We start from the raw sequence: 109971 nt of genomic DNA, 5'->3' as shown, positions 1-109971 counted from the left end.
GTGATGCCTGTCATGGTGTCGGCGGCGCGGGTGAAGACCTCCGAGCCGTGCAGCGCCACCGACGAGGCTTTCACGGCCAGCTGGTTCGCATGTTCGGCGCCGTCGGTGTTCTGCCGGATGGTGGCACCCAGCTCTTCCATGGAGGCGGCGGTTTGCTCCAGTGCCGAGGCTTGTTCCTCAGTGCGCGAGCTCAGGTCGTGGTTGCCGGCGGCGATCTCCTGGCTGGCGCTGGACACGCTTTCGGCGCTGGAGCGCACGTTGGCGACCACAGTGGACAGGCTGGTTTGCATGCTGTGCAGCGCGTTCAGCAGATCGGCCAGCTCGTCTTTGCCCGCCACGGCCTGGGCGGCGGTCAGGTCGCCGCGGGCCACTGACTGCGACACCCCCAGCGCATGGCCGAGCCGGGTGGTAATGGTGCGGCTGAAGCGCCAGCTGGCCAGCATCACGGCAATGCAGGCCAGCAGCATGATGGCCAGGCTGATTGTGGTGGCGCGCTGGCCCTTGCTGGCGGCCTGGTCGGCGATGGCGCGGCTGTCGGTGCCTATGGCTTTTTCGGCCTCGTCCAGCAGCTTGCTGGGCTCGCGGTCCAAGCCTTGGACGGCTTTATCGCCCACCGCCGGATCGAAATCGGCGCCCTTGAAGGCCTCAAAGCCCTTGCGGTAGGCCGCACCCATGGTCTGGTGGGCTTGTGCAAAGCGTTCGACCTGGCTGCGCGCTTCGCCGGCGGGCAAAGCCTGCTGCAGGGCGTTGGTGGCTTGGGCGATTTCGCTCTCTTTGGTCTGGAATGCCTTCCAGTAGCGGTCCAGCTGCTCCGGGTTTTTGCCGCGCAGCAAGACGTTCTTCCATTCCTGCACCTGGACCTTGAAGTCGTTGAGCAGCTTGGCAATGGCGCGCTCGTTGCCGTAGCTGGTCTGTACTGTGGTCTGGTAGGTGTTCAGGGACTGGTTCAGCTGGTAGATGCCGAACAGCGCGGCACACAGGACCAAGACCAACGCAGCGGCAAACGCCAGCGGAAGTTTCAGGCTTAGTTTCATGGGGTATCGCTGGGGGCAGCGCCTGTATAGCCAATGACGCTTACATATTGGCACAGAACCCCGGGGCACGCCATCGCCTGGTTTGCTATGAAATTAAGAGCTTCTTGCGTTGTATCCATAAGCGCTAGAGCCCTGAAAGTCCTGGATTTCAGGCGAAAAAATCTTCCACCAGCCGTGCCAACTGCTGGGGCTGGTCGTGGTGCAGCATGTGGCCGGCATCCTGTACTACGGCCACGCGGACATTGGGCACCGACTGCAGGCGCTGGTGGAATTCTTCCCGCGTGTAGCGGCCCTGGCTCCACTGCGCCAGGCTGTCGTCGGAGGCCTCGATGGACAGCGTGGGCGCGGTGATGCGCTGGTACAGGGCCAGCGTCTCGTCCACCCGGTAAAGCTGGGCGCTGCGCAGTTTGTGCGCCGCCTCGCCCAGGATCTGCCAGGCGCTGCTGCCGTCGGGCTGGGTGGTGGGCTGGGCCCAGTGCTGGGCCAGCCAGTCGGCCTGGTCCTGCTGCAGGCGGCGGTTGGTCTTCATCAGGCGCTGGGCCACGCCGCCCAGGTCGGCATAGGTTTTCAACTGCACATCCCCGCGGTGTAGACCCTTCAGGTCGTCGATCCAGCGGGCGAACTGGCCCGGGGCCTGGGCCGCGCGGGTGGCCGGCATGCCAAAGCCCTCCAGATTCACCAGGCGGCGGATACGTTCGGGCCGCACGCCGGCGTACATCATGGCGATGTTGCCGCCCATGCTGTGGCCCACTAGGTCCACCGCCTGGCCGGGGGCGTAGTGGTCCAGCAGCAGCTCCAGGTCGGCCAGGTAGTCGGGAAACCAGAAGCTGTCGGCGCCGCCGCTGTCGGTCTGGCCAAAACCGCGCCAGTCGGGGGCGATGGTGTGGCGGTCCTCGACACAAGCGTCCAGCATGAACTGAAAGCTGGCGGCTACGTCCATCCAGCCGTGCAGCAGCACCAGCGGCGGCTGGTCGGGCACGGGCTGGCCCCATTCGCGCACGTGGTAGCGCAGGGTGCGGATAGGTAGCCAGTGGCTGCGGGAAATGCGTTGCGGGGCGTACATGGTCTCATGGTAGCGGCAGCACGTGTTCTGGCGCCTTGCGGTAGGATGCCAAAACAAGCGGTGCCTCCTGCATTTGAGGGGCGCACCGCCATTTTTTTGGGGATTTTGGGAACCCGCAACCATGAAAAAAGTACAACTGGGTCAGAGTGACCTGCAAGTGACCCCCATCTGCCTGGGCACCATGACCTTTGGAGAGCAGGTGGCCGAGGCCGATGCCCACGCCATCCTGGACCGTGCGCTGGAGCACGGCATCAACTTTATCGACACGGCCGAGATGTATTCGGTGCCGGCCCGTGCCGAAACCTATGGCGCTACCGAGACCATCATCGGCCACTGGTTTGCCCAGCACCCCGGTCTGCGCCAGAAGGTGGTGCTGGCCACCAAGGTGGCCGGCCCCTCGCGCGGCATGCCCTGGGTGCGTAACGGCAGCGCCGACCTGACGCGTGGTGAGATCATCGACGCCTGCCACGGCAGTCTGCACCGCCTGCGCACCGATGTGATCGACCTGTACCAGATCCACTGGCCGGCGCGCCATGTGCCGGCCTTTGGCGGCGTGTACTTTGACCCCGAAAAAGACCTGCCGGTGGCTTCCATCCAAGAGCAGTTGGAGGCTTTGGCCACCCTGGTCAAGCAGGGCAAGGTGCGTGCAGTGGGCCTGTCCAATGAAACCCCGTACGGCGTGCACGAGTTTGCCCGCCTGGCCGACCTGCACGGCCTGCCGCGCGTGGCCACGGTGCAGAACCCGTATTGCCTGATCAACCGTACGGTGGAGAACGGCCTGGACGAGACCATGTACCGCCTGGGTGTGTCCCTGTTGGCCTATTCGCCGCTGGGCTTTGGCCTGCTGACCGGCAAGTACGACGCGTCCGGTACCACCGGGCCGGGTGCACCCGAGGGCCGCATGGCCAAGTTTGAATCGATGCGCAAGCAGCGTTGGGGCCGCGCCGAGTCGCTGGCCGCTGCGCGCCGCTATAACGCCCTGGCCCGCGCCCATGGCCTGACGCCTACGCAGCTGGCCCTGGCTTTCTGCTACACCAAGTGGCAGGTGGCCAGCACCATCATCGGCGTGACCTCGCTGGCGCAGCTGGACGAATGCGTGGCTGCCTGGGGTACCAAGCTGACGCCCGAAGTGCTGGCCGAGGTGGACAAGATCCGCTGGGAGTTGCGCGACCCTGCGCAATAGGCTCACCCCCAGGCTCCACGCTGCGCGTTTCCGCCAACCCCCCTTGCAGGGGGCGAACCCAGCGGGCCGGCGGAGCCGGTCCCGCGGGTTCCTTGGAAGGGGCAGGGGCGTCAATCGGCATTTGGGGTGGCTCTTTGCTTGCTATGTTTTAAATAGCTGCTTGCGCAGGTATCTTCTGCGCTAGGGGCTTATTTCTTATAAATTTCTGGCCATGGCCAAACACGAGCATATTTCCGAAACACCGGCAACGCAGCTGCTGCGGGCGCACAAGGTGGCGTTTACCGAGCATCCATACGAATACCTGGAGCATGGCGGAGCGCAGCACAGTGCCGAGGTGCTGGGGCTGGACCCGTTCAGCGTGGTCAAGACCCTGGTGATGGAGGACGAGCGGGCCAAGCCGCTGATCGTGCTGATGCACGGCAACCGTGCGGTGTCCACCAAGAACCTGGCGCGGCAGATTGGCTGCAAGTCGGTGGCGCCGTGCAAGCCCGAGGTGGCGAACCGGCACAGCGGCTACCTGGTGGGCGGTACCTCGCCGTTCGCCACGCGCAAAGCCATGCCCGTATACATCGAGGCGGCGATCCTGGAGCTGCCGCGCATCGCCATCAACGGCGGGCGGCGCGGCTACCTGATCGGGCTGGACCCGCAGGTCTGCGTGCAGCTGCTGGACGCGAAACCGGTGAACTGCGCAATCCCTTTATAGACGGCTGGCAAAATGCGTCCAAGTTTGGAGACCCCTCTTGGAAAAGTTTTACCCCCTTCTCGCCACCCTGGCCGCATATCTGCTGGGTTCTTTGTCGTTCGCGGTCATCGTCAGCCGCGCCATGGGTTTGAGCGATCCGCGCACCTTTGGCAGCAAAAACCCCGGTGCCACCAACGTGCTGCGTTCGGGCAGTAAAAAGGCCGCCATCGCCACCCTGTTGCTGGACGGCGTGAAGGGCTGGTTGCCGGTCGCCCTGGTCACCTGGTACGGCCCGCGTTGGGGGCTGGAGGACGGCAGCATCGCGCTGGTGGGGCTGGCGGCGTTTCTGGGCCACTTGTTCCCGGTGTTCTTCCGCTTTGTGGGCGGCAAGGGCGTTGCGACGGCGCTGGGTGTATTGCTGGGCGTGCACTGGGCGCTGGGGCTGGCGGCCATGCTGACCTGGGTGTTTATGGCATATGCGTTCCGCTTCTCGTCCCTGGCCTCGTTGACGGCAGCCTTGTTGGCACCGGTGTTCTACGTGCTGGGCAGTGGTGGCTTCTGGTACACCGAGGCCAGCATTCTGGTGTCGCTATGCGTGATGGCGGCGCTGCTGGTGCTGCGCCACCGCGAGAACATAGTTCGCTTGCTGCAGGGCAAGGAATCGCGCCTGGGTCAGGGCAAGAAGAAGCCGGCTAAGTTGGGCTAATCCAGCTGGGGGCCACCACGGTCCGCCTGAATGCCCTGGCGCAGCAGGCGCTGGTGGTTGATGCGAGTCTTCACGGTATTGGCCGGCAGTGCGGATTGCACCTTGGGCGCACTGGTGGACGTGCGGTGCAGGCGCGGTGGTATGAAGGGCTGGTTTTTTGCGTTGAGCAGCGTGGCCACCAGGGGCTGGTTGGCTGTGGCGCTGCGGCGCAGGACCAGGGCCGTATCGCCGTTGTCCATGGCCACAAAGGTGCCGGGCGGGCACTGGCCTATGGCCCGGATCAGGGCTGCACCCACCGGGTCGTTGCGGACCTGCACATTGGCCAGCATGGAGCGCACGGTTTCCGCCATGCTGCGGCCTGTCCGTGATTTGCGCGGGCTGACCATGGCCGCATAGCGGTCCACTACGCCCAGGATATGGGTCAGCCGGTAGACGGGTTCCAGCTGCTGGAATTCGGCCTTGCTGGTGGCCGGGCCGTGGTGGTTGATCACAATGTCCAGCCACAGGTAGTCGCTCACGCCCATGGCGCGCAGCAGGGTGGCGCTGGCGCTGGCGTGGCCGCGTATCAGTGCTTGCTGGGCGTCGCTGGGCTTGTTGGTCTGCAGGGCCAGGGTGTCTTGCAGCGTGGTCATGCCGATGTTCATGGTCATGGCTGCGCGCACCAGGCTGTCGCGTTCAACGGGCTTCAGCTTGAGCTCTTCGGCTGTGACATGGCACAGCACAGCGCACACCAGGGCGTGCAGGGCGCTGTAGCCGACGGCCGAATTGGTGGCCAGCTGGAACAGCAGGTACAGGCCGGTGTCGGTGTCCTGCCGCAGCAGGTTCTGCATCCACAGGTCGTACTGGCGGATTTTGCGTGCCAGGTCGGCGGTATGGCGCGGCTGGGCCAGCACCATGGACAGGCCGGCCTGCAGGTCGGCCCACAGACTCAGCAGGTCTTCGTAGTCCGCCTCCTGGGGATGGGGCACGTCGGTAGAGGGCGGTGGCATGGAGGTCACAAACAAGAGGCCAGGAGAAGACCGGTAGCGTGGGTTCAGTAGCGTCTTTCCAGCACCAGCTGGTCGTTGGTACGGGTCATCTGGAAGCGGGTTAGAAAGCTGTTGCCTAGCAATATATAGGGCATGGAGGCGGATGTCACTACGGCTTCTACCTCGGTCAGCTCTACATCGCCCACACGCACGGAGGCCAGGCGGATGCTCCAGCCCGGTACCTGGCCGTTGGCGGTGTTCATGCGGATCTGCTGGCCGTTCTTGTAATTGACACCCATGCGCTCGGCGTCGGACACGCCCATGCTGACTACAGTGGCACCGGTGTCCACCAGGTATTGCATGGCCTGGCCGTTGATCTTGCCTGCGCCTATGAAGTGGCCCTGGCTGTCGGCGGTCAGCATGATCTTCTTGCCGCCGCGCTCGCCCACGCTTACCGGTGACTCGCCCATGCGCAGATGGGCGCGCTTGCCAGCGATGTCCACCACGGCCTCTTCGGAAGAAACGGTCACCACTTTCACGCCCATGTAGGTGTCGCCAGGGGCCACGCTTTTGGGGGGCTTGCCGTCCACCATCAGCAGCGCCTTACCGCCCAGCATGCCGCCCAGGGCCACGCTTTGGGCCTGCGCTGCGCTGCTGGCGCCCAAGGCCAGGCCGGCGGATACCGCGACCAGGCACAGGCGCGAGCGGGTAGACATCAGTCGCGCTGGTTGTTGAAGCTCAGCGGCAGGTCGGTGATCTCTTTGCGGATCAGCGCCATGGCGGCCTGCAGGTCGTCGCGCTTGGCGCCGGTGATGCGCACCGCGTCGCCCTGGATGGCGGCGGTGACCTTGAGCTTGCTGTCCTTGATGGCGCGGGTGATCTTCTTGGCGACTTCGGTCTCGATACCGTTGCGCACCTTGATGACCTGCTTGACCTTGTCGCCGCCCATCTTCTGCACGTCGCCCTTGTCCAGGAACTTCACGTCCACGCCTTGCTTGGTCATCTTGTTGGTCAGCACGTCCATGATCTGGTCGAGCTGGAATTCGGCGTCACCGATGATGGTGATTTCCTTGTCCTTCAGCTCGATGCTGGCAGACGTGCCCTTGAAGTCGAAGCGGGTGGTGATTTCCTTGGCGGAGTTGTCTACCGAGTTGCGCACTTTGGGCAAGTCGGGTTCACAAACGGTGTCGAATGAAGGCATGGTTTTTTCTCTAAATCGGGTGTGCGGCCACGGCAAAGCAGGTCGCGGTGGGACAATCCAGCCATGTTAATCGAGAAAAATGTCCCCCTGCGCAGCTATAACAGCTTTGGCATTGTGGCCCGCGCCCACACCCTGGTGCGCGTGGCCAGTGAAGCCGATCTGCAGGCGCTGCGGGCCGATGCCGCCCTGGCCGCGCAACCTAAATTCGTGCTGGGCGGCGGCAGCAATATCGTGCTGACCGGCGACGTCAAGCCGGTGGTGTTGAAGGTGGAGGTACGCGGCAAGCGCCTGCTGGCCGAGAGCGACAAGGCCTGGGTGGTCGAGGCAGGCGCCGGCGAGGCCTGGCACGACTTCGTGGCCTGGACGCTGGACCAGGGCTACCCAGGTCTGGAAAATCTGGCGCTCATCCCCGGCACCGTGGGTGCGTCCCCGGTGCAGAACATCGGCGCCTACGGCGTGGAACTGCAAGACCGTTTTGATTCGCTGGATGCGGTGGATCTGGCCACCGGCGCCAGCTTCAGCCTGAACGCCGCGCAGTGTGCGTTCGGCTACCGCGACTCCGTCTTCAAGCACCAGGGCGGCCTGGGTCTGGAGGGCCGGGCGCTGATCACCCGCGTGCGTTTCCATCTGCCCAAGAACTGGAAGCCAGTGCTGGGCTACCTGGATCTGGAAAAGAAAATGGCCGCCACCGGCGTCCAGCAGCCCGCGGCGCGCCAGATATTCGACTGGATCTGCGAGATCCGCCGTGCCAAGCTGCCCGACCCGCAGGTCATAGGCAATGCCGGTAGCTTCTTCAAGAACCCTACCGTCAGCGCCGAGCAATGCGCCGACATCATCGCCCGCGACCCGCGCGTGGTGTACTACCAGCTGGCCAACGGCACGATGAAGCTGGCTGCCGGCTGGCTGATAGACGCCTGCGGCTGGAAGGGCAAGACCGTGGGCAACGCCGGTGTGTTTGAGAAACAGGCCCTGGTACTGGTGAACCGCGGCGGCACCGACAACCCTGTCACCGGCGGCGAGGTGATGACCCTGGCCAAGGCTATACAAACCAGCGTCTACGAACGCTTCGGTATCCGACTGGAGCCCGAGCCGGTTGTGGTCTAGCTATACCTTAGGCAAGCATAGCGAAGCCCCTTCCAGAAACACCGCAGAACTGGCTTAGCCAGGCTGCAGGTGTTGCCCCCTGCGTGTCACATCTGTTTTTCAAACCGATGTGAGTGGGGTTGGCGCAAGACGCGCAGCGCTGTAGCCTGGGGGGGGTCAACCAAAATGGCAGATGTAGTGGTAGGGGGCGGTTACGCGGATCTGGAACGAGCTGTTGCCGGGCACGCTGAACTTTTCGCCCGCACCCGACTTCAGCCATTCCGTGGCGCCGGTCAGCAGGTATTCGCATTCGCCGCCCACGCCTTCCATGATTTCGGGAGCGCCGGTGTTGAAGGTCAGGGTGGCTGGCAGGATCACGCCCACGCTTTTCTTGGTGCCGTCGGCAAAGGTGATGCCGTGGCTGATGCACTTGCCGTCGAAGTAGACGCTGGCTTGGGTGGTAACGCTGACGTTGTCGATCTTTGCGGTGGTCATGCTTGGTTTCCTGGATTAACTATCAATTTCATAGCTGCTCGCGCAGGTAATACCTGCGCGAGAGGCATATTTGGCTTAAATTTTGGCTGGCACGCCCGTTGATTCTAGGGCGGCCGGGCGCTGCTTTTAGGGGGCTTTGCCGGCCCAGGCGTCGGCGCTGAAGCCCACCGTGGTGCTGTCGCCCCATTCCACCACCGGGCGCTTGATGGTGCTCGCGTGCTCGCGCATCACCGCCTGGGCGCTGGCCGCGTCGACCACCGACGCCTGCAGCGCCGGGTCCAGCTTGCGCCAGGTCGTGCCCTGGCGGTTCAAGACCTTTTCCCAGCCCACGGCCTGGGTCCAGGCGGCCAGTCGGTCGGCCGGCACACCGGCTTTCTTGAAGTCATGGAAGGTGTAGGGCAGGGCGTGGTTGTCGAGCCAGACGCGGGCCTTTTTGACCGTGTCGCAGTTGGGGATGCCGTAGATGGTAATCATGGCCGGATTATTCCAGAGGGTAGAAGCATCGCCGAAAGCTATGTATTCGGTAGCAGCTTGCGCATGCCGTATAAGCGCAAGAGGCTTAAAACACCTATAAGTTGTGCAGAAATACCCCTTCCAGAAACACTGCGGAACTGGCTTTGCCAGGCTGCTGGTGTTGCCCCCTGCAAGGGGGTGGGCGAGAGCGAAGCGCAGCCTGGGGGTGAGACAATCTTCTTATGCAAACCTTGAACGACTGGCTGGCGCACTGCGAACGGCTACACCCCATCACCATTGAGCTCGGCCTGGACCGGGTCCGTACCGTTGCCGAGCGCATGGGCCTGCGTTTTGATTGCCCGGTCATTACCGTGGCGGGTACCAATGGCAAGGGCTCCACCTGCGCCATGCTGGAGGCGATCCTGCTGCAGTCTGGCTACCGCACCGGGGTCTATACCTCGCCACACTTGGTGCACTTTGAAGAACGCTGCCGTATCGGTGGTGAAATTGCAAAAGCTTCTGATTTTGTAGCGCACTTCGCAAGTGTGGAGGGCGCTAGAGGTGATATTTCTCTGACATATTTTGAGTTCACCACCTTGGCCATTTTTGCGTTGATGGCGAGTGCCAAGTTGGACGCGGTGATTCTGGAAGTCGGCCTGGGCGGCCGCCTGGACGCAGTCAACATCATCGATACCGACTGCGCCGTGATCACCAGCGTGGATCTGGACCACATGGAATTCCTGGGCAATGACCGCGAAACCATAGGCCGAGAGAAGGCCGGCATCATGCGCGCCGGCAAGCCGGTGGTGGTCAGCGACCCGGTGCCGCCGCAAAGCGTGGTGGACCACGCCAAGTCCATCGGTGCAGACCTGTGGCGTTTTGGCGAGGATTTCAATTTCTCCGGCGACAAGCAGCAGTGGGGCTGGGCCGGCCGCGGGCGGCGCTACAGCGGCCTGGGCTACCCGGGTCTGCGCGGTGCCAACCAGTTGATGAATGCCTCGGGCGTGCTGGCCGCGCTGACGGCGCTGCGCGAGCGCCTGCCGGTCACGGCCCAGGCGGTGCGCACCGGCTTGTCCATGGTGGAGCTGCCGGGGCGCTTCCAGATCGTGCCGGGCCAGCCCACGCTGGTGCTGGACGTGGCGCATAACCCCCATGCCGTGGCGGCGCTAACCGCCAACCTGGACGCCATGGGCTTCTACCCCACGACCCACGCGGTGTTTGGCGCCATGGCCGACAAGGATTTGCTGCCCATGCTGGCGCGCATTGGCCCGCTGATCGACCGCTGGTATTTCACCGATCTGCCCACCGCCCGAGCCGACTCGGCGCAGCACTTGCAAAGCCAGTGGCAGGCCCAAAATACCCGCCAGGATGCCAGCAGTTCCGTGCATGCTGGCCCGGTGGAGGCGCTGCAGGCTGCCATCGCCGCCGCCGACCCCGCTGATAGAATCGTGGTCTTTGGCTCGTTTTACACGGTCGGTGGCGTCCTTGAGGGCGGTATTCCCCGGCTGCACGCCAAACACATGGGCTCTTGACTCTCCTCCGCATGGCTTTCTTCAAGTTCCGTTCAGGCGGCTCCAAAAACGACGAACCGTCGCCCGGCCCCGCTGAAACCATCGACGGCATGCGCCGCCGCGCCCGCCACCGTTTGATCGGTGCGGCCCTGCTGGTCGGTGTGGGTGTGGTGGGTTTCCCACTGCTGTTCGACACCCAGCCGCGCCCGATTTCGGTAGACATCCCCATCGACATCCCCGACAAGGCCAAGCTCAAACCGCTGGCCATAGACGGGGCCGAGGCCGTGGTCAAGGTTGACAAGCCGGTCGCCACCGAAGAGCCGGTGGTCAAGGAGGCCGTGAAGGAGTCCAAAGAAACCAAGGCCGTGAAAGAGCCCAAGGTCTCTACCGAGTCCAGCCTGGACCCCAAGGAAGAGGTAGTGGCCGCACGGCCAGCGCCCAAGCCGGAAAAGCCGGCTGTGGCCAAACCCGAACCCAAGCCAGAAGCTAAGCCCGAGCCCAAAGTGGTGGAAGCCAAGGCCGAAGCCAAGCCGGCGCACAAGTCGGAAGACGACAGCGCCAAGGCCCGGGCGCTGCTGGAAGGCAAATCCTTGCAGGACGCTGGTGATGGCCGTTTCATTGTGCAGGTGGGCGCGTTCGCCGACGCCGACAAGGCCCGCGAAGCCCGCGTCAAACTGGAACACGCCGGCCTGAAGACCTATACCCAGGTGGTGGACACCAAGGACGGCCCGCGCACCCGGGTGCGCGTCGGCCCCTTCACCAAAAAGACCGAGGCCGACAAAGCCGCAAGCAAGATCAAGGCGCTGGCCCTGCCAGCCTCGATCCTGGCTTTGTAAATGCCGGGCGGTATGGCGACGCTGGACTGGATCGTACTGGCGATTCTGTGCGCATCCCTGTTGCTGGGAGCGGTCCGTGGTCTGGTGTATGAAGTGTTGTCGGTGCTGGGTTGGATTGTGGCCTTTGTGGTGGCGCAGTGGTTTGCTGCCGATGTGGCGCAGCATTTGCCCATGGGCCAGGCGTCTGCCTCGCTGCGATTCGCCGCCGGGTTTGTGCTGGTGTTCGTTGCTGCGGCGTTCGCGGCCGGGTTATTGGCAAGTTTGTTGAAAAGTCTGGTGCAGGCCGTGGGCCTGCGGCCAGTGGACCGTGTACTGGGCGCCATTTTTGGCCTGGTGCGCGGCGTATTGTGGATATTGGTCGCTGCAGTGGTGGTCCATCTGACCGGTTTGCACCGGGGGCTGTGGTGGCAGGAATCACGCAGCGCTGCAATTGCGACCGAGGTGCTGCATACCGCCCGGCCGCTATTGCCAGAAGCTTTCGCTAAATTTTTACCGTGACGCAAGTCATTCGCTAGGGAACAAAACCATGTGTGGAATCGTTGGAGTTGTCAGCAACGCCCCCGTCAACCAGTTGATTTACGACGCTCTGTTGCTGCTGCAGCACCGGGGCCAGGATGCGGCGGGCATCGTGACGCAATTGGATCGCAAGTTCTACATGCACAAGGCCAAGGGCATGGTGCGGGATGTGTTCCGCACCCGCAATATGCGCGCTTTGCCCGGCAATTGCGGTTTGGGCCAAGTGCGTTACCCCACGGCCGGCAATGCCTATAGCGAGGAAGAGGCTCAGCCCTTCTACGTGAATGCGCCTTTCGGCATCGTGCTGGTGCACAACGGCAACCTGACCAATGCCCATGCGCTGAAGGCCGAGCTGTTCAATACCGACCATCGCCATATCAACACCGAGAGCGACTCAGAAGTCCTGCTCAATGTGCTGGCGCATGAAATTGAAAAGTCCACCCGTGGCCTGCCTCTGTCGCCCATGGACGTGTTTGCCGCCGTGCGCAATGTGCACCGCCGCCTGCGCGGCTCCTACGCGGTGATTGCGTCGATTGCCGGCCATGGCGTGCTGGCATTCCGCGATCCGTTTGGCATCCGCCCCATGTGCGTTGGCCGTGCGCCAGGCTCGGTGATGCTGGCCAGCGAATCGGTGGCCCTGGAAGGCACACTGCACACACTGGACCGCAATCTGGCACCCGGTGAAGCCGTGTTTGTCGATCTGGAAGGCAATGTGCAGTACCAGCAGTGCGCCGATGCGCCTACGCTGAATCCTTGCATCTTTGAATATGTGTACCTGGCGCGGCCGGATTCGGTGATGGACGGCATCTCGGTCTACCAGGCGCGTTTGAACCTGGGCGAAACCCTGGCCAAGCGTGTCATCTCCACCGTGCCGCCGCAAGACATCGACGTAGTGATCCCTATCCCCGAGTCCAGCCGTCCCAGCGCCATGCAACTCGCGCAGCTGCTGGGACTGCCGTACCGCGAAGGTTTTGTGAAGAACCGCTATGTGGGTCGCACCTTTATCATGCCCGGCCACGAAGTGCGCAAGAAGTCGGTGCGTCAGAAGCTCAATGCCATCGCCAGCGAGTTCAAGGGCCGCAATGTGCTGCTGGTGGATGACTCCATCGTGCGCGGCACCACGTCCAAGGAAATCGTGCAGATGGCCCGTGATGCGGGCGCCCGCAAGGTCTATATGGCCAGCGCTGCACCGCCGGTGCGCTTCCCCAACGTTTACGGCATCGACATGCCCACCAAGAGTGAGCTGGTGGCCCATGGCCGCACTGTGGAAGAGGTTCGCGAGCTGATTGGCTGTGACGCCCTGATTTACCAGGACGTGGAAGGCATGAAGAGGGCGATCTGGGCGGCCGCCTCGACCAACACTGATACGCTGGACACCAAGATCAGCGGCTTTGATGCCTCTTGCTTTGACGGCGTTTACGTCACAGGCGATATCACCTCGGACGATATCCAGCGCCTGAATGAGGGTCGCCCGGGCGGACAGGACCCGGATGGCGATAACTCCCGCCTGGCTTTACCCAACGCCGAACACGCGTAACCATTGATATCCATGACACAGAAGACCCGTACCCGTTTCGCGCCGTCGCCCACCGGCTTTATCCACCTGGGCAATATCCGTTCGGCCCTGTATCCCTGGGCATTTGCCCGCGCTACCGGCGGCGACTTCGTCCTGCGTATTGAAGATACCGATGTGGAGCGTTCCAGCCAGGTGGCGGTGGACGTCATCATTGAAGGCATGAACTGGCTGGGCCTGGACTATGACGAAGGTCCGTTCTACCAAATGCAGCGCATGGACCGCTACAAGGCGGTATTGGCGGATTTGGTGGCGGCCGGCCATGTCTATCCCTGCTACATGTCTGTCGCCGAACTGGATGCCTTGCGCGAGGCGCAAATGGCGGCCAAGGAAAAGCCCCGCTATGACGGCACCTGGCGGCCCGAGCCGGGCAAGACTTTGCCCGCAATCCCCGCCGGCGTGCAGCCCGTGCTGCGTTTCAAGAACCCGCAGGGCGGGGCGGTGGTCTGGGAAGACAAGGTCAAGGGCCGTATTGAAATCAGCAACGATGAGTTGGACGATCTGGTGATTGCTCGCCCCGACGGCACTCCCACCTACAACTTCTGTGTGGTGGTGGACGATCTGGACATGGACATCACCCATGTCATCCGCGGTGACGACCATGTGAACAACACGCCGCGTCAAATCAATATCTTCCGTGCGCTCGGCAAGGAGCCACCGGTGTATGCCCACCTGCCTACCGTGCTAAACGAGCAGGGCGAGAAGATGAGCAAGCGCAACGGCGCCAAGCCGGTAACGCAATATGCGGCCGAAGGTTATTTGCCGGACGCGATGGTGAACTACCTGGCCCGCCTGGGCTGGAGCCATGGCGACGACGAAATCTTTAGCCGTGAACAATTCCTGCAGTGGTTCAACCTGGACCATCTGGGCAAGAGCGCCGCGCAGTTCGACGAAGCCAAATTGCGTTGGGTGAACGCCCAGCATCTGAAGGCCATGGTCGATGATGCACTGGCACCGCTGGTGGCCGCCCATTTGCTGGCACGTGGTATCACGACCGACGAGCGTCTGCCGGCAATTTGTGGCTTGTTCAAAGACCGTTGCGACACCACCGTGGTGTTGGCCGACTGGGCGGCCAAGTTCTATACAGAGGTAGCGCCCCAGGCCGAAGAGCTGGCGCAACATGTGACGCCTGCCATCCAGCCCGCACTGGCGTTGCTACGTGACAAGCTGGCAAGCTGCACCTGGGACAAGCCTTCCATAGCCGCAGCCATCAAAGAAGTGCTGGTTGCGCAGGGCATTAAAATGCCGCAGTTGGCAATGCCAGTGCGCGTATTGGTCATGGGGACGGCGCAGACGCCGTCCTTGGACGCAGTGCTTTTTTTAAGTTCTCGCGAAAATATTTTGCGGTGCTTGCAAAAGTCCTAAATTGCACGCTATAATTTGAGGCTTGGAAGGTTACAACAAAGCAGAGCTTACAAGGCAAAGCAGCGTTGATGGTTACGGGGGTATAGCTCAGCTGGGAGAGCGCTTGCATGGCATGCAAGAGGTCAGCAGTTCGATCCTGCTTACCTCCACCACCAAATCTTTTGAAGAATTTTGAGTGTGGAAGTTATTTTTGATAACGTTGTTCCAAGGTTTTGACCCTATCGTCTAGAGGCCTAGGACACTACCCTTTCACGGTAGGTACCGGGGTTCGAATCCCCGTAGGGTCGCCAAGTTGTAGCGCTTGGGTGTGTTGCTCGTAAGAGCTGTGTACCGAAAGCTATCTACCAGGAGTGGTAGTTCAGTTGGTTAGAATACCGGCCTGTCACGCCGGGGGTCGCGGGTTCGAGTCCCGTCCACTCCGCCAAAATGGAAAAAGCCTTCTAGTTCGTCAGAATTAGAAGGCTTTTTGCTTTGTGATTTTTTATTTTCGCGCCATAGGGACGCAGCATGACCGATCAGACGCAATCCTCACCCCAATATCCTGAAGACAGCCTGCTGGTGGAGTCGCTGGATATCGAGGCCCAGGGCATTGCCCACAAGCCGGACGGCAAAGTGGTATTCATCAAGGGGGCGCTGCCGTTTGAGGTGGTCACTGCGAATATCAACCGCAAGAAAGCGACTTTCGAGCAGGCTACTGTCGGAGCCATACACCGCGCGTCTTCGCAGCGGGTGCAGCCCGGTTGCCCGCATTTTGGTTTGCACGAAGGGGCTTGTGGTGGTTGCAAGATGCAGCATTTGCACGTTGGAGCCCAGGTCGCCATCAAGCAGCGGGTCCTGGAAGACAATCTTTGGCACCTGGGAAAGGTCAAACCCGAGAATATTTTGCGTCCCATTGAGGGGCCATCTTGGGGTTACCGCTACCGCGCGCGCCTGTCGGTGCGTTTTGTGCGCAAAAAAGGCGAAGTACTGGTCGGTTTCCATGAGCGCAAGAGCGGCTATGTGGCCAATATGCGTGAGTGCAAAGTGCTGCCTCCGCATGTGAGCGACTTGTTGCTGCCCTTGCGTGCCTTGATTGGCTCCATGGAAGCGCGGGAAACCCTGCCGCAGATCGAGCTGGCCTGCGGCGACGCCGTGACGGCCCTGGTATTGCGTCATATGGAGGCTTTGAGCCAGGCCGATCTGGCCAAACTGCGAACTTTTGGCGCGGCGCACCAGGTGCAATGGTGGTTGCAACCCAAGGGACCGGACAGCATCCATTTGCTGGAAGAGGGCGGCGAGCAGTTGTCGTATGCCTTGCCCGAGTTCGGCATCACGATGCCGTTCAAGCCCACCGATTTCACCCAGGTGAATCCGCACATCAACCGCGTTCTGGTGGTGCGGGCGCTGCGCTTGCTGGATGTGCAAAAGAACGAACGGGTGATCGACTGGTTCTGCGGCTTGGGTAACTTCACCCTGCCGCTTGCGACCCAGGCGGGCGAGGTACTGGGCATCGAGGGTAGCGAGGCCCTGGTCGCACGTTCGCGTGAAAACTATAAGACAAATAAGACCTCAGCGCAGGCAGGTTCTGCACTAGCTGCTACTAAGTTTGTAGCGCGCAACTTGTTCGAGATGACGCCCGATGTGTTGACCGCTGACGGCAGTGCCGACAAATGGCTGGTCGATCCGCCGCGCGAGGGCGCGTTTGCCCTGGTGCAAGCCCTGGCGGAACTGCACCAGACGCCGGCATTGCGCCGGGGCTGGACGCCGCCGCGCCGTATCGTCTATGTGAGCTGCAACCCAGCTACCCTAGCGCGCGATGCCGATGTGCTGGTGCACCAGGCGGGTTACCGCTGTGTTTCGGCGGGGATGGTGAATATGTTCCCGCATACCGCCCACGTCGAAAGCATGGCGGTCTTCGAGCTGGAAGGCTAAAGTCAAGCGGGGCTAGGAGGCCTTGGCTTTGGTGCCGCGCGCTTCCTTGGCGTCCGAGGTGGGCTTTTCCTTGGTGGTTGCGACGGCCTGGTCCGCTACGGGCTGCTCGCCTTCAGCGGGAATCTTGACCACCGAGGGCGTGCCCTCGATCTTGTTCTCGCGCATATAGGCGTCCATCTCTTTCCAACCTGCGAAAACCAGAGACCGCTGGGCTTTGGGATTGAGTGTGTAGCAATCTTCGATGCCGCGCAGCGCGTGGCGGCAGGCGCCACCCGTGGCCTTGGCATCGGCCTCGCGTTGGACCACCTTGGGGTCTGGATAGATCCCTGGGATCTCGCAGCCGGCTAACAGCAGGACTACGCAACTGGCGAGAAGATGGCGGCTTGGCATGGGGCCTAAATTTCAGAAAAGATACTGTGGTTATCGGCTTTTTGGGTCTGGTATTGAGCGGAAGTTTCCTGAGAGACCAAAGAAAAAGGCCCCGGAGGGCCTTTTGAGGGGGGCTGGCCCGGCGCTCAGTCGCGCTCGCCGCCCATGATGCCCAGCAAAGCCAGCAGGCTTTGGAAGATGTTGAACAGGTCGAGGTACAGGGCCAGTGTGGCGCTGATGTAGTTGGTTTCACCGCCGTCGATGATCTGCTTCAGGTCATACAGCATGTAGGCGCTGAAGATGCCGATGGACGCGACCGACAAGGCCATCATGCCGGCCGTGGAGCCCACAAAGATGTTGATGATGCCGCCCACCAGCAGTACCAGCATGCCGACAAACAGCCATTTGCCCATGCCCGACAGGTCGCGCTTGATGACGGTGGCCACGCTGGCCATCACCAGAAACACACCGGCCGTGCCGCCAAAGGCGGTCATGATCAGGTCAGGCCCGTTCTTGAAGCCCAGCACCATGGCGATCATGCGCGACAGCATCAGACCCATGAAGAAGGTGAAACCCAACAACACGGGTACGCCGGTGGCCGAGTTCTTGGTCTTCTCAATGGCATACATGAAGCCGAAGGCGCCGCCCATGAAGACGATCAGGCCCAGGCCGCCGGTCAGCGCTTGGGTGATGCCCGTGGCCACACCCAGCCAGGCGCCCAGCACGGTGGGTACCAGGCTCAGGGCCAGCAGCCAGTAGGTGTTGCGCATGACGCGGTTGCGTTCCTGTTGCGACACGCCATAGCTGTTGATGGTCTGGCCCACGCCAAAACTCGTAAAACGGTCATTCATAGTGGAAGCTCCTTGAAGGCTGCAATAGCAGATGGGGAAATTCTAGGCCGATTCAAGACTGGGACCGAATTTTGCATGCCCTATTTTGCGTGGGGATACCCCATATGCACTGCCTGGCCCCCTTGGAGGCTGGGGCGCAGCCGTTATGCTTCTACCTTTTATCCACTTTCAGGGACGTAGCCATGAAAACAAAATCCGTACTCGAATTCGCCGATGTCAAAGCCATTGCTGCCGCTGCCGAAGCCGAAGCACTGAAAAACCAATGGGCCGTGACCATCGCCATCGTGGACGAAGGCGGCCACCTGCTGCATCTGCAGCGCCTGGACGGTGCCCCCGCCTTGAGCGCCCACATCGCGCCGGCCAAGGCCCACACGGCTGCCTTGTCGCGCAAGGAATCCAAGGTGTACGAAGACATCATCAACAATGGCCGTACCTCGTTCCTGAGCGCGCCGGATGTCAAGGGCCTGCTGGAAGGCGGCGTACCTATCCTGAAGGACGGCTTCTGCCTGGGCGCGGTGGGTGTCAGCGGCGTGAAATCGTCCGAAGACGCGCAGATTGCCAAGGCCGGCATCGCCGCCATCGGTCTGTAATTTGCTCTCTTTTTAGGAGCTGCTAGCGCAGGTGTTCTCTGCGCCAGCAGCTCTTTTCATTTGTAGAACGGGCTGGCGGCCAAAGCCTGTTCGCATTCCCCCACGATCCACTCTCGGAAGCGCTGCAAGGTTTGCGCGGAGCGGGGCGCCTGGGGTTCCACCAGAAAATACCCGTTGCCGGTACGGCTGGGCGGCTGGCAGGCTGGCACCAGCTGGCCGCTGCGCACAAGGTCGTCCACCAGCGGTACCCAGCCCAGCGCCACGCCTTGGCCGGCGGTGGCGGCCTGGATGACCAGCGGGTAGTTGTTCAGCGTCAGGTCACGGTTTTCACCTGTGCTGGCCAGGCTATGCAGGGCCAGCCAGCTGTCCCAGCCTAGCCAGCGCTGGGGTTCGGTGCTTTCCAGGTGCAGCAAGGGCAGGTGGACCAGTTCTGACGCGCTGCCTTGCAGCTCATATTGCGCCAGAAAGCGCGGGCTGCAGACGGGCAACACAATCTCTGGAAACAGACGCTGTGCCGTGCAGCCCGGCCACTGGCCGGCACCGAAGGCGATGGCAATGTCCACCGGCTCACCCCGGATGTCGAAGGCGTTTTGGGTGGTGACGATGCGCACGTCCAGATTCGGCACCAGGGCCTGCAGCGCAGCCAGCCGGGGCATCAGCCAGTAGGTGGCAAAGCCGAAATCGGTGGCCACGGTCAGCACCTGGCGGCTGCGCCGTGCGCGGATCTTGGCCGCTGCGTCGCCTATGCCGGCTAGGCTTTCGCGCACCGCGCTGAATAGCTGGGCGCCGTCGGCTGTTAGTGACACGCCACGGTGCTCGCGCTTGAACAGCGGCACGCCCAAGTCCTCCTCCAGCAGGCCGATGCGCTGGCTAACTGCGGGCTGGCTGGTACCCAGCTCTTGGGCCGCGGCGGTAAAGCTCAGGTGGCGCACCGCAGCCTCAAAGTAGACCAGGCTGTGCAGCGGCGGCAGGCGTTTCGGGTTTGACATAGCTGTGGCTTATGCGTGCATAAGAAATCTCAGTCTTCACGCGCAGATTCTGCCTGCATAAACTGGATTTTTACATAAATCCATATTATGTTGGGACGAGCCAATGGATGCACCCGCGCACAGCCGCAAGCCGAATATTCTGATACTGATGGCCGACCAGCTCACGCCGTCGGCCTTGGCCGCCTATGGCAACAAGGTCAGCAAGACCCCGCATATCGACGCGCTGGCCAAGGCCGGCGTGGTGTTTGACGCGGCCTATACCAATAGCCCGCTGTGCGCGCCGTCGCGCTATGTGTTCATGGCCGGCAAGCTGCCCTCGGCCATTGGCGCCTACGACAACTCGGCCGAGCTGCCGTCCGAGGTGCTGACCTTTGGCCACTATCTGCGCCATGCAGGCTACCGCACTATCTTGTCGGGCAAGATGCATTTCTGTGGCGCCGACCAACTGCACGGTTTTGAAGAGCGCCTGACCACCGACATCTACCCGGCCGACTTCGGCTGGACGCCCGACTGGGACCAGCCGGAGGTCCGACCCAGCTGGTACCACAACATGGGCTCGGTGCTGGATGCCGGCACCTGCATCCGCAGCAACCAACTGGACTTCGACGAAGAGGTGGTGTTTCTGGCGCAACAGAAGCTGTTCGACATCGTGCGCGACGACGATGCCCGGCCGTTTTGCATGCTGGTGTCGATGACGCACCCGCACGACCCCTACGCCATTCCTAAAGCCTATTGGGACCTGTACCGCGACGAAGATATTGACATGCCGCGCGTGGGGCCTGACGAGGTGCCGCTGGACCCGCACAGCGAGCGCCTGCGCCATGTAAGCGACATGGATAGCACGCCCATCTCTGACCAGCAGACGCGCAATGCGCGCCACGCCTATTACGGCGCGGTGTCGTACGTGGACGAGCAGGTCGGCAAGATTTTGCGCACGCTGGAGCAGACCGGCCAGGCCGACAACACCATCATCCTGCTGTTGTCCGACCATGGCGATATGCTGGGCGAGCGCGGGCTTTGGTACAAGATGAACTTCTTTGAAAACGCCTGCCGCGTGCCGCTGATCGTGCACGCGCCCGCGCGCTTTGCGCCGCACCGGGTGGCGGCGTCGGTGTCGCTGGTGGACATACTGCCGACTCTGGTGGATCTGGCCTGTGCTGGCGAGACCCCAGCCTACCCGGAGGCCATCGATGGGCGCAGCCTGTGGCCGCATCTGCTGGGTCAGGAGGGGCATGACGAGGTGGTGGGTGAATACCTGGGTGAAGGGGCGGTGGCGCCGCTGGTGATGCTGCGCCGGGGCCGCTACAAGTTTGTGTATTCACCCGCTGACCCGGACCAGCTGTACGACCTGGTGGCCGACCCGGACGAGCGGCACAACCTGGCTAACTTGGCCGGTGACCCCACGCACACGGCCCGCCTACAGGCCTTCCGCAGCGAGGTGGTCGCACGCTGGGACATGCCAGGCCTGCGTGCCGCCGTGGTGGCCAGCCAGCGCCGGCGCCGCTTCCACTTCGCAGCCCAGAGCCAGGGCGTGCGCCAGGCCTGGGATCACCAGCCCTACCAGGCTGCCAGCCAACGCTATATGCGCAACCACATCGACCTGGACACGCTGGAAGCACGGGCTCGCTATCCAGTTGTGAAGCCGGTGGTGAAACCCATTGTTAAACCCGATGCCGCTGGCATCCAACTTGTAAGCTAGGAGTGCACCATGGGACGTGAACGTGTTTTGCTGGCGGCAGCCAGTGTGATGGCCGGGGCTTTGCTGATGGGCCACAGTGCCAGCGCAGCCGAGCCCGAGGCTTGCAGGCAGGTACGCATGGCCGACCCCGGCTGGACGGACATCACCGCCACCAACGCCGTGGCGGGCATCTTGCTCAACGCCCTGGGCTATGAGCAGAAGGTGGCATCGCTGTCGGTGCCCATCACCTATGTGGGTGTGAAGAAGGAGCAGATCGACGTCTTCCTCGGCAACTGGATGCCGGCGCAAAAAGGGCTGGTCGAGCCCATCTTGAAAGAGGGTGCGATGGAGGTGCTGCATGCCAATCTGCCCGGCGCCAAGTTCACGCTGGCCGTGCCCGGCTATGTGGCAGATGGCGGTGTGAAAAGCTTTGCCGATCTGGCGAAATACGCCGACAAGTTCGACCACAAGATCTACGGCATCGAGTCGGGTTCGCCTGCTAACCAGAACATCAAGAAGATGATCGAGGCCAAGAGTTATGGCCTGGACGGCTGGACTCTGGTCGAGTCGAGTGAGCAAAGCATGCTCAGCCAGGTGGCGCGCAAGGAAAAGGGCAAAGACTGGATCGTCTTCCTGGCCTGGGAGCCGCACCAGATGAACACCAAGTTCCAGATCAGCTACCTGGACGGCGACAAGGACTACTTTGGCCCCAACTACGGCAGCGCCACGGTCAACACCGTGTCGCGCAAAGGCTATGCAAGCCAGTGCCCGAATGTGGCGCGCTTGTTCAGCCAGCTGGAGTTCACGGTGGACCTGGAGAACAAAGCCATCACCGATGTGCTGGACCAAAAGATCGATGCCAAGGCGGCCGGTATGCGCCAACTCAAAGCCAACCCCAAGATGCTGGAGGCCTGGCTCGCCGGGGTGAAGACCTATGGCGGCGATGATGGCCTGGCGGCGGTCAAGAAGGTGCTGGCTCAGAACTGAGTGTTGGGCTAAGTGCTGTGGCCGTGTGGGAAAAAAAGCATGGCTAGTCGAAAAGTGGCCGGGGCCGCTCTCCGTTGGCTAGCAAAAAACGACCCTTGCAGACTTCGTGCTGAAGCCCTGGGAGTCGCCCCACGATGAAACAAATGCCGCCTCTGCGGGCGCAGGGGCAGCGGTGAAATGACGGGCTTACTTGGTCAGTATCAGCTTGCCTTGCTTGGTGTTGTGCAGGCGGTAGACCGCGCCGTTGTGCATGATCTCCACCGCCTTGTGGCCGCGCAGCAGGTCACGGCTTTCCAGGGCCAGGGTCTTGGTGGCAGCAACCCCGTCCACCAACATGCCTTGGAACGCGCCATTGGCGTTCTCTCCCGATGCGGGATTGAACTGGGGGCGGGCGGCTAGGTTGGCGTACATAGGATGCTCCTGAAAGAATGGTGCTGAACTTGCGATTGGTTAATGATAACCATTCTCAATTAATCCGCAAGTCCCTGTAAAGACTTATTTATCAAGGGGCCTTGGGTTCGGTGATGAAGCCGATCTTCTTGATGCCGCTTTGCTGGGCCGCCGCCATGGCCTGGGCCACGCGTTCGTAGCGCACGTTCTTGTCGCCACGGATATGCAGCTCGGGCTGGGGCTCTTTCACCGCCTCGGCCTGCAGCATGGGTACCAGATCGGTCTCGGCGACCTTGTTTTCATTCCAGTAGTAGTCGCCCTGCGCATCCACGCTCAGGCGGATGGTGGCGGGCTTGGCGTCCTCTACCTGGTTGGTCGCGCGTGGCAGATCCACATTGACCGAATGCTTCATTACCGGAATGGTGATGATGAAGATGATCAACAGCACCAACATCACGTCCACCAGGGGCGTCATGTTGATTTCGTTCATTACCTCATCGGGTTCGTCCTGGGTACCGAAGGCCATGCTCAGTTCCCTTTCTTCATGGGCACGACATTGGCTGCGTTGCCGCTGGCCACACGGGCGCCGGTGACGAAGAAGGCGTGCAGGTCGTGGGCAAAGCTGTTCAGTTTGATCAGGATGGACTTGTTGCCGCGCACCAGGGCGTTGTAGCCCAGCACAGCCGGAATGGCCACGGCCAGGCCCAGGGCGGTCATGATCAGCGCTTCACCAATGGGGCCGGCCACCTTGTCGATGGTCGATTGGCCGGACATGCCGATGCTCAGCAGCGCGTGGTAAATGCCCCAGACCGTGCCGAACAAGCCGATGAATGGCGCGGTGGAACCGACGGACGCCAGGATGGCCAGGCCCGCCTGCAGCTTGGCGGTGAACTCGTCGATGTTGTTGCGCAGGCAGCGCGTGACCCAGTCGCTCACATCCAGGCTGTCATGCAGATGGGCCTTGGTGTTGCGGTGGTGGGCGGTGGCTTCGCGGCCTTCCAGGGCGATTTGCAGAAAGGGGTTGCTCTGGTCATCGCCCAGCTTCTTCAGGCCGGTGGCGAAGTCTTCGCTGTGCCAGAAGTCAGCGGCGCCGCCAGCCAGCTTCTTGAACTTGAAAATGTCCAGGGCCTTGACCAGGATGACGATCCACGAGGTCAGCGACATGGCCAACAAGATGATGGCCACGGTCTTGGTGACAAAGTCGCCCTGGGTCCAGACGTTGGCGATGCCGAATTGCGATTCCATTCAATACTCCAGATAAGAAAAAAACTATTCAAGAACCCAGTTCACGGGCGCGTTGTAGGCCATGGCTGTGGGCACACCGTTGCGCTTGCCCGGCACGTAGCGCCAGGACATCACGGCGGTGTAGGCCGCCTGGTCCAGACGGTCGTAACCGCTGGACTTCAACAAGGTCGCGCTGGTCGGCAAGCCGTCTGCGCCGATCATCACGGTGTAGATGGACGTGCCTTGTTCCCCCAGCCGCTTGCTGATGACGGGATAGCGTGGCTTGGGGTTGTTCAGATAGTTGGCGTCGCTGGACGGCAGCTCCACCTTGGGCGGGGCCGGTGGCGCAGCAGGCGGGGCGGGCGGGGCCACGGCAACCGGCGCCGCGATCGGCGGCGCAGGCGGCTGGGGCGTGGTCACGCCAGTGGGGGCATTGGGGGAGGGTGTGGGGTCGGCAATCGCCAGGGGCTGCGGCGCGGGCGGCAGCACCGGGGCTTTGGTTTTGACCACCGGTTGCTTGACCGGCGTGGGCGGTACCGGTGGTGCGGGCTTGGGCTGGGGCGGCTCGATGAATTCGCTGAGCATTTCCACCGGCACGATGACGTCAACGGCCTTGCGGACCAGGCCGCTTTGCAAGGCCCACAGGGCCACCACGTGGAAAGCCAACACGCTGCTCACGATGACGGCATTGCGGCTGAGGCGCGGGGCGACGGAAGGCAGGGAGGCAGTGCTTTGCATACGTGGGATAGCGCCTGAGAGAGCCTAGGGGGCCAAAGAATGGAAGCGGCGCTGCACGCCGGGGCGGCCCACCAGTTATTTATGAAAGATCCACCAGGCCGAGCCCAGTACCAGGATCAGGCTGCCGCCAAGCGTGCCGAGGAGTTCCATGCCTTGCTCTCCAAAATGGATGTGGCGAGCTGGATGGCTGCGACGGGTTGCGAGGCGCTGCACTGCGCCACGATGTCCCGGGCACAACCTTCGCATTGGCCGCACTGGGTGGCGACACCCAGTTCCAGCTGGATATCGCTAAAGCACATGCCTGCACGCACATGGCGGGCAATATCGCGGTCAGATACTCGTTGGCATACACAGACGATCATGGCGGCAAGCAAATTGGCTGGCGGTGAAAGATGCGTAAGTATAAACACGAATTACTATCATTTGCAACCCATTGATTTTGGCAATCGTTTGGCGAGGGGTGTTTGTGTTCGGTTTATGGGTGGGCCAGGGGACAGACGGGCGATCTGGCTCCATATTCGGGGTACTATTATTTTGATAGCTGCCAGCGTACGTAAATACTGCGATAGAGGCCTGAAAGACCTGTAGGTTGTGTGCTTGGTTTTAAGTGGCACCAGGGTGGATGCGGCACACTGGCATACCCATTGCTTTTTTGAACCATGCCTATCGACATCCCCCCGGCTGCACTGCAGGCCAAAGAACTGGTGGAAAGCTTTCTGCGGACCATCATGGTGCCCGACCCCGAGGGCGCGCGCGCCTTCATTGCGCCCGAGCTGCGCATCCGCTTCACCGGCGGCCGTGCCATGCGCGACCCGGCCGAATGCAGCGCCTTCAACGCCAGCCGTTATGCCTGGGTGAAAAAGAAGTTTGAACAGACCGACGTGGTGGCCGGCGCCACCGAGGCCGAGGCCATCGTCTACAACATCGGCACCCTGTACGGCGCCTGGCCCGACGGCACGGCTTTCGAGGGCAACCGCTATGTAGACCGCTACGTGGTGCGCCGCGGCCTGATCGTGCAGATGGACGTGTGGAACGACAGCGCCGAATGGCTGCTGGTGCGCGCCGGCCTGTGCGAGCCGATATGAGTGCAGACATGAGCACATTCGCCCCTCCCATCCCCGGCAACGGCCGCTTTGCCTACAGCCCCATCATCCGCCGTGCCCGCTACAGCTGGCCGAATGGCGCCAAGCTGGCGGTGTACCTGGGTTTCAACATCGAACACTTTGCGTTTGGCGAAGGCCTGGGCGCCTGCATAGGCCCCAAAACCGCGCAGCCCGATGTGCTGAACTACAGCTGGCGCGAGTACGGAAACCGCGTGGGTGCCTGGCGCTGCCTGGAGCTGTTCGACCAGCTGCAACTGCCCACCGGCGCACTCATCAACACCGCGCTGTACGAGCATTGTCCCGAGCTGGTCCAGGCCTTTGTGGCGCGTGGCGACGAGCTGATCGGCCACGGCTACAGCAATGCCTTCAACCAGGCCAATCTCAGCGAAGAAGACGAGCGCGCACTGCTGGCCGATTGCCGCACGCGCATAGCCAGCCACAGCGGCACGGCGCCCAGCGGCTGGCTGTCGCCCTGGATTGCCGAGAGCCGCAGCACGCCCGATCTGCTGGCCGAGACCGGCTACAGCTACACGCTGAACTGGTGCCATGACGACCAGCCCACCGCCATGGCTACACGCAGTGGCCAGCGCCTGTGGTCCATTCCCTACCCGCAGGAGCTGAACGACATCCCCATGGTCATAGGCCGGCTCATGGACGGCAAGGCCTTTGCCGACATGGTGGTAGACAACTTCGACGAGATGCTGCAGCAGGCCCGCCAGCAACCGCTGGTCATGGGCATTGCGCTGCACCCTTACATCGTCGGCCAACCCTACCGCCTGCGGCACTTGCGCCGCGCGCTGGAGCACATCGCCCGCGCGCGCGATGCCGGCCAGATCTGGATCTGCACACCCGGCCAGATTTGCCAGCACGCCGAGCAGGTGCACGCAGCATGAGCGCCACCCGCAACGCTGCTTCCACCCAGGGCATGGTCACCAGCCCGCACGCGCTGGCTTCGCAAGCCGGGCTGGACGTGCTGGCCGCCGGCGGCAACGCCATCGAGGCCGCTATCACCATCGCCACCAGCCTGGGCGTGGTCTACCCGCATTTTTGCGGCCTGGGTGGCGACGCCTTCATGCTGATCGCCGACAAGGCGGGCCAAGTGCAAACCCTCTCCGGCATAGGCCAGGCGCCGCAGGTTTTGCCCGGCTACAGCGGCGCAATTCCTGTGCGCGGCCCGCAGTCCATGCTGACCACCGCCGCTACGGTGGACCTGCTGGGCCAGGCCTTTGAGATCAGCCGCCAAGCCTGGGGCGGGTCGCTGGGCTGGCAGCGCCTGCTGGTGCCGGCCATAGCCCAGGCGCGCGACGGCTTTGCCATCTCCGAGTCCGAGCGCTTCTGGCTGCAGATGCGTCTGCCCGAGATGGCGGCGCTGCCCGGCGTCGCCGCCCAGTTTCTGTACCAGGGCGCGGTGCCCGCTGCCGGCTTTCTGCGCCAGCAGCCGGCGCTGGCTGCCACGCTGGAAACCCTGGCGGTCCGCGGCCCGCGCGACTTTTATGAAGGCCAACTGGCCGCGCGTATCGCGCAGGGCCTGGCCCAGGCCGGCAGCCCGCTGACGGCTGCCGACCTGGCCCGCACCCGGGCGCGGGTGGAGGCGCCGCTGTCTGTGCCGTATCGGGGCGGCACGCTGCTGGCCCACCGGCCGCCCACCCAGGGCATCACCACGCTGGAGACCATGGGCATCCTGGAGCGTTTCGACCTGGCCCAGATTCCCGAGGGCAGTGCCGACTACTACCACCTGCTGGTCGAGGCCATCAAGCAGGCCTTCATGGACCGCAACCGCCATGTGGCCGACCCCGAACATGCCGATGTGCCCATCGAGCGCCTGCTGTCTCCGGCCCACCTGGACCAGCGCGCCAGCACCATCCGCATGGACCAGGCCTTGCCCTGGCCGCAGCCCTTCCAGACCGGCGACACGGTCTACATCGGCGCGGTAGACCGCTGGGGCCAGGCCGTGTCCATGCTAGCCACCACCTATTTCGACTGGGGTAGCGGCGTGCTGGTGGGCGATACCGGTGTGCTTTGGCACAACCGGGGCGCGGCCTTCTCGCTGGACCCGCAGCACCCGAATGTGCTGGCACCCGGCAAGCGCCCGTTCCACACCCTGAACCCCGGCATGTATCTGCAAAACGGCAAGCCCAGCATCCTGTACGGCACGCAGGGTGCCGACGGCCAGCCGCAGACCCTGGCCGCCATACTTACCCGCATGATCGATTACGGCATGGACCCGCTCAGCGCCCTGGCCCGGCCGCGCTTTCTGCTGGGCAAAACCTTCTCCGACGCGCGCGACTCGCTGAAGCTGGAAGAAGACGTGCCGCCCGAGGTGTTCGCCGAATTGGCCCGGCGTGGCCACGCCCTGAGCCCGGTGGCGCGCCAAAGCCCGCTGATGGGACACCCTGGCGCCATCCGCATCGACCCCGCCAGCGGCCAGATGCGCGGTGCGCACGACCCACGCAGCGACGGGCTGGCTTTGGGTTTGCCCGGTTGATGCTATTTAATTGATAGCTTCCAGTGCAGGTACTATCTGCGCTGGAAGCCTAAAAAGCTTGCAATCCGGTAGGGCCGGGGCGGCAAGGCGCACAATGCCGCCAAGCTTTGCCACACTCACCGCAGGACCGCATGCAACACGTACTCATCATCCACGAGGTTCAGGACTACGCCGCCTGGAAGAAGGTTTTCGACGCCGCTGCCGGTATCCGCTTTGAGGCCGGCGAGCGCAGCTACCAGGTGTTGCGCTATGACACCGACGCGAACAAGATCGTGCACTTCTCCGCCTGGACCTCGCTGGCCCAGGCCCGCGCCTTTTTTGAGTCGTCCCGGCTGGTGCAGATACGCATGGATGCCGGAGTAAAGGCGCCAGAATTCATCTACCTGGAACAGCTGGAAGCGGGTACGCTCTAGGAGTCTGGGCGGCAGAAGGAGCGTCGGCTGCAAAGCGACCGCAGCGGTCCATTTTTATAGAAGCTGCGCTTTCACCGTCTTTTTGCCCAATAGCGGAGCTATTGGGCTGCAAATCCGGCAAAAACTGTCCTCGCTGGGGCCGCTTTTCGCTACGACGCCTTCTGCCGCCCAGACTCCTAGCCCCTGGTGTGTTGGCCGGTGCCAAATCCGTCACTCGGTAGCGTATTTAAGGCCCCCTACGCTGGTTGGTGTAAGCCTCGTCGGGGCTTAGGCGTTAGCCTGTCAGGTACAACAAGAAACAAGGAGCGATATGGACACCAGCCTCTGCCCCGCCAAGACTGACAAGGGCAACCTGGTCATCAAGGACCGGTCCACCAAGATGAAGATTGCGCAGCGCTCGGCGCTGATCCTGTGCGACGGCAAGAAAAGCATCGCCAAGATACTGGCGCAGATCGGCGGCATGGGCCTGTCGGCCGATGATTTTCAGCAGCTGCACGATCTGGGCCTGGTTGAATTCGTGGCCGCTGCACCTTCAGAAAAACCTTCCACCGCGGTCACCAGCGCCAAGCTGCAGGACCTGGGCTCGGCCGAGCGCTACATGCTGGCCTACCAGACGGCGGTGCAGCTCACCAGCGGTCTGGGCCTGAAGGGCTTCATGCTGAACCTGGCGGTGGAGCGGGCCGGGGATCTGGACGCCTTGAAAAGCCTTGCGCCCAAAATCCAGAAGGCCGTGGGCGACGAGGCCTTCCAACCCCTGCGCTATATTTTTGATAACAGCTGAGGCAAGTGCTGTGTGCGCTAGGCCGTTAAAAGCCTGAGTAAAGTATTGGCCACCACCACGGTGGCTTTGCGCAGTTCGTCCAGCGGCACGCGTTCGTCTGCGCGGTGGCCGTTGGCCTCCAGCAATGTCTGCGGGCCGGCCCCGTACATCACGGTGGGAATGCCGGCTTCGCTGTACAGGCGCGCATCGGTATAGAGCGGCACGCCAATCGGCGTTACCGGTTTGCCCATGACCAGGCTGGCCTCCTCGCACAACAGCTCGGCCAGCGCCTGGGCGCCGGGCGCTGGCGCGAACGGCCGGGCCAGCAGGATTTGCCGTATCTCTACCGTGATGCCGGGCAGGGCGCGGCAGGCGTCTTCGATCACGCTGCGCAGCTCGGCCTCTACTGCCTCGGGCACTTCCTCGGGCACGATGCGCCGGTCTATGCGCAGGCTCAGCGTGTCGGCCACTACATTGGTGTTGATGCCGCCGTGGATCAGCCCCACCACCAGGGTCGGGTGGCTGATGCCGGGCGTTTGCGATGGGCGCAGGGCCAGCGCATCGCGGTGGCGGTACAGGGCGGGCAACAGTGTGGCCGCGGCTTCGATGGCGTCAACGCCGGTGTCGGGCCGCGCTGCGTGGGCCGACTTGCCGCGCAGCGTCACTTCCAGGTGCAGGCAGCCGTTGTGGGCCACGATCACATGGTGCGAAAAGGCGGCTGACAGCACGTAGTCGGGTTTGCTCAGGCCCTGGGACAAGAGCCAGCCTGGCCCGGTCATACCGCCGGTTTCTTCGTCATAGGTCAGGTGCAGCTCCACCGTGCCAGCCAGTGGCGTGCCCTGTGCCTGCAGTTGTTTGAGCGCGCGCAGTGCGAAGGCATAGGTGGTGAAGTCGGACTTGGAAACGGCTGCGCCGCGCCCGTAGAGCCAGCCGTCGCGCACCTCACCGCCGTACGGGTCGGTGCTCCAGCCGCCGCCGGGCGGCACCACGTCGCCGTGCGCGTTCAGCGCCACCGTGGGGCCATCGCCAAAGCGGTGCCGCACGATTACATTGCTCACGCTTTGCATGCCTTGTGCGGCGGCAAAGTCGGGCGGTACCGGGTGTATTTCAACCTCGAAGTCCATGGCGGTGAGCAGGCGGGCGGTCAGCTCGGCGTGCGGTGCGCAGTTGCCTGGCGGGTTGTCGGACGGGCATTGCACCAGCTGCGTGAGCGTGCGCACCTGCTCGTCGAAATGGGCGTCGATGTATTGGCGCAGCGTGTCGCGTGCGGAAGATGTCTGGGGCATAGATTAAAAAAGGTTCAAAGGAAGCGGTTGATGTGGAAGGGAGACATGTCGATAGAGGTACGTCCATGCACCACCAGGTCGGTGGTGAGCTTGGCGACGATGGGGGCCAGGGTGTAGCCGTTCGAGCTGACGGCGTTGTAGAAGCCAGGCACACCGGGCACGTCGCCAATGATGGGTGCGCCGTCGATGTTGACGTTCATGCCGGCCCAACAGCGCAGCATGTGCAAACCGCTGACGGCCGGCAGCACCTTGCGCGCGACCCACAGGCTGCCTTCGATGCTGGCGCGTTCGGCGCGGTTCAGCCGCATGCCCTCATTGAAGGCCGCCGTCCAGCCACCGCCGATGATGAGGCCGCCGCTGGCGGCCTGCTTCAGGCTGAGGTGTCGGTCGGCATGGGCGATCAAATGGTCGACCAGGTGCGGCGCGGGCTCGGTCACGATCATCTGCAGCGGCGCGCCCTTGACAGGAATCTTCACGCCCAGCATGTCGCCAATGGTGCTGGACCAGGCGCCGCTGGCGTTGATGATGCGCCCGGCGTGGATGCTGCCGCGCGAGGTCTGCACCACAAAGCCGGCGCCATCACCGGGCTGGCGCGTGATGGACTGCACATTGCAGCCGCGCAGCATGCGTGCGCCAAGTTGTTGTGCCCGGCTGGATACTGCGTAGGTGGCGCGCAGCGGGTTGATCTTCCCCTCCATGGGACACAGCTCAGCGCCCAGCAGGTCCTCCGAGAGGGCGGGGGACAGGCGGCGCAGCTCGGTGCCATCAATCACCTGGGCGTCTATGCCGTAGCTGCGCTCCAGCGCGGCCTTGGCCTCGATGAAGCGCATGCCGGCGGCACTGTCGGCCACCATCAGGCCACCGGTGATCTTGATCTCCAGGTCTTCGGCGCAGTCGGCTTCAATCTCTTGCCACAGGCGCACCGACATCGGCCCCAACGGCAGCGTGGCCGCGGCCGGGCCGCCACCTTCCTGGGCCTTGGCGCCGAAGTCAAAGGACAGCAACTGCACATGCAGGCTGCCGGCATTGGCGCCCGAGGCTTGCAGATTGGTGTCGTCGCGGTCCACCACGGTGACGTTCTGCCCGGCTTGGGCCAGGTAGTAAGCCAGGCAGGAGCCCAACACGCCGGCACCGATGACCAGCACATCCGTGCGCACAGGCGCAAAAACCATGTGCTCCACCGGGCGGGCCAGATTCGGCGTGATGGCGTGCTTGTGGCCACCCCATTCGGGCTTCTCGAAGCCCAGTGCGCCGGCAGGCACCGGTTTGGCCGGGGGACGTGGCGCAAAGTACTGTTCGACCTCTGGCGGGCGCCCCGTCATCTCCCCCACCAGCTTGGCGGCGGTGACTGCGCAATAGCGTCCCTGGCAGCGTCCCATGCCCAGGCGGGTGTTGCGTTTCAGAGCCGCCAGTGTGTCGCGCCCGGCGCGGATTTGCGCGCGCACCGAGCCAAAGCTGATTTCTTCGCAGCGGCACAGCAAGGTGCTGTCGGGCAGGTCTTGCAAGCGTATGGGCGGTGCCTGGTAGAGCGACCACAGTGCCTGCTGGAAGCATTCGGCCTGCTGCAGCCGGTGCTGCGTACCGGCGGGCTCGGTAGCGTGTAAACCCAGCTTGCGCGCCGCAGCCAACCCGGCCAGCGTGCCGCGTGCCTGGGCCACGCGCGCGCCGCCCATGTCGGCGCCGTCACCCACCACGTACACACCGGGCAGGCTGGTGGCGCCGTCCGCCTCGGTCACGGTGGCCAGATAGCCTAGATGGCGGTCGGCCACGCGGTGTGTACAGCCCAGCATGCGGGCCAGTTCGGTGGAGGGAATGAAGCCATAACCCAGGCACAAGGTGTCCACCTCGTAGCGCAGCGCTTTCGAAATCGTGGCCTGGCCCTGTGCATCCAGCGCAGCAGCCTGCACGGCCTGCAACTGGCCCACGCCCTCGGCGGCGACGACGGAGTGGCCCCATAGCAGCGGTACCTTGTGGGCACGCAATTGACGCAAATAGCGCCAGCCGTCGCGCAGCAGGTCGGGTGCGGTGCGTGCTGCCGTCAGCATCTGCCGCCACTGGCGCGGCGTGGGGCGTGGCGCCGATTCCAGCACCGCGACGACATGGGCACCACCGGCCAGCAGCTCGGCGGCCAGCTGCAAATTCAGCGGGCCGTTGCCGGCAACAAGCACGCGCTGGCCCGGCGCCACGCGGTAGGCGCGCGCCAAGGTCTGGGCGGCGCCCGTGGTCATTACGCCCGGTAGCGTCCAGCCGGGGAAGGGCATGGGGCGTTCGTAGGCGCCGGGTGCAATCACCAACTGTTTGCAATGGATCACCGTGGCCTGCCCATGGATCAGGGCGCCCACTTCCTGGGGTGAAAAAGCCGCCCAGACCTGGGCGCTCTGCAGCACGGTGACGCCGGCATCCCGCACCGCCTGTTCCAGCGCCAGGCCTTTGGCAAATTGGCCATCCAACGGCGTGCTGGTTTGCTGCGACGGGGCCAGTGGCTTGTAGAACTGGCCGCCGGACTGCAGGCGCTCGTCCAGCACCAGTACTTCGGCGCCGGCCTGGCGTGCGGCCAGCGCGGCCGACAGGCCGGCCGGCCCGGCACCCACCACCAGCAGGTCTACGTGCCGGGTCGCGGGCTCGCTGCCGGCTTCTGGAGTGAGCGGGCGCAGCGGGTCTTCCGGGGTGCCGGCGGGCATGGACGAGCGAATTTTCTGGCCATCGGCCACTTTGACCAGACAGGCGCGCTGGCTGGCCTGGCCATCTACCGTGACTAGGCAGTCGAAGCAGGCGCCCATGCCGCAGTACATGCCCCGGCGTTCGCCCTCACGGGTGTGGCGCATCTGCCGAATGTTGTTGGCGGCCAGGGCGGCGGCAATGGTTTCGCCCTCCAGGCCCTGGAGGCTCTGGCCGTCGTACCAGAAATGGATGGGGCGCCCGCTGGTGGTGACGGCGGGATGGGTCAGTCGGGTGCTCATGGAATGTGCGGTGCAAAAAATTGCGTTGACGTGTTTGAATGTATACGTATACTACACGTATACAAATACATCGTCATCCCATTTTTCACCAGGACCGGCAATGACAGCATTCCGTGGCACCTATACGGTGCTTATTACCCCCTTGACTGCGGACGGCAAGCACGTCGATGTGCCCGCGTTGAAGAAGTTGGTCAATTGGCAGATTGAGCAGGGCATTCACGGCCTGATCCCTCTGGGCAGCACCGGCGAATTCCTGTCCTTGAACCCCGATGAACGCCAGTTGGTCATCGAGACCTGCGTCAGTACCGCAGCAAAACGCGTGCCCGTGTTGATCGGCACTGGTGCGGAGTGGACCGACGAGTGCGTGCGCCTGAGCCGCGAGGCCGAGGGCATGGGCGCCGACGGCGTGATGATCATTCCGCCGTTCTACAGCAGCCCCACCGACGACGAGTTGTTCGCGCACTACCGCAAGGTGGGCGAGTCCATCGGCATTCCCATCATGCTGTACAACAACCCCGCCACCGCCAATGTGGACCTCAAGCCCGAGTTGGTTGCGCGCCTCTCCCGCATAGACAACTGCTGCTATATCAAGGAGTCCACGCTGGAAGTCACCCGTGTGCGCGACATCATCGAGCTGTGCGGCGACCGCATGACCGTGTTTGCCGGCATCCTGGGTTACGAGTCGTTCTGGCTGGGTGCCCAGGGCTGGGTGGCCGTGTGCTCCAACCTGATCCCCAAGATGTCGGCCCGCCTGTTCGAGCTGGTGGCCGATGAGCGCGACATGCCCGCCGCACTGGCGCTCTACAAACAAATGCTGCCCATCGTGCGCTGGGTCGGCGGCCACCGCTATGTGGCTGCGTCCAAGGATGGCCTTTCGATGATGGGTCTGCCGGTCGGCAAGCCGCGCGCCCCGCGCCTGCCGCTGCCCGAGGCCGATGCCGTGGACCTGCGCCAGGCGCTGGACCGACTGGGGCTGATCGACTCGATACGCGCCTGAATACCGCTACTACTTTCCCCGCTTTCTGTTTGCTGTCTCCACCTACCTTTGAAGGAAATCACCATGAAACTGCTTCCCGCTCTTGGCGCCGCGACGGCTCTTTTCATCTTCGGCTTGGGCACTGCGAGCGCGCAGGCTTGCAAATCCCCGGTGCCGGACTCGGCCCTGGTCAAAAAGGGCACGCTGACCATGTCGGTCAACCCGACCCTGCCGCCCATGCAGTTTGTCGACCAGACCGGTGCACTCAAGGGCATGAGGGTGGAGCTGGGCGAAGCTATCGCCAAGCGCCTGTGCCTCACGCCGGAATACGTGCGCATCGAGTTTTCGGCCATGATCCCGGGCTTGCAGGCCGGCCGCTGGGATGTGATCAACACCGGCATCTTCTACACCGAAGAGCGGGCCAAAATGATGCAGATGCTGCAGTATGAAAACCAGGCCATCAGCATTAGCACCCCCAAGGGCAACCCGCTCAAAATCACCAAACCGGACGACCTGGCGGGCAAAAGCATAGGCGTGGAAATCGGCGGCTTTGAGGAGCGCAAGGCGCGTGAGCTGGACAAGCAGCTGACCGACAAAGGCATGAAGGGCATGACCATCCGCACCTTCGAGAACTTCGCCATGGCCTTCCAGGCCTTGCGTGCCGGTCAGGTCGAAGTGGCGCTATCCATTGACTCCACCGCCACCGAATACCAGAAGCGCGGCGACTTCGACCGTGTACTGAGCGGCCTGTTCCCCACCCCGGTGGCGATCGCGTCGCGCAACAAGGAATTGGCCGACGCCATGGCCAAGGCGCTGAACGAGATGAAGGCCGACGGCAGCTTCCAGAAGCTGTTCGACCAGTACGGCGTGAAGCCGATTGACGGCGCCGTCACCGTCAAAGGCCCCGCAGCCGGCTGAACGCTGGCCTCCACCACACACTGAGCTGCAAGGATAGTCCATGGGTCAAGGCTGGAACTGGTCGGGGTTTGCCGACTATTTGTTCAACCCCTACATATTGAGCGGCGCGCTTACCACGCTCTGGCTGACGCTGGCGGCCATTGCCGGGGGCATGGTTGTGGGGGGCGCCCTGGCCTTGGCCCGGCTGTCCGGCCGTGCGTGGCTGGCCCTGCCGGCCCACTTCTATATCTGGGTGTTCCGCGGCACGCCCTTGCTGGTGCAGCTCATCATCATCTTCACCGGCCTGCCACAGCTGGGGCTGAAGCTGTCGGTGATCGAGTCGGCCCTGCTGGGCCTGATCCTGAACGAGGCCGCCTACCTGGCCGAGATCGTGCGCGGGGGGATCCAGTCGGTGTCGGCCGGGCAGACCGCTGCGGCCAAGGCTATGGGCTTCAGCAACGCGCAGACCATGCGCTACATCGTGGTGCCGCAGGCCATGCGGCTCATCATCCCGACCTTGGGCAACAGCATCAACGGCCTGCTCAAGACCACCTCGGTCACCTCGGTGATCTCCATGGAAGAGCTGCTGCGCCGCACCCAGGTGCTGATACAGGAAAAGTTCATGGTGCTGGAGTTGTTTGCCGTGGCCGCCATCTACTACCTGCTGATGACCACGGTGTGGGACCTGATACAGCGCCGCATCGAACAGCACTACGGACGTGCCTACGGCCATGGCAGCTCTGCCAAGCAGAAGCCCGCCGACACATCGCTTGAACAACGCTAGCCGGAGAAAGCCGCATGGCAACCTACGATCTGATACTGCGCAACGCCGACATCGCCACGGTGGGCGACCGCTACCGTGCCGACATAGGCGTGCGTGACGGCCGCATCTGCGCCATCGCCCAGGGCCTGGAGGGCCATGCCGACCGCGAAATCGACGCGGCCGGCCGCCTGGTCACCCCCGGGGGCGTGGACGGCCACTGCCACTTCGACCAACCTACCAGCGATGGCTCGCGATTTGCCGACGACTTCTACACCGGCACCCGCTCCGCGGCCTGCGGCGGCACCACCACCGTGCTGCCCTTTGCCGCGCAGCAGAAGGGCCATAGCATCCAGGACGCGGTGGACGACTACCACCGCCGCGCCGACCACAAGGCGGTGATCGACTACGCCTTCCATCTCATCGTGGCCGACGCCACCAAGGACGTGACCCAGCGCGAGCTGCCCGCGTTGATCGAGAAGGGCTACACCTCCTTCAAGATCTACATGACCTACGACGACCTCAAGCTGAACGACCGGCAGATCATCGAGGTACTGGCCACGGCACGCAAACACGGCGCCATGACCATGATCCACGCAGAGAACAGCGACTGCATCGCCTGGCTGACCGAGCAACTGCTGGACGCCGGCCTCACCGCGCCGCGCTACCACAGCAGCTCGCGCCCCATGGCGGTGGAGCGCGAGGCCACGCACCGCGCCATCGCCCTGGCCGAGCTGATCGACACGCCCATACTCATCGTCCACGTATCCGGCCGCGAGGCGGTCGAGCAGATCCACTGGGCGCGCGGCCGCGGCCTGCCCATCCATGCCGAAACCTGCCCGCAGTACCTCTTCCTGAGTGCCGACGACCTGGGCATCAACCCCGACGACCCCATGCACGGCGCGCGCTGCATCTGCAGCCCGCCGCCGCGCGACAAGGCCAACCAGCAGTTCATCTGGAACGGCCTGTCCAGCGGCATCTTCACCATCTTTTCATCCGACCACGCACCCTTCAATATGCAGGGCCCGGACGGCAAGCGCGTGGCCGGTGACGACGCCTCTTTCGACCGCATCCCCAACGGCATTCCCGGTGTAGAAACCCGCTTGCCCCTGCTGATGAGCGAGGGCGTGCTGGCCGGCCGCATTGACATCCACCGCTTTGTGGAACTCACCGCCACCAACCCCGCGCGCCTCTACGGCCTGTACCCCAAGAAGGGCACCATCGCCGTGGGCGGCGACGCCGACTTCGTGGTCTGGGACATCTTTCCCGAAGGGCAGGAGATCACCATTCGCAACACCATGCTGCACCACGCTGCCGACTACACACCCTACGAGGGCATGCAGCTGCGCGCCTGGCCCGGCATCACGGTGTCGCGCGGCCGCGTGGTTTGGCAGGACGGCGTGTTCAACGCCGAGGCTGGCTCGGGCCAGTTCCAGCCCTGCCTGCGGCCCCGCGTGCCCAATGAGGGCAACCCGCTGAACAAGTGGCTTTGATCAACTGGTGGTGTCAGGCTAAGGTCTGATACGCTTGCCGCACTTTTTTGTCCATAGACACCCGTATGCCCAGCCTTCCCAGCCCGGCCCAACCCGCCACCATCACGATCGCGCCGCTTGAAGTGCGCTCGGCCAGCCTGGCCGAGCAGGCCTACGACCGGCTGCGCACCATGATCCTCGACCGCCAGATTCCCGCTGGCAGTCCCCTGCAAGAGGCCCACCTGGCGGAGGTGCTGGGCATTTCCCGCACCCCCATGCGCGAGGCTCTGGTGCGGCTGGCGGGCGAGGGCCTGCTGGTGCGGCGCGACGCGCGTTCCTACGCCGTGCGCGCGCTGGGTACCAAGGAATACTTCGACTGCATGCGGGCCCGCGAAGTCATAGAGTGCGAAGCCATCAGCATGGCCGTCAGCAAGATTACCGATGCCCAGATCGATGCCCTGCAGGCCGACATCGAGGCGCTCAACGCCGGTGAGCACAGCGAGGTCGAGCACTGGCATTTCGACGACCGCTTCCATGTGCTGATCGCCACCGCCAGCGGTAACGTAGTCTTCCCCCGCCTGGTGGAAGAGCTGCGCGTGAACGCCCGCCTGTTCCGCCTGCACAGCCCGCTGCACCGCCAGCGCGAGAACCACGACGAGCACGGCGAAATCGTCCAGGCCCTGCGCGACCGCGACGCCCAGCGCGCCAGCGCCTTGATGCGCGAGCATTTGCGCAACCTGCAGGAAGACGTGAAGCGGGCGCTTACCGATTGAGGTGTGGGCTATCGGGCTGCAGTCGGTGCTATTTAATATGTAGCTGTTTGCGCACGTGGATATTGCGCTGGAGGCCTGAAGCGCATGAGGTATTCGATGCCGTAGGTGTTGTGATATTTTTAGTGGATACGCGAATGTGGTTCGTCGATGGCGGGCATCGACTACAACCAAGCATGCCCGACTGCTTTCCAGTCGATGCACAAATACCCAATCTACTGAAGATATGCCACTTGCGACACCCAGTTCAAACGTAAGGCTTGTTTGGCCAGAACCTACCTATCTTCCCGGCTATGTCGCGGCATTGGAGAAGGGGTGGTCGCCCAACAATCTCCGGCCAGAGTTTGCGCAAGAAGAACTCTTGTTGATACAAGCTGACTCCGCTCGTTTTCTCGGCAGTCTCGTCGACCGGGAAGCTAGAGGTGATCCTGTAAAGCTTCCAGATGGAACGACGGTACCTCGTCTGCCCGGGTATAGACGTTGGTTGTGGGATGGCGAGTTTTGCGGCAGCATAGGCCTGCGGTGGTCTTCAGGAAGCAATATATTGCCCGACTATTGCCTTGGCCATATTGGATACAGCGTTGTGCCGTGGAAAAGTGGACGGGGTTACGCAAAAGAGGCGCTCCGCTTACTGTTGCTCGATACGCCCGCTGAGGGGCTGAGTTATGTCGAAATCACCACTAGCCCTGAAAACTTGGCGTCACAGCGGGTGATTCGGGCCAATGGCGGTGTTCTGGTAGAAGCGTTTGTCAAATCACCATGCCTTGGCGGCACACCGGAACTCCGATTCCGCATCGATGTTTGAGACCTGCTGTCGCAAATGTTGTGCGAAGAACCGAGCAAGCGACAAACATTGAACCGATGCGTACGCAAGGTGGTGACAAAGGCAGAATGCTGCCAGGAGCGGCCTTTAGCCGCCATGGGTTTATTTCATTCCTTTTGCTGTGTAACTCAGTGTAGCTGGAGGTGTCGGTCATACTGACACTCCTGCAAAACAAGGGATGCCATGTGGAAGAAATGGGTAGGATGGGCTGCACTGCTGGGTGTATCGCTTGGGGTCTTCGTCGGGCTGGGATTTCACTTTTGCTGGAACAAGTCCGAATGGGCATCGTGGGTTCAAGCCGTTGGCTCGATTGCTGCAATTCTGGCTGCTGCGCGAATTGCCAGTTGGCAGGCCTCTGCAGCTAAACGCGAGTTTGACGCTCGCAGGCAAGATGAGAAGTTGACTAAAGCGTTAACCATCAAATACGTTCTGAGGAGAGCGCGCCTCATTGTCGATAACGCTGAGCGGGTCGCTTTGGGCACCCACCACGCAAAAAACATTGCCGTGGAGCAAGTAGCTTCTATGCAATTGTCCCTTCGAGCAATTCCTGTTTTTGAGATTCCCTCGCCTGAACTGGTCTTTCAGCTTCAAAGAGTTGATCGCGATTTTGATGTACGTCACTGCGATCATCGAGCGAACCGCAACCCGCGTGGAGTTTGGCAAACGTCCGTCGACAGCGCTTGTTAAACGTATTAAAGACAGGATCGCCGATGCTGTCGAGGAATGTGATTTGATCATCAAGAGAAATTCCACCCCAGGCCGTGCTTTGCACTAACCCATCCACTGCCGCTAAAGGTTGGATGTATGGCCGCTTTCGGGCGAAACAACCGGCGGCTTCGGGTCCCGAGGCCGAGATACCCGCTGCACCAACTCAGCCCGTCAGCCGTCCCATCGAGAGAGACAACCTGCGGTTGTGAAATAGCAGAGAGTCAAGTTGTCTTGCGTCAAACGCAATCATGCTATTTTTTCAATAGCTGTCTGTGCACATTCCATCGGCGCTAGCGCGGTATTTCAACCTTCATGCCTTCTATGGTGCAGCTCTTCCCCGTGCGCCGGCACTTGTCGTCTTCGCGCCAGTAGCCACCGTGGCTGACGCAGCCAGTTTGGCAGATCACCCAGTCCGCCGCTGCGTGGTGGGCTGCCAAATCGTCGGCTGCTGCGGGCTCCAGCTGCACCAGGGTTTCGCGCAGCCAGGCCAGTATGGTGTCGCGCAGGATGACGCGGGCGCGCAGGCGTATGACCTGGGCTTGCAGGGCGTGGATCTGCTGCTGGTAGTCCACCACCAGGCTGCTCACACGGGCCTGGGCGCCGGCCAGCATGCGCACCAGGGCGGCGTGCTCGCAGGCCACGTCGGACGGCGGGGCGGCCACCAGCTTCAGCGGCTGGCGTTGCAGTACATGGACGCGGGCTTCCTGGGTCACCATGGTGGTCTCCGTTGTGGGGCGTTGTGGGTCTATGCCATCAAGAGGTGCGGGCAGCCGTCAGTCTGGATGCGGACGCTTCGCAGCAGCACGGCCTGGTTGGCGTAGTGCAGGTTCAGGTCATGCAGTACGGCGACTATGCCCACGCCGCGGCTGTGCGCCCAGCTGCGGGCCAGTTGGGTTCGGGCGCGCTCGCCGCCGACCACGGCCTGGGCTTTCAGGTACATGCTATGGGTACTCATACTCTGCGCGGTATGCGGATGCCGTCGCTCAGCAGCAGCACGCGGCTGCCGTCCATGCCGCGGATGTTGAAGCCCGCATTGCTGTCGCGCCCGGTGTTGCCCGAGGCCAGAGTGAAGCGGGCCGGCGCGCGCTTGACGGCCGTTGTAACGATGGATTGGGCATGTGCAGACAGCATGGAGCCACAGGAAAGGCTGATCAGCCAAGCGATCTCGCGCAAGGCGAAAGGAGAGGAGTGCAGACGACGCGCCACAGTAAAACCTGACAACAGTTGAAAAGGGTCAAGGGCTGGCTGGTGGGCGGTGCAAACAGCGTGGAGTGCGCGCTGGACCGGCGGGGGTGGCTAGCTGGGATGTGAAAGCATTATATGAGAATAGTTCTCATTTGATGTAATTGTTTTGTGTTGTCTTGCGCTTGTAAATGGACAAATTGCTATTGTTTTTATAGCTTTCAGCGGAGGTTTTACGTGCGCTAGAAGGCGATTTGGCTTGGACATTCGGGGCGGCTGCGTCGCCGGCTTGTTTGACCCGACCCCGCACGCACTCGGTGAACAGGTGGGGAGTACATGCACACAGGGTGCTCGCCTTGCATTGACTTCGGGGTAAATGCTGATGGGGTATACGTGAATATCTGTTCGTGTATCAAATATCGATAAATCATTATTAGGTTGATATGGAAAGTTTCCATAACATCCAGTGCCTGCGTCACATTCGCTTACGAAGCGACGAGCAATAAAAATTCTAGGAGACAGGCTCAGTACGAACCTCTGCGGCATATCCGCTCGCTTTCCCTTTGCCTGCGGGCGCCGTGTTTGAACGCGTTGGCGTTTACCGGGATTCAATCCTGATAAACCACTGTGCATATGCTTTTTCATGGGCTTGGCAGCCCAGTAGTTCAAAATAACCCATTTAATCCATAAAACAAGTGTAAATAATGAGAATAATAAAAAAATGGAGGGTTGGTCATTTTATTTTCTGTGTGCTTTTCATATTGGGTTTGGGTATATATATTTTCCTTGAAGAAACTCAGCCCGTGCCCGAAGAAAATTTGGGTGCCCTTGATGCTGGAAGTGTGACTCTGCCTTTAGCAAAACAGGTACCGCAAAATTCCCCATGCATTACGGGAGCAGATGTGACTGCCGGTACTGGATGCCAGCCTGCAGTGGCAGTGCGTGAGCCGTTTCAGAATGAAAAGCCCCCTTCAAATACCGTGGGAATACCCGCGCAATTACGGCTGGCCAGCAAATGCAGAGGGGCAAATGCCGCCGAGATTGAAAAATCTGGTATCGATTGCCGCCAAGAAATTCAAGAGGCAGCGAATACCGTCAAGCAGCTTGAGGAGCGTTTTACCAAGGGAGATGGGCGTTCCGCTAGCGAGCTTGGAAATGAATTGCGGCGAAATATTGCACAAAATGAAGACACGGTAGCAGGTAAAGAATATAAAAATACATTAATTCGGGTTGAGGAGGTTCTATATCAGGCAGCAACCTCGGGTGATAAGGCTGCTGCCATGGCTTATTACTCAAAGGAGCGTGCACCGGTTGAATGATCAATTTTTACAGCATAATTTTAAAGAATTAAAATAACTGGAGACATTTATGAAATTGAAGATAAAAAAATCAAAGATCTATGCTGGCATTGCATTCTTTGTCATTGGGGGCGCATATTCATCGGTCTTACTGGCGGCGCCCACTAATTTTCTTAATAAAGACCAGTTGCTGACAGCGTATGCCCCTGATGGGGATTGGTATAAATCCAATATTCCATTTCTGGATATATCCAATCCTAAAATCCAGGAAATTTACTACTACCGCTGGAATGTACTGAAGTCGCATATGCGCAATGTGGGTAACAAGGAGGTTTTCACGGAATTCCTCAACGCCATGGGTTGGGATCAGGCTCCCAGCAACACGATTCCCGGTGCGGCGGGCTTTCATATCACCGAAGGGCGTTGGCTAAAGGACCGCCGTCCGGTGAATGACTACATCAGCCACTGGTATTCGAATGCGGACCCACGCCAATTCAGCGAGTGGATCAGCGATGCTGCCTACCAGAAATACCTGGTAGATAGCGACAAGAGCTTTGTGGTGAATAACCTGGCCAATATGAAACGGGTTTACAACGCATGGAACGACCACTATGACGCGTCCCGTGGGCTCTATTGGCAGGTGCCGCTGAACGATGCCACCGAATACACCATCGCATCCATTGACGCTAGTGGCGGTAATGACGGTTTTACCGGGGGCGACGCCTTCAGGCCATCCATTAACAGTTATATGTATGCCAATGCGAAGGCGATCAGTAATATCGCTGCACTGGCTTCGGATACTGCTACCGCCAATGATTTTGCCGGTCGTGCATCCGCGATTAAAACGAATTTGCAAAATAGCCTTTGGAATTCGTCCTTCAACCATTTTGTTGACAGATATAAAGTATCCAATCAATACGTTCAAAATTGGAACTTTATCCGCGGTCGGGAATTGGTAGGGTATGCGCCGTGGTATTACGGCCTGCCAGACAACAATGCCACCTTTAATATGGCATGGACGCATTTGATGGATACGTCCAAGTTCTATGGCCAATTTGGCATCAGAACCAACGAACCCAGCTACCAATATTACATGCGGCAATACCGGTACGACGCCGCAACCAAATTGCGCGAGTGCCAGTGGAATGGCCCAAGCTGGCCATTCCAGACAACCCAGTTACTGGGCGGCATGGCCAATCTGCTCAACAATTACACGCAGACCAACGTGTCTCGCAGCGACTACATCAAGGTTTTGAACCAATACACGGTGCAGCATTACAAGAATGGCAAGCCGTATTTGGTGGAAGACTATGACCCGGATGTGGGTGGCCCGATCGTCGATTTGCCGGAGCGCAGCCAACACTACTTCCACTCCGGGTACATTGATCTGGTTATTTCCGGGTTGGTGGGTCTGCGGCCACGCGGCGACGATGTGCTGGAGGTGAACCCCCTGATTCCCACCAGCAGCAGCGACCCGAACTATGTGAGCTACTTTGCTCTTGAAGACGTTGCCTACCATGGCCACTCCCTGACCATTCTGTGGGATGCAGCGGGTACCCGCTACGGCCAAGGTGCCGGCCTGTCCATTTATGTCGATGGCACGCGGGTAGTCGGTCCGGCGGCGCTGGGCAAGAAAACCATCAATATCGCTGCGCCCATCGTGGCCAGCGCGACTGTTGGCGCTCAAAACTATGCGGTGAATGTGTCCGGCAGCGGTTATCCCGCTGCGTCAGCGTCCTTCAGCTATTCCACCGATCCGGCTGGAAAAGCCAATGACGGCCGGATTTGGTACTACCAGGATACGAAGAACCGCTGGTCGTCCTTTTCCTCGGGCAATGCCGTTGACTGGTATGCGGTGGACTTTGGCGCTACCAAGACGGTCTCGTCCGCGAAGCTGTATTTCTTCAGTGATGAGACCGGCCTGAAAGCCCCCACCAGCTACAACCTTCAGTACTGGAATGGCAGCGCGTGGGTCAATATTCCGAACCAGGTCAAGTCGCCTGCGGCGCCGCTGGGGAATACGGTCAACACCGTCAATTTCTCTGCGGTCAATGCGTCTCGCATTCGTGCGGTGTTCAACAATGCGTCGGGCTTCTACACCGGGATGAGCGAGTTTGAAGTCTATGGCAATGGCATTGCCAGTGGCTCCAGGTACCGCATGGTCAACTTCAATAGTGGAAAAGTGTTGGGCATTGCTGACGCGGCAACAACCGACGGTGCGTCAGCGCTGCAGTGGGCCGATAACGGAACGTCTGACCACAACTGGATCATTGAGCTGCAAAGCAGCGGGTTCTACAAGATCCGCAATGTGTTGAGCGGCAAGGTGCTTGGCGTCACCGGCATGTCCACTGGCAACGGCGCCCAGGTCATTCAATGGGCAGACACCGGGACAACGGACCACGAATGGAAGATTGAATCGACAGACAACGGCACCTACAAAATCACCAACCGCAATAGCGGCAAGGTGCTGGCCATAACCAATGCCGCGACAAACGATGGCGCCCTGGCGCTTCAATGGAGTGACGTGGGCTCTCTGGACCAGCGCTGGGCATTGACGATAGACAGCGGGTTGACCTCCAACGCCATTTACAAGGTTGTCAACCGCAACAGTGGCAAGGTTCTGGGTGTCACAGGCATGTCGACAAGCGATGGCGCGCAGGTGGTTCAATGGGCTGACTCAGGTACAGCTGACCACAAATGGCGTGCTCGGCTGCTCAATGACGGTACGTACGCGTTTGTCAACGTCAATAGTTCCAAGGTACTGGGCATAGACCAAATGATGTCTTCCAACGGCACCAAGTCGGTCCAGACCCCTGACTCCGGTATAGCCGGAAATCTCTGGAAAGTAGTGGATGGCGGCAATGGCTACTACAAGCTGGTGAACAAGTTCAGCGGCAAGGTGCTCGGTATTGATAGCATGTTGACGACGGACGGCGCCAACGCTTTGCAATGGTCCGACAACGCAACCAATGACCAACTCTGGACATTTACAGCAACCCAGTAAATGAAGGCTAGAAGCCGCTGTTGCGGCTGTCTACGGGCGTCTGGATCCAGCAGGTGCCATGGATTGTTTGTCCACGAGCGCTGTCCGCTTTGGGGTACTTTTTGTAGCCTGGGATTGCTGCAGTATTGATAGCTACTAGCGTAGGTTCCTCCTGCGCTAGTAGGCTATTTGGCTTGAGATTTTGGGGCGGGTGTGGCGCCGTCAACATCCCCGGCGGGGGATGCCAATGGCGTTTGCAACCCCCAAATGATTTACAAACCGAATCGGTCTCTAGTACAGCAGGAACCTGCGCTGTCAGCTATCAATTTGAGAGTAAACGTTCATCCGGTCGCATGGCCTTGCGCCGTGCAGAGCGTAAACGCCCCGCGCCCGCTACACCAGCAGACTGGGCGACGCCTACGCCAAGGTCGCGCAGCCACACAACGCCATTGCAATCTCCAGCTCATCGCGCAGCAGGCGCAGCACATGGGCCACGCCCACCGCTCCTGCGTTCGCCAGGCCATAGACATAGGGCCGCCCCACCAGCACGGCGCTGGCGCCTAGGGCGATGGCTTTGAGTACATCCGTGCCACGGCGGATGCCGCCGTCTACCAGTACCGGCATGCTGCCGGCTACCGCCTCTACGATGCGTGGCAGCACCTGGGCGGTGGCGGGGGCGGTGTCCAGGGTGCGGCCGCCGTGGTTAGAGACGACCAGGCCGGCCACGCCCAGCCGGACGGCCTGGGCCGCGTCGGCGGGGTGCAGCACGCCTTTGAGCAGCACGGGCAGGCGGGTGTGCGACTGCAGCCAGGCCACGTCGTCCCAGGTGGGCGCCACGTCGCCCAGGCCGCCACACAGGCCGGGGCCGGCGGGCGCGGGGGCCAGGTCGGCCAGGTGCACGGCGCTGATGCCGGGCGGCAGCTGGAAGCCGGCGCGGCGCTCGCGGTCGCGGGCGCCGTGGGCCGGGGCGTCGACGGTCAGCACCAAGGCTTCAAAGCCGGCGTGCTCGGCGCGGCGCACCAGGTCGAGGGTAAAAGCGCGGTCGTGCTGGATATAGAGTTGGAACCATAAAGGGCCTCTGGCGCTTTCAGTACCTGCGGCAGCAGCTATATTTTCCATAGCAATGCTGGACTGGGTGCTGAGCACCATGCCCGCGCCCAGGGCTGCTGCTGCGTACGCTGTGGCCAGTTCGCCATCGGGGTGGGCCATGCGCTGGTAGGCCACGGGAGCCAGCAGGATGGGGTGGGCCAGCTCGCGGCCCAGCAGGGTGGTGCGGGTGTGGCCGCCGGCCAGGTTGTGCAGCACGCGGGGCAGCAGCTGCAGGCTGTCCCAGGCGCTGCGGTTGGCGCGCAAGGTGATTTCGTCTGCCGCGCCGCCGCTGAAGTAGGCCCAGGCATTTGCGTCCAGCACGGTCTGGGCGTGGCGTGCGTGGTCTTCCAGCGTGACCACGCCGGGCGGGATGCTGGCAACGCGCGGGGCGTTCATGTATCAGCCCACATGCGTAGCAGGTTGTGGTACGTGCCGGTCAACGCTGTGGTCTCAGCTGTTTCACCGTGCTGCTGGCGCAGGCGCAGCAGGTTCATGTCCAGGTCGAACAGCAGCTGGCGCTGCTCCTGGTTGCGCACCATGCTCTCCACCCAGAAGAAGCAGGCCAGGCGCGCACCGCGGGTGACGGGCGCCACCTGGTGCACGCTGGTACCGGCATAGACCACCAGGTGGCCGGCGGGCAGCTTGACGGACTGCGGGCCGGCGGCATCCTGCACCAGCAGCTCGCCGCCGTCGTAGTCGGCCGGGTCGCTGAGGAACAGGGTGCAGGAGATGTCGGTGCGCACGCGCAGGCCGGTGTCGGGTGCAAAGCGCACGGCGTTGTCTACGTGCGGGCCATAGAAGTTACTGCTGCCCTGGTAGCGGTTGATGCGCGGGGTGAACACGCGTTTGGGCAGGGTGGCCGAGAAGAAGGTGGGGTTGCGGTCCAGCCCGCGCAGCACCAGGGCGCGGATCTGGCTGGCGGCGTCGCAGTCGTGCGGTAGCTGCTCGTTGTTCTTGACCTCGCGGGCCTGGCTGCCGGCACTGTCGCGGCCATCGGCCCAGGGAGCGTGGTCCAGCAGTTGGCGGGCGTGCAGCACTTCTTCGGGGCTGAGGATGTCGGGTAGATGGAGCAGCATGGGGGAATTGTCGTAGCTCGTGAAAAAGCCGCCCGAGAATACGTTCCCAGGGCGGCTTGGCTGGTTTGCCGTGGCTTAGAACTTGACGGTCAGCGTGGTTTGGAAGATGCGGCCGGCGCCAGGCACGTAGTGGCCGCGGTACAAGGCGTCAGCGTACAGCTTGTTGGCCACGTTGGTCAGGTTGGCCTTGAGGGTCATGCTGTCGTTGATGGCGTATTCGGCCATCAGGTCGGCGGTCATGAAGCCGGGGGCTTCCCAGGCGGGGGCGGTCACGTCAGCGGGCGCTTGCTTGCTGCGGAAGTTGATACCTACACCGGCGCGCAGGGCGGGGGTGAACTGGTAGGTATTCCACACCGTGCCGCTGTGCTTGGGGCTCAGGCCGGGGCGGTCGCCCACGCGGTTACCCACGGTGGTGGCGGTAGAGGCCGCAATGTCCACACGGGCCACGGGCATCCACATGTAGGAGCCGTAGATTTCCCACGCGGTGGTCAGGCGGCCAGTGACGTCCAGCTCGAAGCCGGCTGTGTGGCGCTTGCCCGATAGCAGCAGGCGGTCTGCCGCGGTGTCCGGGTCGGTGTTGCGCTCGTTGAACTTGGTCGAGCGGAACAGCGCCAGGCGCGTGGTGAAGCGCTTGTCGGCCGAGTCCAGCTTGGCACCGACTTCGATGTTTTCGCTGCGCTCGGGGTCGGTGTTGGCGCTTTGCGCGTTGTACGAGTAGGTGTCACCCGAAGTGTTGAACGAGGTGCCCCAGGAGAAGTGGTACGAGTCCAGCACATTGGGCTGGTACAGCACGCCAGCGCGCTTGCTGATGGCGGAGATGCTCTGCTTGTAGCTGGCAGTGCCTGCACCGGTGGTGACGCTGTAGGTATCGTACGTGCCATCCATGCTGTCGTAGCGCAGCCCTGCCAGCACCTTCCAGGTGGGCGTGATTTGCACCATGTCTTGGGCGTAGATGCCGTAGGTGTTGTTCACGAAGCCGCTGGATTGGCGAATGGTGCGCACCGATTCGTCGATGGCAGCGCCGTCATTGGGTGTGCCTGCCAGTGTGTTGGGCTTGGTGGGGACCACTCCGCCTTGTGCGGCGGTGAGTGCGGAGAAGGCGATCTTTTCCTCACGCGAATAGTCCACGCCGGCCAGCACCGCGTGGCCCAGGCCCCAGGCGTCGAACTTGCTGCTCAGGTCGCTTTGCAGGTTCAGCGTTTCCAGGTTCTGGATTTTCAGCTGGGTGCCACGGGTGAATACGGTGCTGTCGCTGAAGTTGCCCAGGTCCACAGCCTGGCCACCAGGTTGCACATTGGCAGCAGCAAAGCGCACCGTACCAGCGCGCTGGTTGCGGGTGAAACGGCCTTTGCGGAACGAGGTCTTCAGCTCGGTGTCCGGGGTGAAGCGGTGGGTGTGGCTGATGGTGCCGACATTGGCCGAGCCTGCGTTTTCATCGCTGGACATGCCGAAGTAGGCGCTGGGGTCCAGGCTGGTGATCAGGGTGTTGGCGGCGCTGGTATCGCTGGCGTGGGCCTTGATCCATGGGATGCCGTAGTTCATGCCGTTGCGGTTGTCCAGCGCATACAGGCTGACCGAGAACTCGTCCATCGAGCCAATGCCGAAGCGGTAGTTGGCGGCCAGACCATTCTTGTCGATGCTGCTGCCGGCGCCGTTGTTGTCGGCCTTGGTGTACATGGCGTTGATGCGCAGCGCGGCATCGTCGGCGGTCTGGATGTTGAAGTCGCCGGTGACGCGGCGGAAGTCGTGGTTGCCCAGGGTGGTGGCTACTTCGGACTCGTTTTTCAGCAGGCCTTGCTTGCTGACCTGGTTGACCGCGCCGCCGGTGGAGCCACGGCCGAACAGCATGGACGCGGAGCCGCGCAGCAGCTCGATGCGGTCGTTGTTGAAGGTGTCGCGGTCGTAGAAGGCCGGGTCACGGATGCCGTCCAGGAAGATGTCGCCGGTGGACGCCAGCGAGAAGCCACGCAGGCGGATGTCTTCCTCGCCACCTTCGGCGGCCTGGAAGGTCACGCCGGCGGTGTTGTGCAGCACTTCCTTCAGGGTGTTGAGGTTGCGGTCAACGATCAGCTTTTCGGTCACCACGGTGATGGACTGCGGAATGTCGCGCAGTGCCTGCTGGCCCTTGCCGATGGTGGTGGTGGTGGCGCGGATGGCGTCCTTGCCCTCGGCCTGTTCCTTGACGACCACGGGGGCCAGGGACTTGGTGGCTTCTGCCTGCTGGGCTGCGGCGCTCAAGGAGCCGGCCAGCAGCATGGCGCCCAAGGGCAGCGCGGCATACGGAGTGGTGTGGGTTGCTGCGGTTTTAATAGCTGCTGGCGCAGATACTACCTGCGCTGGAGTGCTTTTTTTCTTGGAGGTTTTGTGTCGGGACATGGTAGTCAGCCTGAGAATAGAAAAGCTAAAACAATGGCTGGCTACCGCAGAAAAACGGCCCACAAAGGGCCGTACGGATTGGCTGGCTACGAGGAAGGAACTGTGATGAATTGTAAATTAATGCGAATCATTCTTGTTATTTTTACTCAAAAAATAGGAATAAACAGGGTTTTGGGGCCTTGGAGCACGTTGCATGCTTGCAACATCTGAGGCATGGCGATGTGCCGTGCTTTTTTACAAGAAATAGGCCGCTTACGCACATATCGTCTGCGCCAGTAGCTATCTATTTAATAGTGGCGGCCCGGGCTGGCATGGGCCTGTTTGTTAGGCCGTTACGGCCAGCCACTTGCCGTGGTTGTCCCAGTGCACCTTGTCCAGGTGGCGCTCTAGCGCGTGGTGGTCCTGCATGCCACGCACATCGCCTTGCGCGCCGCTGGCCAGCCAGTCAGCGCCCAGCGTGGCCAGGGCGCCGGCTTCGGGCAGGGGCTGCTGGCTGGGGGCTTCACCCTGGGCCGACCACCAGGCCAGTTGATCGGCACGGGTGGCGCTGATGACGAAGCGGTCGGCGGCCTGCGGGCCGCTGCCGGGCACATAGGCCACGTCGCCCGCATAGCCGCCCAGGGCCAGCGCGGGCGGCAAGGGCACGCTGCGCAGGCCCGAGCCATCCAGCAGCGCCAGCAGCGGTGCACTGCGGCGGGCTTGCAGGTCGGTGTGCTCGGCTTGCATGGCCACGGCGATGGTGCCGTCGGGCGCGCGGGCCAGGTGGCGCAGACTGAGATATGGGTCGTCTACCCGCCAGGCTTGGCGCTGGGTGCCGGTCTTGGCGTCCAGCCGGGCAATCGACGAATCCATGCGGCCGATATTGAGCTTGGTGCGGCCGGTTTCCGGCAGGCTGAGCAGGCCACCATTGGCGACCAGCAGGCTGCCGTCGGGCTCTACCAGCACCATGTGCGGATCGAGCCCGCCGCTGGGGAATTCGGCCCGCTTTTCCAGGCTCAACGGGTCGCGTACGGCGATCATGCCGGCGCCAGTGTCGGTATTGGTTTCGGTGGTGTAGAGCGCGCTGCCGTCCAGCGCATAGCTGGCGTGGCCGCAGAGCACGCGGTCGTCTTCGATGTCATGCCAATGCACGGCGCGGGCGGTGCGGGTGTCGAAGCGCAGCAGGTACTCGCCCGGGCGGCGGGCCACGGCCAGGGCGTGCGTGGGTTGGCCCAGGGCGCTGTGCTGCACCAGCACCTCGTGGGCGCGCTTGGGCAGGGCCACGCCGCGCGGGTTGCTGCCCAGCTGCCAGACGCCGGCCCAGGCCTGGTTGTCGTCGCCGCTGGTCCAGGCGGTCAGCAGGCCGGGGCGGGCTGCGCTGGAGGCATGCAGAGGCAGAGCCGACGTGGTTGCGGCTGTGGCGGCGGCGAAGGCCAGCCAGTCGCGGCGGCGCAGGGTGTAGGGCTGGGTCACCGTCTTAATCACCGTCCGACTCCGAGAATCCGACCATGGTTTTCAGCTCGGGGGCGATCTTGTCTTCCATCAGCTGCTTGGTCTTGGCCAGGGCTTGCATGGCGGCGGTAACGCTTGCCACATGGCGGGGATCTGCCGCCTGTATGCGGGTGTTGAGCTCTGCGACAGCCGTTTCCAGCTGGGCCGACAGGGCCAGTTGGTTGTCGCCGGCCAGATAGCCGTTCAGGCTGCCTTGTTCCTGGGCGCGGCCGGTGCCAACCAGGAAGTGCTGCAAGCTAGTCCAGGTGGCCTGCCAGGCGGCGCGGGTGTTGCCGCTGGTGGCGCGTGGCCAGTCGCTGGCGCGGCCGCTGCGTGCGGGTTTGCCCATCTTCTTCCAGCGCAGCTGCTCGAAGCCGCCCACGGCTTGGCTGAACCATTCGTGGAATACGGTGAGGGCGGTCTCTGGCGTCCAGTTCTGCTGCGCCATGGCCTGGAAGTCGGCCAGCACGGCCTGGGCTTCGGTCGCGCAGGCTTCGGCCAACTGGGCTGCGTAGTAGCACTGGGCGGCGTCCGGGGCACGCTGCCACAGCAGCCATTCCAGCGCCGGCAAGCCTTTGGCTGGCGCGCCGAGTTGCTCCAGCGCAGCAGCGTCTGCGGGCGGGGTTTGCACGGCGGCTGTCACCATGGCTGGGCGGGTAGGCCAGAAGTCCACGCTGCGGGCGCTGCGCCGCTCCAGCAGCGGACCGACGGACACGGCCGACAGCCGCTCCCAGTCCAGCATGGCGGCGCGCCAGGCATCGCGTGCGGGCTGCAGGCTGCAGCCGTCAGCGAGCCGGTCGCGCAACACGGCGGTGGAGTGGGCAAAAGCTTGCGCAGCGGGCACAAAGTGCAGCTGCAAGCCGTTGCGTACCAAGTCGGACGGGGTATAGGCCGGGCTGGCGATGCGCGCGGGCAGGGTGGCGGCACCCGCAGCATGGCATAGCGCGCTCAGGCCCAGGCTTAGGTTCAGGGTAAGCCAGCTTCGGCGGTCGATCAGAGCTGTCACAGCTTGGCTTTCTTTAGAACACGTTCTTAAAGGGAGTTGACGAACTTCACCAGCGCATCGCGGTCGGCTTTGGGCATTTTCAGCACCTGCTGGCGGGACGCCTCTGCCTCGCCACCATGCCACAGAATGGCCTCCATGGTGTTGCGGGCCCGGCCGTCATGCAGCTGGAAGCTGTGCTCGTTCACATCGGGCACCAGGCCCAGCCCCCACAGCGGTGCGGTCCGCCATTGCTGGCCATTGGCCAGGCCGTCCGGGCGGCCATCGGCCAGGCCGGAGCCCATGTCGTGCAGCAGCAGGTCGGTATAGGGGTAGATCTTTTGCCCGCTGAGCGACGGGAAGGGAGATGTGCCGGTGGTATATGCGGGCCGGTGGCAGGCCGCGCATTGCGCCTGGGCAAACAGGGCCTGGCCCCGGCGCACGTCCAGGTCATTGAAGTTGCGCCGGGCCGGTACCGCCAGCGTGGCTTCGTACAGGATGACTTTGGCGAGCAGGGCGTTGTCTATCTCCGGACCGCCATCCTTGCCGCCACGTGGGGCAGCCAGGCAGGACTTCTGCTTGGGTGTGCAGTTCTCATGCGGGAAGTGCTCCGAGGTGATGCCGATGTCGCCATTGAAGGCGGCGGCGGTCTGGTGCGCCAGCGAGCCAGTGTTGGCCTTCCAGCCAAAGCGGCCCAGCACTTCCTTGCCGGCAACGGGGTCGAACACGCGGTTGGCCTGGCCCTTGATGGCGTCGGTGCGGCTGCTCTGCTGCTGCACATTGGCCAGCACGTCGGCCTCGGCAATCGCGTCCAGCAGGCCTACACCCGGCATTTGCTGGGCCAGGCGCGGGCTGACCATGGTGTGGGTCTGCATGGGGCCGTAGCCCAGGTGGGTAAAGCTGTAGTGGGGCTGGCGCAGGCTGTAGCCGGTGCCGTCGGCAAACTGGCCGGGCAGCTCGGTGTAGCGGATGCGGACCTTGCCCTCGGGCTTCACGTCTTGCACCGCCAGGTTGGTGAATTGGTCGCCGTACGTGGGTTCGGGAAAGGGCTTGCCATCTGGGCCCATCACCGATAAGCGGAACAGCAAGGCAATGGGCTGCTCGCTGGCCAGCCCGTTTTTAAAGGTATTCGGTGGCGCGCCGCGTCCGTCCTGGGTATGGCAGCCGCCACAGGAGCGGGCCAGGAACAGCGGGCCCAGGCCGTCGCGGGCGGCGGTGGAGGAGGGGGCTTCCACCCAGTTGCGCCGGAAGAAGGAGTTGCCGATGGCAAATGCCGTGCGGCCTTCTTCGTCCAGATTGGCGGCGGGGAAGGAGAAGGCATTCAGTCCCACTTCAAATACCGTGGTGTCGCCGCCAGGTTTTTCTTCGGAGGGGTCGGGCTCGGAGGTGGACACCGCCAGGGCCAGCCAGCTGACGCTGGCCCCGGCGAATGCCAGCGCCAGCAGGCGCAGGGTCTGCTGGCTGGCGAAAGTGGGCATATGCTTACTTGTCCTTGGGCTCGGAAATGCTCAGCTTGTTGATGCCCACGACCTTGGCTGCATCCACAAAGTCCTTGCTTTGCAGCTTCAAGGATTCGACCACGGCCTGCAGGCGTTTGCGGCCCTCTGGGTCCACGATCTCGCGGTCAAACGGAGGGTGGATGTCTTCGGCAGCCTTGACCGTTGCGGCGACATGGCTGCTGGTGCGTTCGGCCACGCCGGCGTCCTTGGCGGCAACCAGATCGCGCAGCGAGGCGCCTTGCAGCACGCTGCCGTCGGCACGCTTGAAGCGGCCCAGCCAGACGTTTTCAATGCCGGTGGCATTGGCTACGACGTCGCGGTGGGTGTTGTCGGAGAAGCAGGAGTGTTCGTCCTCCTGGTTCTTGGAGGCCAGAGCCACCTCGATGCGTTCACCCGCCAGTTCACCACGCGACAGCGAACCTACGCCAACCAGCATATTGCGCAGCGCGTTGGTGCCGGACTTCTCAAACTTGGCGCGGTAGTTCTTCGCGTCCGGTGCCCAGGCCTTGACCATGTCGCCCAGATCGTTGACCAGCAGCTCCGTAATCACCTTCAGGTATTCGCGGCGGCGGTTGGCGTTGGGTGTCTTGCCGTCCACAAAGTCTTCGAACGATCGGTCGCCCGGGCCGGTTTCGCTCAAGTCCTGGCCCCACAGCAGGAACTCAATGGCATGCCAGCCGGTGGCAATGTTCTCTTCGCCGCCACGTTCGTTCAGAGCGGACAGGCTCTTGGCGTTGATCTTGACTTTGGGGTTGTTGATGATGCCGGATTTGGGCTTGCCCACCACATAGTCCACATAGGCCTCGTCCATGGGCCAGGCGTTGATGCGGCCTTCGGGACCGTTCTTGTCGTCAATCGGGCCGGCGTAAAAGCGGAAGGCTTCGGTCTGGCCGTAGAACTCGCGGGCGGCCAGCCAGGCTTTGCGGGCTTTGGCCAGGCCGTCTGCGCTGGGGTTGGCGACGAACTCCGCAATTGCGGTGTGCATAGCCTGGGCTGTGGTGAGGGTGTCTTCGTAGCTGGCGTGTACCAGGCGGCCATAGTGCGCAGCCACGGTTGCGGAGCTGACGGCGACCGTCGTTTGGGCAGCAGGCTGCTCGGTCGTCTGGGCATGTGCGGCAAAGGCCGTCAGGAGCGCGGCGCTCAGCAAGAGAGATTTCACAGCAAGAGTCCTTGGAATGCAGGCCGTGAACAGCAAGACTTTTGCAATTGACACAACCTTTTTGGCTGTGAATTGTAATGCGACTGATTCTTGATATTGTTTGTATATAGGATGTAAAAAAGCCTGGAACCACTAGCCGTGGTGCCAGGCTTTTGTACTAGGACGGTTGTGTTTAACCGTCTAGATTGATTTTGTCTGTCAGCTCCTGCAGCACGGTCGCGGCGCGGTCGTTTTCTACCTGGCAGGTGCCGGCTGCATGGTGGCCGCCGCCGCCGTACTGCAGCATCAGCTCACCCACATTGGTCTTGCTGCTGCGGTCCAGGATGGACTTGCCGGTGGCGAATACCGTGTTTTGCTTCTGCACGCCCCACATTACGTGGATGGAGATATTGGTTTGCGGGAACAGCGCATAGACCATGAAGCGGTTGGTGGCCCAGATGGTTTCTTCATGGCGCAGGTCCAGCACCACCAGGTTTTTGTGCACGGTGGCGCAGCGCTCGATCTGGGCCTTGGCCTTGGTGGCGTGTTCCTGGTAGACCTCGACACGCTCTTTCACGTCTGGCAGCTTCAGGATGTCGTCGATGCCGTGGTTGCGGCAGTACTGGATCAGATCCATCATCAGCGCGTAGTTGCTGATGCGGAATTCGCGGAAGCGCCCCAGGCCGGTACGTGCGTCCATCAGGTAATTGAGCAGCACCCAGCCGGTGGGGTGGATGATTTCATCGCGAACATATTGGGCCGAGTCGGCCTTGTCCACGGCATCCATCATGTCGGCGGTGATGTTCGGGAAGGCCTTGGCGCCGCCGTAATAGTCATACACCACGCGGGCCGCCGACGGGGCCTTGGCGTCGATGATGTGGTTCTTTAGCCCGCTTTGGTTGCGTATGGTTTCCGACAGGTGGTGGTCAAACGCCAGATGGGCACCGGCCACGTAGGGCAGGTTGGTGGTGATGTCACGGGAGGTGATATCCACTTTGCCGTCTTGCATGTCCTTGGGATGGACGAATTTGATTTCATCCACCATGTCCAGTTCGTTCAGCAGCACGGCGCATACCAGGCCATCAAAGTCACTGCGCGTGACCAAGCGGAATTTTTCTGTGCCCATGGAATCCATCCTTTATAAAGAAGACGCAAACGATCACGTAAAGCGTCTTGATTATGCTTCCACGGCGTTGGGCGATAGGGCCTAAAACCTGCTTGGCAAAAGAATGTTTTTGTCTACGTTGCCGATCTGGGTATGGCCACAAAAAGCCATGGTGACGTCCAGTTCCTTGTGCAGGATTTCCAGGCATTTGGTGACCCCGGCTTCGCCCATTGCACCTAGCCCGTATAGAAAGCTGCGGCCTATCATCGTGCCGCGTGCGCCGAGTGCCCAGGCCTTCAGTACGTCCTGGCCCGAGCGGATGCCACTGTCCATCCAGACCTCGATGTTAGAACCCACCGCGTCGGCAATGGCTGGCAAGGCTTCGATCGCACTGGGGGCGCCGTCCAGCTGCCGCCCGCCGTGGTTGGATACCACTAGGGCGTCGGCGCCGCTGTTTGCCGCCAGCTGTGCATCTTCCAGGTCCATGATGCCTTTCAGGATGAGCTTGCCGCCCCAGCGCTGCTTGATCCATTCCACGTCGTTCCAATCCAGCTGGGGGTCGAACTGCTCTTTGGTCCAGGCGCTGAGGGACGACATGTCACTCACATTCTTGGCGTGGCCGACCAGGTTGCCGAAAGTGTGGCGGCGCGTGCCCGCCATGCCCAGGCACCAGCGCGGCTTGGTCATGAGGTTCAGGATGTTTCTCAGCGTCGGCTTGGGCGGTGCGGTCATGCCGTTCTTCAAGTCCTTGTGGCGTTGGCCCAGCACCTGCAGGTCCAGCGTGAGCACCAGTGCCGAGCAGCCTGCGGCCTTGGCGCGGTCCATCAAGGCCTCCATAAAGGCGCGGTCGCGCATCCAGTAGAGCTGGAACCAGAATGGCACCTTGGTATGGGCCGCAATATCTTCCAGCGAGCAGATACTCATGGTGGACAGCGTGAAGGGAATGCCGAACTTCTCCGCAGCCCGGGCCGCCAGGATTTCTCCATCGGCGTGCTGCATGCCGGTCAGGCCGGTGGGCGCAATCGCAACGGGCATGGCGGCGTCTTGCCCCACCATCTTCACCCGTGTGCTGCGATTGGCCATGTTGACGGCGACTCGCTGGCGCAGCTTGATCTTTTGAAAATCCTCGGAATTTGCGCGATAGGTGCTTTCGGTCCACGAGCCGGAGTCGGCGTAGTCGTAGAACATGCGGGGTACACGCTTTTGCGCCAGAACGCGCAGATCTTCGATATTGGTAATGACGTTGGGCACACGGTTCTCCTGAATGCCTTGGATGCTAGCGGGCTTGACCGTGGTGCGGGCTGAAGAAATTTTGGAGTTCACCGCATTTTTCTCACGCGGCCTACTTTGATGCCGGATTCCGTTGTAGAATGCAAGGCTGCGCGGCTGTAGCTCAGTTGGATAGAGTACTTGGCTACGAACCAAGGGGTCGTGGGTTCAATTCCTGCCAGCCGCACCAAAATGTAAAAACCCGCAAGTGTTGAGCTTGCGGGTTTTTTTACGCCTATTTTCAGATTTTGATTAAGCGGGCGTCAATTCGTTGTAGAATACAAGGCTTAGCGGCTGTAGCTCAGTTGGATAGAGTACTTGGCTACGAACCAAGGGGTCGTGGGTTCAATTCCTGCCAGCCGCACCAAACGTATAAGCCCGCAATCGTAAGATTGCGGGCTTTTTACATTGTGCTGTGAGGTGCCAATATCCATGAGCAAAGCGTTTACACGCGAAAGCGATGCGGAAGATGAAGACGTTGACGTCTCTCCTACGGCAGCCTTGCCCTCCGGCAGCAAGAACTACATGACGCCCGAGGGTTGCGCCCGTTTGCGCGCCGAATTCAATACCTTGATGGAAGTTGAGCGCCCGAAGATCGTGGATGTGGTCTATTGGGCTGCCAGCAACGGCGACCGCTCGGAAAACGGTGACTACCTGTACGGCAAAAAGCGCCTGCGGGAAATTGACCGACGCATTCGTTTCTTGACCAAGCGCCTGGAAATTGCGGAAGTGGTGGACCCATCGGTTCATTTCGGTAGTGATCAGGTATTTTTTGGTGCCACGGTGGCGTACGAAGACGCCTCGGGCCAGCAACGCACGGTGACCATACGTGGCATAGATGAGGCCGATACCTCCCAGGGCCAAGTCAGCTGGGTGTCGCCGATCGCGCGGGCGCTGTTGAAAGCCCGGGTGGGCGATGTCGTGCGTTTGCAGTCGCCCGTAGGTATGCAGGACATCGAGGTACTGCGTGTGGACTACCCTGCGCCAGGAGCGGCGGCCTAGCAGCAGGTTAGCCTTAGGATGCCGGTGTGATGCGCTGAGCCCGGATCACCGAGGGTGTGCGCTGTACGTGGCGCAGCGCTACCTCCAGATGGGCCTGGTCGCGCACAGAGATCACGAAGCGCAGGTCGTTTGCGCCATGCGCTTCTTCCTGGCCCATGTCGACCTGGGTGATGTCCACCTCGGCAACGGCCAGCGCGGCCGCGACCTTGGCCAGCACGCCTTTTCCGCTGGTGACGGTGACAACGATGCCGGTTTCGAACTGCCGCATCGGCTCATCCGCCCAGTCCACGGCAATAAACCGTTCACTATCTTTGTACTGCAGGCGTTTGGCAACAGCGCAATTGGCGGTATGCACCGCCAAACCTTCTCCGCGCCCTAGGTAGCCGACGATGGCGTCTCCTGGAATGGGGCGGCAGCAGCGTGCAAACTGCACCGAGGTGTTCTCGCTACCGTCCAGTATGACCGCGCCCTGTGAGACAGTCTCATGCGCCATATAGCGCTCACGTGACAGCAGCAACGCGTCAGGTTTCTCCCCCTTTTCCGCCAGCAAGTGCACCAGTCGTTTGGCGACGATGCTGGCAACCCGTTTGCCCAGGCTGATGTCGGTCAGCAGCTCAATCCGGCTACGGTTGCCGGTGAAGCGCAGCAGCTTGTCCCAGATGGGTTGCTGTTCTGGGGTGGACTCGGGTAATCGTTCCAGACCTTCGGCGCGCAGGGCTTGTGTGAGCAGTTTTTCGCCCATGCTTTCAGACTCGGTCTGCGCCATGCTTTTCAGGTGGTGGCGGATCTTGGAGCGGGCCCTGCCAGTCCGCACAAAGCCTAGCCATGCCGGATTCGGGGCGGAGACCGAGGCGGTGATGATTTCGATGATGTCGCCGTTGCGCAGCTCGGTGCGCAACGGTACCTGCTCCCCATTGATTTTGGCGGCAACCGTGCGGTCACCCACATTGCTGTGGATGGCGTAGGCAAAGTCCACCACGGTCGCGCCGCGCGGCATGGCCATGATCTGGCTTTTAGGCGTGAAGACATACACGGCGTCGGGGAACAGGTCCACCTTGACGTGGTCCCAGAACTCCGCCGCATCGCGGGTTTCATCCTGGATGTCGAGCAGGGATTGCAGCCATTTGGTGCCAAGGCGCTCGGCTGTGGCGCTGTCGGCATCGTTGGTTTTGTAGAGCCAGTGGGCGGCCACGCCGGATTCCGCAACCAGGTGCATGGCCTCTGTGCGCATTTGGAATTCCACGTTTACACCCGACGGCCCTACCAGCGTGGTATGCAGGGATTGATAGCCGTTGAGCTTGGCAATCGCGATATGGTCCTTGAATTTGCCTGGCACCGGCTTATACAGTTGGTGCAGCACGCCCAGTGCGGTGTAGCAGTCGGTGACGCTGGAGACGATGACCCGGAATCCGTAAATGTCCGTTACCTGGGCAAAGGTGAGGTGCTTGTCGGCCATCTTTTGGTAGATGGAATACAGGGTTTTTTCGCGTCCAGCGATGCGCACCTGCATGCCTGTTTGCGCAAAGGTGTTTTCGACCTCTTGCTGTACTTTTTGCACCAAGTCGCGTCGGCGGTTGCGTGCCTTGGTCACGGCCTTGGCCAAAATGGCATAGCGCCAGGGGCGCAGGTGGCGAAACGACAGGTCTTGCAGTTCGCGGTAGGTCTGGTTGAGCCCCAGGCGGTGGGCGATAGGGGCGTAGATTTCCAGGGTTTCGGAGGCGATGCGTCCCCATTTCGACCGGGGCATGTCGCCCATGGTGCGCATATTGTGGGTTCGATCGGCTAGCTTGATCAGTATCACCCGGACGTCGCGGGCCATGGCCAGCAGCATCTTTCGGAATGATTCGGCCTGGTTTTCTTCGCGTGTGTTGAATTGCAGTTTGTCCAGCTTGGTCAAGCCATCGACCAGCTCGGCAACCGGTGCGCCAAAACGTTCGATCAGTTCCGATTTGGTCGTGCCGCAGTCTTCCATGGCGTCATGCAGCAATGCCGCCATCAGCGCCTGCGCGTCGAGCTTCCAGGCCGCGCACTGTGCCGCAACCGCAATCGGGTGCGTGATATAGGGCTCACCACTGTTACGCAATTGGCCCAGATGGGCTTCGTCGGCAAAGCGGTAGGCTTGCCGTACCTGCTCCACACTGGCGCTATCCAGGTAGTCCAGACTGGCCGTCAGGGCTGCGAAGCTGGCCGCCGCTGCGTTGGCTGCAGCTGGGCTGGCGCCGTGTCCGCCTTTGTGGGGGGGCTGGGGCGGGGCTGTGCTGCTGGCAGGTAAAGGCGTGTCACTCATGTTGCAAATATAGCGTGGCTGTCACATGTCGCAGCCGGGCAATAAAAAAGGCACCGAATTTCGGTGCCTTTTAAAGTGTGCAGGATTGCAAAGATCAGCTTGGGACCTTTTTCAGCATTTCCAGGCCGATTTTGCCGTCGGCAATCTCGCGCAATGCGGTGACCAGGGGCTTGTTCTTGCTCTCGATTTTCGGAGCATGGCCCTGGCTCAGCATGCGCGCGCGGTAGGTAGCTGCCAAAACCAGTTGAAAACGGTTAGGGATTTGCACCAGGCAATCTTCGACGGTGATACGGGCCATGAATTTCTCCAGAAAACTATGCGATGTTCAGGGATTTGAAAGTGTCGGCTCGGGCGCGGCGTTGGGCCGCAAACTTGAGCCGCTGGGCATGAACAATGGTTTTCATGTCGAAAACTGCCCGGTCAAATAGCTCATTGATTATAACGAAGTCGAATTTATGCGCTTGCGCCATCTCTACGGCGGCATTGGCTAGGCGCAATTCGATAACGTCTGGAGCATCTTCGCCACGCCGCTCCAGGCGTGAGCGCAGCTCTTCCCAGCTGGGAGGCAGAATGAAGATCAGCACGGCATTGGCAAAAATCTGCTTGATCTGGATGGCGCCCTGGAAGTCGATTTCCAGAATCACATCTGCGCCCTGGGCCATGCGTTCTTCAATGGCTTTTTTGGACGTGCCGTAGCGGTTTCCGTGGACCTCGGCCCACTCTACAAAGGCGTCTGCCTGCACCATGGCATCGAATTCGGATTGCGAGGTGAAAAAATATTCGCGACCGTGCTTTTCCTGGCCGCGCGGGGCCCGGGTGGTGTGCGATACCGAGGGTTGCACCTTGGAGTCGAGCTCCATCAGGGCCTTGACCAGGCTGGATTTCCCTGCGCCGCTGGGAGCGGCAACCACAATTAAATTTCCAGGATAGTCCATGGTGATGGGGCGTCGGTGACGGCTGAAAAATGGCACATTCTATATTTGCCCTTGCCGTCGATGGACCAAAGCGGCTGTGCGTGTCCGTGGCGCCACGTACCGGCAATCGCTGACAATACGGCCTATGAATTGGTTAAACGAAGTGAAATGGGACGCCCAAGGGCTGGTTCCCGTGATTGCACAAGAAGCCTCCAGTGGAGATGTGCTGATGTTCGCCTGGATGAACCGTGAGGCGCTAGAAAAGACTGCCGCCCTGGGCAGGGCCGTGTACTTCAGCCGCTCGCGCAACCGTCTGTGGTTCAAGGGCGAAGAGTCGGGCCATGTCCAGACGGTGCATGAAATCCGCCTGGACTGTGACAATGATGTGATCCTGCTCAAGGTGACGCAGCAGGGCCATACCCCCGGTATTGCCTGCCACACTGGGCGCCACAGCTGCTTTTTCAGTGTGCTGGACATTGGAGCCGAGGGTGGAGCCACCTGGACAGCCATTGACCCGGTCTTGAAAGACCCGGAATCCATCTATAAATAACTGCTATGCAACTCCAAGACCCATTGACCCGCCTGGCCGCCGTGATCGACAGCCGCAAGCCAGCCCTTGGCGGTGACCCCAGCGCCAGCTATGTGGCGCGCTTGCTGCACGAGGGGCCGGATGCCTTTTTGAAGAAGATCGGGGAGGAAGCTACCGAGGCCGTGATGGCCGCAAAAGACGCCGAGCATGGCGGCGCGACCCCCGCTCTGAAGGCCAAATTTGTCAACGAAGTGGCAGACCTGTGGTTCCATTCCATGGTGGCTTTGGCCCATTTCGACCTGAGCCCGGCCGACGTGATTGCCGAACTGGAGCGCCGTGAAGGCACCAGCGGCATTGAGGAGAAAGCCCTGCGCAAGGTGTTGGTACGCGAGGCCCAGGCTCCAGGAGCGGCCCATGAGTGACGTGATCGATGTACGTGCCGTGGACAGCGAGAAAGCGCAGGAGCTGAAAACCGTGGGCTGGGTCAGCTACATACTGCACCTGATTGTGGCTATTGGTGCCGTCATTCCTGGCGCACAGCCTGGTGCTGCTTTGCTGATCGTGGCCCTGGTGATCGATCTGGTTAAGAAGGGCGAGGCCGAAGGAACCTGGCAGGCCAGCCATTTTTCCTGGCGTATCCGTACCGTGTTGTGGGCCGGTGTGCTGTATGTGGTGACGGCACCGCTGTGGTTTCTCTTCATCTTGCCTGGCTGGATCGCCTGGGGCTTGATTTCATTGTGGTTTTTGTACCGTATCGTGCGCGGCATGGTGGCTATGAATGCCAGCCAAGCAGTAGGAGATAGCCTGTGACAACCCACCAGCACGATGCAAATTGCCTGTTTTGCAAGATTATTGCGGGGCAGATTCCGTCCAAGAAAGTCTATGAAGACGAAGAACTTTTCGTGTTCCATGACATCCATCCTTGGGCGCCAGTACATTTCCTGATGGTGCCGAAGCCGCATATTCCGTCCATGGCGCAGTTGCAGCCGGAACATGCGGCGCTGGTTGGGCGCATGATGGTATTGGCCCCGCAACTGGCTGCGCAGGAGGGCTGCAGGCCCTACCCGCAAGGCGGGTTTAGGGTGATTGCAAATACCGGCGATGATGGCGGGCAGGAGGTGCACCATTTGCATTTGCACGTGATCGGCGGTCCGCGACCCTGGCTGAAGGGCTAGGCTTTTACCTGGCGGTTGGCCTCTGCTGTCATGCCTGCCGACTAGAATCAAACATACATTGTTAGGAGCATTCCATGGGTTCTTTTTCTATCTGGCATTGGTTGATCGTCCTGTTGATCGTGGTCATGGTGTTCGGCACCAAGAAGCTGAAGAACATGGGCAGCGACCTGGGTGGCGCGGTGAAGGGCTTCAAGGACGGCATGCGCGACGGCGCGGCGACCGAAGAAGACAAGCCTGCAGCCCAAGTGGGCAGCACCACGGGCGCACAAAAGACCACGATCGACGTGGAAGCCAAGACCAAGTCTTGAGCACTGAGCAGATTTCACAGCTGTGATCGATCTCGGCATTTCGAAAATGGCGCTGATCGGCGCGGTGGCGTTGATCGTCATCGGGCCGGAAAAGCTGCCGCGCGTCGCGCGCACCGTGGGGACCTTGTTGGGCAAGGCGCAGCGTTATGTGGCCGACGTTAAGGCCGAAGTCAACCGGTCCATGGACCTGGATGAGCTGAAGAAGATGAAGGAAACGATGGAAGGTGCAGCGCGCGATGTGCACCAGTCCATCCAGACCAACGTCAGCGACTTTGAAAAGCAGGTGTCGGACGACGGCTCCAGTGCCCTGGCTGCGCCTGACTACGACTATGCGCAGTACCCTGAATACAAGCGCCCCCAAAAGCGCTGGCGGCTCAAGCAGGGCGCAACGCCGCAGTGGTTCAAGGCGCGTACCGGCGTGCGTACCAAGGCGCTCTCGGGTGCGGCCCGCGTGGCGCGCTACCGTCCCCAGAAAATCAATTAACAGAGGCCAGCCGGCCTCTGTGTCTGTTTGGGCATGCCCCAATGAATGTCCACGATGTCTGATCCACACAACAAGCAAGACGACGAACTAGCCGGAACCGAGCAGCCCTTTGTGCAGCACCTGATGGAGCTGCGTGACCGCCTGGTGAAGGCCTTGCTGGCCGTGCTGGTGGCTGCTGGTGGTTTGGTGCTGTACCCCGGCCCGGCGCGTCTGTACGACTTGCTAGCCTCGCCCTTGGTGGCGGCCATGCCAGAAGGCAGTTCGCTGATCGCCACTTCGGTGATCTCGCCGTTCATGGTGCCCATCCAGGTGATGTTCATGGCGGCGTTGATGATTGCGCTGCCGGTGGTGCTGTGGCAGGTCTGGGCATTTGTAGCGCCAGGCCTGTATTCGCACGAGAAAAAACTGGTACTACCCCTGGTGGTGTCGAGCACGTTACTGTTCTTCGTGGGCGTGGCGTTCTGTTACTTCTTCGTGTTTGGGCAGGTGTTCAAGTTCATCCAGAACTTCGCGCCGCACAGCATTAAGGCGACGCCGGATGTTGAAGCCTATCTGAGCTTTGTGCTCACCATGTTCCTGGCCTTCGGCCTGGCCTTTGAGGTGCCTATCGTGGTGGTGGTGTTGGCCCGCATGGGTCTGGTCAGCATCGACAAGCTGAAGAGCTTTCGCGGCTACTTCGTGGTGCTGGCCTTCATCGTGGCTGCTGTGGTGACCCCGCCCGATGTGGTGTCGCAGCTGGCGCTGGCCATTCCCATGTGCCTGCTGTACGAGATGGGCATCTGGGCCGCGCAGGTTTTCATCAAGCACACCCAGTCGCCAGACGACGACGCCAAACCCGCAGAATCTTGATCAAATATGCCTCTGGCGCATGATTTATCTACGCCAGTAGCTATTGAAACTGTAGCGGATTAGCGCTCTTGCCGCGCGGGCTTGGGGCGCAGGCCCGGGGTCACGTCCAAGCTCAGTTCCTTGTCCTGGCGTAGCACGCTGAATTTGCTGGCGGTGCCAGGCTTGAGCATGGCCACGCTGGTCAGTAGCTCCGACACGGTGCTCACCGGCTTATCCCCCACCATCTTGATCACATCGCCCGGCCGGATGCCAGCATGGGCTGCCGGGCCGTTTTGCAGCACTCCGGTGATGATCACGCCCTGCAGCGTCTTCACGCCGAAGGTCTCGGCCAGTTCGGGGGACAGGTCGTTGGGCTCCACGCCGATCCAGCCGCGGCGCACCTGGCCCTCCGTGACGATGCCTTCCAGCACCAGCTTGGCGGTCGATACGGGTATGGCAAAGCCAATGCCCATGCTGCCGCCGGAGCGCGAGTAGATGGCGGTGTTGATACCCATCAGATTGCCGTTCACGTCTACCAGCGCACCACCGGAGTTGCCCGGGTTGATGGCTGCGTCGGTCTGGATGAAGTTCTCAAAGGTGTTGATGCCCAACTGGTTGCGGCCCAGCGCGCTGACGATGCCGCTGGTGACTGTCTGGCCCACGCCAAACGGGTTGCCGATCGCCAGCACCTGGTCGCCCACCTGCAGTGCGTCCGAGCTGCCCAGCACCATCACCGGCAGCTTGTCCAGCGTGATCTTCAGGATGGCCAGGTCGGTGTCCGGGTCGGTGCCTATCACCTGGGCCTGCACGTGGCGGCTGTCGGTGAGCGTGACTTCGATGGAGTCCGCGCCTTCCACCACGTGGTTATTGGTCAGGATATAGCCGCTGTCGCTGACGATTACGCCGCTGCCCAGGCCGACCTGGGCCTGGCTGCCGCGATCGCCAAAGAAGAATTTGAACCAGGGGTCGTCGCTGCGCGGGTCGCGCTCAGCCATTTTGCTGGTGTTGATGCTGACCACCGCCGGCGAGGCTTTTTTTGCGGCGGCGCTGAAGCTACCCGAAGCCGGGGCGCTGGACGCGCTGGCGGGGGCTTCGATCAAGGAGATGGTGCTGCCGGAAAACGGCCGCTTGCCCAGCCACTCGGGCTTGAGCGTGGTGATGACGAAATAGGCGGCCAGCAGAATGGTGGCGGTTTGGGCAAACAGGAGCCAGAGGCGCTTCATGGTGGGAAATATGGTGGAGTGGCGTGGCGGGTAGAGCGGCCGCAAACACAGACAAATAAGCCATTGTCTCCCAAGCCGCAGGGGCCCCACAACCCAGGCGGGTTTGTGCCGCTCCGTCGTGACCAGAGCCAGCCCGATGCAACGCGGGGTGTGCCGTAGCTGCGAAAATGCTGCCATGAGTACCTCTCGCACCGCACTGCTGCAGGCTTTTGATGCCTTGCTACAACCCGCACGCTTCAAGGACTACGGGCCGAATGGCCTGCAGGTCGAAGGCAAGCTCCAGATCACACGTATTGTCTCGGGCGTCACCGCCAGTCTGGCCTTGATTGAAGCAGCCGTGGCCCAACAGGCCGACGCCATCTTTGTGCACCATGGCTTGTTCTGGCGTGGGCAAAGCGGTACGGTGACTGGTTGGATGAAGCAGCGCCTGGCCTTGTTGCTGGCCCATGACATCAACCTCTATGCCTACCATCTGCCACTGGATGCCCACCCCACACTGGGCAACAACGCCCAGCTGGGTGCGCGCTTGGGGCTGCAGGGGGCAGGGCAGTTCGGTGACAACGAGCTGGGCTTTCTGGGCGAGCGCGCCGATGGCGGTGTTTTCGACTCCGTGCAGGCCTTGGCCCAGCATGTGGAAAAAGTATTGGATCGGTCAGTGGTGCATATTCCTGGTGCGCCGATGGCTATTAAAAAGATAGCGTGGTGTACAGGCGGTGCGCAAGGCTATTTCGAGGCCGCCATCGCCGCCGGAGCCGATGCTTTCATCACCGGCGAGATTTCCGAACCCCAGGCCCACTACGCGCGTGAATGCGGCGTGGCTTTCATCGCCTGCGGCCACCATGCCAGCGAACGCTATGGCGCGCCTGCGGTCGCAGCCCATGTTGCGGAGCAGCTGGGCGTGGCCCACACCTTCATCGACATACCCAATCCCGCATGATGCCCGCCCTGCAAGCTCCTATTGCCATTACCTTGGGCGACCCGGCCGGCATCGGCCCGGAAACTATTGCCAAGGCCTTCCGTGACGCGCCCGATGCCACCCAGGGCTGTTTTGTGGCCGGTGATCTGGCCACTGTGCGCCGCGCCTCTCAACTGGTCAGCGGTCCCGGCCAGCCCAGCCTGCCAGTGGCGCTGATTGCAGCACCGCAGGAGGTCTGGTCCGTACCGCCTCGCTGTATCCCGGTGCTACAAATAACGGAGCATTTCCCACAGATACCATATGCGCAAGTGAGCGCTTTGGCGGGTAAGGTTGCGGCCGATTGCGTGGTTTGGGCCAGCCGTGCGGCTCTGCGCGGTGAGCTGGCGGCGGTGGTGACCGCACCCTTGCACAAAGAGGCGCTGGCGGCTGCCGGCGTGCCGTTTCCAGGCCACACCGAGCTGCTGCAGGCCGAGGCTGCGGCCTTTCTCGGCAAGCCGGTGCAGGACGTGCCGGTGCGCATGATGCTGGCCAACGACGAGCTGCGCACGGTGCTGGTCAGTATCCATATGTCATTGCGCCAAGCGATTGACGCGGTGACCTTGGACGGTGTGCTGCAAACCCTGCGCATCACCCACCAGTCTGTGGGTACGGCATTGGGCCGCGCGCCACGCATCGGCGTGGCCGGGTTGAATCCGCACGCGGGTGAAGGGGGCTTGTTTGGCCGGGAAGAGATGGACACCATCATTCCCGCTATCCAGACTGCGCGGGCGGAGGGTATGGATGTCCATGGGCCTTATGCGCCCGACACCATCTTCATGCGTGCCCGCGCCAAGAATGGCCAGCCGGGCGAGTTCGATGTAGTGGTCGCCATGTACCACGACCAGGGCCTGATCCCCGTGAAATACCTGGGTGTGGAGCAGGGCGTGAACGTGACGTTGGGCCTGCCGCTGGTGCGCACCAGCCCGGACCACGGTACGGCGTTTGATATTGCAGGCACGGGCGTTGCCGATGCGTCCAGCCTGGTGGCCGCCATCCGCATGGCGCGCCGGCTGTGCCGCTTTCCGTGACATTGGGCTGATAAAAAACCCCGCCAGCACAATATTGGCGGGTGTTTTTAGCTATGGAAAATAGAGTGCTGTTATGGGGCGGGTCTATTTGTTCAGGCTGTCGCGGATTTGGCGCAGCAGCAAGATGTCTTCGGGTGTTACCGGTTCTGCGGCAACGGGCGCCGGTGCATCTTTCTTGAAGCGGTTGATCTGCTTCACCATCATGAAAATGATGAAAGCCAGAATTGCGAAGTTCACCGCCACGGTAATGAAGTTGCCATAGGCAAACACCGGCACGCCAGCTTTCTTGAGCTCAGCCACAGTCATCGCCGTGCCTGCTGGTGGCGTGCCGAGTACGACGAACATGCTGGAAAAATCGAGCTTGCCGAAAATCGTGCCCACCACCGGCATGATCAGGTCGCCCACTACAGAATCCACAATCTTGCCAAAAGCGCCACCGATGATGACACCGACGGCGAGGTCGATCACGTTGCCTTTTACGGCGAATTCCTTGAATTCCTGCAGCATGCCCATGTCTTTTCCTGGTAGTTTGACGAGGGTCATTATTCTCCACAATATCGGCCACATGGACCAGTTGTAGCGGGTTTGCCGGGATGGGGTGAACGATATCGCTCGGATACAATCAGTAGTTGATCCCAAACGGCAATGAATTTGAGGACCCCCATGAGTGATGCTTCAGTGGACAACAGTAAGCGAACGTGGTTGATTGCATCCGGTTGTGCCGGTGCTGTGGGTGGCGTAGCAACCGCCATCCCTTTCGTAAGTACCTTTCAGCCTTCAGAGCGCGCCAAAGCCGCCGGTGCTGCGGTAGAAGCCGATATCTCGGGCCTCAAGCCGGGTGAAAAAATGACGGTGGAATGGCGCGGCAAGCCCGTATGGATTTTGCGCCGTACGCCGGAGCAGGTCGCCGAGCTGCCCAAGCTGGATGCTGAGTTGGCTGACCCCAAATCGTTGCGCAATCCTTCCGAATTCACACCGGAATACGCCCGCAACGAAGGGCGTTCCATCAAGCCAGAATTTCTGGTGGTCGTAGGCATATGTACCCACTTAGGGTGCTCACCTTCGGATAAGTTCACACCGGGGCCCCAACCATCTTTGCCCAGTGACTGGGCAGGTGGCTTTCTCTGCCCATGCCATGGCTCGACTTTCGACATGGCAGGTCGCGTCTACAAGAACAAACCCGCCCCAGACAACTTGCCAGTTCCGCCGCACATGTATCTCTCGGATACGCGGCTGCTGATTGGTGAAGACAAGAAGGCTTGAGGGAACCCCACATGGCTGTATATAAAGAAATCTCCCCCAATGCCAGCGGCCCAGAAAAGCTGTTGAATTGGGTAGACAACCGCTTCCCGGCAAGCAAGCTCTTCAAAGAGCATATGTCGGAGTACTACGCACCCAAGAACTTCAACTTCTGGTACATCTTTGGTTCCTTGTCCCTGTTGGTGCTGGTGCTGCAAATCGTCACCGGCATCTTTCTGGTGATGCACTACAAGCCAGATTCCAACCTGGCGTTTGCCTCGGTGGAATACATCATGCGCGATGTGCCCTGGGGCTGGTTGATACGCTATATGCATTCCACTGGCGCATCGGCGTTCTTCGTGGTCGTGTACCTGCATATGTTTCGTGGCTTGCTGTACGGTTCGTATCGCAAGCCGCGTGAATTGGTGTGGATCTTCGGTTGCGCGATCTTTCTGTGTCTGATGGCCGAAGCTTTTATGGGCTATTTGCTGCCCTGGGGGCAAATGAGCTATTGGGGTGCGCAGGTGATCGTGAATCTGTTCTCTGCCATTCCTTTCGTAGGCCCGGATCTAGCCCTGCTGATCCGTGGCGATTACGTGGTGGGTGATGCGACTCTGAACCGCTTCTTCAGCTTTCATGTGATTGCAGTGCCCTTGGTCCTGCTGGGCCTGGTGGCGGCACACATCATTGCCCTGCATGAAGTCGGCTCCAACAACCCTGACGGTGTAGAAATCAAGGGTCCGAATGCCCCCAAGGATGCGAATGGCCATCCTCTGGACGGAATTCCGTTTCACCCCTATTACTCGGTGCACGACATCTTCGGTGTCAGCGTGTTCTTGATGGTATTCACGGCCATCATCTTTTTTGCGCCAGAGTTTGGTGGCTATTTTCTGGAATACAACAACTTCATTCCGGCTGATTCACTAAAGACGCCTTTGCACATTGCTCCGGTGTGGTACTTCACTCCGTTCTATTCCATGCTGCGAGCGATTACCAGCGAGATGATGTACGCACTGATCGCTTGTGTGGTGGGTGGTGCGGCCCTGGGCGTGTTTAAGTTCAAGTTGCCGAGCTTTGTCAAGGCGGCCATCGTTGTGGTGGCTGCGGGCGTGGTGGCCATGATGATGTCGATTGACGCTAAGTTCTGGGGTGTGGTTGCCATGGGAGGTGCGGTCATCATATTGTTCTTCCTGCCTTGGCTGGATCACAGCCCCGTGAAGTCCATCCGTTATCGTCCCAGCTGGCACAAATATGTGTATGCGGTGTTTGTCGTGAATTTCCTGGTTCTTGGCTATTTGGGTGTGCAGCCGCCATCGGATATTGGTGGCCGCGTCTCCCAGATTGGTACGTTGTTCTATTTCGGTTTCTTCCTGCTGATGCCGTGGTGGAGTCGCTTGGGAACGCCCAAGCCAGTGCCCAGTCGCGTAACCTTCACTGCGCACTAAGCCGGAGATTCTGAATATGAAAAAACTGATTCTCTGCATGCTTGCAGCGCTGACACTGTCTTTCGGTGCACAGGCTTCTGAAGGCAATGAGGTTCATTGGGACAAGGCGCCCAATAAGACCAATGACCTGGCCGCCTTGCAAAACGGCGCCAAGTTGTTCGTCAATTACTGCCTGAGCTGCCACTCCGCGGCGTTCATGCGTTTCAACCGTTTACGGGATATCGGGCTGACCGATCAGCAGATCAAGGATAATCTGCTGTTCACCACCGAAAAGGTTGGCGAAACCATGAAGGCGGCCATCGATCCTCGACAGGCCAAAGACTGGTTCGGTGCCAACCCGCCCGATCTGACGTTGATTACCCGTTCGCGCTCCGGTCACGGTGGTACTGGTGCAGACTACTTGTATACCTATTTGCGTAGTTACTATCCAGACGATACCAAGCCAACGGGCTGGAATAATCTGGTGTTCCCGAATGTGGGCATGCCCCATGTTTTGTGGGAACTGCAAGGAAGCCGCAAGCCCGTTTATGCGGAAGTCGAAGAGCATGGACATGAGGTGAAGGTGTTCAAGGGATGGGAGCAAGTGACTCCCGGTACCATGACTCCTTTGCAGTACGAACAGGCTGTGGGTGATTTGGTGAGCTATCTCCAGTGGATGGGCGAGCCGGCGCAGAACAGCCGCGTCCGCGTGGGTGTCTGGGTGCTATTGTTTTTGGGGGTGTTGACTCTCTTCACGTGGCGGCTCAATGCGGCGTTCTGGAAAGACGTCAAGTAGACCTGTTGCAGTATTTGGTGTCCCGGGCCTTATGCCCGGGATTTGTAGAGTGGGCATGCATTGCGCACCCCACTCTTTTTGATTTTTAGGAGCCCTTTGCCATGATGGTCTTGTATTCAGGAACGACCTGCCCGTTTTCCCACCGCTGCCGTTTCGTATTGTTTGAAAAGGGCATGGACTTCGAAATCCGCGATGTGGACCTCTACAACAAACCCGAAGACATCAGCGTCATGAATCCTTACGGGCAAGTGCCGATTCTGGTGGAGCGGGATCTGATCTTGTATGAGTCGAACATCATCAATGAATACATTGATGAGCGTTTTCCCCATCCCCAGCTGATGCCCGGTGATCCGGTGGATCGTGCACGCGTACGTCTGTTCTTGCTCAATTTCGAAAAGGAATTGTTCGTGCACGTTGCGCTGCTGGAGTCGCGCGCTTCCAAAGGTAATGAAAAAGCACTGGAAAAGGCCCGTGCCCACATCCGTGATCGCCTGACCCAATTGGCCCCCGTGTTCTTGAAGAACAAGTACATGTTGGGTGACAACTTCTCCATGCTGGATGTGGCGATTGCTCCTTTGCTGTGGCGCCTGGATTTCTATGGCATCGACCTGAGCAAGAATGCGGCTCCGTTGCTGAAGTATGCTGAACGGATTTTCTCCCGTCCTGCCTATATCGAGGCATTGACGCCGTCTGAAAAAGTGATGCGCAAGTAAGCAGGAGTATCGGTTGTCCATCATGCAAGCCTTGGATTCGACTTCCACGCGCCCCTACTTGATCAGGGCGCTGTACGAGTGGTGTACCGACAATGGATTTACGCCTTACGTAGCAGTGCTTGTCGATGATTCGGTGCAGGTTCCGCGGGAGTATGTGAAGGATGGTGAGATTGTTCTCAACATCAGCTTTGATGCGACCAGCTCGCTCAAGCTGGGGAATGATTTCATCGAGTTCAAAGCCCGTTTCGCGGGAACTCCACGTGAGATCTTGGTGCCGATTGGCCGGGTGATTGCTATTTATGCGCGTGAAAACGGCCAGGGTATGGCATTTCCTTCACCGGTGGCGGGGCCAGCGCCCACGGCCGATGCTGTGGTGAAGAGCTCTCCAAGTGCGGTGGTGACGGATGCTTCTCTCAAGGGAGTGGCGTTGGATGTTGATGAGGGGGATGAACCTCCTGAGCCGCCGCGGCCATCGAGCGGAGCGCGACCGGCATTGAAGCGCGTGAAGTAAAAAGATGGGTGACTGAAAAAGTCCTCATCGATTGGTTAAAATAGAAAAGTTGCCGATTTAGCTCAGTTGGTAGAGCAACCGCCTTGTAAGCGGTAGGTCGTCAGTTCGATTCCGACAATCGGCACCATATCTCAAACATCCGTCTTCATTTTTACCTTGAGGCGGATGGTAGTCACATCCCACCCCTTGGTTCGTAAATGCGCCAGCAGAGCGGGGGATAGCTGCCTCAGCTTTGCCGAAACGGCATTGTTGTTCACTAGCAGGCACCAACTACTGCCATCAATCGGCCCGGCTTGGATGGTTGACCACAGGGCCTCTGGCATGAGCCCCTTGATGGCTTTTAAACGCTCGTTCGAATCTTTTGCCAGCGCGGTCAAACGGGCCAGTGTGGGAGAAGCTGAGGCTGCCTGCTGCAGCGTGACGTAGTGGTTACTTTTACGCATGGAAGCTCCGATTATCTGCGGCGATGCAAATGCCGGGCTGCAATAGCCGGCTTTTATCTGGCTACCGGCAGATGGTTAAAATCCGTCGGTTGTGGATCGCAAGTTCTGCAAACCATGGGTTGACTTCTTTCTCCAAAGCCTCAACTGACTCCAAGATACTTTAGGGATTTCGATCGCCACACCGCGGCTACCGTGGTTGTGTCGGTCTCGCATTCATGACCACCAATTTCCTGACAAAAATTTTCGGCAGCCGTAATCAACGCCTGCTGAAACAGTACCGCAAGACGCTTGAGGGTATCAATGCGTTGGAGTCCCAGTTTGAAAAACTGTCAGATGATGCATTGCGGGAGAAAACGCTAGCGTTCAAGCAGCGGGTCGCGGGCGGTGAGTCGTTGGATGCCATTCTGCCGGAGGCGTTTGCGGTGGTCCGGGAAGGCTCCAAGCGGGTCATGAAGATGCGCCATTTTGATGTGCAGATGCTGGGCGGAATGTCGCTGCACAACGGCAAGATCTCAGAAATGCGTACCGGTGAAGGCAAGACCTTGACCGCCACGTTGCCGGTGTATCTGAATGCGCTTTCGGGTAAGGGTGTGCACGTGGTCACGGTCAATGACTACCTGGCGAACCGTGATGCGCGCTGGATGGAGCGCCTGTACAACTTTCTGGGCCTTACAGTCGGCGTCAATCTGCCGAACATGCCGCGCGAAGAAAAGCAGGCTGCCTACGCCGCTGACATTACTTACGGTACCAATAACGAGTACGGCTTCGATTACCTGCGTGACAACATGGTGTACGAAGTCCGTGACCGTGTGCAGCGCGGCTTGAACTACGCCATAGTCGATGAGGTGGACTCGATCTTGATCGATGAAGCACGTACCCCGCTGATCATTAGTGGCCAAGCAGAAGACCACACGGCAACCTACATTGCCATCAACAAGGTGATTCCCTTCCTTACGCGCCAAGAGGGTGAGGCGGATCCGCGTACCGGTGAAGGTGTTACCAAGCCGGGCGATTTCACGATCGACGAAAAATCCCACCAGGTATTTCTGACCGAAGACGGCCATGAAAATGCCGAACGCATCCTGGCGGAGCAAGGTCTGTTGGCGCCGGGTGCCTCCTTGTATGACCCAGCCAATATCACCCTGATGCACCATGTCTATGCGGCGTTGCGGGCCAACCACCTGTACCACCGTGATCAGCACTATGTGGTGCAAGATGGCGAAATCGTCATCGTGGACGAGTTCACCGGGCGTTTGATGTCGGGTCGCCGCTGGAGTGAAGGCCTGCACCAGGCTGTGGAAGCCAAAGAGGGCGTATCCATCCAGGCAGAAAACCAAACCCTGGCGTCCATCACCTTCCAGAACTATTTCCGCCTGTACGGCAAGCTGTCCGGCATGACTGGCACGGCGGATACCGAGGCGTACGAGTTCCAGGAAATCTACGGTCTGGAAACCGTGGTGATTCCGCCCAATCGAGTGAGTCGCCGCGAAGACCAACTGGACCGTGTCTACAAGACGACGCGCGAAAAATACGAAGCTGCCATCAAGGATATCCGCGAGTGCCATGAGCGTGGCCAGCCCGTGCTGGTCGGTACGACCTCGATCGAAAACTCGGAAATCATCGACCGCTTGTTGAACGAGGCCGGTTTGCCGCACCAGGTGCTAAACGCCAAGCAGCATGCCCGCGAGGCCGATATCGTGGCCCAGGCTGGACGTGCCAAGATGATCACCATCGCCACCAATATGGCAGGACGCGGTACGGACATTGTGCTGGGCGGCAACCTGGAGAAGGCGTTGGAACCTATCCATGCCAACCCGGACCTGGACGAAGCTACCAGGCAGGCGGAAATTGAACGCGTGCGTGCCCAGTGGGTGCAGGACCACGAAGCCGTCAAGGCTCTCGGTGGTCTGCGCATCATTGCCACAGAACGCCATGAATCGCGCCGAATCGATAACCAGTTGCGTGGTCGCTCGGGTCGCCAGGGTGACCCAGGTTCGTCTCGTTTTTACCTGAGCCTGGACGATCCGCTGATGCGGATCTTCGCGGGCGACCGAGTCAAGTCCATCATGGACCGGCTCAAGATGCCTGATGGCGAAGCCATTGAAGCCGGCATTGTGACCCGCAGCATTGAAAGCGCCCAGCGCAAGGTGGAAGCGCGCAACTTTGATGTGCGTAAGCAACTGCTGGAGTACGACGACGTTTCCAACGACCAACGCAAGGTCATCTACCAACAGCGCAACGAGATTCTGGACGCTGCGGATTTGACGGCGCAGATCGAATCTTTGCGCGAGGGCAGCGTAATGGATTTGGTGCGCCAATTCGTTCCTGCCGAATCGGTGGAAGAGCAATGGGATATCCCTGGCCTGGAAAAAGCCTTGCTGGATGAATGGCAGCTGGACTTGCCTTTGGCCGCTTATGTGCAGGCTGCCAGCGCCATCACAGACGAAGATATTGTGCAGAAGGTGCTGGACGTAGCGAACGCCTCCTTCCAGGCCAAGGTGGAGCAGGTGGGCGGTGATAACTTCACCCAGTTTGAGCGGATGGTGCTGCTGCAAAGCATAGATACCCACTGGCGTGAGCATCTGAGCTCGTTGGACTACCTGCGCCAAGGCATCCATTTGCGCGGCTACGCGCAAAAGCAGCCCAAGCAGGAATACAAGCGCGAAGCCTTCGAGCTGTTTGGCCAGTTGCTGGACACCGTGAAAAACGATGTGACCAAGGTTCTGATGACGGTCAAGGTCCAGTCCAGCGAGCAACTTGGCGAAGCGGCCGAGGCCATGGAAAACCGGGCCGAAAGCATTGCCAACGTGACCTACACCGCACCGACCGAGACCGGCGAGGTGGAAACTCGCGTGGATGCCAATACCCAAGCTGCTGCCGAGGTGCCCCGTGTGGGGCGCAACGACCCCTGCCCTTGCGGTAGCGGCAAGCGCTACAAGCTGTGCCACGGCAAGTTGGTATAACTGCCAACCAGTTGGATGACGGGCTGCGGCCCGTTTTTTCATGACCTGTCCCCGCGTGCAACTCTATTTTTTGAAAGACTGTTATGCCCGTGAATCTGTCTGCTCCCAATCCCGCTGATCTACATCCTGTGCCGGGCGTGTTGCTGGGCATTGCCGAGGCTGGTGTGCGTAAACCCAACCGGAAAGACGTTCTGGTGGTGCAGTTGGGCGAAGGCGCTTCAGTGTCTGGTGTGTTCACGCAAAACCGCTTCTGTGCAGCACCTGTTCAGATTTGCCGCGAGCATCTGGCTGCTGGCCTGGGTATCCGTGCGATTCTGGTGAATACCGGCAATGCCAATGCAGGCACTGGCGAGGATGGTTTGATGCGTGCCAAGTCCACTTGCATTGCGCTTGCCCAGTATTTGGACCTGGCGCCTGAGCAGATCCTTCCGTTCTCCACCGGCGTGATCATGGAGTCGCTGCCACATGACCGTATCAAGGCCGGTTTGCCAACTGCTTTGGCCGATGCCCGTGCGGACAACTGGGGCCGCGCTGCAGAGGCCATCATGACCACCGACACGCTACCCAAGGCCTTCAGCGCCCAGATACAGCTGGGTGGCGCCACCGTGACGGTGACGGGTATCAGCAAGGGTGCGGGCATGATCCGTCCAAACATGGCCACCATGCTCGGCTTCATGGCCACGGATGCGAATGTGCACCCGTCGTTGCTGGCGCAACTTGCCAAAGACTTGGCGGATGCCTCGTTCAACCGCATCACCATCGATGGCGATACCTCTACCAACGACTCGTTTGTCGTCATCGCCACCCACAAGGCGGCCCATGCGCAAATCACTGCGCTGGACAGTGCGGACGGCCAGGCTTTGAAAGCCGCGATGCTGTCGGTGGCCCAGAAGCTGGCCCAGGCCATTGTCCGTGACGGCGAGGGTGCGACCAAGTTCATCACGGTGCGTGTTGAAGGCGGCAAGACGTCCGAAGAATGCCGCCTGGCAGCGTATTCGATCGCCCATTCGCCCTTGGTCAAGACCGCATTTTTTGCCAGCGATCCCAATCTGGGCCGTATCTTGGCGGCAGTAGGCTACGCAGGCATCACCGATCTGGACCAGACCGGTATCGACCTGTTTTTGGACGATGTACACGTGGTGGTTAATGGTGGGCGCAACCCCACGTACCGCGAAGAAGACGGCCAGCGCGTGATGAAGCAGAGCGAAATTACTGTGCGCGTAGGGCTGGGCCGCGGTACGGCCGCCGACACCGTGTGGACCTGCGATTTCAGCCACGAATATGTGTCCATCAACGCCGACTACCGTTCATGAACGAGAAATTTGAGCGCCTGATCGAGCGTGCCGAGCAGCTGCTGCAGCGCGTAGAGTCCATCCTGCCCCAGCCGGTGCAGGCACCGGATTGGAATGCGGCTATTGCCTTCCGCTACCGCCGCCGGGGCTCGGGCCACGGCGTGCTGGAGCCGGTGCGTCATATCGGCAGCATGGCGCTGGCCGACCTGAAGGAAATCGACGTCCAGAAGGAAAAAATCCAGCGCAACACCCTGCAGTTTGTAGACGGCAAGCCCGCCAACAATGTGCTGTTGACAGGTGCGCGCGGCACAGGCAAGTCTTCGTTGATCAAGGCCTGCCTGAATACTTACGCGCCACGCGGTCTGCGCTTGATTGAGGTCGACAAGGCTGATCTGGTGGATTTGCCGGACATCGTCGATGTGGTGGCCGACAGGCCTGAGAAATTCATTGTGTTCTGCGACGACTTGAGCTTTGAAGAGGGTGAAGCCGGTTACAAGGCCTTGAAGTCGATTCTGGATGGCTCGGTGGCCGCGGCCAGTCCCAATGTGCTGATCTATGCCACCAGCAACCGTCGCCATCTGCTGCCGGAGTACATGAAGGAAAACCTTAGCTACACGCACACCGAAGATGGCGAGGTGCATCCGGGTGAAGTGGTGGAGGAAAAGATTTCCTTGTCCGAGCGCTTTGGACTGTGGGTCAGCTTCTATCCGTTCTCGCAAGACGAATATCTGGCCATTGTGGCCCAGTGGCTGCAGTCTTTCGGCGTGGATGCCGAGGCGATTGCCGTAGCACGCCCAGCCTCCCTGGTGTGGGCGTTGGAGCGTGGCTCCCGCAGCGGGCGTGTGGCCTACCAGTTCGCGCGTGACTACGCGGGCCAGCATATGCGTGCGGCATGAGCCGGCAGCCGCTGGTAGCCGATGCAGACCGTCCGCGTGAAGGCGGTCCTGAGCGCGCCATCGTAGAGGTGGCAGTGGGTGTACTGGTGCAGCCGGACGGCCACTTTCTGGTGACATCCCGGCCGGTGGGCAAGGTATACGCCGGTTACTGGGAGTTTCCGGGTGGCAAGCTGGAGCAGGGCGAGACGGTGGAGCAGGCACTGCGTCGGGAGCTGCAGGAAGAGCTGGGCATCACCATAGGCGCTGCGCAACCCTGGAAGGTGGAGCTGGTGGACTACCCGCACGCCTTGGTGCGTCTGCACTTTTGCAAGGTGTTTGACTGGACGGGTGTGCTGGAGATGCGCGAAGGCCAAAGTCATGCCTGGCAGCTGCTGCCTTTGCAGGTGATGCCGGTACTGCCAGGTACCGTGCCGGTGCTGGCTTGGCTAGCGCAGGAGCGGGATTTCCTTGGTGCTACACATTCTGTAGCTTAGTGCGCAGGCAGCATCTGCGCCAGAGCCGTATTTGGTATAAATTTACTGCAAGCGGGCGTCACCAAAGACGAGGTCGTCCGGTGGTGCTTCGGCAGGCAGGCTGAAGCTGGCGCTGGCCCAGGCACCAAAGTCCACGTTTTTGCAGCGCTCGCTGCAAAACGGACGGTAGGCATTGCTGGCGGCGTACAGGCTTTTACCCTTGCAGGTAGGGCAGACAACCCATTTTTTCGGCAGTGGGGGAGCGGTATCAGTCATGCTCAGGCGCAGAGGGTGAGTTCAAACGAGGCATCATCGCTGCAGGGGTGCAGATGGTCGTCAGCCTCGTGGCGCATCAAGCGTACCGAAACCATCAGTCGGTTGCCGCTGATTTCGGGAATCAAGCCCAGCGCGGGGTCTATGCGCAGACGTAGCAGCTGGTAGGTGCGGCCCTGGGGCAGGTTTTGCTGAAATTGTCCGCCGATTGCGATGACTTTTTGCGGCGCACCGGAGTCACGCAGCATTTTTAGCAAATGGTGGATGGACTCGGCTAGTGGTGCCAGGGTTTGTGCCCATTTCTCAATCGCTTGACGGCGCACATCGGCAGGCTGGTGCTGCCACGCGTAATACGCCGGCAGATCGAAGCCACAGGTACCGCCTGGGATGCTGACCCGGCTGCGCAAGCCCATCAGCCAGTCGTTTTCCGTTAGGCTGTGGCCGGCTTTACCGGGTTGCTCATGCAGTGCGGTGTAGCAGGTGTCGAGCTGGCCTATGACTTCGTCCAATACATCTTCTGCGATGGATGGGTTGCCCCGGTAGCCATTCAGTATGTTTTTTTGTTTTTCCAGATCCCGCATCACATCCGATTTGAGGTCGGCGCGTGCGGCTACGTCCATGATCTCGAAAATCGTGGTCAGCGCGTAATGGTGGTCTAGCGCGTGGGCGCGGGGCACCAGTTCCCCCAGCCGCCGGAAAAGATGTTCCAGCCGCAGATAGGTGCGTATACGTTCGTTAAAGGGATATTCGTAAAGAATCACGCAGATTTTCCTGTGGCGGCATCATAGCCCGAAGTATGGGGCGATTTGTTCAACCTGCTGGCGTAACTGGTCTAACGATAGACCTTCGTTGTAGATCACGGTGTCGGCCAACGCCAGGCGCTGTTCACGGCTGGCCTGGGTTCGGATGATCTGCCGCACGGCTTCTTCGGACAATTGACTGCGGGCTACGGTGCGGGCGATTTGGGTGCTGACCAGGCAGTCGATGACGAGAATGTGGTCCAGCTTGCCTCGCCAGTGGCCAGATTCCGCCAGCAAGGGGATATCGAATACCACGCAGCTTATACCAGCAGCCTGTGCGGCTTGGAATTGACTTTCAATTTCCTTGGCTACGAGGGGATGGATGATGGCTTCCAGTGCGTGTTTGGCGCTCGCATCGGAGAAGGCCAGGGTGCGCATCTTGTTGCGGTCCAGTGCGCCGGTGGGGGTCAGAAATTCCGCGCCAAAACGCGTGCGTATGGCTGGGATGGCTGCGCCTTCAGGTGCTGTGCTGGTGCGGGCGATGGCATCGGCATCGATCAGCGCGGCTCCACGTGCTTGCAGCATGTGCGCCACCGTACTTTTACCGCTGCCTATGCCTCCTGTGAGGCCTAGTCGAAGGCCACTTCGCACAGTTCTACAAGCCGACAAAATGCAAAATGGCTTCGGGCCCGAAGACCATGGCGGTCAAGCCGGCGCCGGCCAGAAATGGTCCGAAAGGTATGTAGCCACCTTCGCGCAGACCGGTACTGAATTTCATGGCAATGCCAATCACTGCACCGATTACCGAGGCCATCAGAACCATGGGCACCAGTGCCTCCCAGCCAAACCAGGCGCCTAGCGCAGCGAACAGCTTGAAGTCCCCATAGCCCATACCTTCCTTGCCTGTCAGTAGCTTGAAGATCCAGTAGATGCTCCAGAGGGACAAGTAGCCGGCTACGGCTCCCCATAGCGAAGCGAACATGGGCACGGACGTCCAATGCAGAGACGACACAATCAAGCCGGCCCAGACCAGGGGCAGGGTGATGCTGTCGGGCAAAAGCGTGGTGTCCCAGTCGATCAGTGCCAGCGTCAACAAAGCTGCGGCAAAACCGCTCCATGCTAGCCCCGTGACGGAGGCCCCCCAATGCCAGAAGCAGAAAAAGAAAAGACCGCTGCTAGCCATTTCCACCAGGGGGTAGCGAGGGCTGATCGGCGCTTTGCAGGCGGAGCAGCGGCCGCGCAGGCATGCATAGCTGAGTACCGGCACATTTTCAAACCAGCGGATCTGGTGCGCGCAGTGCGGGCAGCGCGAACGGGGAACCAGTAAGTTCAGAGGTTCTGCCGCGGGCGGCTCCTGTCCCTGCATGTCGGCGTATTCTTGCGCCCAGCTCTGCTCCATCATCTTGGGCAGGCGGTGCACCACCACATTCAGAAAACTACCCAGTAACAAGCCCAGAATGCCACCGATCAAGGCGACCATAGTTTGAAATTCCGGCATCAAACGACTTGGCCCAGCTTGAAGATAGGCAGGTACATGGACACCACAATGCCGCCAATCAAGGTACCCAGGAACACGATGATGATGGGCTCCATCAGGCTGGAAAGACCGGCGACCATGTCGTCCACCTCGGCTTCATAAAAGTCTGCAGCCTTGCCCAGCATATGGTCGATGGAGCCGGACTCTTCGCCAATTGAGCACATTTGCAGCACCATGGACGGGAAGATGTGTGCATTCGTCATGGCTACCGTCAGACTGGTGCCAGTAGAGACTTCCTGCTGGATTTTGCCGGTGGCGATTTCAAATACCGAGTTGCCGGATGCGCCACCCACAGAGTCCAGCGCCTCCACCAAAGGTACGCCTGCTGCGAACATGGTGGATAGGGTGCGTGTCCAGCGCGCAATGCAGGACTTCTCAATCAGAGCGCCGAACACTGGAACCCGTAACAAAACGCGGTCCATGAAATGTTGCATTTTTTCGTTGCGACGCCACGCCTGCATGAAAAAGTAACCGCCGCCGCCAATGCCGCCGAATATCAGCCACCAATACTTGACGAAAAATTCGCTCATGGCGATCACGAACATAGTCGGCGCAGGCAGATTGGCGCCAAAGCTGCTGAAGACCTCCTTGAATGCGGGGATCACAAATATCATGATGACCGCCACCACCACAAATGCCACCACCACCACCGATGCGGGATACATCAGGGCGGATTTGATTTTGGACTTGATGGCCTCGGTCTTTTCCATGTAGATCGCAAGCCGGTCCAGCAAGGATTCCAAAATACCAGCGGCTTCACCTGCTTCCACCAAGTTGCAGTACAGGCTGTCAAAGTACATGGGGAACTTGCGGAACGCGGCGCTCAGAGAGCTACCGGTTTCCACGTCCATGCGCACATCGTTCAACAGCTTGGTGACGCTGGCGTTCGCATTGCCACGGCCTACGATGTCAAAGGCCTGTAGCAGCGGCACGCCGGCCTTCATCATGGTCGCCAGCTGCCGCGTGAAGATTGCAATATCTTTGGGCTTGATGGACTTGCCCGAGCGCATCTTGCGCTTTTTGATCTTGGTCGGGAAAACACCTTGGCGCCGTAAGGATGCCTGCACCTGGTTTTCACCCGAGGCGCGTGTTTCGCCACGGACTTGTTTTCCGTTGCGGTCTTTGCCTTCCCATTCGAAGACAAACTCCTTTACGTCTCTGGGCGATGCAGTTGCCATGGAATGTCTTGGGCCTCTAGGTGGGTCTTATGGGTCTACTCATTGCTCACGGCGAGCACTTCTTCCAAGGAAGTCAGTCCGAGCTTAACTTTATACAGTCCTGCCTGACGCAGCGAGCGTACGCCTTCTGCCTTGGCTTGCTCGGCAATATCCATGGCACTGCCGTCACGAAGAATAATGCGCTGAATTTCGTCTGAAATCGGCATGACCTGGTAGATGCCAACGCGGCCCTTGTAGCCGTTGTTACAGGCATTGCAGCCTACAGGTCCGTAAGGTTTCCAGGAACCATCGAGTTCATGTTCCTCAAAACCCGATTCCAGCATAGTCTTGCGTGGAATGTCGATCACTGCCTTGCAGTTTACACACAGGCGGCGGGCCAGGCGTTGCGCTGTGATCAGAATCACGCTGGACGCAATATTGAACGGCGCAATGCCCATGTTACGCATACGCGTCAGGGTGGTGGGGGCGTCGTTGGTGTGCAAGGTGGACAGCACCAAGTGGCCGGTTTGTGCGGCCTTGATGGAGATGTCGGCCGTTTCCAAGTCCCGGATTTCGCCGACCATGATGATGTCTGGATCCTGGCGCAGAAAGGACTTCAGTGCCACTGCGAAAGTGAGGCCTGCCTTGTCATTCACGTTGACCTGGTTCACTCCGGGCAGGTTGATTTCCGAAGGGTCTTCCGCGGTGGCGATATTTACGCCCGGCTTGTTGAGCAGATTCAAAAATGTATAGAGCGACACGGTCTTGCCCGAGCCTGTAGGCCCGGTCACCAGCACCATGCCATAAGGGCGGCCGATTGCAGTCAGCACACGCTCTTTTTCTTCCGGCTCATAGCCCAAGGCATCAATGCCCAGTTTAGCGCTGCTTGGGTCCAGAATCCGGATCACGATCTTTTCGCCGAACAGCGTAGGCAGTGTGCTGACCCGGAAGTCAATCACGCGGTCGGGGCCGACCTTGAGTTTCATCTTGCCGTCTTGCGGCACCCGTTTTTCAGAGATGTCCAACCGGGAGATCACCTTGATGCGGGAGGCCAGCTTGTCCTTGATGGCGACTGGCGGCGACGCAATTTCACGCAGTTCACCGTCGATGCGGAAGCGGACGCGGTAGTTGTGCTCATAGGGCTCGAAGTGCAGGTCGGATGCGCGCATGCCAAAGGCATCCAGCAGCATCTTGTGCAAAAATTTCACCACCGGTGCATCTTCCACATCCGAGGTGTTGATTTCGGCTGCTTCAACTGCCGGTCCCATGGCAGTATCGTCAAAGTCGAAATCGTTGCCGATGATGGAGTCCATCGCCTCACCGGCTGTTATGGAGTTGGCTTCCACCAGGCGCGACAGCTTGTCGTACTCGGCAATGATCCAGTCCACCCCGAGCTGGGTGGAGAATTTGATTTTTTCTGCGGCCTCCTGGTCGGATGGGTCGGCCGTGGCCACGATCAGGCGGTTGTTGCGCTTGCTCAGTACCACCACACGGTAGGCTTGGCATATCTTGGCGTCTAGCAGGTCCTTGGGCAGTCTGTCACGGTCTACTGCATCCATGTCCAGCAAGGGTGCAGCAAACGCGGTGGACATGGTGTGGGCCAGGTCCGAGGGGGATACTGCGCCTGCCGCCATTAACTCGGCGATAAAGCTGTTGCGGTTGGCTTGGGCTTTGCGGAATATGTCTTCTGCCGCCTTTTGTGCCAACTTTCCGGCGGAGATCAAAACCCTCCCCAAGCCAGGGAGTGCTACGGTAGATGCTTCTTTATTGAACGGTTCGACAGCGGCCATAAGACCAAAATGTAGCAGGTAGCGGAAGATGGACGCATCATCGGTGAATTGCCGACCGATGTAAACGCCGTAGCGGACTGGTTCAGCTACCGCTGTGCGCGGCTGGTGAGGGCAAGAATTGCTGCAATTCTTCAGGCAGTGCCGCCGTCAGGGCCAGGTTTTCCGTCTTGGCAGGATGCTTTAGTTGCAGACGCCATGCATGCAAGAACATGCGCTTGAGGCCTTTCTTGGCCAAATTCTTATTGACGTCGAAATCACCGTATTTGTCGTCTCCAGCAATCGGGAACCCCTCGCTGGCCAGGTGTACACGGATCTGGTGGGTGCGGCCGGTTTTGATGGTGACCTCCAGCAGGCTGAATCCGTCGAAGTGCTGGGCCACTCTGACCAAGGTCAGTGAGCGCATGCCGTCCGGGTCATCTTTGGCCACCACCTTGACTCGCCGTTCACCATTGGGCAGTAGATACTTGTGTAAAGATTTGTCCAGTACCTTTTTGTTGCTCGGCCAGTGTCCGATCACCAGGGCCAAATAGGTTTTGCCGGTTTCTCGCTCCCGGAACTGGTCTTGCACGTTTTTCAGGGCGCTGCGCTTTTTTGCCAGCAGCAGAATGCCGGACGTTTCTCGGTCTAGCCTGTGCACCAGCTCCAGAAAGACGGCTTGGGGTCGAGCTTTGCGCAGTTGTTCGATGACTCCGAAACTGACGCCGCTGCCACCATGCACGGCCACACCGGCAGGTTTATCTATAGCTAGCAGATGTTCGTCTTCCCACAGGATGGGAAATTCGCGAGCTGGAGCATGGGTTTCCATGGCCAGGGCTTTTTCGGCGGCACGTTCGGATACGCGGGTTGGGGGCAGTCGCACAACGTCGCCGTCGGCAATCCGCGTATCTGCTGCGGCCCGGCCCTTGTTGACCCGCACTTCACCGCTGCGGATGATGCGATAAATATGGGTTTTGGGTACGCCTTTGAGATGGCGTACAAGGAAATTGTCGAGTCTTTGGCCCGCGTCTTCTGCGTCCACTGTAATGAATTTGACTTCGAGCATGGGGGGGGCTGTGTTAGCACCTATAATATTTTTCACCAGCGTTGTGTCGTAAGTGCTTGATTCACCACAGTTTAGAGCACAACACCGACAGCGCTGCGAGGTCGATGCCACCCGAGGCGATCTGCCGCCAGCCCGTGCGAGTCTTGCGCCGGTGGCGGCAAGCGGTCTTGGGAGGGGCTGACGCAATGGAAATACGGATACGGAATACCCCAACTTGTCGACCTGTGCCCATGCTTTATGCCTGGGGCGCAGGTTGCTCAACGGATCGAAACGAGAATTCTTGTGTTGATGGTGATGGTTCAAACCCTCTGGCGGTGGCTCATAGCCCCGGCCTTTGGCGTGGAATCGCCTGTAGCGCACGCACAATATGCGCAACCAGCTATAAATTTAATAGCTTCTCAGCCCATCTTCCCCCTCGCTTTCGTCCACCAGCCCCCTCTGTCACCCTGTAAGTCAACGCTTACCTAGTGCAGTCATGTCGGTAATTCCGCCTGTTTCCATGCGTCTGTTCAGGCATCAAAGGCTCGGTTTGAGCCATATTGAATTGAACAACAGCTCTGGACCCTCTGTGGTCCAGTCAAAGGAAACGCACCATGAAACGGATGCTGATTAATGCAACGCAGTCGGAAGAACGTCGGCTAGCGATTGTGGACGGGCAGAAACTGCTCGACTACGAAATTGAAATCGAAGGGCGCGAGCAGCGCAAGGGCAATATCTACAAGGCCGTCGTCACCCGCGTCGAGCCTTCGCTGGAAGCCTGCTTTGTGGACTACGGTGAAGATCGCCACGGTTTTCTGCCTTTCAAGGAAATCTCCAAGCAATATTTCACGCAAGGCGTGCCGGTCAATCAGGCGCGCATCAGTGATGTGATCCGCGAAGGCCAGGAGCTGCTGGTCCAGGTCGAAAAAGAAGAGCGCGGCAACAAGGGCGCGGCCCTGACCACTTTTGTGTCGTTGGCCGGCCGCTACGTGGTGCTGATGCCCAACAACCCGCGTGGCGGTGGCGTTAGCCGCCGTATCGAGGGCGAAGACCGCGCAGAGCTCAAAGAAAACATGGACCAGTTGGAATACCCCAACGGCATGTCCATCATCGCGCGTACCGCCGGTATCGGCCGCAGCGCCCCAGAGTTGCAATGGGACTTGAACTACCTGCTCAAGCTGTGGACCGCGATCGACGGCGCAGGCAAGGGTGGCAAGGGCGCTTTCCTGATTTACCAGGAATCCAGCCTGGTGATTCGCGCCATTCGCGACTACTTCAACCACGACATCGGCGACATCCTGATCGATACCGACGACGTGTACGAGCAGGCCCAGCAGTTCATGGCCCACGTGATGCCCGAGCATGCAGCCCGTGTAAAGCGCTACCGTGATGACGCACCGCTGTTCAGCCGCTTCCAGATCGAACACCAGATCGAATCGGCCTACGCCCGCACCGTGCAGCTGCCAAGTGGCGGCGCCATCGTGATCGACCATACCGAAGCCCTGGTGTCGGTGGACGTCAACTCGGCCCGCTCCATCCGTGGCGGCGACATCGAAGAGACTGCCACCCGTACCAACCTGGAAGCTGCCGAAGAAGTGGCGCGCCAGATGCGTTTGCGCGATTTGGGCGGTCTGATCGTGATCGACTTTATCGACATGGAAGAAAGCCGCAACCGCCGCGACGTGGAAAATCGCCTGCGTGATGCGCTGCGCCAGGACCGCGCGCGTGTGCAGTTCGGCACCATCAGCAAATTCGGCCTGATGGAAATGAGCCGCCAGCGCCTGCGCCCGGCGCTGAGCGAAGGTGCTTCGATTCCTTGCCCGCGCTGTGGCGGTTCCGGCCATATTCGTGACACCGAAAGCTCGGCGTTGCAGATTTTGCGCATCATCCAGGAAGAGTCGCTGAAGGACAACACCGCTTCGGTGATGTGCCAGGTGCCCGTCGACGTGGCCTCGTTCCTACTGAATGAAAAGCGTACCGAAATCGCCAAGATTGAGCTCAAGCAGCGCATCAACGTGCTGATGGTGCCCAACAAGACGTTGGAAACACCGAACTACAGGCTGGAACGCCTGAAGCACGACGACCCACGTCTGGACCACATCGAAGCCAGCTACAAGATGGCCGACGAAATCGACGACGCCACCTCGGTGACGCGCCGCTCGCAGGAACCCACCAACAAGCAAACGCCGGTAATCAAAGGCGTGTTGCCAGATGCACCCGCGCCAGTGGCCGTGCCCAAGGCGGTTGCGCCTCAGCCGGCCCCTGCGGCTCCAGTAGCTGCACCCGTGGCAGCGCCTGTGGAAAAGGGTTTCTTTGGTTGGCTGAAGGGCTTGTTTGGTGCCGCTCCCGCGCCGGTGGTAGCACCTGTGGTCGTCGCGCCAGCCCCTGCACCAGTGGTGGCCAAGACGGAAGAGCGCCGTGAAGGCCGTGGCCCACGTGGCGAAGGCGCAAATCGCGGTGGCCGTGGCGGCCGCCGTGATGAGTCTCCTGAAGGTCGTAGCGAAGGCCAGGGCCGTAATGGCCGCGGCCCGCGCAATAGCGAAGGCCGTGATGGCCAGGAAGCCCGCCCTGAGCGCGCTCCGCGCAACGGCGCCGAGCGTGCTGAACGCAGCGATGCAGCCCCGCGTACCGAGGGTGCTGCGGACGGCGCAGCCCGCGGTGGTCGTGGCGGCCGTGGTCGTGGTGAGCGCCAAGGCCCGCGTGAGCGTGTCGATGCCGATGTGCAGGCGCTCCAGGCGCCAGCAGCAGAAGGCGTGAGCCTGGACGCAGCCGTAGTTACCGAGCAGCCCGGCCAGGAGCCCCGTGCTCCCCGCCAGTCGGGTGAGCGTGGCCCACGTGGCCGTGGCGGTCGCGGCAACCGGGAAGAGACTGGCCGTGAACGCCAGGAACCGCGTGCTGAAGCTGGCGAAGCACCCGCGGCAGAAGCTGCAGCTGATGCAGGCCGTCCTGGCCGTGCGCCGCGTGAGTCGTCGCGCATGGACCGTGAGCCGGTCGAGCGCCCAGAGCGTCCGTCCTACTTCGCTGCCGCCAAGCCGGCGGCAGAAGAAGGCGATGCCACGGTTGCACCCGTATCTGCATCCGCGCAGGCGGAAGAGCCCCGTCCAGAGGGCGAGGAGCCACAGCGCCGCGAGAAGCGTTCCCGCGACCGTTACGGCCGTGACCGCAAGGACCGTGCACCGCGTGACCCATCCGCAGAGCCCACTGCTTTTGTGCCCAACCCGGTAGAGCCACAGGCCCAATCGCTGGTCGAGCGTGCAGTGGCCCCGGCTGCCAGCCTAGTGGCTGCACCTGTCGTAGCAGAAGCTGCTTTCGTTGAAGTTGCGGCGGTGGTATCTGTGGCTGTGGAGCAGCAGCAAGCGGTTGTTGCGCCAGTGGCTGCGGCCCCGGCTACGGTGGGCAAAAAGGCCCTGCCCGCAATGCCAGTGTTCTCCTTGCCGACCGCTGATTTGGTGGCGCTGGCGCAGAACTCCGGCCTGGAATGGGTTGGTAGCAACCCAGACCGTGTGGCTGCCGTGCAGGCGGCGATTGCCGCTGAACCTGTACAGGTTCATGTGCCACGTGAACGTCCGCCTGTGGTCGAGCTCTCTAACGAGCCCTTGGTGTTGGTGGAGACCAAGCGCGATCTGCGCAATATGGATCTGCCCTTCTAAGCCTAGGCTTTATACCCTCTAAAAATGGACCTTCGGGTCCATTTTTTTGCCTCTGCTTCGGCGGTGCATGGTGCCATGGCTGGAAGGGTTGGCGCGCGGCTGTGCCAGTACCAGGTGGCCAGTTGTCGGTCGGATATGTGTGAAAGGGGTGAGGGGCCGGGTCTGCCCCTCACCAGGCGGCTGTTACAGCGTAGCCGCCTGCCGGTAGGCGTCTTGTGCGGCGCTGCTGTCGCCGCGTTGTTCGGCGAGTACGGCCATGGCGCGCCAGGCACTGCGGCGCAGGCCGGCATCGTCCAGCTTGTGGATGGACTGGTTCAACAATTGCTGGGCCTTGCCCCAAAGCTGGTGGCGCAGGCAGGCCATGCCTGCCAGGTACTGTAGATTCGGGTCGCGTGGGTTGTGCTGCTGCGCGGCTTCCACGCGATTCAGCCAACCTAGATCCAGCGCGCTGTCCACTTGCGAGAATCCGCTTTCGATGGCGCGTATTAGTTTGATGGCGTGGCTGTGCGTTTGCTCGGGCTGGGCGATGAACTGCTCCCAGATGGGCAGCAACCACTGCCGGGCCAGGCCTACGTCGCCTTGCAGTTGTACCAGGCGCTGGGCGGCATGCACGGCAACGTCGGGTATCAGCTGCTCTGTGGTTTCCAACTGGGCCCAGGCGCGCTGCAACTGGGCTGGGTCGTGGGCGGCATTCACCAGCTCCAGTGCCAGGCCACGCAGAATGCTTTGTGCCGCTGATGCCGAGAAGGCGCGGTGCTTGGCCAGCAAGCGGGCGGTTTCCAGTGCCGGCAGGGTTTGGCGGGCCAGGCGCGCGGCCTTGAGCCGGATGCGCAGGGCCAGGGTGCGGCGCGCGGCGCCCAGTGACAGGGCATCCAGCCATTGCAGCGCGGCATCGGCGTCACGGTCTTCCAGTGCCCAGCGGGCTGCGCGCAGTTGCACGCCTTCGCGGGTTTCTTGGGCGTCGCGGTGGGCTGTGTTCTCCAGTGCCAGTTGCAGATGCTTGTCGCGGGTGGAAGCGTCTTGCAGCGCCTGAGCGCTTTCGGCGGTGACCAGGTGGGACAGGGCGCGCAGTTTTTCGGCATGGGCCAGGGCGTGTCCACTGTCCAGCAGGGCTTTTTCCTGGCGCAGCGCGGCTTCGGCGGCTTTGCGGGCGCGCAGAAAGCGGCCGGCGAGCATGTGCGAGAAGGCGTCCAGCAGGGCGGTATGGGTGGCACGTTCGCGTTGTTGCAAACGCCAGCGTTGGGCCTGTTGGGGCATGGCGAACAGCGCGGACAGTGCCTTCAGGGCCAGATGCAGCACGGTAAAGCTGGCCGCGATCAACAGCAACAGTAGGTTCAGTGAGATGTCTACCCGGTACGGTGGCCAGTACACGGTCACCGTGCCCTGGTTATTGCCCGCCAGCAGGGCGATGGCCACGGCCACCGCAAACAGGGTCAGCAGCCAGATGATTGCGCGCATGCTCAGTGCCCTGCCGCTGCGGTGGCCAGGGCCGCCAGGGTTTCATTGACCTGGGGCAGTTCGGCGGTTTTCATCTGGCCTTGCACCTGTTGCAGCAGGCCGGCCATGGACTGGGTTTTGCGCGACGCCGGGTCGAAATATTTGTTCAGTGCCATATTGGCGGCGGCCAGATCGGCGCGGGCCGACTCCATTTGCCGGGCCAACAGGCCCAGGCGGGCATTTAGCAGCTTGAGCTTGAGGTTCTCGCGCAGGAAAAAGGTTTGCTCGGGAGACAGCAGGGCGGCTTCTGGCTGCTCGATTCGGCTGACGCGCACCAGCTTGCGGGCTTCCTGGTGGACCACATTCAGCCAGCGTTGCCACCACTGCGTAGCGGCAGGATCTGCGGCTTGGGCGGTACTGCTGACCGGACTGCTGGTGGCGACGGCGTTGATGGCGGGCAGCTCATCTACCTGGCGCACCAGTTCGTCCAGCTTCACCAGCAGGCCGGGGGTGTCGGTGGTGTTGGCGGATTTGATGCGTTCCGTGTCATGGGCGATGGCGCGCTGCAAGGGGGCCAGGCGTGGATGGGCGGCACGCGAGACGCGGTCGTCGGCGGTTTTCAGGGCGGCTAGCAAGGGTTCGGTGCTGCCGGTCAGTTGGGCTTGCTGCTGGGCCAAGCGCACGGCGGATTCAATGTCCACCACCAGGTTTTCGTCGCGTGAACGCGACAGGCTCTGCATCAGGTCTTCCAGCTGGCTGCGCTGCAGACTGGTTTCGCTGACGCGGGCGTCGGTGACAGCCTGGTGGGCGGCGGTTTCACGGGCCAGATCCTGGGCCTGGCGGGCAATGGTACGGGCCTCCAGGGACTGGGTGCCTGCGTCGGCGCTTTGGCGGGCCAGGTGTTCCTGGATGTTGACCAGCTTCTGCCATAGCAGGCCGCTGCTCAGCAGCGCGCCGAGGGCTACGCCACCCACGATCAGCACGAGGGCGCGCGAACCTTTGGCGGGGGCCGGCGCGGTGGGAGCGGCGGTTACAGGGATGGGTTCTGAGGGCAGCTCGGCATTCATGCCTGCGATTCTATCGAGGCCACTATGGCATTCAATGTCGGACTGGTTTCCTCTACCGTGGCAAAGCCCGCTTGGCGCGCTGCCTGGGCGATACGGGGGTGAGTGGCCAGCGCGCGCGCCGTACCGAAACAGGCGGGCGGCAGCAGGGCTTGTAGATGGGTTACGGCCTCGGAGCTGCTGAACAGCCATACCGAGCCATCGCCGCAGGCCTGCTGTGCCAGTGCGATCTGTGCGGGGCTGAGGTTTGGTGCTCGCCGCTCATAGGCCACCACGGTATCGACCTGCGCGCCAGCGGCTGCCAATTGCTCGCTGAGCCAGCTGCGGCCTGCACTTTCCCCTGTATGGTCGCTGCCGCGCACGACCAGCACCCGGCTGCCCGCATGCACACTGGACGCCACGACCTGCCACAGGGCTTCGGAGTCGAACTGGCTGGCCGACGCGTCCGGTGCATCGATCTGGTGGGGGGCCAGGCCCGCCTGGCGCAAGGCGTTGACGGTTCCCGGGCCCGTGGCCCATGCTCTTGTTTTAATAGCTGGTTGCGCAGGTTCTATCTGCGCTAGAGCCTTGTTGGATGCATAAAAATGGCGCACTGCATTGGCGCTCACAAACATGGCGGCTTGGTAGCTGGCCAACTCTTTCCAGGCCGTGTGTACCGGCTGCAGCTGGGTGGCGGCGGCGATCTCGATCAGTGGCAGTGCGTCGGCCTGCAGGCCGTGGGCTTGTAGATCGCGCACCCAGCGCTGCGCGTCCTGCGCGGGCCGGGTAACGATGACGCGGGGCAGCGGTGCCGTAGGCCGCCTCAATGTGCGCCGCCGGCGCGTAGCTGGGCCGCGACCTGTTCACCCAGGGCGGTGGCACTGGCCAGATCGTTCACAGGGGCTTGTAACTCGCTGGTAACCAGCGGTGCAGGCCGTTCGGCGTCGCCCCAGGCGGCGGCAATGTGCAGCTCAGTGCCCTGCCAGGTGGCAAATGCTGCCAGCGGCATGGAGCAGCTGCCACCCAGGCTGCGGCTGACGGCGCGCTCTGCCGCTACGGCCTGCCAGGTGGGCATATGGGCCAGCGGCGCCAAGGCGGCCAGTAGGTCGTTGCGGTCGGCCCGAATCTCGATGCCCAGGGCGCCTTGGCCGGCGGCGGGAAGCATGGTGCCGGGCGCAAAGCGTTGGCGTATGCGTTCGGCCAGGCCCAGGCGTACCAGGCCGGCACTGGCCAGCACGATGGCGTCGAACTGGCCTTCGTCGAGCTTGCGCAGCCGGGTGTCCAGGTTGCCACGCAGGGGCTCGATCCGCAGATCGGGGCGCAACGCGCGCAGCAGCACGGTGCGGCGCAGGCTGGAGGTGCCCACCACGCCGCCCTGCGGTACTTCGTCCAAGCTGGTGTAGCGGGGAGATACCAGGGCGTCGCTGGGGTCTTCGCGTTCCAGCACGCAGGCCAGGCAGAAGCCGGCAGGCAGCTCCATGGGAACGTCTTTGAGTGAATGCACGGCGATGTCGGCGCGGCCTTCTTCCAGGGCGATCTCCAGCTCCTTGACGAACAGGCCTTTGCCGCCGACCTTGCTCAGCGAGCGGTCCAGGATCTGGTCACCCCGGGTGGTCATGCCCAGCAGGCTGACCTGGTGGCCGCGTTGTTCCAGCAGGGCTTTGACGTGTTCCGCCTGCCACAAAGCCAGGCGGCTTTCACGTGTAGCGATGACGATGTGCAGGGGGGAAGTAGGGGTGTGGCTCAAACCGGTAACCTGTTGGTAATTTTTGGAGGCGATTGGCGTCGTTTCCGGGGGAGGTCGATGCTAGCATGGGGCCTGCCCGCGTATCCCCCCTCGTTCTTTTACTGCACACTCGAAAGTCCACGCATGACCTCGGCAGATTCCTCCCCCGCCAGCGCCGCCAAGCGCACCCCACCCAGCCCCACGCCAGTGACGCGTTCGGCCAGCCGGGACAAAGACAATGAACGCCCCTTGGTGGAGGATATTCGGCTGTTGGGCCGCATTCTGGGCGATGTGATCCGCGAGCAGGAAGGCGTTGCCGCCTACGAATTGATCGAGCAGGTGCGCAAGCTGTCGGTGGCTTTTCGCCGCGATGCCGATACCGAGGCTGACAAAGCCCTGAAGAAGCTGCTCAAAGGCCTGACTGGCGACCAGACGGTCAGCGTGATCCGCGCCTTCACCTATTTCAGCCACTTGGCGAATCTGGCCGAAGACCGCCACCATATCCGCCGCCGTGCCGTGCACGAGCGTGCGGGCGACACCCAGGAAGGCAGCATAGAAGTGGCTTTGGCGCGCTTGCGTTGGGCGGGTATAGCTCCTAAAACAATAGCGCAGACCTTGGCCAATAGCTATGTGGCCCCGGTGCTGACCGCGCACCCCACCGAAGTCCAGCGCAAAAGCATTCTGGATGCCGAGCGTGACATCGCCAAGTTGCTGACGGTGCGCGATGAAACCCGCGAACGCATGGTCGCCAATGCCAAGGATGCCCTGGCGCCACGCGAGCTGGCCCTGAATGAAGTCCAGCTGCGTGCCCGTGTCACGCAGCTGTGGCAGACCCGCTTGCTGCGCATGTCCAAGCTGACCGTGGCCGACGAGGTGGAAAACGCCCTCAGCTACTACGAGTCCACTTTTTTGCGCGAGATTCCCAAGCTGTATGCCGAGCTGGAAGCGGCCCTGGGTAGCCACCCGGTGCACAGCTTTCTGCGCATGGGCCAATGGATTGGTGGCGACCGTGATGGCAACCCCAATGTCAGCGCACAAACCCTGGACTACGCGCTGCGCCGCCAGTCCGAGGTCGCACTGCGCCATTACCTGACCGAGGTGCATTACCTGGGCGGCGAGCTGTCCCAGTCCGGCAGCCTGGTCACCATGTCGCCCGAGCTGCGGGCCCTGGCCAAAAGTTCGCCCGACACCAATGTGCATCGCCAGGACGAGCCCTACCGCCTGGCCCTGACCGGCATGTATGCCCGTTTAGCGGCCACCTTGAAGGACTTGACTGGCGGCGAGGCGGCCCGCCACGCCGTGGCACCGCAAAACGCTTATCTGTTGGCCGAAGACTTTTTGGCCGACCTGCGCACCATCGAAGCCTCTTTGCTGGCCAACCATGGCGCACCCTTGGCGGCGCAGCGCCTGCACCCGCTGATCCGTGCGGTGGAGGTGTTTGGCTTCCATCTGGCTACCGTGGACTTGCGCCAGAGCTCCGACAAGCACGAGGAAGTGGTGGCCGAGCTGCTGTCGGTGGCGCGTATCGAGTCGGGTTATTCGGCCCTGGACGAGTCGGCCAAGCGCACGCTGTTGCTGGGTCTGTTGAACGACGCGCGGCCACTGCGGGTGGTTGGCGCCCAGTATTCCGAGCATGCCTGCAAGGAAATCGCGATTTTCGAAATGGCCCGCGCCAGCCGCGCCCGCTTTGGCGTGCAGGCCATACGCCACTACATCATCAGCCACACCGAAACGGTCAGTGACCTGCTGGAAGTGCTGCTGCTGCAAAAGGAAGTCGGCTTGATGCACGGCACGCTGGATGCCAAGGCCACGGTGGACCTGATCGTCGTGCCGCTGTTCGAGACCATTGAAGACCTGCGCAATGCCGCGCCCATCATGCGCGAGTTCTATGCCTTGCCCGGCGTGGCCGAGTTGCTGCAGCGCAGCGGTGCCGAGCAGGACATTATGCTGGGCTACTCGGACAGCAACAAGGACGGAGGCATCTTCACCAGCAACTGGGAGCTGTACCGCGCCGAGATCGCGCTGGTGGAATTGTTCGACCAATTGGCCAACAGCCACAACATTACCCTGCGCATGTTCCATGGCCGTGGTGGCACGGTGGGGCGTGGCGGCGGCCCGAGCTACCAGGCCATCTTGGCCCAGCCACCCGGTACGGTGCGCGGCCAGATCCGCCTGACCGAGCAGGGCGAAGTCATAGGCTCCAAATACGCGAACCCCGAAATCGGTCGGCGTAATCTGGAAACCCTGGTGGCCGCCACTTTGGAAGCGACCCTGCTGCAGCCTACCAAGTCGGCCACTCCGGCCTTTCTGAAGGCGGCCGCCAAGTTGTCCGAAACCAGCATGGCGGCCTACCGCAATCTGGTCTATGAAACCCCTGGTTTCACCTCTTACTTCTTTGATTCAACTCCGATCCGCGAGATCGCCGAGCTCAATATTGGCTCTCGCCCGGCCTCGCGCAAGGCCAGCCAGAAGATCGAGGATTTGCGGGCGATTCCCTGGGGTTTCAGCTGGGGCCAATGCCGCCTGACGCTGCCGGGCTGGTACGGTTTTGGTTCTGCCGTGGAAGCGTTTTTGAATGAAAACGGCGCTGCAGGCAAGAAGGATGCGCTGGGCGTGCTACAAAAAATGTACCGCCAATGGCCTTTCTTCCGTACGCTGCTGAGCAATATGGACATGGTCTTGGCCAAGAGCGACCTGGCCCTGGCTTCGCGCTATGCAGAGATGGTCAGCGATGCGCGCATGCGCAAGCGCATCTTCGCCAGCATCGAGTCCGAATGGCACCGTACGGCCGGTGCCCTGGCACAGATCACCGGTGAAAAGCAGCGCCTGTCGGGCAATGCAGCCCTGCAGCGCTCGATACGCCACCGTTTCCCCTACATCGATCCGCTGCACCATTTGCAGGTCGAGCTGGTGCGCCGTTATCGCGCCGGCCAGGGTGACGAGCGGGTGCAAACCGGTATCCATATTTCCATCAACGGGATTGCCGCCGCCTTACGCAATACGGGCTAAACGGCCTCGGTGGCATGCAGGTTGCTCTGCAATAATCAAATCAAGGCGCCATTGCGGCGCCATGGTTTGTTTATTTCCAGGGAGTTTTTAAATGTTGATCCAACCCGTCGTTCTGTCCGGTGGCTCAGGTACGCGTCTGTGGCCGCTGTCCCGTGAAAAATATCCCAAGCAGTTGCTGTCCCTGGTGGGCGAGGACTCTCTGCTGCAGGCCACGGTCCGCCGTGTTGAAGGCCTGGGCACCGGCACGCTTGCAGCACCCATGGTGGTGTGCAACGAGGAATACCGTTTCGTGATCGCTGAGCAGCTGCGCCTGATGGGCCAGCCCGGCAGCATCGTGCTCGAACCCACCGGGCGCAATACCGCACCCGCGCTGACACTGGCGGCCCTGGCCGCCCAGCGCGACGGTGCCGACCCGGTACTGTTGGTCATGCCGGCCGACCATGTGATCGTGAACAAGCCCGCTTTCCAGGCTGTGGTGCGCCAAGGCGCGGCGCTGGCGGCCGATGGCGCCATCGTCACTTTCGGCATCACGCCGGACAGCCCTGAAACCGGCTATGGCTATATCCAGGCCGGTGCGCCCTTTGGTGCTGGCGGCGCTGCGGTGATTTCGCGCTTCGTAGAGAAGCCCGATCTGGCCACTGCGCAGAGCTATCTGGATGCCGGTACCTATTCCTGGAACAGCGGTTTGTTCATGGTCAAGGCATCCGTCTGGCTGGCGGCCATGGCGGTTTGCCGCGCCGACATTCTGGCCGCCTGCCAGAGTGCCTGGGACGCGGGTAAGACCGACGGCGAATTTGTGCGCGTGGGCAAGGACTTGTTCAGCGCCTGCCCCAGTGACTCCATCGACTACGCGGTGATGGAGCGCATTGCTTCGGGTCAGGCCGGCTTGCCCCCAGGTGTTGTGATCCCGCTGGCTGCCGGCTGGTCGGATGTGGGCGCATGGGATGCCTTGTGGCAGGTTCTGCCCAAGGACGACCAGGGCAATGTGGCCCAGGGCGATGTGCTGCTGCAGGATTGCCGCAATACCCTGGCCCTGTCCGAAGGCCGGCTGATTGCCTGCGTGGGCATTGAGAACGTGGTGGTGGTGGAAACCGCCGACGCCATTTTGGTGGCCCACAAGGACAAAACCCAGGACGTGAAGAAGATTGTTGAGAGCCTGAAGAAAACAGGCCGCTCCGAAGGCCAGCTGCACCGCAAGGTCTACCGCCCCTGGGGTTGGTACGACAGCGTGGACATGGGCAAGCGTTTCCAGGTCAAGCGTATCGTGGTCAAGCCGGGCGGCATCTTGTCGTTGCAGATGCACCACCACCGCGCAGAGCATTGGATCGTGGTGTCCGGGACCGCCAAGGTCACGCGCGGCGAAGACAGCTTCCTGGTGACCGAAAACGAATCCACCTACATCCCGCTGGGCACCACCCACCGCCTGGAAAACCCGGGCCGGGTCGAGCTGGAAATGATCGAAGTGCAGTCCGGCAGCTATCTGGGCGAGGACGACATCGTGCGCTTCGAAGACATGTATGGCCGTTAGACGCTTTGATTTGATAGCGTTTGACTGGGATGGAACACTGTTCGATTCCACCGCCATCATCACGCGCAGCATCCAGGAAGCGGTGAGGGATGTGGGCGGCACCGTGCCCAGTGATACCGCTGCCGCCTATGTGATCGGCATGGCCTTGATGCCCGCCCTGGCCCATGCTGCGCCCGATGTACCGGCTTCCAAGCACGCCGAGCTGGGTGCGCGCTACCGCCACCACTACCTGCAGCACCAGCACGACATCACGCTGTTTGCCGGCGTGCTGCCTATGCTGACCGAGCTGAAGGCGCGCCAGCACACCCTGGCCGTGGCCACCGGTAAATCGCGCCGGGGGCTGGACGAGGCTTTGCAATCGGTGGAGCTGGTGGGTATGTTCGATGGTTCACGTACCGCCGATGAAACCCAGGGCAAGCCGCATCCCCGCATGCTGCATGAGCTGATGCGCGAGTTTGGCGTGGCGCCGGAGCGCACGCTGATGATCGGTGACACCACGCACGATTTGCAGCTGGCGCTGAATGCTGGCTGCGCCAGTGTGGCCGTCAGCTATGGCGCCCATGCGGTGGACGGGTTTTCAGCCCTCAGCCCCTTGGTCATTGCCCATTCCGTGGCCGAGCTGCACGACTGGTTGCGCGCCAACGGCTGATTTCCACGGGCGGATTTCCATGCAAGCCATTCTCTTGTGCGATAGCACCGACTTGGTCGAGGGCGGCGATGCCGTACCTTTTGATGTTGTTTACCTGGGGCAAGCTTGCCGTGCTTTTGCCGTGCGTTTTGAGGGCGAAGTCCATGCCTATCTGAACCGCTGTACCCACGTGCCCATGGAGCTGGATTATCAGCCCAACCGGATCTTCGACGACTCCGGCCGGTGGTTGCTGTGTGCCACCCATGGCGCGGCTTACCAGCCTGCCACAGGTGACTGCATGGGCGGTCCGTGTCGAGGTGGTCTGGTGAAGATTGCCCTTTCGGAAGCCGATGGCAAGGTGCACTGGCATACTGCCCCCCAATTACAAACTGTTGAATTTTGAATATGACCGACCCGAATCTCCCCGGTGGACCCGATACACCGCCCACGCCGCGTGAACGCTCTGCGGACGCGTCTGGATGGGAGCGCGCCACCCTGGAGAAGCTGGCATTTGCTTCCCTGGCCGAGCAAAAAACCGCCCGCCGTTGGCGCAATTTCGTGCGTCTGGCTTGGCTGGTGTTTCTGATTGCGATGGTGTGGATTGGCTTGGACCGTGCTGCGCCTACCCCGGATAAGACCACCGCTCACACCGCGGTGGTAGAGATCAAGGGTGAGATTGCCGCCGGGGCCGATGCCAGTGCCGAGTTCGTGGTGGCCGCCATGCGCAGCGCCTTTGAAGACGAAGGCGCGCAGGCCGTGGTGCTATTGATCAATTCGCCCGGCGGTAGCCCGGTGCAGGCAGGCATCATCAACGATGAAATCCGCCGCCTGAAAGAAAAGTACAAGAAGCCGGTGTACGCCGTGGTGGAGGAAACCTGTGCCTCGGCCGCTTATTACATCGCCGTGGCTGCCGATGATATTTATGTGGACAAGGCCAGCATCGTCGGCAGCATTGGCGTGCTGATGGATGGTTTCGGCTTCACCGGCCTGATGGACAAACTGGGCGTAGAGCGCCGCCTGATGACCGCCGGTGAAAACAAGGGCTTCATGGACCCGTTCAGCCCGCAAACCGAAAAGCAGCGCGCATTTGCCCAGAGCATGCTGGACCAGATCCACGCCCAGTTCATTGGTGCGGTGAAAGCCGGCCGTGGTAACCGCCTGAAAGAAACTCCTGAAACCTTCAGTGGCCTGTTCTGGACCGGCCAGCAGGCGGTGGAAATGGGTCTGGCCGACCACCTCGGCAACCTGGACTATGTGGCGCGCGAAGTGGTCAAGGCCGAAGAGCTGGTGGACTACACCCGCCGCGACAACGTGGCCGAGCGCTTGGCCAAGCGTTTTGGTGCCGCCTTGGGCGAGGGCTCGGTGAGAGCCTTGAAGGGCCTGCCAGCTCTGCGCTGAACGGCTTCAGCGTCCGATGGCAAATACGGCGGGCTGGTCTGGTACCAGGCCTGCCGTGTTTTTTTGGCGCCAGCCTTTGACCGTATCGCTCAGCGTGCGGCCCTGTTCCAGGGTCAGGCCGCTGCTGACCGCCAGCCGCGTGTTGTGCTGCAAAGTTTGTAGCAGCCCCTGCAGCAATTGCGTGTTGCGATAGGGGGTTTCTATGAAAATCTGGGTTTGCCCGGTTTTCAGCGCCAAGGCCTCCAACTCACGTATCCGCTGGCTACGCTCCGGCTCTGCCTGGGGCACATAGCCGACAAATGCAAAGTTCTGTCCGTTCAAGCCGCTGGCAGCCAGGCCCAGCAGCAGCGATACCGGCCCTACCAGTGGTACTACCTCCATGCCGAGCTCGTGGGCGGCGCGGACCACAGACGAGCCCGGGTCGGCCACCGCGGGCATGCCTGCTTCGCTGACCAGTCCGATGTCAAATCCTTGCGATGCCGCAGCCAGCAAGGGCTTGGCGTCAAAACCGGCCTGGTGGTCGCCTTTCTTATGGACTTCGCGCGGCAATTCTTGGATCTGCAGCGCCTGGATGGGCTGGGCCAGAGGGTAGATTGCATCCACTCGTTTCAAATAGGCGCGGGTGGTTTTGGCGTTTTCGCAGACCCAGTGCTGCAGGCCTGCGGCCACACGCAACGTGCCGGCGGGCATGACCTCGTCCAGCGGCGTTTGCGTTTTGCAGCCAAAGTCCAGCGGCGCTGGCACCAGATAGAGCTTGCCTGGCGTCATAGCAGGCGAACTCCGGCTGCGCGCAGCAAGCGGCAGGTGCGGATCAGCGGCAGGCCAATCAGCGCGGTCGGGTCGTCGCTGTCGATGGCGTCCAGCAAACTGATGCCCAGGCCCTCGCTTTTGGCGCTGCCGGCGCAGTCATAGGGCTGTTCGGCCAGAAGGTAGGCTTCGATTTCTGCGTCGTCCAGCAGGCGGAACTGCACCCGCACCGGAGCGAGGGCGGTTTGCTCAAAGCCGGTTTCCAGGCAAACCACCGACACGGCGGTTTGGAACACCACGGTCTGGCCGCGCATTTGTCGCAATTGCGCCACGGCCCGCATATGGTTGCCCGGTTTGCCCAGGGGCTGGCCGTCAAGGTCGGCGACCTGGTCGGAGCCTATGACCACTGCCTGCGGAAAGCGCGCGGCCACGGCTCGGGCCTTGTCCAGCGACAGGCGCAGCGCCAAGTCGCGCGGGGCTTCGCCCGGGCGGGGGGTTTCATCGACATCGGGTGCCGATACCTCAAAGGGAATGCGCAGGCGCTGCAGCAGCTCCTGCCGGTAGCGCGAGGTCGAGCCCAGCACCAAGCTGCGCGAGGAGGAGGGGGGTGAAGAATGCATGGCGGGATTCTCTTACACTGCACACCATGAAAACCGAGAATCCCGCCACTCCCTTTGATGTACGCGCGTTTGCGCAAGCTGCGGGATCGCGCACAGCCCAGGATTTGCTACAAAAATACGAGCGTCTTGCGCAGGAAGTATCTGTGCTAGAGTCTGATTTAATGGTGAACTGGAGCATACTGGGCGAAGCCCGCCCGGTACCCGGTGAGGCGCCTGAAATCTGGCTGCATGTGCAAGCCGACACCTGTCTGCCCCTGACCTGCCAGCGCTGCCTGACGCCGGTGGAAGTGCCATTGGCGGTGGACCGCTCGTTTCGTTTCGTGGCCGACGAGGAAACCGCCGCCGCTCTGGATGACGAGTCCGAAGAAGACGTGCTGGCGCTGGATCAGGAGTTCGATCTGGCCAATCTGATCGAGGACGAGCTGCTGATGGAGATCCCCCTGGTGCCGCGCCACGAGGTGTGTCCGGTGGCGGTGAAGCTGGAGGTGGTGGACCCAGAATTTGAGGCCGCACTGGCTGAAAAGCCCAAGCCGTTTGCCGCCTTGGCCCAGCTGCGCAAGGGTGGCTCCGATTGATCGCTGGTGTCTATATGCTGGCTTGGGCTATAATCTAAGGCTTCGCGCGAAAAAGCCTATGTGCTTTGGTGGTTCGGATGGGTCTCGTATGGGCCATTTTGATCCATCTTTATGGACGGCCGAGGGTGCCTCGGTTTTGACTGTTTCGCGCCTCCTTCCGTTTTCGTGTTTGTAATCTTATTTAAGCGTTTAGATTTAAACGCATTTACCAGGAGCCGACCATGGCCGTCCAACAAAACAAAAAGTCCCCTTCCAAGCGCGGTATGCACCGTTCGCACAACGCACTGAACGTGCCTGGTATCGCTGTGGAGCCCACCACCGGCGAAACCCATCTGCGTCACCACATCAGCCCCAACGGTTTCTACCGTGGTCGCCAGGTGCTGAAGAACAAATCCGAAGCCTGATCTGCGCTTTAAATACAAGGCCCGGCGCTACGTAACCCGTAGCTTCGGGCCTTTGTCTTGATGTTTGTCTCTTTTGATTTCACCGCTGCAGGCGGCACGGGTTCGGCATGATCACTCTGGCTGTTGATTGCATGGGTGGCGACCACGGACCAGGCGTGACATTGCCTGCGTGCCGCCAATTTCTGGATAAACATCCCGAAGCCAAGCTGTTGTTGGTCGGTCTACCCGACCGGCTGGCGGGTTTCAGCCATCCGCGGGCAAGCCTGGTGGCGGCCAGCGAGGTGGTGGGCATGGACGATCCCATCGAAATCGCGCTGCGTAAGAAAAAAGACTCGTCCATGCGGGTGGCGATTGCCCAGGTCAAGCAGGGTGATGCCCAGGCTGCCGTGTCTGCGGGCAATACCGGCGCGCTGATGGCGATTGCACGCTACCTGTTGAAGACTCTGGACGGTATTGACCGTCCGGCGATTGCCGGGCAAATCCCCAATGCCAAGGGCGGCGCCACCACGGTGCTGGACCTGGGCGCCAACGTGGACTGCCAGGCCGAGCATCTGCTGCAGTTTGCTGTCATGGGCTCGGCCCTGGTCTCGGTCCTCAGTGACAATCCCAACCCGTCGGTAGGTCTGCTGAACATTGGTGAAGAAGCCATCAAGGGCAATGAAACCATTAAGCGGACCGGTGAACTGCTGCGCGCGGCTGCCAGTTCGGGTGATCTGAACTTCTACGGCAACGTGGAAGGTAACGATATCTTTGTGGGTACCACCGATATCGTGGTCTGCGACGGCTTTGTCGGCAATGTGGCGCTGAAAACCAGCGAGGGTCTGGCTGCAATGATTGTCGGTTTTTTGCGTGCCGAGTTCTCCCGCGGTATCTTTACTAAATTCACGGCAATTTTGGCGAATCCGGTTCTATCGGCGCTTAAAAAACGTATGGATCACCGGCGCTACAACGGTGCGGCCTTGCTGGGCTTGCGTGGATTGGTGTTCAAGAGCCATGGTTCGGCGGATGCGTTTGCTTTCGAACAGGCCTTGAACCGGGCGTATGATGCAGCCCGAAACAACCTGTTGGACCGGGTCCAGGCACGTATCGCGCACGCAGCACCGCTTTTGGTGGTGGCTGTAGCGCCTGTGCTGGAAGCCGCCGCACCCATGAGCGCATGACGAGAACCTATTCCCGTATTACCGGCACCGGTAGCTACCTGCCCCCCCGCCGTTTGACCAATGCCGACCTCGTCACCGAGTTGGCAAGCCAAGGCGTAGAAACTTCAGACGATTGGATTGTGGAACGCACCGGCATCCGGGCGCGCCACTTTGCGGATGCCGATGTCTCTACCAGTGATCTCGCCCTGCATGCAGCCCGTCGGGCACTCGAAGCCGCTGGCCTGGAGGCTAAGGATATCGATCTGATCGTTGTGGCTACCTCCACGCCCGACATGGTCTTCCCATCGGCTGCCTGCATTCTGCAAAACAAATTGGGTATCGCCGGCTGCCCGGCATTTGACGTGCAGGCGGTGTGCAGCGGTTTTGTTTATGCGCTGACCGTGGCCGACGCCATGATCCGTACCGGCACAGCCCGCAAGGCCCTGGTAGTGGGCGCCGAGGTGTTCTCCCGTATTCTGGATTTCTCGGACCGTACGACCTGCGTGCTGTTTGGCGACGGCGCAGGCGCTGTGGTGCTGGAGGCCTCTGAAACGCCGGGCATCCTGGCTAGCGATCTGCACGCCGATGGTAAGCATGTGGGTATTTTGTGCGTGCCCGGCCAGGTGTCGGGTGGCGCAGTGGCCGGCCATGCCATGCTCAAGATGGATGGCCCTGCTGTGTTCAAACTGGCCGTGGGTGTTCTAGAGGAAGCCGCACGTGCCACCCTGGCCAAGGCCGGCAAGACCGAAGCTGATATCGATTGGCTGATTCCGCACCAGGCGAATATCCGCATCATGCAAGGCACCGCCAAGCGCCTGAAGCTGTCCATGGACAAGGTGATCGTCACCGTGGACCAGCATGGCAATACCTCGGCTGCGTCGATTCCGTTGGCTTTGGATGACGGCGTGCGCAGCGGCAAGATCAAAAAGGGTGACACCCTCATGCTGGAAGGCGTGGGTGGCGGTTTCACCTGGGGTGCGGTGCTCTTAAATCTATAGCTGCTTGCGCTGGTGCTATTTGCGCTACAGGCAGTTTTGATAGGTAACTCTATGAACAATTTTGCATTTGTATTTCCGGGCCAGGGCTCCCAGTCCGTGGGCATGCTGGACGCCTGGGGTGCCCACCCCGTAGTGGCGCAAACCCTGCAAGAAGCATCCGATGCTTTGGGTGAAGACATCGCCCAGCTGATCCAGCAAGGCCCGAAAGAAGCGCTGGCCCTGACCACCAATACCCAACCCGTCATGCTGGTGGCTGGCGTGGCCGCCTACCGGGTATGGATGGCCGAGACCGGTGCTGCACCATCCGTGGTGGCCGGCCATTCCCTGGGTGAATATTCCGCCTTGGTTGCCTCTGGCGTGCTGACGCTGGCCCAGGCTGCACCTTTGGTGCGTTTTCGTGCTCAGGCCATGCAGGATGCCGTGCCCGTGGGCATGGGGGCCATGGCGGCAATTTTGGGCATGGATGCTGCGAAAGTAATAGCTGGCTGCGCAGAAGCTACCAGCGCTACACGTGCGTTGGGCTCAGAATTTGCTGCCGAAGTGGTGGAGGCTGTGAACTTCAATGATCCCGGTCAGACCGTGATCGCGGGTAGCAAGGCTGCGGTTGAAAAAGCCTGTGAAATGCTCAAGGCCAATGGGGCCAAGCGCGCTCTGCCTTTGCCGGTGTCGGCGCCGTTCCATTCCAGCCTGATGCGACCTGCCGCCGACAGGCTGCGTGAGAAGCTGGCGACCACGGCGTTTGCTGCGCCCCAGATTCCGGTGGTCAACAATATTGATGTGTCGGTTGAAACCGATGCAGACCGTATTCGCGACGCCCTGGTGCGCCAGGCCTTTGGTCCGGTGCGCTGGGTCGAGTGCGTCGCCGCCATCAAGGCGCGCGGCGTCTCCACCCTGGTGGAGTGCGGGCCGGGCAAGGTGCTGGCCGGCATGGTCAAACGTATCGATGGCAGCCTGACGGGTCTGCCCCTGTTCGACCCGGCCAGCCTGGCCGAGGTCCAATCCACTGTTTTGGGAGCTGCTGCATGAGCGCTGTGGAATTTGCGGGCCAGGTGGCCCTGGTGACGGGCGCTTCGCGCGGTATTGGCGCGTCCATCGCCCTGGAGTTGGCCCAACGCGGCCTGAAGGTCATTGGTACAGCCACCAGCGAAGCCGGTGCTGCTGCCATCGGCCAGGCGTTGGCAGCCTTTCCCGGCAGCGCCGGCAAGAAGCTGGACGTCAACGACGCGGATGAAGTGGCTGCCGTGGTGGATGCCATTGCCAAGGAGCATGGCGGTTTGCAGGTATTGGTCAACAATGCTGGTATCACCCGCGACACCCTGGCGATGCGCATGAAAGATGACGACTGGGATGCGGTGCTGGACACCAATCTCAAGGCTGTATTTCGCATGAGCCGCGCCGTGATGCGGACCATGATGAAACAGCGCTACGGACGCATCATCAGCATCACATCGGTGGTGGGTGCATCGGGCAACCCTGGTCAGGCCAACTACGCGGCCGCCAAGGCAGGTGTGGCCGGCATGACCCGTGCCCTGGCCCGTGAGCTGGGCTCGCGTGGCATCACCGTGAATTGCGTGGCGCCCGGTTTCATCCAGACCGATATGACCGCCAGCCTGCCGCCCGAACAACAAGCCGCCCTGCTGGGCCAGATTCCGCTGGGCCATCTGGGTGCGCCTGCGGACGTAGCGCACGCTGTGGCCTATCTGGCATCGCCGCAGGCCAGCTATGTGACGGGGCAGGAGCTGCACGTCAACGGCGGCATGTACATGTAAGCGGCCTCTGCCGCATACGATCAAATCCAACCGTTCTATCCGTACGGTAGCCTGGGCAGGGGATCTTCAGCAGCCCGGCTAAAATCACGGATTCTTTTACAACACTCAGAGGGAACTATGAGCGATATCGAAGCACGCGTTAAAAAAATTATTGCCGAACAACTTGGCGTTGAAGAAGCACAAGTGACCAGCGAAAAGTCTTTTGTGGCTGACCTGGGCGCAGACTCCCTGGACACCGTGGAACTGGTGATGGCACTGGAAGACGAGTTCGGCATCGAGATCCCGGACGAAGACGCGGAAAAAATCACCACGGTGCAAAACGCGATCGACTACGCAACCAGCCACCAAAAAGCCTAAATCAGGCTGCACATGGCCCGTGTGTTGCACACAGACCGGGAATGCGCGGTGTACACCCCCGTTTCTCGCTGTCTGCCCAGTTCGCGATAGCGCACTGTGCAACTCTTTTGCTGTTAACCAGACCTCTTTAATTTATGTCCCGTCGTCGCGTCGTTGTCACAGGTTTAGGATGCATAAGTCCCGTGGGTAACACGGTGGCTGATTCGTGGTCGGCCTTGCTGGCCGGCCAGTCAGGCATCGACATGATCCGCGCATTTGATGCCAGCCCCTTCTCCTGCAAATTTGCCGGAGAGGTCAAGGGTTTTGATATCACTAGCCTGATTCCCGAGAAGGAAGCGCGCCATATGGACCGCTTTATCCATCTCGGCATTGCTGCGGCTATGGAAGCCGTGGCCGACGCGGGGTTGAGCACGGGTGACGCGTTGACGGAAGAGCAGGCGGCCCGCATAGGCTGCAATATCGGCTCAGGCATTGGCGGTCTGCCCATGATTGAGCAGACGCATGCCGAATTGACCAACCGAGGTGCTCGCCGCATCTCGCCGTTTTTCATTCCGGCTTCTATCGTCAACATGATTTCGGGCCATGTTTCTATCAAATTTGGTTTCAAAGGCCCCAATATCGCTGTTGCAACGGCCTGTACCACCGGTCTGCATGCCATAGGGCAGTCAGCGCGGATGATCGAGTACGGTGATTGCGACGTGATGGTTGCAGGCGGCTCTGAAGCAGCTATATCGCCTTTGGGCCTGGGTGGCTTTGCCGCAGCGCGTGCCCTGAGTACGCGCAACGATGACCCCGCCACCGCTTCCCGTCCCTGGGACAAAGACCGTGATGGCTTTGTGCTGGGTGAGGGTGCCGGCGTGATGGTGCTCGAAGAGTACGAGTACGCCAAGGCCCGCGGCGCCAAGATCTACGCCGAAATCGTCGGCTTCGGCATGAGTGGCGATGGGTTCCATATGACCGCTCCGAACGTGGACGGTCCACGCCGCTCCATGCAGATGGCTTTGAAGAACGCGGGTGTGAATGTGGACCAGGTGCACTATTTGAATGCCCATGGCACCTCTACGCCCCTGGGCGATGCGAACGAAACCAATGCCATCAAGCTGGCCTTTGGTGATCATGCCAAGAAGTTGGTGGTGAATTCCACCAAGTCCATGACCGGACACTTGCTCGGTGGCGCTGGCGGTATTGAAAGCGTGTTTACCGTGCTGGCCTTGCACAACCAGAAGAGCCCGCCGACCATCAATATTTTCAACCAAGATCCAGAGTGTGATCTGGACTACTGCGCCAACACTGCACGCGATATGCAGATTGACGTGGCGGTGAAGAATAATTTCGGGTTTGGCGGCACCAACGGCAGCTTGGTTTTCAAGCGCGTCTAAGCCCGTCAATCCTGACGCGATAGCCGATCTGACTTCCGCTGCTTCATGCACAACGCCCCATCGGTGAGCTATCCGGTGGGGCGTTCTGCTATCCAGGGCTGGTTGACACTCAGTTTGTGGCTGTTGGGCTTGGCCACGGTATTGGGCTGGTGCTGGCAGGCAGATGCTTTGGGCTGGCGGCAGTATCTTGCTTTGGTGGCTGTTCTAGGCGTCGGGGCGGCGGCTGTGCGGGGCTGGCGCCAGATGCCGGTAGGAGTCCTTCGCTGGGATGGACAGCAGTGGTTCTGGGCCGCTACCGGTGAGCCAATGGCTGTCGCGGTGGCTTGTAGATTGGACTTGCAGCGGCATCTGCTGCTGCAGCTGCGCCCCCAGTCGGGTCGATCTTTGTGGTGTTGGGTGGCACATGCCCAGCATCCAGAACGCTGGCATGGCTTGCGCCGTGCTGTATATTCGCCCGCCAGACCAAAAGCCGATGCGTCGGCTGTGTTCGGGTCTGAACCATGACTTCACTTCCACCGCCTATTTTGACGACACCCCCCACGGCTACCGATAGCGACCTGATGCTGGTGGAGCGCACTGTAGCGGGCGACCAGAAGGCTTATGGCCTGTTGGTCATGAAATACCAGCGTCGCATCCAGCGCCTGATAGGCCGGATGGTGCGGGATGTGGACTTGGTGGAAGACATTGCCCAGGAAACATTCATCCGCGCCTACCGTGCGCTGCCCAAATTCCGCGGCGATGCGCAGTTCTATACCTGGCTGTACCGCATTGCTATCAATACCGCCAAGAAGACCTTGATGGACTTCAAGCGCGATCCCACGGTGTCCGAAGCGGCTATGCGTCCTTCTGACAACGACGATGAAACTTACTACCGGGAAAACGAACCAACCAGTCCAGACACCCCGGATACGGTGCTGGCCGCCAAGCAGATTTCCTCGGCGGTGAACGAGGCCATGGATGCCTTGCCGGCGGATTTGCGGCAAGCCGTGACTTTGCGCGAGATTGAAGGCATGAGCTATGAGGACATTGCCGAAATGATGCAGTGCCCGATAGGCACGGTGCGTTCGCGCATATTCCGGGCCCGTGAGGCGATTTCGGCACGGGTCAAACCCTTGCTGGAAAACCAGTCCGGCAAGCGTTGGTAAGTGAAGCACGATTTTGAAGATGCGCTAACAGGAAACAAGGTGATGCAAATGGGCACGGAACACGCGAACAATCCCCAGGACGCACTGTCGGCACTGGCCGATGGTCAGCTGCGCGGCGCGGCTTTTGCGCAGGCTGTCGAACGGGTGGAGCAAGACGCAAATGCTCAAGCAACCTGGCATGCCTACCATGTGGTGGGCGATGTGCTGCGCTCGGGCGACTTGGCGTTCTGTTCCGATGACCAGGCGTTTCTGGCCCGGTTCCAAAGCCGCCTGGCCCTGGAGCCTGCACTGACGTCCACTGTGAGCGCTGCGAATTTGATAGCTATCGACGCATATAAAGCGGGCGCAGAGGCCCATTTATATGCTGAGGCTGCAACTCCCAAAGAGGCCAGCAACGAGCGTTTCTTTGGCTGGAAGCTGGTGGCCGGCCTGGCATCCGTGGTGGCGGTTGTGGCGGTTAGTTGGGGCGTGCTCAGTGGCTCTGGTGCTGCGCCCGCGGGACCCCAGTTGGCGCAGGCGGATGCCAAGAGCCAGACCTCTACCCAGGTGCAGCAAGCTGTGACCTTGGCGGATGGCGCTCCCCAGGTCATGCTGCGCGATGCCCGTCTGGACGAGTTGATGGCTGAACACAAGCAATTTGGCGGAACCTCGGCGTTGCAGATGCCGGCCGGTTTTTTACGCAATGCGACCTTTGAAAGTCCGGCCCGTTAAGGGCTGTTGACGGGAAACCAGGGACATGCAAGTGAGGATCTGCAGGAAAGTAGTGTTGGCGGCGGCCTGTGCCTTGGGCGGCCTGTCGTGGGCGGGCGGCGGGCAGACTCCCAACGTAGCGACGGCTCCGGCAGAGACGGCTGGCAGTGAGCGCACGGTCAACGAATGGCTGATGCGTATGCACGAGGCTTCACGCAAGCGCGCCTATGCGGGGACATTCGTGGTGTCCTCTGGCACGGGCAGCCTGTCCAGTGCACGCATCTGGCATGTGTGCGATGGCGAGCAGCAAATGGAACGCGTGGAATCCTTGACCGGGCCTCCGCGCACCACCTTTCGCCGCAATGACCAGGTGTTGACGCTGTTGCCCGAGAGCAAACTTGCTTACGCGGAAAAGCGCGAGTCCTTGGGACTATTTCCGCATCTGCTGCAAACCGGCGATTCTGCGATAGCGG

110 protein-coding genes, 6 tRNA genes and 2 pseudogenes (2 of these 118 running past the window's edge) are annotated in these 109971 nt (G+C 61.1%); 69 read left to right on the top strand and 49 right to left on the bottom strand.

The window, feature by feature from the left end; all coding sequences use genetic code 11:
* Both AC07R0_RS11535 and AC07R0_RS11530 read right to left on the bottom strand, forming a co-directional pair.
* Positions 1–1034: the 5' portion of a methyl-accepting chemotaxis protein gene (locus AC07R0_RS11535; RefSeq protein ID WP_495104914.1), read on the bottom strand. The gene continues 529 nt to the left of window position 1, outside the view; 1034 of the gene's 1563 nt are visible here — the first part of the coding sequence; the start codon lies at positions 1032–1034; its stop codon lies off the left edge, out of view.
* A gap of 148 nt (positions 1035–1182) precedes the next feature.
* Positions 1183–2097 (bottom strand): alpha/beta fold hydrolase, encoded by a 915-nt coding sequence (locus AC07R0_RS11530; RefSeq protein ID WP_495104913.1) that lies wholly within the window; start codon positions 2095–2097, stop codon positions 1183–1185.
* 121 nt (positions 2098–2218) lie between these two features.
* Between AC07R0_RS11530 and AC07R0_RS11525 the strand changes: the two genes are divergently transcribed.
* The 3 genes from AC07R0_RS11525 (at position 2219) to plsY (ending at position 4668) form a co-directional block, all read left to right on the top strand.
* Entirely contained in the window at positions 2219–3280 is a 1062-nt protein-coding gene (locus AC07R0_RS11525; protein ID WP_495104912.1) for an aldo/keto reductase, read from the top strand.
* Between the two features lie 211 nt (positions 3281–3491).
* Positions 3492–3983 (top strand): aminoacyl-tRNA deacylase, encoded by a 492-nt coding sequence (locus tag AC07R0_RS11520; protein ID WP_495104911.1) that lies wholly within the window; start codon positions 3492–3494, stop codon positions 3981–3983.
* 37 nt (positions 3984–4020) lie between these two features.
* Positions 4021–4668, top strand: a complete 648-nt coding sequence (gene plsY, locus AC07R0_RS11515) for a glycerol-3-phosphate 1-O-acyltransferase PlsY (protein WP_495104910.1) — start codon at positions 4021–4023, stop codon at positions 4666–4668.
* Here plsY and AC07R0_RS11510 read toward each other — a convergent pair.
* Genes AC07R0_RS11510 through AC07R0_RS11500 form a run of 3 tightly spaced genes read right to left on the bottom strand, consistent with a single transcriptional unit; the run spans position 4665 to position 6837 of the window.
* On the bottom strand, positions 4665–5657 hold the full coding sequence (locus tag AC07R0_RS11510; protein WP_495097439.1) for an HD-GYP domain-containing protein: 993 nt from the start codon (positions 5655–5657) through the stop codon (positions 4665–4667). The genes plsY and AC07R0_RS11510 overlap by 4 nt on opposite strands.
* Positions 5658–5701: 44 nt before the next feature.
* Complete coding sequence (locus tag AC07R0_RS11505) at positions 5702–6352, bottom strand: retropepsin-like aspartic protease family protein (RefSeq protein ID WP_495104909.1); 651 nt, start codon at positions 6350–6352, stop codon at positions 5702–5704.
* Entirely contained in the window at positions 6352–6837 is a 486-nt protein-coding gene (locus AC07R0_RS11500) for a YajQ family cyclic di-GMP-binding protein (protein WP_495075301.1), read from the bottom strand. The genes AC07R0_RS11505 and AC07R0_RS11500 overlap by 1 nt, the downstream gene beginning before the upstream one ends.
* Before the next feature lie 63 nt (positions 6838–6900).
* Between AC07R0_RS11500 and murB the strand changes: the two genes are divergently transcribed.
* A complete protein-coding gene (murB, locus tag AC07R0_RS11495) occupies positions 6901–7941 on the top strand; it encodes a UDP-N-acetylmuramate dehydrogenase (protein ID WP_495104908.1) in 1041 nt (346 codons plus the stop codon).
* 156 nt (positions 7942–8097) lie between these two features.
* Here the strand turns inward: murB and ppnP are convergent, their stop codons facing one another.
* Positions 8098–8415 (bottom strand): pyrimidine/purine nucleoside phosphorylase, encoded by a 318-nt coding sequence (gene ppnP / locus AC07R0_RS11490; protein WP_490592364.1) that lies wholly within the window; start codon positions 8413–8415, stop codon positions 8098–8100.
* 126 nt (positions 8416–8541) lie between these two features.
* A complete protein-coding gene (locus tag AC07R0_RS11485) occupies positions 8542–8889 on the bottom strand; it encodes an arsenate reductase (RefSeq protein ID WP_495104907.1) in 348 nt (115 codons plus the stop codon).
* 221 nt (positions 8890–9110) lie between these two features.
* Between AC07R0_RS11485 and folC the strand changes: the two genes are divergently transcribed.
* The 9 genes from folC (at position 9111) to rlmD (ending at position 16580) form a co-directional block, all read left to right on the top strand.
* Entirely contained in the window at positions 9111–10400 is a 1290-nt protein-coding gene (gene folC, locus AC07R0_RS11480; RefSeq protein WP_495104906.1) for a bifunctional tetrahydrofolate synthase/dihydrofolate synthase, read from the top strand.
* Positions 10401–10411: 11 nt separating this feature from the next.
* The gene (locus AC07R0_RS11475; protein ID WP_495104905.1) at positions 10412–11215 is read left to right on the top strand and encodes an SPOR domain-containing protein; all 804 of its coding nucleotides are present in this window, start codon (positions 10412–10414) and stop codon (positions 11213–11215) included.
* Between the two features lie 12 nt (positions 11216–11227).
* Positions 11228–11713 (top strand): CvpA family protein, encoded by a 486-nt coding sequence (locus AC07R0_RS11470; RefSeq protein ID WP_495097444.1) that lies wholly within the window; start codon positions 11228–11230, stop codon positions 11711–11713.
* Between the two features lie 28 nt (positions 11714–11741).
* Positions 11742–13268 carry an amidophosphoribosyltransferase gene (purF, locus tag AC07R0_RS11465; protein WP_495097445.1) on the top strand — a complete coding sequence of 509 codons (1527 nt, stop codon included), beginning with the start codon at positions 11742–11744 and terminating at the stop codon, positions 13266–13268.
* Positions 13269–13280: 12 nt separating this feature from the next.
* A complete protein-coding gene (gltX, locus tag AC07R0_RS11460) occupies positions 13281–14669 on the top strand; it encodes a glutamate--tRNA ligase (protein ID WP_495104904.1) in 1389 nt (462 codons plus the stop codon).
* A 76-nt stretch (positions 14670–14745) separates the two neighbouring features.
* Positions 14746–14821 (top strand) — tRNA-Ala (locus AC07R0_RS11455).
* Between the two features lie 62 nt (positions 14822–14883).
* Positions 14884–14959, top strand: a tRNA-Glu gene (locus AC07R0_RS11450).
* Positions 14960–15016: 57 nt separating this feature from the next.
* A tRNA-Asp gene (locus AC07R0_RS11445) sits at positions 15017–15093 on the top strand.
* Positions 15094–15176: 83 nt separating this feature from the next.
* The gene (gene rlmD, locus AC07R0_RS11440; RefSeq protein ID WP_495104903.1) at positions 15177–16580 is read left to right on the top strand and encodes a 23S rRNA (uracil(1939)-C(5))-methyltransferase RlmD; all 1404 of its coding nucleotides are present in this window, start codon (positions 15177–15179) and stop codon (positions 16578–16580) included.
* A 12-nt stretch (positions 16581–16592) separates the two neighbouring features.
* Here rlmD and AC07R0_RS11435 read toward each other — a convergent pair whose 3' ends face one another.
* On the bottom strand, positions 16593–16970 hold the full coding sequence (locus AC07R0_RS11435) for a hypothetical protein (protein ID WP_495075310.1): 378 nt from the start codon (positions 16968–16970) through the stop codon (positions 16593–16595).
* A 125-nt stretch (positions 16971–17095) separates the two neighbouring features.
* Positions 17096–17800, bottom strand: coding sequence for a Bax inhibitor-1/YccA family protein (locus AC07R0_RS11430; protein WP_495075311.1), 705 nt, complete (start codon positions 17798–17800; stop codon positions 17096–17098).
* Between the two features lie 182 nt (positions 17801–17982).
* On the opposite strand from AC07R0_RS11430, the gene AC07R0_RS11425 reads away from it, so the two are divergent.
* Complete coding sequence (locus tag AC07R0_RS11425; protein ID WP_495075312.1) at positions 17983–18390, top strand: GlcG/HbpS family heme-binding protein; 408 nt, start codon at positions 17983–17985, stop codon at positions 18388–18390.
* A 56-nt stretch (positions 18391–18446) separates the two neighbouring features.
* Here the strand turns inward: AC07R0_RS11425 and AC07R0_RS11420 are convergent, their stop codons facing one another.
* Positions 18447–19379: a choline sulfate utilization transcriptional regulator gene (locus AC07R0_RS11420; RefSeq protein WP_495104902.1), complete on the bottom strand. Its 933-nt coding sequence runs from the start codon at positions 19377–19379 to the stop codon at positions 18447–18449.
* Between the two features lie 103 nt (positions 19380–19482).
* Between AC07R0_RS11420 and betC the strand changes: the two genes are divergently transcribed.
* Complete coding sequence (betC, locus tag AC07R0_RS11415; RefSeq protein ID WP_495104901.1) at positions 19483–21078, top strand: choline-sulfatase; 1596 nt, start codon at positions 19483–19485, stop codon at positions 21076–21078.
* A gap of 48 nt (positions 21079–21126) precedes the next feature.
* On the top strand, positions 21127–22044 hold the full coding sequence (gene choX / locus AC07R0_RS11410; protein WP_495104925.1) for a choline ABC transporter substrate-binding protein: 918 nt from the start codon (positions 21127–21129) through the stop codon (positions 22042–22044).
* Between the two features lie 186 nt (positions 22045–22230).
* Here choX and hemP read toward each other — a convergent pair whose 3' ends face one another.
* The 5 genes from hemP to AC07R0_RS11385 all read right to left on the bottom strand — a co-directional run bounded on the left by hemP (position 22231) and on the right by AC07R0_RS11385 (position 24758).
* Positions 22231–22455 (bottom strand): hemin uptake protein HemP, encoded by a 225-nt coding sequence (gene hemP / locus AC07R0_RS11405; RefSeq protein WP_495097450.1) that lies wholly within the window; start codon positions 22453–22455, stop codon positions 22231–22233.
* A gap of 91 nt (positions 22456–22546) precedes the next feature.
* Positions 22547–22960 (bottom strand): ExbD/TolR family protein, encoded by a 414-nt coding sequence (locus tag AC07R0_RS11400; RefSeq protein WP_495075316.1) that lies wholly within the window; start codon positions 22958–22960, stop codon positions 22547–22549.
* Positions 22961–22962: 2 nt separating this feature from the next.
* Positions 22963–23679 carry a MotA/TolQ/ExbB proton channel family protein gene (locus AC07R0_RS11395; RefSeq protein WP_495075317.1) on the bottom strand — a complete coding sequence of 239 codons (717 nt, stop codon included), beginning with the start codon at positions 23677–23679 and terminating at the stop codon, positions 22963–22965.
* A 24-nt stretch (positions 23680–23703) separates the two neighbouring features.
* Positions 23704–24396 carry an energy transducer TonB gene (locus AC07R0_RS11390; RefSeq protein ID WP_495104900.1) on the bottom strand — a complete coding sequence of 231 codons (693 nt, stop codon included), beginning with the start codon at positions 24394–24396 and terminating at the stop codon, positions 23704–23706.
* A gap of 116 nt (positions 24397–24512) precedes the next feature.
* Positions 24513–24758: a (2Fe-2S)-binding protein gene (locus AC07R0_RS11385; RefSeq protein WP_495075319.1), complete on the bottom strand. Its 246-nt coding sequence runs from the start codon at positions 24756–24758 to the stop codon at positions 24513–24515.
* A 297-nt stretch (positions 24759–25055) separates the two neighbouring features.
* On the opposite strand from AC07R0_RS11385, the gene AC07R0_RS11380 reads away from it, so the two are divergent.
* From AC07R0_RS11380 to AC07R0_RS11360, 5 genes are all read left to right on the top strand, one after another.
* Positions 25056–25481, top strand: coding sequence for a nuclear transport factor 2-like protein (locus AC07R0_RS11380; protein ID WP_495104899.1), 426 nt, complete (start codon positions 25056–25058; stop codon positions 25479–25481).
* Between the two features lie 8 nt (positions 25482–25489).
* Entirely contained in the window at positions 25490–26392 is a 903-nt protein-coding gene (locus AC07R0_RS11375) for a polysaccharide deacetylase family protein (RefSeq protein ID WP_495104898.1), read from the top strand.
* Positions 26389–27984, top strand: a complete 1596-nt coding sequence (gene ggt / locus AC07R0_RS11370) for a gamma-glutamyltransferase (RefSeq protein WP_495104897.1) — start codon at positions 26389–26391, stop codon at positions 27982–27984. Before AC07R0_RS11375 ends, ggt begins: the two co-directional genes overlap by 4 nt.
* A 131-nt stretch (positions 27985–28115) precedes the next feature.
* Positions 28116–28397 (top strand): antibiotic biosynthesis monooxygenase, encoded by a 282-nt coding sequence (locus AC07R0_RS11365; protein ID WP_495104896.1) that lies wholly within the window; start codon positions 28116–28118, stop codon positions 28395–28397.
* Between the two features lie 310 nt (positions 28398–28707).
* The gene (locus tag AC07R0_RS11360; protein ID WP_495104895.1) at positions 28708–29178 is read left to right on the top strand and encodes a hypothetical protein; all 471 of its coding nucleotides are present in this window, start codon (positions 28708–28710) and stop codon (positions 29176–29178) included.
* 17 nt (positions 29179–29195) lie between these two features.
* Here the strand turns inward: AC07R0_RS11360 and AC07R0_RS11355 are convergent, their stop codons facing one another.
* Both AC07R0_RS11355 and AC07R0_RS11350 read right to left on the bottom strand, forming a co-directional pair.
* The gene (locus AC07R0_RS11355; protein ID WP_495104894.1) at positions 29196–30443 is read right to left on the bottom strand and encodes a M20/M25/M40 family metallo-hydrolase; all 1248 of its coding nucleotides are present in this window, start codon (positions 30441–30443) and stop codon (positions 29196–29198) included.
* A 14-nt stretch (positions 30444–30457) separates the two neighbouring features.
* Complete coding sequence (locus AC07R0_RS11350) at positions 30458–33403, bottom strand: FAD-dependent oxidoreductase (protein ID WP_495104893.1); 2946 nt, start codon at positions 33401–33403, stop codon at positions 30458–30460.
* Between the two features lie 100 nt (positions 33404–33503).
* On the opposite strand from AC07R0_RS11350, the gene AC07R0_RS11345 reads away from it, so the two are divergent.
* The 7 genes from AC07R0_RS11345 to AC07R0_RS11315 all read left to right on the top strand — a co-directional run bounded on the left by AC07R0_RS11345 (position 33504) and on the right by AC07R0_RS11315 (position 39788).
* Positions 33504–34400, top strand: coding sequence for a dihydrodipicolinate synthase family protein (locus AC07R0_RS11345; RefSeq protein WP_495104892.1), 897 nt, complete (start codon positions 33504–33506; stop codon positions 34398–34400).
* A gap of 63 nt (positions 34401–34463) precedes the next feature.
* Positions 34464–35297: an ABC transporter substrate-binding protein gene (locus AC07R0_RS11340; protein WP_495104891.1), complete on the top strand. Its 834-nt coding sequence runs from the start codon at positions 34464–34466 to the stop codon at positions 35295–35297.
* 40 nt (positions 35298–35337) lie between these two features.
* Complete coding sequence (locus AC07R0_RS11335) at positions 35338–36060, top strand: amino acid ABC transporter permease (RefSeq protein ID WP_495104890.1); 723 nt, start codon at positions 35338–35340, stop codon at positions 36058–36060.
* 14 nt (positions 36061–36074) lie between these two features.
* The gene (gene hydA, locus AC07R0_RS11330) at positions 36075–37529 is read left to right on the top strand and encodes a dihydropyrimidinase (protein WP_495104889.1); all 1455 of its coding nucleotides are present in this window, start codon (positions 36075–36077) and stop codon (positions 37527–37529) included.
* A gap of 65 nt (positions 37530–37594) precedes the next feature.
* A complete protein-coding gene (locus AC07R0_RS11325; protein ID WP_495075331.1) occupies positions 37595–38281 on the top strand; it encodes a GntR family transcriptional regulator in 687 nt (228 codons plus the stop codon).
* 223 nt (positions 38282–38504) lie between these two features.
* Positions 38505–39083 (top strand): GNAT family N-acetyltransferase, encoded by a 579-nt coding sequence (locus AC07R0_RS11320; protein ID WP_495104888.1) that lies wholly within the window; start codon positions 38505–38507, stop codon positions 39081–39083.
* Between the two features lie 201 nt (positions 39084–39284).
* A complete protein-coding gene (locus AC07R0_RS11315; protein WP_495104887.1) occupies positions 39285–39788 on the top strand; it encodes a hypothetical protein in 504 nt (167 codons plus the stop codon).
* 311 nt (positions 39789–40099) lie between these two features.
* On the opposite strand, the gene AC07R0_RS11310 is transcribed toward AC07R0_RS11315, so the two are convergent.
* The 3 genes and pseudogenes from AC07R0_RS11310 to AC07R0_RS11300 all read right to left on the bottom strand — a co-directional run.
* Positions 40100–40525: a hypothetical protein gene (locus AC07R0_RS11310; protein WP_495104886.1), complete on the bottom strand. Its 426-nt coding sequence runs from the start codon at positions 40523–40525 to the stop codon at positions 40100–40102.
* Between the two features lie 29 nt (positions 40526–40554).
* A complete protein-coding gene (locus AC07R0_RS11305; protein ID WP_495104885.1) occupies positions 40555–40764 on the bottom strand; it encodes a hypothetical protein in 210 nt (69 codons plus the stop codon).
* Positions 40765–40769: 5 nt separating this feature from the next.
* Positions 40770–40901 (bottom strand): annotated as a pseudogene (locus tag AC07R0_RS11300) (TonB-dependent receptor plug domain-containing protein); the annotation flags it as partial.
* A gap of 794 nt (positions 40902–41695) precedes the next feature.
* Here AC07R0_RS11300 and AC07R0_RS11295 point away from each other — a divergent pair.
* Together AC07R0_RS11295 and AC07R0_RS11290 are read left to right on the top strand one after the other, a co-directional pair.
* Positions 41696–42310 carry a hypothetical protein gene (locus AC07R0_RS11295; protein ID WP_495104884.1) on the top strand — a complete coding sequence of 205 codons (615 nt, stop codon included), beginning with the start codon at positions 41696–41698 and terminating at the stop codon, positions 42308–42310.
* A 49-nt stretch (positions 42311–42359) separates the two neighbouring features.
* On the top strand, positions 42360–45293 hold the full coding sequence (locus AC07R0_RS11290) for an MGH1-like glycoside hydrolase domain-containing protein (RefSeq protein WP_495104883.1): 2934 nt from the start codon (positions 42360–42362) through the stop codon (positions 45291–45293).
* A 396-nt stretch (positions 45294–45689) separates the two neighbouring features.
* Here the strand turns inward: AC07R0_RS11290 and AC07R0_RS11285 are convergent, their stop codons facing one another.
* From AC07R0_RS11285 to AC07R0_RS11245, 9 genes and pseudogenes are all read right to left on the bottom strand, one after another.
* A complete protein-coding gene (locus AC07R0_RS11285) occupies positions 45690–46757 on the bottom strand; it encodes an alpha-hydroxy acid oxidase (protein ID WP_495104882.1) in 1068 nt (355 codons plus the stop codon).
* The gene (locus AC07R0_RS11280) at positions 46754–47437 is read right to left on the bottom strand and encodes a Fe2+-dependent dioxygenase (protein WP_495104881.1); all 684 of its coding nucleotides are present in this window, start codon (positions 47435–47437) and stop codon (positions 46754–46756) included. Before AC07R0_RS11280 ends, AC07R0_RS11285 begins: the two co-directional genes overlap by 4 nt.
* A gap of 75 nt (positions 47438–47512) precedes the next feature.
* Entirely contained in the window at positions 47513–49813 is a 2301-nt protein-coding gene (locus tag AC07R0_RS11275) for a TonB-dependent receptor (protein ID WP_495104880.1), read from the bottom strand.
* Between the two features lie 324 nt (positions 49814–50137).
* Complete coding sequence (locus AC07R0_RS11270; protein WP_495104879.1) at positions 50138–51277, bottom strand: DUF1513 domain-containing protein; 1140 nt, start codon at positions 51275–51277, stop codon at positions 50138–50140.
* A gap of 127 nt (positions 51278–51404) precedes the next feature.
* Positions 51405–52127, bottom strand: a pseudogene (locus tag AC07R0_RS11265) (imelysin family protein); the annotation flags it as partial.
* 188 nt (positions 52128–52315) lie between these two features.
* Entirely contained in the window at positions 52316–53743 is a 1428-nt protein-coding gene (locus tag AC07R0_RS11260) for a di-heme oxidoreductase family protein (protein ID WP_495104878.1), read from the bottom strand.
* Between the two features lie 4 nt (positions 53744–53747).
* Positions 53748–54923, bottom strand: coding sequence for an imelysin family protein (locus AC07R0_RS11255; RefSeq protein ID WP_495104877.1), 1176 nt, complete (start codon positions 54921–54923; stop codon positions 53748–53750).
* Positions 54924–55095: 172 nt separating this feature from the next.
* Positions 55096–56028 (bottom strand): exopolyphosphatase, encoded by a 933-nt coding sequence (locus AC07R0_RS11250; protein ID WP_495075345.1) that lies wholly within the window; start codon positions 56026–56028, stop codon positions 55096–55098.
* Between the two features lie 81 nt (positions 56029–56109).
* Complete coding sequence (locus AC07R0_RS11245; RefSeq protein WP_495104876.1) at positions 56110–57258, bottom strand: alpha-hydroxy acid oxidase; 1149 nt, start codon at positions 57256–57258, stop codon at positions 56110–56112.
* Between the two features lie 131 nt (positions 57259–57389).
* Here AC07R0_RS11245 and AC07R0_RS11240 point away from each other — a divergent pair.
* The 3 genes from AC07R0_RS11240 to greB all read left to right on the top strand — a co-directional run bounded on the left by AC07R0_RS11240 (position 57390) and on the right by greB (position 58278).
* A tRNA-Arg gene (locus tag AC07R0_RS11240) sits at positions 57390–57466 on the top strand.
* Positions 57467–57566: 100 nt separating this feature from the next.
* Positions 57567–57643 (top strand) — tRNA-Arg (locus AC07R0_RS11235).
* Between the two features lie 65 nt (positions 57644–57708).
* Positions 57709–58278, top strand: a complete 570-nt coding sequence (gene greB, locus AC07R0_RS11230; protein WP_495104875.1) for a transcription elongation factor GreB — start codon at positions 57709–57711, stop codon at positions 58276–58278.
* 13 nt (positions 58279–58291) lie between these two features.
* Here greB and AC07R0_RS11225 read toward each other — a convergent pair whose 3' ends face one another.
* The 3 genes from AC07R0_RS11225 to gmk form a co-directional block, all read right to left on the bottom strand.
* A complete protein-coding gene (locus tag AC07R0_RS11225) occupies positions 58292–60565 on the bottom strand; it encodes a RelA/SpoT family protein (protein ID WP_495097476.1) in 2274 nt (757 codons plus the stop codon).
* A gap of 94 nt (positions 60566–60659) precedes the next feature.
* Positions 60660–60863 carry a DNA-directed RNA polymerase subunit omega gene (gene rpoZ, locus AC07R0_RS11220; RefSeq protein ID WP_495075349.1) on the bottom strand — a complete coding sequence of 68 codons (204 nt, stop codon included), beginning with the start codon at positions 60861–60863 and terminating at the stop codon, positions 60660–60662.
* Positions 60864–60879: 16 nt separating this feature from the next.
* Positions 60880–61500, bottom strand: coding sequence for a guanylate kinase (gmk, locus tag AC07R0_RS11215; protein WP_495075350.1), 621 nt, complete (start codon positions 61498–61500; stop codon positions 60880–60882).
* Between the two features lie 115 nt (positions 61501–61615).
* Here gmk and hisI point away from each other — a divergent pair, with 115 nt between their 5' ends.
* The 7 genes from hisI to tatC all read left to right on the top strand — a co-directional run bounded on the left by hisI (position 61616) and on the right by tatC (position 64824).
* A complete protein-coding gene (gene hisI, locus AC07R0_RS11210) occupies positions 61616–62029 on the top strand; it encodes a phosphoribosyl-AMP cyclohydrolase (RefSeq protein ID WP_495104924.1) in 414 nt (137 codons plus the stop codon).
* 5 nt (positions 62030–62034) lie between these two features.
* Positions 62035–62430 carry a phosphoribosyl-ATP diphosphatase gene (locus AC07R0_RS11205; RefSeq protein WP_495104874.1) on the top strand — a complete coding sequence of 132 codons (396 nt, stop codon included), beginning with the start codon at positions 62035–62037 and terminating at the stop codon, positions 62428–62430.
* Entirely contained in the window at positions 62423–62818 is a 396-nt protein-coding gene (locus tag AC07R0_RS11200; protein ID WP_490592414.1) for a DUF4870 family protein, read from the top strand. Before AC07R0_RS11205 ends, AC07R0_RS11200 begins: the two co-directional genes overlap by 8 nt.
* Entirely contained in the window at positions 62815–63183 is a 369-nt protein-coding gene (locus tag AC07R0_RS11195; RefSeq protein ID WP_495075353.1) for a histidine triad nucleotide-binding protein, read from the top strand. The genes AC07R0_RS11200 and AC07R0_RS11195 overlap by 4 nt, the downstream gene beginning before the upstream one ends.
* Positions 63184–63257: 74 nt before the next feature.
* Positions 63258–63491, top strand: coding sequence for a Sec-independent protein translocase subunit TatA (tatA, locus tag AC07R0_RS11190; protein WP_495075354.1), 234 nt, complete (start codon positions 63258–63260; stop codon positions 63489–63491).
* A 22-nt stretch (positions 63492–63513) separates the two neighbouring features.
* Positions 63514–63975: a Sec-independent protein translocase protein TatB gene (gene tatB / locus AC07R0_RS11185; RefSeq protein ID WP_495104873.1), complete on the top strand. Its 462-nt coding sequence runs from the start codon at positions 63514–63516 to the stop codon at positions 63973–63975.
* A gap of 54 nt (positions 63976–64029) precedes the next feature.
* The gene (gene tatC / locus AC07R0_RS11180; protein ID WP_495104872.1) at positions 64030–64824 is read left to right on the top strand and encodes a twin-arginine translocase subunit TatC; all 795 of its coding nucleotides are present in this window, start codon (positions 64030–64032) and stop codon (positions 64822–64824) included.
* 59 nt (positions 64825–64883) lie between these two features.
* Here tatC and AC07R0_RS11175 read toward each other — a convergent pair whose 3' ends face one another.
* Positions 64884–66026, bottom strand: coding sequence for a S1C family serine protease (locus tag AC07R0_RS11175; RefSeq protein WP_495104871.1), 1143 nt, complete (start codon positions 66024–66026; stop codon positions 64884–64886).
* Positions 66027–66201: 175 nt separating this feature from the next.
* Here AC07R0_RS11175 and AC07R0_RS11170 point away from each other — a divergent pair, with 175 nt between their 5' ends.
* Entirely contained in the window at positions 66202–66963 is a 762-nt protein-coding gene (locus AC07R0_RS11170) for a Nif3-like dinuclear metal center hexameric protein (protein ID WP_495104870.1), read from the top strand.
* Positions 66963–68009 carry a 4-hydroxythreonine-4-phosphate dehydrogenase PdxA gene (gene pdxA, locus AC07R0_RS11165; protein WP_495104869.1) on the top strand — a complete coding sequence of 349 codons (1047 nt, stop codon included), beginning with the start codon at positions 66963–66965 and terminating at the stop codon, positions 68007–68009. The genes AC07R0_RS11170 and pdxA overlap by 1 nt, the downstream gene beginning before the upstream one ends.
* A gap of 84 nt (positions 68010–68093) precedes the next feature.
* Here pdxA and mscL read toward each other — a convergent pair whose 3' ends face one another.
* Positions 68094–68522 (bottom strand): large conductance mechanosensitive channel protein MscL, encoded by a 429-nt coding sequence (gene mscL / locus AC07R0_RS11160; protein ID WP_495075487.1) that lies wholly within the window; start codon positions 68520–68522, stop codon positions 68094–68096.
* 150 nt (positions 68523–68672) lie between these two features.
* Between mscL and petA the strand changes: the two genes are divergently transcribed.
* The 6 genes from petA (at position 68673) to AC07R0_RS11130 (ending at position 72819) form a co-directional block, all read left to right on the top strand.
* The gene (gene petA, locus AC07R0_RS11155; protein ID WP_495075360.1) at positions 68673–69272 is read left to right on the top strand and encodes a ubiquinol-cytochrome c reductase iron-sulfur subunit; all 600 of its coding nucleotides are present in this window, start codon (positions 68673–68675) and stop codon (positions 69270–69272) included.
* Positions 69273–69283: 11 nt separating this feature from the next.
* On the top strand, positions 69284–70693 hold the full coding sequence (locus tag AC07R0_RS11150) for a cytochrome b (RefSeq protein ID WP_495097483.1): 1410 nt from the start codon (positions 69284–69286) through the stop codon (positions 70691–70693).
* A 16-nt stretch (positions 70694–70709) separates the two neighbouring features.
* Positions 70710–71468 carry a cytochrome c1 gene (locus AC07R0_RS11145; RefSeq protein WP_495097484.1) on the top strand — a complete coding sequence of 253 codons (759 nt, stop codon included), beginning with the start codon at positions 70710–70712 and terminating at the stop codon, positions 71466–71468.
* A 101-nt stretch (positions 71469–71569) separates the two neighbouring features.
* Positions 71570–72181, top strand: a complete 612-nt coding sequence (locus AC07R0_RS11140; protein ID WP_490592425.1) for a glutathione S-transferase N-terminal domain-containing protein — start codon at positions 71570–71572, stop codon at positions 72179–72181.
* 22 nt (positions 72182–72203) lie between these two features.
* On the top strand, positions 72204–72692 hold the full coding sequence (locus AC07R0_RS11135) for a ClpXP protease specificity-enhancing factor (protein WP_495104923.1): 489 nt from the start codon (positions 72204–72206) through the stop codon (positions 72690–72692).
* A gap of 51 nt (positions 72693–72743) precedes the next feature.
* Positions 72744–72819: transfer RNA gene (locus AC07R0_RS11130), tRNA-Thr, on the top strand.
* A 4-nt stretch (positions 72820–72823) separates the two neighbouring features.
* Here AC07R0_RS11130 and AC07R0_RS11125 read toward each other — a convergent pair.
* A complete protein-coding gene (locus AC07R0_RS11125) occupies positions 72824–73135 on the bottom strand; it encodes a hypothetical protein (protein WP_495075363.1) in 312 nt (103 codons plus the stop codon).
* Between the two features lie 215 nt (positions 73136–73350).
* On the opposite strand from AC07R0_RS11125, the gene secA reads away from it, so the two are divergent.
* The 4 genes from secA to AC07R0_RS11105 all read left to right on the top strand — a co-directional run bounded on the left by secA (position 73351) and on the right by AC07R0_RS11105 (position 78759).
* Positions 73351–76098 carry a preprotein translocase subunit SecA gene (gene secA / locus AC07R0_RS11120; RefSeq protein WP_495075364.1) on the top strand — a complete coding sequence of 916 codons (2748 nt, stop codon included), beginning with the start codon at positions 73351–73353 and terminating at the stop codon, positions 76096–76098.
* 83 nt (positions 76099–76181) lie between these two features.
* A complete protein-coding gene (gene argJ / locus AC07R0_RS11115) occupies positions 76182–77411 on the top strand; it encodes a bifunctional glutamate N-acetyltransferase/amino-acid acetyltransferase ArgJ (protein WP_495075365.1) in 1230 nt (409 codons plus the stop codon).
* Entirely contained in the window at positions 77408–78286 is an 879-nt protein-coding gene (locus tag AC07R0_RS11110; protein WP_495104868.1) for an ATP-binding protein, read from the top strand. Before argJ ends, AC07R0_RS11110 begins: the two co-directional genes overlap by 4 nt.
* Complete coding sequence (locus tag AC07R0_RS11105; RefSeq protein WP_495104867.1) at positions 78283–78759, top strand: NUDIX domain-containing protein; 477 nt, start codon at positions 78283–78285, stop codon at positions 78757–78759. Before AC07R0_RS11110 ends, AC07R0_RS11105 begins: the two co-directional genes overlap by 4 nt.
* A 42-nt stretch (positions 78760–78801) precedes the next feature.
* Here AC07R0_RS11105 and AC07R0_RS11100 read toward each other — a convergent pair whose 3' ends face one another.
* From AC07R0_RS11100 to AC07R0_RS11070, 7 genes are all read right to left on the bottom strand, one after another.
* Entirely contained in the window at positions 78802–79014 is a 213-nt protein-coding gene (locus AC07R0_RS11100; RefSeq protein WP_495097489.1) for a DNA gyrase inhibitor YacG, read from the bottom strand.
* Between the two features lie 2 nt (positions 79015–79016).
* A complete protein-coding gene (gene zapD, locus AC07R0_RS11095; RefSeq protein ID WP_495075369.1) occupies positions 79017–79772 on the bottom strand; it encodes a cell division protein ZapD in 756 nt (251 codons plus the stop codon).
* A 21-nt stretch (positions 79773–79793) separates the two neighbouring features.
* Positions 79794–80402 carry a dephospho-CoA kinase gene (coaE, locus tag AC07R0_RS11090; RefSeq protein ID WP_495104866.1) on the bottom strand — a complete coding sequence of 203 codons (609 nt, stop codon included), beginning with the start codon at positions 80400–80402 and terminating at the stop codon, positions 79794–79796.
* 4 nt (positions 80403–80406) lie between these two features.
* A complete protein-coding gene (locus AC07R0_RS11085) occupies positions 80407–81231 on the bottom strand; it encodes a prepilin peptidase (RefSeq protein WP_495104865.1) in 825 nt (274 codons plus the stop codon).
* Positions 81232–81248: 17 nt separating this feature from the next.
* Positions 81249–82466, bottom strand: a complete 1218-nt coding sequence (locus AC07R0_RS11080; RefSeq protein WP_495104864.1) for a type II secretion system F family protein — start codon at positions 82464–82466, stop codon at positions 81249–81251.
* 35 nt (positions 82467–82501) lie between these two features.
* Entirely contained in the window at positions 82502–84235 is a 1734-nt protein-coding gene (gene pilB / locus AC07R0_RS11075) for a type IV-A pilus assembly ATPase PilB (RefSeq protein ID WP_495104863.1), read from the bottom strand.
* 82 nt (positions 84236–84317) lie between these two features.
* Entirely contained in the window at positions 84318–85313 is a 996-nt protein-coding gene (locus tag AC07R0_RS11070) for an RluA family pseudouridine synthase (RefSeq protein ID WP_495104922.1), read from the bottom strand.
* Positions 85314–85870: 557 nt separating this feature from the next.
* On the opposite strand from AC07R0_RS11070, the gene AC07R0_RS11065 reads away from it, so the two are divergent.
* Complete coding sequence (locus AC07R0_RS11065) at positions 85871–88906, top strand: Rne/Rng family ribonuclease (RefSeq protein ID WP_495104862.1); 3036 nt, start codon at positions 85871–85873, stop codon at positions 88904–88906.
* A gap of 183 nt (positions 88907–89089) precedes the next feature.
* On the opposite strand, the gene AC07R0_RS11060 is transcribed toward AC07R0_RS11065, so the two are convergent.
* Genes AC07R0_RS11060 through hemC form a run of 4 tightly spaced genes read right to left on the bottom strand, consistent with a single transcriptional unit; the run spans position 89090 to position 93133 of the window.
* Complete coding sequence (locus AC07R0_RS11060; protein WP_495097495.1) at positions 89090–90364, bottom strand: heme biosynthesis HemY N-terminal domain-containing protein; 1275 nt, start codon at positions 90362–90364, stop codon at positions 89090–89092.
* 2 nt (positions 90365–90366) lie between these two features.
* Complete coding sequence (locus AC07R0_RS11055) at positions 90367–91410, bottom strand: uroporphyrinogen-III C-methyltransferase (RefSeq protein WP_495104861.1); 1044 nt, start codon at positions 91408–91410, stop codon at positions 90367–90369.
* Positions 91407–92213, bottom strand: a complete 807-nt coding sequence (locus AC07R0_RS11050; protein ID WP_495104860.1) for a uroporphyrinogen-III synthase — start codon at positions 92211–92213, stop codon at positions 91407–91409. Before AC07R0_RS11050 ends, AC07R0_RS11055 begins: the two co-directional genes overlap by 4 nt.
* Positions 92210–93133 carry a hydroxymethylbilane synthase gene (hemC, locus tag AC07R0_RS11045; protein ID WP_495104859.1) on the bottom strand — a complete coding sequence of 308 codons (924 nt, stop codon included), beginning with the start codon at positions 93131–93133 and terminating at the stop codon, positions 92210–92212. Before hemC ends, AC07R0_RS11050 begins: the two co-directional genes overlap by 4 nt.
* Positions 93134–93256: 123 nt before the next feature.
* Here hemC and ppc point away from each other — a divergent pair, with 123 nt between their 5' ends.
* The 5 genes from ppc (at position 93257) to AC07R0_RS11020 (ending at position 99675) form a co-directional block, all read left to right on the top strand.
* Positions 93257–96121, top strand: coding sequence for a phosphoenolpyruvate carboxylase (ppc, locus tag AC07R0_RS11040; protein WP_495104858.1), 2865 nt, complete (start codon positions 93257–93259; stop codon positions 96119–96121).
* A 91-nt stretch (positions 96122–96212) separates the two neighbouring features.
* Positions 96213–97649, top strand: coding sequence for a mannose-1-phosphate guanylyltransferase/mannose-6-phosphate isomerase (locus AC07R0_RS11035; RefSeq protein WP_495097500.1), 1437 nt, complete (start codon positions 96213–96215; stop codon positions 97647–97649).
* Positions 97639–98298, top strand: a complete 660-nt coding sequence (locus AC07R0_RS11030) for an HAD family hydrolase (protein WP_495075381.1) — start codon at positions 97639–97641, stop codon at positions 98296–98298. Before AC07R0_RS11035 ends, AC07R0_RS11030 begins: the two co-directional genes overlap by 11 nt.
* Before the next feature lie 19 nt (positions 98299–98317).
* Positions 98318–98680 (top strand): Rieske (2Fe-2S) protein, encoded by a 363-nt coding sequence (locus tag AC07R0_RS11025; RefSeq protein WP_495097501.1) that lies wholly within the window; start codon positions 98318–98320, stop codon positions 98678–98680.
* 2 nt (positions 98681–98682) lie between these two features.
* The gene (locus AC07R0_RS11020) at positions 98683–99675 is read left to right on the top strand and encodes a S49 family peptidase (RefSeq protein ID WP_495104857.1); all 993 of its coding nucleotides are present in this window, start codon (positions 98683–98685) and stop codon (positions 99673–99675) included.
* A gap of 6 nt (positions 99676–99681) precedes the next feature.
* Here the strand turns inward: AC07R0_RS11020 and AC07R0_RS11015 are convergent, their stop codons facing one another.
* Positions 99682–100443, bottom strand: coding sequence for an SAM-dependent methyltransferase (locus AC07R0_RS11015; RefSeq protein WP_495104856.1), 762 nt, complete (start codon positions 100441–100443; stop codon positions 99682–99684).
* Positions 100440–101042 (bottom strand): Maf family nucleotide pyrophosphatase, encoded by a 603-nt coding sequence (locus tag AC07R0_RS11010; protein WP_495104855.1) that lies wholly within the window; start codon positions 101040–101042, stop codon positions 100440–100442. Before AC07R0_RS11010 ends, AC07R0_RS11015 begins: the two co-directional genes overlap by 4 nt.
* A 26-nt stretch (positions 101043–101068) precedes the next feature.
* Here AC07R0_RS11010 and AC07R0_RS11005 point away from each other — a divergent pair, with 26 nt between their 5' ends.
* From AC07R0_RS11005 to fabF, 8 genes are all read left to right on the top strand, one after another.
* Entirely contained in the window at positions 101069–101617 is a 549-nt protein-coding gene (locus AC07R0_RS11005) for a YceD family protein (protein WP_495104854.1), read from the top strand.
* A 221-nt stretch (positions 101618–101838) separates the two neighbouring features.
* Positions 101839–102021 (top strand): 50S ribosomal protein L32, encoded by a 183-nt coding sequence (gene rpmF, locus AC07R0_RS11000; RefSeq protein WP_005794249.1) that lies wholly within the window; start codon positions 101839–101841, stop codon positions 102019–102021.
* 107 nt (positions 102022–102128) lie between these two features.
* On the top strand, positions 102129–103181 hold the full coding sequence (plsX, locus tag AC07R0_RS10995; protein WP_495075387.1) for a phosphate acyltransferase PlsX: 1053 nt from the start codon (positions 102129–102131) through the stop codon (positions 103179–103181).
* Positions 103178–104158, top strand: a complete 981-nt coding sequence (locus AC07R0_RS10990; protein WP_495104853.1) for a beta-ketoacyl-ACP synthase III — start codon at positions 103178–103180, stop codon at positions 104156–104158. Before plsX ends, AC07R0_RS10990 begins: the two co-directional genes overlap by 4 nt.
* 51 nt (positions 104159–104209) lie before the next feature.
* The gene (gene fabD / locus AC07R0_RS10985) at positions 104210–105184 is read left to right on the top strand and encodes an ACP S-malonyltransferase (protein ID WP_495104852.1); all 975 of its coding nucleotides are present in this window, start codon (positions 104210–104212) and stop codon (positions 105182–105184) included.
* Positions 105181–105927: a 3-oxoacyl-ACP reductase FabG gene (fabG, locus tag AC07R0_RS10980; protein WP_495104851.1), complete on the top strand. Its 747-nt coding sequence runs from the start codon at positions 105181–105183 to the stop codon at positions 105925–105927. The genes fabD and fabG overlap by 4 nt, the downstream gene beginning before the upstream one ends.
* Positions 105928–106044: 117 nt before the next feature.
* Entirely contained in the window at positions 106045–106284 is a 240-nt protein-coding gene (gene acpP / locus AC07R0_RS10975; RefSeq protein WP_490592454.1) for an acyl carrier protein, read from the top strand.
* Between the two features lie 134 nt (positions 106285–106418).
* A complete protein-coding gene (fabF, locus tag AC07R0_RS10970; protein ID WP_495104850.1) occupies positions 106419–107663 on the top strand; it encodes a beta-ketoacyl-ACP synthase II in 1245 nt (414 codons plus the stop codon).
* A 204-nt stretch (positions 107664–107867) separates the two neighbouring features.
* Here fabF and AC07R0_RS10965 read toward each other — a convergent pair whose 3' ends face one another.
* Entirely contained in the window at positions 107868–108092 is a 225-nt protein-coding gene (locus AC07R0_RS10965) for a hypothetical protein (protein WP_495104849.1), read from the bottom strand.
* A 71-nt stretch (positions 108093–108163) separates the two neighbouring features.
* Between AC07R0_RS10965 and rpoE the strand changes: the two genes are divergently transcribed.
* The 3 genes in view from rpoE to AC07R0_RS10950 are tightly spaced (at most 42 nt apart) and all read left to right on the top strand, a layout consistent with a single transcriptional unit that may run on beyond the window.
* Complete coding sequence (gene rpoE, locus AC07R0_RS10960; RefSeq protein ID WP_495075392.1) at positions 108164–108808, top strand: RNA polymerase sigma factor RpoE; 645 nt, start codon at positions 108164–108166, stop codon at positions 108806–108808.
* A gap of 42 nt (positions 108809–108850) precedes the next feature.
* Positions 108851–109519: a sigma-E factor negative regulatory protein gene (locus tag AC07R0_RS10955; RefSeq protein ID WP_495104848.1), complete on the top strand. Its 669-nt coding sequence runs from the start codon at positions 108851–108853 to the stop codon at positions 109517–109519.
* A 25-nt stretch (positions 109520–109544) separates the two neighbouring features.
* On the top strand, positions 109545–109971 hold the start of the coding sequence (locus tag AC07R0_RS10950) for a MucB/RseB C-terminal domain-containing protein (protein WP_495104847.1). Its footprint extends 608 nt past the window's final position; 427 of the gene's 1035 nt are visible here — the first part of the coding sequence; the start codon lies at positions 109545–109547; the stop codon falls past the right edge of the window.

The sequence above is a fragment of the Rhodoferax sp. GW821-FHT07F03 genome (genome assembly GCF_059418745.1).
The sequence above is the reverse complement of the archived record's forward strand: the minus strand, read 5'-3'. Positions and strand labels throughout refer to the sequence as shown.

Bases quoted from the DNA above. Each gene is read 5' to 3' on its own strand.
- AC07R0_RS11365 (WP_495104896.1), top strand. From the start codon at position 28,116: ATGCAACACGTACTCATCATCCACGAGGTTCAGGACTACGCCGCCTGG.
- AC07R0_RS11320 (WP_495104888.1), top strand. From the start codon at position 38,505: ATGCCACTTGCGACACCCAGTTCAAACGTAAGGCTTGTTTGGCCAGAA.
- AC07R0_RS11380 (WP_495104899.1), top strand. From the start codon at position 25,056: ATGCCTATCGACATCCCCCCGGCTGCACTGCAGGCCAAAGAACTGGTG.
- ggt (WP_495104897.1), top strand. From the start codon at position 26,389: ATGAGCGCCACCCGCAACGCTGCTTCCACCCAGGGCATGGTCACCAGC.
- AC07R0_RS11200 (WP_490592414.1), top strand. From the start codon at position 62,423: ATGAGTGACGTGATCGATGTACGTGCCGTGGACAGCGAGAAAGCGCAG.
- AC07R0_RS11035 (WP_495097500.1), top strand. From the start codon at position 96,213: ATGTTGATCCAACCCGTCGTTCTGTCCGGTGGCTCAGGTACGCGTCTG.
- AC07R0_RS11005 (WP_495104854.1), top strand. From the start codon at position 101,069: ATGAAAACCGAGAATCCCGCCACTCCCTTTGATGTACGCGCGTTTGCG.
- AC07R0_RS11140 (WP_490592425.1), top strand. From the start codon at position 71,570: ATGATGGTCTTGTATTCAGGAACGACCTGCCCGTTTTCCCACCGCTGC.
- AC07R0_RS11010 (WP_495104855.1), bottom strand. From the start codon at position 101,042: ATGCATTCTTCACCCCCCTCCTCCTCGCGCAGCTTGGTGCTGGGCTCG.
- AC07R0_RS11340 (WP_495104891.1), top strand. From the start codon at position 34,464: ATGAAACTGCTTCCCGCTCTTGGCGCCGCGACGGCTCTTTTCATCTTC.
- pdxA (WP_495104869.1), top strand. From the start codon at position 66,963: ATGCCCGCCCTGCAAGCTCCTATTGCCATTACCTTGGGCGACCCGGCC.
- AC07R0_RS10955 (WP_495104848.1), top strand. From the start codon at position 108,851: ATGCAAATGGGCACGGAACACGCGAACAATCCCCAGGACGCACTGTCG.
- AC07R0_RS11125 (WP_495075363.1), bottom strand. From the start codon at position 73,135: ATGCGTAAAAGTAACCACTACGTCACGCTGCAGCAGGCAGCCTCAGCT.
- betC (WP_495104901.1), top strand. From the start codon at position 19,483: ATGGATGCACCCGCGCACAGCCGCAAGCCGAATATTCTGATACTGATG.
- AC07R0_RS11345 (WP_495104892.1), top strand. From the start codon at position 33,504: ATGACAGCATTCCGTGGCACCTATACGGTGCTTATTACCCCCTTGACT.
- rpoZ (WP_495075349.1), bottom strand. From the start codon at position 60,863: ATGGCCCGTATCACCGTCGAAGATTGCCTGGTGCAAATCCCTAACCGT.
- AC07R0_RS11225 (WP_495097476.1), bottom strand. From the start codon at position 60,565: ATGAGTGACACGCCTTTACCTGCCAGCAGCACAGCCCCGCCCCAGCCC.
- fabD (WP_495104852.1), top strand. From the start codon at position 104,210: ATGAACAATTTTGCATTTGTATTTCCGGGCCAGGGCTCCCAGTCCGTG.
- AC07R0_RS11205 (WP_495104874.1), top strand. From the start codon at position 62,035: ATGCAACTCCAAGACCCATTGACCCGCCTGGCCGCCGTGATCGACAGC.
- AC07R0_RS11060 (WP_495097495.1), bottom strand. From the start codon at position 90,364: ATGCGCGCAATCATCTGGCTGCTGACCCTGTTTGCGGTGGCCGTGGCC.
- AC07R0_RS11285 (WP_495104882.1), bottom strand. From the start codon at position 46,757: ATGAACGCCCCGCGCGTTGCCAGCATCCCGCCCGGCGTGGTCACGCTG.
- AC07R0_RS11100 (WP_495097489.1), bottom strand. From the start codon at position 79,014: ATGACTGATACCGCTCCCCCACTGCCGAAAAAATGGGTTGTCTGCCCT.
- AC07R0_RS11290 (WP_495104883.1), top strand. From the start codon at position 42,360: ATGAAATTGAAGATAAAAAAATCAAAGATCTATGCTGGCATTGCATTC.
- folC (WP_495104906.1), top strand. From the start codon at position 9,111: ATGCAAACCTTGAACGACTGGCTGGCGCACTGCGAACGGCTACACCCC.
- AC07R0_RS11475 (WP_495104905.1), top strand. From the start codon at position 10,412: ATGGCTTTCTTCAAGTTCCGTTCAGGCGGCTCCAAAAACGACGAACCG.
- AC07R0_RS11085 (WP_495104865.1), bottom strand. From the start codon at position 81,231: ATGGTCGCCTTGATCGGTGGCATTCTGGGCTTGTTACTGGGTAGTTTT.
- fabG (WP_495104851.1), top strand. From the start codon at position 105,181: ATGAGCGCTGTGGAATTTGCGGGCCAGGTGGCCCTGGTGACGGGCGCT.
- AC07R0_RS11470 (WP_495097444.1), top strand. From the start codon at position 11,228: ATGGCGACGCTGGACTGGATCGTACTGGCGATTCTGTGCGCATCCCTG.
- AC07R0_RS11335 (WP_495104890.1), top strand. From the start codon at position 35,338: ATGGGTCAAGGCTGGAACTGGTCGGGGTTTGCCGACTATTTGTTCAAC.
- mscL (WP_495075487.1), bottom strand. From the start codon at position 68,522: ATGGGCATGCTGCAGGAATTCAAGGAATTCGCCGTAAAAGGCAACGTG.
- hemP (WP_495097450.1), bottom strand. From the start codon at position 22,455: ATGTACGCCAACCTAGCCGCCCGCCCCCAGTTCAATCCCGCATCGGGA.
- rpoE (WP_495075392.1), top strand. From the start codon at position 108,164: ATGACTTCACTTCCACCGCCTATTTTGACGACACCCCCCACGGCTACC.
- AC07R0_RS11350 (WP_495104893.1), bottom strand. From the start codon at position 33,403: ATGAGCACCCGACTGACCCATCCCGCCGTCACCACCAGCGGGCGCCCC.
- AC07R0_RS11425 (WP_495075312.1), top strand. From the start codon at position 17,983: ATGAAAACAAAATCCGTACTCGAATTCGCCGATGTCAAAGCCATTGCT.
- AC07R0_RS11260 (WP_495104878.1), bottom strand. From the start codon at position 53,743: ATGCCCACTTTCGCCAGCCAGCAGACCCTGCGCCTGCTGGCGCTGGCA.
- AC07R0_RS11420 (WP_495104902.1), bottom strand. From the start codon at position 19,379: ATGTCAAACCCGAAACGCCTGCCGCCGCTGCACAGCCTGGTCTACTTT.
- AC07R0_RS11530 (WP_495104913.1), bottom strand. From the start codon at position 2,097: ATGTACGCCCCGCAACGCATTTCCCGCAGCCACTGGCTACCTATCCGC.
- fabF (WP_495104850.1), top strand. From the start codon at position 106,419: ATGTCCCGTCGTCGCGTCGTTGTCACAGGTTTAGGATGCATAAGTCCC.
- AC07R0_RS11030 (WP_495075381.1), top strand. From the start codon at position 97,639: ATGGCCGTTAGACGCTTTGATTTGATAGCGTTTGACTGGGATGGAACA.
- AC07R0_RS11055 (WP_495104861.1), bottom strand. From the start codon at position 91,410: ATGAATGCCGAGCTGCCCTCAGAACCCATCCCTGTAACCGCCGCTCCC.
- AC07R0_RS11065 (WP_495104862.1), top strand. From the start codon at position 85,871: ATGAAACGGATGCTGATTAATGCAACGCAGTCGGAAGAACGTCGGCTA.
- choX (WP_495104925.1), top strand. From the start codon at position 21,127: ATGGCCGGGGCTTTGCTGATGGGCCACAGTGCCAGCGCAGCCGAGCCC.
- AC07R0_RS11295 (WP_495104884.1), top strand. From the start codon at position 41,696: ATGAGAATAATAAAAAAATGGAGGGTTGGTCATTTTATTTTCTGTGTG.
- greB (WP_495104875.1), top strand. From the start codon at position 57,709: ATGAGCAAAGCGTTTACACGCGAAAGCGATGCGGAAGATGAAGACGTT.
- acpP (WP_490592454.1), top strand. From the start codon at position 106,045: ATGAGCGATATCGAAGCACGCGTTAAAAAAATTATTGCCGAACAACTT.
- AC07R0_RS11310 (WP_495104886.1), bottom strand. From the start codon at position 40,525: ATGGTGACCCAGGAAGCCCGCGTCCATGTACTGCAACGCCAGCCGCTG.
- AC07R0_RS11150 (WP_495097483.1), top strand. From the start codon at position 69,284: ATGGCTGTATATAAAGAAATCTCCCCCAATGCCAGCGGCCCAGAAAAG.
- AC07R0_RS11435 (WP_495075310.1), bottom strand. From the start codon at position 16,970: ATGCCAAGCCGCCATCTTCTCGCCAGTTGCGTAGTCCTGCTGTTAGCC.
- AC07R0_RS11175 (WP_495104871.1), bottom strand. From the start codon at position 66,026: ATGAAGCGCCTCTGGCTCCTGTTTGCCCAAACCGCCACCATTCTGCTG.
- gltX (WP_495104904.1), top strand. From the start codon at position 13,281: ATGACACAGAAGACCCGTACCCGTTTCGCGCCGTCGCCCACCGGCTTT.
- AC07R0_RS11135 (WP_495104923.1), top strand. From the start codon at position 72,204: ATGCAAGCCTTGGATTCGACTTCCACGCGCCCCTACTTGATCAGGGCG.
- AC07R0_RS11510 (WP_495097439.1), bottom strand. From the start codon at position 5,657: ATGCCACCGCCCTCTACCGACGTGCCCCATCCCCAGGAGGCGGACTAC.
- AC07R0_RS11110 (WP_495104868.1), top strand. From the start codon at position 77,408: ATGAACGAGAAATTTGAGCGCCTGATCGAGCGTGCCGAGCAGCTGCTG.
- AC07R0_RS10965 (WP_495104849.1), bottom strand. From the start codon at position 108,092: ATGCCAGCGTTCTGGATGCTGGGCATGTGCCACCCAACACCACAAAGA.
- secA (WP_495075364.1), top strand. From the start codon at position 73,351: ATGACCACCAATTTCCTGACAAAAATTTTCGGCAGCCGTAATCAACGC.
- AC07R0_RS11020 (WP_495104857.1), top strand. From the start codon at position 98,683: ATGACCGACCCGAATCTCCCCGGTGGACCCGATACACCGCCCACGCCG.
- AC07R0_RS11395 (WP_495075317.1), bottom strand. From the start codon at position 23,679: ATGGAATCGCAATTCGGCATCGCCAACGTCTGGACCCAGGGCGACTTT.
- AC07R0_RS11430 (WP_495075311.1), bottom strand. From the start codon at position 17,800: ATGAATGACCGTTTTACGAGTTTTGGCGTGGGCCAGACCATCAACAGC.
- AC07R0_RS11375 (WP_495104898.1), top strand. From the start codon at position 25,490: ATGAGCACATTCGCCCCTCCCATCCCCGGCAACGGCCGCTTTGCCTAC.
- AC07R0_RS11355 (WP_495104894.1), bottom strand. From the start codon at position 30,443: ATGCCCCAGACATCTTCCGCACGCGACACGCTGCGCCAATACATCGAC.
- AC07R0_RS11250 (WP_495075345.1), bottom strand. From the start codon at position 56,028: ATGGGCACAGAAAAATTCCGCTTGGTCACGCGCAGTGACTTTGATGGC.
- argJ (WP_495075365.1), top strand. From the start codon at position 76,182: ATGCCCGTGAATCTGTCTGCTCCCAATCCCGCTGATCTACATCCTGTG.
- hydA (WP_495104889.1), top strand. From the start codon at position 36,075: ATGGCAACCTACGATCTGATACTGCGCAACGCCGACATCGCCACGGTG.
- AC07R0_RS11280 (WP_495104881.1), bottom strand. From the start codon at position 47,437: ATGCTGCTCCATCTACCCGACATCCTCAGCCCCGAAGAAGTGCTGCAC.
- AC07R0_RS11305 (WP_495104885.1), bottom strand. From the start codon at position 40,764: ATGAGTACCCATAGCATGTACCTGAAAGCCCAGGCCGTGGTCGGCGGC.
- plsX (WP_495075387.1), top strand. From the start codon at position 102,129: ATGATCACTCTGGCTGTTGATTGCATGGGTGGCGACCACGGACCAGGC.
- AC07R0_RS11520 (WP_495104911.1), top strand. From the start codon at position 3,492: ATGGCCAAACACGAGCATATTTCCGAAACACCGGCAACGCAGCTGCTG.
- AC07R0_RS11385 (WP_495075319.1), bottom strand. From the start codon at position 24,758: ATGATCGTCTGTGTATGCCAACGAGTATCTGACCGCGATATTGCCCGC.
- AC07R0_RS11080 (WP_495104864.1), bottom strand. From the start codon at position 82,466: ATGGCAACTGCATCGCCCAGAGACGTAAAGGAGTTTGTCTTCGAATGG.
- AC07R0_RS11485 (WP_495104907.1), bottom strand. From the start codon at position 8,889: ATGATTACCATCTACGGCATCCCCAACTGCGACACGGTCAAAAAGGCC.
- AC07R0_RS11015 (WP_495104856.1), bottom strand. From the start codon at position 100,443: ATGACGCCAGGCAAGCTCTATCTGGTGCCAGCGCCGCTGGACTTTGGC.
- AC07R0_RS11525 (WP_495104912.1), top strand. From the start codon at position 2,219: ATGAAAAAAGTACAACTGGGTCAGAGTGACCTGCAAGTGACCCCCATC.
- petA (WP_495075360.1), top strand. From the start codon at position 68,673: ATGAGTGATGCTTCAGTGGACAACAGTAAGCGAACGTGGTTGATTGCA.
- AC07R0_RS11505 (WP_495104909.1), bottom strand. From the start codon at position 6,352: ATGTCTACCCGCTCGCGCCTGTGCCTGGTCGCGGTATCCGCCGGCCTG.
- AC07R0_RS11275 (WP_495104880.1), bottom strand. From the start codon at position 49,813: ATGTCCCGACACAAAACCTCCAAGAAAAAAAGCACTCCAGCGCAGGTA.
- tatC (WP_495104872.1), top strand. From the start codon at position 64,030: ATGTCTGATCCACACAACAAGCAAGACGACGAACTAGCCGGAACCGAG.
- AC07R0_RS11400 (WP_495075316.1), bottom strand. From the start codon at position 22,960: ATGGCCTTCGGTACCCAGGACGAACCCGATGAGGTAATGAACGAAATC.
- AC07R0_RS11145 (WP_495097484.1), top strand. From the start codon at position 70,710: ATGAAAAAACTGATTCTCTGCATGCTTGCAGCGCTGACACTGTCTTTC.
- AC07R0_RS11025 (WP_495097501.1), top strand. From the start codon at position 98,318: ATGCAAGCCATTCTCTTGTGCGATAGCACCGACTTGGTCGAGGGCGGC.
- AC07R0_RS11500 (WP_495075301.1), bottom strand. From the start codon at position 6,837: ATGCCTTCATTCGACACCGTTTGTGAACCCGACTTGCCCAAAGTGCGC.
- AC07R0_RS10990 (WP_495104853.1), top strand. From the start codon at position 103,178: ATGACGAGAACCTATTCCCGTATTACCGGCACCGGTAGCTACCTGCCC.
- purF (WP_495097445.1), top strand. From the start codon at position 11,742: ATGTGTGGAATCGTTGGAGTTGTCAGCAACGCCCCCGTCAACCAGTTG.
- rlmD (WP_495104903.1), top strand. From the start codon at position 15,177: ATGACCGATCAGACGCAATCCTCACCCCAATATCCTGAAGACAGCCTG.
- AC07R0_RS11360 (WP_495104895.1), top strand. From the start codon at position 28,708: ATGGACACCAGCCTCTGCCCCGCCAAGACTGACAAGGGCAACCTGGTC.
- AC07R0_RS11170 (WP_495104870.1), top strand. From the start codon at position 66,202: ATGAGTACCTCTCGCACCGCACTGCTGCAGGCTTTTGATGCCTTGCTA.
- ppc (WP_495104858.1), top strand. From the start codon at position 93,257: ATGACCTCGGCAGATTCCTCCCCCGCCAGCGCCGCCAAGCGCACCCCA.
- rpmF (WP_005794249.1), top strand. From the start codon at position 101,839: ATGGCCGTCCAACAAAACAAAAAGTCCCCTTCCAAGCGCGGTATGCAC.
- pilB (WP_495104863.1), bottom strand. From the start codon at position 84,235: ATGGCCGCTGTCGAACCGTTCAATAAAGAAGCATCTACCGTAGCACTC.
- AC07R0_RS11325 (WP_495075331.1), top strand. From the start codon at position 37,595: ATGCCCAGCCTTCCCAGCCCGGCCCAACCCGCCACCATCACGATCGCG.
- ppnP (WP_490592364.1), bottom strand. From the start codon at position 8,415: ATGACCACCGCAAAGATCGACAACGTCAGCGTTACCACCCAAGCCAGC.
- tatA (WP_495075354.1), top strand. From the start codon at position 63,258: ATGGGTTCTTTTTCTATCTGGCATTGGTTGATCGTCCTGTTGATCGTG.
- AC07R0_RS11390 (WP_495104900.1), bottom strand. From the start codon at position 24,396: ATGCAAAGCACTGCCTCCCTGCCTTCCGTCGCCCCGCGCCTCAGCCGC.
- AC07R0_RS11105 (WP_495104867.1), top strand. From the start codon at position 78,283: ATGAGCCGGCAGCCGCTGGTAGCCGATGCAGACCGTCCGCGTGAAGGC.
- AC07R0_RS11315 (WP_495104887.1), top strand. From the start codon at position 39,285: ATGTGGAAGAAATGGGTAGGATGGGCTGCACTGCTGGGTGTATCGCTT.
- murB (WP_495104908.1), top strand. From the start codon at position 6,901: ATGTTAATCGAGAAAAATGTCCCCCTGCGCAGCTATAACAGCTTTGGC.
- gmk (WP_495075350.1), bottom strand. From the start codon at position 61,500: ATGGACTATCCTGGAAATTTAATTGTGGTTGCCGCTCCCAGCGGCGCA.